At 65.8% G+C, this 106,830-nt stretch carries 128 protein-coding genes and 1 pseudogene (1 of these 129 running past the window's edge); 62 read left to right on the top strand and 67 right to left on the bottom strand.

Annotation, left to right across the window (positions count from 1 at the left end; genetic code table 11):
• The 5 genes in view from KDK82_RS09050 to KDK82_RS09030 are tightly spaced (at most 12 nt apart) and all read right to left on the bottom strand, a layout consistent with a single transcriptional unit that may run on beyond the window.
• A protein-coding gene (locus tag KDK82_RS09050; RefSeq protein ID WP_088164630.1) for a hypothetical protein crosses the window boundary here: on the bottom strand, positions 1-591 show its beginning. The gene continues 1,254 nt to the left of window position 1, outside the view; only the first 591 of its 1,845 coding nucleotides appear in the window; its start codon is at positions 589-591; the stop codon falls past the left edge of the window.
• Positions 588-1,754 (bottom strand): hypothetical protein, encoded by a 1,167-nt coding sequence (locus KDK82_RS09045; protein ID WP_088164629.1) that lies wholly within the window; start codon positions 1,752-1,754, stop codon positions 588-590. The genes KDK82_RS09050 and KDK82_RS09045 overlap by 4 nt, the downstream gene beginning before the upstream one ends.
• Positions 1,748-2,611 carry a hypothetical protein gene (locus KDK82_RS09040; protein WP_088164628.1) on the bottom strand — a complete coding sequence of 288 codons (864 nt, stop codon included), beginning with the start codon at positions 2,609-2,611 and terminating at the stop codon, positions 1,748-1,750. Before KDK82_RS09040 ends, KDK82_RS09045 begins: the two co-directional genes overlap by 7 nt.
• A gap of 7 nt (positions 2,612-2,618) precedes the next feature.
• Positions 2,619-3,647 carry a hypothetical protein gene (locus KDK82_RS09035; RefSeq protein WP_088164627.1) on the bottom strand — a complete coding sequence of 343 codons (1,029 nt, stop codon included), beginning with the start codon at positions 3,645-3,647 and terminating at the stop codon, positions 2,619-2,621.
• 12 nt (positions 3,648-3,659) lie between these two features.
• Positions 3,660-4,457, bottom strand: a complete 798-nt coding sequence (locus KDK82_RS09030) for a hypothetical protein (protein WP_088164626.1) — start codon at positions 4,455-4,457, stop codon at positions 3,660-3,662.
• A 133-nt stretch (positions 4,458-4,590) separates the two neighbouring features.
• Between KDK82_RS09030 and KDK82_RS32705 the strand changes: the two genes are divergently transcribed.
• The gene (locus KDK82_RS32705; RefSeq protein WP_013802118.1) at positions 4,591-4,761 is read left to right on the top strand and encodes a hypothetical protein; all 171 of its coding nucleotides are present in this window, start codon (positions 4,591-4,593) and stop codon (positions 4,759-4,761) included.
• Here the strand turns inward: KDK82_RS32705 and KDK82_RS09025 are convergent.
• Positions 4,751-10,831 (bottom strand): LPD38 domain-containing protein, encoded by a 6,081-nt coding sequence (locus tag KDK82_RS09025; protein WP_088164625.1) that lies wholly within the window; start codon positions 10,829-10,831, stop codon positions 4,751-4,753. The genes KDK82_RS32705 and KDK82_RS09025 overlap by 11 nt on opposite strands.
• 113 nt (positions 10,832-10,944) lie before the next feature.
• Here KDK82_RS09025 and KDK82_RS32700 point away from each other — a divergent pair, with 113 nt between their 5' ends.
• Positions 10,945-11,097 carry a hypothetical protein gene (locus tag KDK82_RS32700; RefSeq protein ID WP_179217875.1) on the top strand — a complete coding sequence of 51 codons (153 nt, stop codon included), beginning with the start codon at positions 10,945-10,947 and terminating at the stop codon, positions 11,095-11,097.
• A 90-nt stretch (positions 11,098-11,187) separates the two neighbouring features.
• Positions 11,188-11,769: a hypothetical protein gene (locus KDK82_RS09020; RefSeq protein WP_088164624.1), complete on the top strand. Its 582-nt coding sequence runs from the start codon at positions 11,188-11,190 to the stop codon at positions 11,767-11,769.
• A gap of 241 nt (positions 11,770-12,010) precedes the next feature.
• Here KDK82_RS09020 and KDK82_RS09015 read toward each other — a convergent pair whose 3' ends face one another.
• The 4 genes from KDK82_RS09015 to KDK82_RS09000 form a co-directional block, all read right to left on the bottom strand.
• Positions 12,011-12,313: a hypothetical protein gene (locus KDK82_RS09015; protein ID WP_088164623.1), complete on the bottom strand. Its 303-nt coding sequence runs from the start codon at positions 12,311-12,313 to the stop codon at positions 12,011-12,013.
• Between the two features lie 106 nt (positions 12,314-12,419).
• The gene (locus tag KDK82_RS09010; RefSeq protein WP_088164622.1) at positions 12,420-12,686 is read right to left on the bottom strand and encodes an H-NS family nucleoid-associated regulatory protein; all 267 of its coding nucleotides are present in this window, start codon (positions 12,684-12,686) and stop codon (positions 12,420-12,422) included.
• 163 nt (positions 12,687-12,849) lie between these two features.
• Positions 12,850-13,320, bottom strand: coding sequence for a hypothetical protein (locus KDK82_RS31855; RefSeq protein ID WP_143343417.1), 471 nt, complete (start codon positions 13,318-13,320; stop codon positions 12,850-12,852).
• Positions 13,317-13,832: an ImmA/IrrE family metallo-endopeptidase gene (locus KDK82_RS09000; protein WP_088164620.1), complete on the bottom strand. Its 516-nt coding sequence runs from the start codon at positions 13,830-13,832 to the stop codon at positions 13,317-13,319. The genes KDK82_RS31855 and KDK82_RS09000 overlap by 4 nt, the downstream gene beginning before the upstream one ends.
• A 183-nt stretch (positions 13,833-14,015) precedes the next feature.
• Between KDK82_RS09000 and KDK82_RS08995 the strand changes: the two genes are divergently transcribed.
• Positions 14,016-14,363 (top strand): hypothetical protein, encoded by a 348-nt coding sequence (locus tag KDK82_RS08995; RefSeq protein WP_179217874.1) that lies wholly within the window; start codon positions 14,016-14,018, stop codon positions 14,361-14,363.
• On the opposite strand, the gene KDK82_RS08990 is transcribed toward KDK82_RS08995, so the two are convergent.
• Positions 14,360-15,685, bottom strand: coding sequence for a hypothetical protein (locus tag KDK82_RS08990; protein WP_088164619.1), 1,326 nt, complete (start codon positions 15,683-15,685; stop codon positions 14,360-14,362). The two genes, KDK82_RS08995 and KDK82_RS08990, sit on opposite strands and share 4 nt — an antisense overlap.
• A 100-nt stretch (positions 15,686-15,785) precedes the next feature.
• On the opposite strand from KDK82_RS08990, the gene KDK82_RS08985 reads away from it, so the two are divergent.
• Positions 15,786-16,319 (top strand): hypothetical protein, encoded by a 534-nt coding sequence (locus KDK82_RS08985; protein WP_143343416.1) that lies wholly within the window; start codon positions 15,786-15,788, stop codon positions 16,317-16,319.
• 13 nt (positions 16,320-16,332) lie between these two features.
• On the opposite strand, the gene KDK82_RS08980 is transcribed toward KDK82_RS08985, so the two are convergent.
• From KDK82_RS08980 to KDK82_RS08855, 27 genes are all read right to left on the bottom strand, one after another.
• Positions 16,333-17,010, bottom strand: a complete 678-nt coding sequence (locus KDK82_RS08980; protein ID WP_088164617.1) for a hypothetical protein — start codon at positions 17,008-17,010, stop codon at positions 16,333-16,335.
• Positions 17,011-17,024: 14 nt separating this feature from the next.
• Complete coding sequence (locus KDK82_RS08975) at positions 17,025-17,480, bottom strand: hypothetical protein (RefSeq protein ID WP_088164616.1); 456 nt, start codon at positions 17,478-17,480, stop codon at positions 17,025-17,027.
• A gap of 63 nt (positions 17,481-17,543) precedes the next feature.
• On the bottom strand, positions 17,544-17,903 hold the full coding sequence (locus tag KDK82_RS08970) for a hypothetical protein (protein ID WP_088164615.1): 360 nt from the start codon (positions 17,901-17,903) through the stop codon (positions 17,544-17,546).
• Between the two features lie 61 nt (positions 17,904-17,964).
• Positions 17,965-19,002: a N4-gp56 family major capsid protein gene (locus KDK82_RS08965; RefSeq protein WP_088164614.1), complete on the bottom strand. Its 1,038-nt coding sequence runs from the start codon at positions 19,000-19,002 to the stop codon at positions 17,965-17,967.
• 27 nt (positions 19,003-19,029) lie between these two features.
• Positions 19,030-19,977 (bottom strand): hypothetical protein, encoded by a 948-nt coding sequence (locus tag KDK82_RS08960; RefSeq protein ID WP_088164613.1) that lies wholly within the window; start codon positions 19,975-19,977, stop codon positions 19,030-19,032.
• A 31-nt stretch (positions 19,978-20,008) separates the two neighbouring features.
• Positions 20,009-20,227, bottom strand: a complete 219-nt coding sequence (locus KDK82_RS08955) for a hypothetical protein (protein ID WP_088164612.1) — start codon at positions 20,225-20,227, stop codon at positions 20,009-20,011.
• A 50-nt stretch (positions 20,228-20,277) separates the two neighbouring features.
• On the bottom strand, positions 20,278-22,485 hold the full coding sequence (locus KDK82_RS08950; RefSeq protein WP_088164611.1) for a hypothetical protein: 2,208 nt from the start codon (positions 22,483-22,485) through the stop codon (positions 20,278-20,280).
• Between the two features lies 1 nt (position 22,486).
• The gene (locus KDK82_RS08945) at positions 22,487-23,791 is read right to left on the bottom strand and encodes a PBSX family phage terminase large subunit (RefSeq protein WP_013802101.1); all 1,305 of its coding nucleotides are present in this window, start codon (positions 23,789-23,791) and stop codon (positions 22,487-22,489) included.
• Positions 23,788-24,486 carry a hypothetical protein gene (locus KDK82_RS08940; RefSeq protein ID WP_088164610.1) on the bottom strand — a complete coding sequence of 233 codons (699 nt, stop codon included), beginning with the start codon at positions 24,484-24,486 and terminating at the stop codon, positions 23,788-23,790. The genes KDK82_RS08945 and KDK82_RS08940 overlap by 4 nt, the downstream gene beginning before the upstream one ends.
• 55 nt (positions 24,487-24,541) lie before the next feature.
• The gene (locus KDK82_RS08935) at positions 24,542-25,135 is read right to left on the bottom strand and encodes a hypothetical protein (protein WP_088164609.1); all 594 of its coding nucleotides are present in this window, start codon (positions 25,133-25,135) and stop codon (positions 24,542-24,544) included.
• A 26-nt stretch (positions 25,136-25,161) separates the two neighbouring features.
• Positions 25,162-25,710, bottom strand: coding sequence for a hypothetical protein (locus KDK82_RS08930; RefSeq protein ID WP_088164608.1), 549 nt, complete (start codon positions 25,708-25,710; stop codon positions 25,162-25,164).
• A 75-nt stretch (positions 25,711-25,785) separates the two neighbouring features.
• A complete protein-coding gene (locus KDK82_RS08925; RefSeq protein WP_088164607.1) occupies positions 25,786-26,250 on the bottom strand; it encodes a hypothetical protein in 465 nt (154 codons plus the stop codon).
• Complete coding sequence (locus KDK82_RS08920) at positions 26,247-26,642, bottom strand: hypothetical protein (protein ID WP_088164606.1); 396 nt, start codon at positions 26,640-26,642, stop codon at positions 26,247-26,249. Before KDK82_RS08920 ends, KDK82_RS08925 begins: the two co-directional genes overlap by 4 nt.
• Positions 26,639-27,112 (bottom strand): hypothetical protein, encoded by a 474-nt coding sequence (locus KDK82_RS08915; RefSeq protein WP_088164605.1) that lies wholly within the window; start codon positions 27,110-27,112, stop codon positions 26,639-26,641. The genes KDK82_RS08920 and KDK82_RS08915 overlap by 4 nt, the downstream gene beginning before the upstream one ends.
• A complete protein-coding gene (locus KDK82_RS08910; RefSeq protein ID WP_088164604.1) occupies positions 27,109-27,618 on the bottom strand; it encodes a hypothetical protein in 510 nt (169 codons plus the stop codon). The genes KDK82_RS08915 and KDK82_RS08910 overlap by 4 nt, the downstream gene beginning before the upstream one ends.
• Complete coding sequence (locus KDK82_RS08905) at positions 27,606-28,058, bottom strand: hypothetical protein (protein ID WP_179217873.1); 453 nt, start codon at positions 28,056-28,058, stop codon at positions 27,606-27,608. The genes KDK82_RS08910 and KDK82_RS08905 overlap by 13 nt, the downstream gene beginning before the upstream one ends.
• On the bottom strand, positions 28,055-28,567 hold the full coding sequence (locus tag KDK82_RS08900; protein WP_088164603.1) for a hypothetical protein: 513 nt from the start codon (positions 28,565-28,567) through the stop codon (positions 28,055-28,057). The genes KDK82_RS08905 and KDK82_RS08900 overlap by 4 nt, the downstream gene beginning before the upstream one ends.
• Positions 28,568-28,577: 10 nt before the next feature.
• The gene (locus KDK82_RS08895; protein WP_088164602.1) at positions 28,578-28,805 is read right to left on the bottom strand and encodes a winged helix-turn-helix domain-containing protein; all 228 of its coding nucleotides are present in this window, start codon (positions 28,803-28,805) and stop codon (positions 28,578-28,580) included.
• Positions 28,802-29,008: a hypothetical protein gene (locus KDK82_RS08890; protein ID WP_088164601.1), complete on the bottom strand. Its 207-nt coding sequence runs from the start codon at positions 29,006-29,008 to the stop codon at positions 28,802-28,804. Before KDK82_RS08890 ends, KDK82_RS08895 begins: the two co-directional genes overlap by 4 nt.
• Positions 28,999-29,370: a hypothetical protein gene (locus KDK82_RS08885; RefSeq protein ID WP_088164600.1), complete on the bottom strand. Its 372-nt coding sequence runs from the start codon at positions 29,368-29,370 to the stop codon at positions 28,999-29,001. The genes KDK82_RS08890 and KDK82_RS08885 overlap by 10 nt, the downstream gene beginning before the upstream one ends.
• Positions 29,371-29,384: 14 nt before the next feature.
• Positions 29,385-29,588 (bottom strand): hypothetical protein, encoded by a 204-nt coding sequence (locus KDK82_RS08880; protein WP_088164599.1) that lies wholly within the window; start codon positions 29,586-29,588, stop codon positions 29,385-29,387.
• Positions 29,585-30,253: a DUF6475 domain-containing protein gene (locus KDK82_RS08875; protein WP_016449964.1), complete on the bottom strand. Its 669-nt coding sequence runs from the start codon at positions 30,251-30,253 to the stop codon at positions 29,585-29,587. Before KDK82_RS08875 ends, KDK82_RS08880 begins: the two co-directional genes overlap by 4 nt.
• Positions 30,240-31,112 (bottom strand): hypothetical protein, encoded by an 873-nt coding sequence (locus KDK82_RS32965; RefSeq protein WP_218827065.1) that lies wholly within the window; start codon positions 31,110-31,112, stop codon positions 30,240-30,242. The genes KDK82_RS08875 and KDK82_RS32965 overlap by 14 nt, the downstream gene beginning before the upstream one ends.
• The gene (locus tag KDK82_RS32695) at positions 31,109-31,258 is read right to left on the bottom strand and encodes a hypothetical protein (protein ID WP_179217872.1); all 150 of its coding nucleotides are present in this window, start codon (positions 31,256-31,258) and stop codon (positions 31,109-31,111) included. Before KDK82_RS32695 ends, KDK82_RS32965 begins: the two co-directional genes overlap by 4 nt.
• Positions 31,251-31,784, bottom strand: coding sequence for a hypothetical protein (locus KDK82_RS08865; RefSeq protein WP_034394524.1), 534 nt, complete (start codon positions 31,782-31,784; stop codon positions 31,251-31,253). The genes KDK82_RS32695 and KDK82_RS08865 overlap by 8 nt, the downstream gene beginning before the upstream one ends.
• Before the next feature lie 137 nt (positions 31,785-31,921).
• Positions 31,922-32,353 (bottom strand): hypothetical protein, encoded by a 432-nt coding sequence (locus tag KDK82_RS08860; protein ID WP_088164598.1) that lies wholly within the window; start codon positions 32,351-32,353, stop codon positions 31,922-31,924.
• Positions 32,346-32,612 (bottom strand): hypothetical protein, encoded by a 267-nt coding sequence (locus KDK82_RS08855; RefSeq protein ID WP_088164597.1) that lies wholly within the window; start codon positions 32,610-32,612, stop codon positions 32,346-32,348. Before KDK82_RS08855 ends, KDK82_RS08860 begins: the two co-directional genes overlap by 8 nt.
• A gap of 60 nt (positions 32,613-32,672) precedes the next feature.
• On the opposite strand from KDK82_RS08855, the gene KDK82_RS32690 reads away from it, so the two are divergent.
• Positions 32,673-33,269, top strand: a complete 597-nt coding sequence (locus KDK82_RS32690) for a helix-turn-helix domain-containing protein (protein ID WP_179217871.1) — start codon at positions 32,673-32,675, stop codon at positions 33,267-33,269.
• Positions 33,270-33,761: 492 nt separating this feature from the next.
• Here KDK82_RS32690 and KDK82_RS31850 read toward each other — a convergent pair whose 3' ends face one another.
• A complete protein-coding gene (locus tag KDK82_RS31850) occupies positions 33,762-33,974 on the bottom strand; it encodes a hypothetical protein (RefSeq protein ID WP_143343415.1) in 213 nt (70 codons plus the stop codon).
• On the opposite strand from KDK82_RS31850, the gene KDK82_RS08845 reads away from it, so the two are divergent.
• Positions 33,973-34,227, top strand: coding sequence for a hypothetical protein (locus tag KDK82_RS08845; protein ID WP_088164595.1), 255 nt, complete (start codon positions 33,973-33,975; stop codon positions 34,225-34,227). The genes KDK82_RS31850 and KDK82_RS08845 overlap by 2 nt on opposite strands.
• Positions 34,228-34,249: 22 nt before the next feature.
• Positions 34,250-34,543, top strand: coding sequence for a hypothetical protein (locus KDK82_RS31845; protein ID WP_143343414.1), 294 nt, complete (start codon positions 34,250-34,252; stop codon positions 34,541-34,543).
• On the opposite strand, the gene KDK82_RS08840 is transcribed toward KDK82_RS31845, so the two are convergent.
• The gene (locus tag KDK82_RS08840; RefSeq protein ID WP_143343413.1) at positions 34,487-34,987 is read right to left on the bottom strand and encodes a hypothetical protein; all 501 of its coding nucleotides are present in this window, start codon (positions 34,985-34,987) and stop codon (positions 34,487-34,489) included. The two genes, KDK82_RS31845 and KDK82_RS08840, sit on opposite strands and share 57 nt — an antisense overlap.
• A 433-nt stretch (positions 34,988-35,420) precedes the next feature.
• On the opposite strand from KDK82_RS08840, the gene KDK82_RS08835 reads away from it, so the two are divergent.
• The 18 genes from KDK82_RS08835 (at position 35,421) to KDK82_RS08755 (ending at position 43,979) form a co-directional block, all read left to right on the top strand.
• Positions 35,421-35,645 (top strand): hypothetical protein, encoded by a 225-nt coding sequence (locus tag KDK82_RS08835; protein WP_088164593.1) that lies wholly within the window; start codon positions 35,421-35,423, stop codon positions 35,643-35,645.
• A gap of 115 nt (positions 35,646-35,760) precedes the next feature.
• Positions 35,761-35,919, top strand: a complete 159-nt coding sequence (locus tag KDK82_RS32685; protein ID WP_179217870.1) for a hypothetical protein — start codon at positions 35,761-35,763, stop codon at positions 35,917-35,919.
• 35 nt (positions 35,920-35,954) lie between these two features.
• Positions 35,955-36,308 (top strand): hypothetical protein, encoded by a 354-nt coding sequence (locus KDK82_RS08830; RefSeq protein WP_256974418.1) that lies wholly within the window; start codon positions 35,955-35,957, stop codon positions 36,306-36,308.
• A gap of 5 nt (positions 36,309-36,313) precedes the next feature.
• The gene (locus tag KDK82_RS08825) at positions 36,314-36,592 is read left to right on the top strand and encodes an Arc family DNA-binding protein (protein ID WP_088164591.1); all 279 of its coding nucleotides are present in this window, start codon (positions 36,314-36,316) and stop codon (positions 36,590-36,592) included.
• A 463-nt stretch (positions 36,593-37,055) separates the two neighbouring features.
• Complete coding sequence (locus KDK82_RS08820) at positions 37,056-37,397, top strand: hypothetical protein (RefSeq protein WP_088164590.1); 342 nt, start codon at positions 37,056-37,058, stop codon at positions 37,395-37,397.
• Complete coding sequence (locus tag KDK82_RS08815; RefSeq protein WP_088164589.1) at positions 37,387-37,581, top strand: hypothetical protein; 195 nt, start codon at positions 37,387-37,389, stop codon at positions 37,579-37,581. Before KDK82_RS08820 ends, KDK82_RS08815 begins: the two co-directional genes overlap by 11 nt.
• A 193-nt stretch (positions 37,582-37,774) precedes the next feature.
• Positions 37,775-38,260 carry a hypothetical protein gene (locus KDK82_RS08810; RefSeq protein WP_143343412.1) on the top strand — a complete coding sequence of 162 codons (486 nt, stop codon included), beginning with the start codon at positions 37,775-37,777 and terminating at the stop codon, positions 38,258-38,260.
• A gap of 67 nt (positions 38,261-38,327) precedes the next feature.
• Positions 38,328-38,627, top strand: coding sequence for a hypothetical protein (locus KDK82_RS08805; protein ID WP_088164587.1), 300 nt, complete (start codon positions 38,328-38,330; stop codon positions 38,625-38,627).
• Between the two features lies 1 nt (position 38,628).
• Positions 38,629-39,270, top strand: a complete 642-nt coding sequence (locus KDK82_RS08800; protein WP_088164586.1) for a hypothetical protein — start codon at positions 38,629-38,631, stop codon at positions 39,268-39,270.
• Positions 39,267-39,482: a hypothetical protein gene (locus KDK82_RS08795; RefSeq protein ID WP_088164585.1), complete on the top strand. Its 216-nt coding sequence runs from the start codon at positions 39,267-39,269 to the stop codon at positions 39,480-39,482. Before KDK82_RS08800 ends, KDK82_RS08795 begins: the two co-directional genes overlap by 4 nt.
• On the top strand, positions 39,479-39,769 hold the full coding sequence (locus KDK82_RS08790; protein ID WP_088164584.1) for a hypothetical protein: 291 nt from the start codon (positions 39,479-39,481) through the stop codon (positions 39,767-39,769). The genes KDK82_RS08795 and KDK82_RS08790 overlap by 4 nt, the downstream gene beginning before the upstream one ends.
• A gap of 116 nt (positions 39,770-39,885) precedes the next feature.
• Positions 39,886-40,077, top strand: coding sequence for a hypothetical protein (locus KDK82_RS08785; RefSeq protein ID WP_088164583.1), 192 nt, complete (start codon positions 39,886-39,888; stop codon positions 40,075-40,077).
• A 7-nt stretch (positions 40,078-40,084) separates the two neighbouring features.
• Entirely contained in the window at positions 40,085-40,894 is an 810-nt protein-coding gene (locus KDK82_RS08780; RefSeq protein WP_088164582.1) for a lambda exonuclease family protein, read from the top strand.
• Positions 40,891-41,958 (top strand): recombinase RecT, encoded by a 1,068-nt coding sequence (locus KDK82_RS08775; protein ID WP_088164581.1) that lies wholly within the window; start codon positions 40,891-40,893, stop codon positions 41,956-41,958. Before KDK82_RS08780 ends, KDK82_RS08775 begins: the two co-directional genes overlap by 4 nt.
• Positions 41,955-42,179, top strand: a complete 225-nt coding sequence (locus tag KDK82_RS08770) for a hypothetical protein (protein WP_088164580.1) — start codon at positions 41,955-41,957, stop codon at positions 42,177-42,179. The genes KDK82_RS08775 and KDK82_RS08770 overlap by 4 nt, the downstream gene beginning before the upstream one ends.
• A complete protein-coding gene (locus KDK82_RS08765; RefSeq protein ID WP_088164579.1) occupies positions 42,169-42,816 on the top strand; it encodes a hypothetical protein in 648 nt (215 codons plus the stop codon). The genes KDK82_RS08770 and KDK82_RS08765 overlap by 11 nt, the downstream gene beginning before the upstream one ends.
• A gap of 57 nt (positions 42,817-42,873) precedes the next feature.
• Positions 42,874-43,173, top strand: coding sequence for an H-NS histone family protein (locus KDK82_RS08760; RefSeq protein WP_088164578.1), 300 nt, complete (start codon positions 42,874-42,876; stop codon positions 43,171-43,173).
• 59 nt (positions 43,174-43,232) lie between these two features.
• Positions 43,233-43,979: a methyltransferase gene (locus tag KDK82_RS08755; RefSeq protein ID WP_088164577.1), complete on the top strand. Its 747-nt coding sequence runs from the start codon at positions 43,233-43,235 to the stop codon at positions 43,977-43,979.
• A 47-nt stretch (positions 43,980-44,026) separates the two neighbouring features.
• On the opposite strand, the gene KDK82_RS08750 is transcribed toward KDK82_RS08755, so the two are convergent.
• On the bottom strand, positions 44,027-44,206 hold the full coding sequence (locus tag KDK82_RS08750; protein ID WP_088164576.1) for a hypothetical protein: 180 nt from the start codon (positions 44,204-44,206) through the stop codon (positions 44,027-44,029).
• Positions 44,207-44,338: 132 nt separating this feature from the next.
• Between KDK82_RS08750 and KDK82_RS08745 the strand changes: the two genes are divergently transcribed.
• The 9 genes from KDK82_RS08745 (at position 44,339) to KDK82_RS08710 (ending at position 49,345) form a co-directional block, all read left to right on the top strand.
• A complete protein-coding gene (locus KDK82_RS08745) occupies positions 44,339-45,061 on the top strand; it encodes a DNA cytosine methyltransferase (protein WP_088164575.1) in 723 nt (240 codons plus the stop codon).
• A gap of 132 nt (positions 45,062-45,193) precedes the next feature.
• Positions 45,194-45,796 (top strand): hypothetical protein, encoded by a 603-nt coding sequence (locus tag KDK82_RS08740; RefSeq protein ID WP_088165472.1) that lies wholly within the window; start codon positions 45,194-45,196, stop codon positions 45,794-45,796.
• Complete coding sequence (locus KDK82_RS32680; protein ID WP_179217869.1) at positions 45,793-46,965, top strand: hypothetical protein; 1,173 nt, start codon at positions 45,793-45,795, stop codon at positions 46,963-46,965. Before KDK82_RS08740 ends, KDK82_RS32680 begins: the two co-directional genes overlap by 4 nt.
• On the top strand, positions 46,962-47,384 hold the full coding sequence (locus KDK82_RS08730) for a hypothetical protein (protein WP_088164574.1): 423 nt from the start codon (positions 46,962-46,964) through the stop codon (positions 47,382-47,384). Before KDK82_RS32680 ends, KDK82_RS08730 begins: the two co-directional genes overlap by 4 nt.
• Positions 47,385-47,386: 2 nt before the next feature.
• Positions 47,387-47,800, top strand: a complete 414-nt coding sequence (locus KDK82_RS08725; RefSeq protein WP_088164573.1) for a hypothetical protein — start codon at positions 47,387-47,389, stop codon at positions 47,798-47,800.
• 39 nt (positions 47,801-47,839) lie between these two features.
• Positions 47,840-48,082, top strand: a complete 243-nt coding sequence (locus tag KDK82_RS08720; RefSeq protein ID WP_088164572.1) for a hypothetical protein — start codon at positions 47,840-47,842, stop codon at positions 48,080-48,082.
• The gene (locus KDK82_RS32675) at positions 48,079-48,249 is read left to right on the top strand and encodes a hypothetical protein (protein WP_179217868.1); all 171 of its coding nucleotides are present in this window, start codon (positions 48,079-48,081) and stop codon (positions 48,247-48,249) included. The genes KDK82_RS08720 and KDK82_RS32675 overlap by 4 nt, the downstream gene beginning before the upstream one ends.
• Positions 48,250-48,287: 38 nt before the next feature.
• A complete protein-coding gene (locus KDK82_RS08715) occupies positions 48,288-48,947 on the top strand; it encodes a hypothetical protein (RefSeq protein ID WP_143343411.1) in 660 nt (219 codons plus the stop codon).
• Between the two features lie 110 nt (positions 48,948-49,057).
• Positions 49,058-49,345 carry a helix-turn-helix domain-containing protein gene (locus tag KDK82_RS08710; protein WP_088164570.1) on the top strand — a complete coding sequence of 96 codons (288 nt, stop codon included), beginning with the start codon at positions 49,058-49,060 and terminating at the stop codon, positions 49,343-49,345.
• Here KDK82_RS08710 and KDK82_RS08705 read toward each other — a convergent pair.
• Positions 49,293-50,504: a tyrosine-type recombinase/integrase gene (locus tag KDK82_RS08705; protein ID WP_088164569.1), complete on the bottom strand. Its 1,212-nt coding sequence runs from the start codon at positions 50,502-50,504 to the stop codon at positions 49,293-49,295. The two genes, KDK82_RS08710 and KDK82_RS08705, sit on opposite strands and share 53 nt — an antisense overlap.
• A 361-nt stretch (positions 50,505-50,865) precedes the next feature.
• Complete coding sequence (locus KDK82_RS08700; protein WP_013802274.1) at positions 50,866-51,390, bottom strand: OmpA family protein; 525 nt, start codon at positions 51,388-51,390, stop codon at positions 50,866-50,868.
• Positions 51,391-51,629: 239 nt separating this feature from the next.
• Here KDK82_RS08700 and KDK82_RS08695 point away from each other — a divergent pair, with 239 nt between their 5' ends.
• Both KDK82_RS08695 and KDK82_RS08690 read left to right on the top strand, forming a co-directional pair.
• Positions 51,630-52,256 (top strand): gamma-glutamylcyclotransferase, encoded by a 627-nt coding sequence (locus KDK82_RS08695; RefSeq protein WP_013802273.1) that lies wholly within the window; start codon positions 51,630-51,632, stop codon positions 52,254-52,256.
• Positions 52,257-52,391: 135 nt separating this feature from the next.
• Positions 52,392-53,030, top strand: coding sequence for a superoxide dismutase family protein (locus KDK82_RS08690; RefSeq protein ID WP_088165471.1), 639 nt, complete (start codon positions 52,392-52,394; stop codon positions 53,028-53,030).
• 11 nt (positions 53,031-53,041) lie between these two features.
• Here the strand turns inward: KDK82_RS08690 and KDK82_RS08685 are convergent, their stop codons facing one another.
• Positions 53,042-53,614: an NTP transferase domain-containing protein gene (locus KDK82_RS08685; RefSeq protein ID WP_088165470.1), complete on the bottom strand. Its 573-nt coding sequence runs from the start codon at positions 53,612-53,614 to the stop codon at positions 53,042-53,044.
• A 52-nt stretch (positions 53,615-53,666) separates the two neighbouring features.
• Here KDK82_RS08685 and pdxH point away from each other — a divergent pair, with 52 nt between their 5' ends.
• Positions 53,667-54,314, top strand: a complete 648-nt coding sequence (gene pdxH / locus KDK82_RS08680; protein WP_012205769.1) for a pyridoxamine 5'-phosphate oxidase — start codon at positions 53,667-53,669, stop codon at positions 54,312-54,314.
• 37 nt (positions 54,315-54,351) lie between these two features.
• Here pdxH and KDK82_RS08675 read toward each other — a convergent pair whose 3' ends face one another.
• Positions 54,352-55,053 carry an AEC family transporter gene (locus KDK82_RS08675; protein ID WP_088164568.1) on the bottom strand — a complete coding sequence of 234 codons (702 nt, stop codon included), beginning with the start codon at positions 55,051-55,053 and terminating at the stop codon, positions 54,352-54,354.
• Positions 55,054-55,133: 80 nt separating this feature from the next.
• A pseudogene (locus KDK82_RS08670) lies at positions 55,134-55,482 on the bottom strand (LysR substrate-binding domain-containing protein); the annotation flags it as partial.
• Positions 55,483-55,621: 139 nt separating this feature from the next.
• Here KDK82_RS08670 and KDK82_RS08665 point away from each other — a divergent pair.
• Positions 55,622-56,491 (top strand): pirin family protein, encoded by an 870-nt coding sequence (locus tag KDK82_RS08665; protein WP_088164567.1) that lies wholly within the window; start codon positions 55,622-55,624, stop codon positions 56,489-56,491.
• A 282-nt stretch (positions 56,492-56,773) separates the two neighbouring features.
• The gene (locus KDK82_RS08660; RefSeq protein WP_088164566.1) at positions 56,774-57,835 is read left to right on the top strand and encodes a tyrosine-type recombinase/integrase; all 1,062 of its coding nucleotides are present in this window, start codon (positions 56,774-56,776) and stop codon (positions 57,833-57,835) included.
• A 34-nt stretch (positions 57,836-57,869) separates the two neighbouring features.
• Here KDK82_RS08660 and KDK82_RS08655 read toward each other — a convergent pair whose 3' ends face one another.
• The 5 genes from KDK82_RS08655 to msrA all read right to left on the bottom strand — a co-directional run bounded on the left by KDK82_RS08655 (position 57,870) and on the right by msrA (position 62,395).
• On the bottom strand, positions 57,870-60,068 hold the full coding sequence (locus KDK82_RS08655; RefSeq protein ID WP_088164565.1) for a TonB-dependent receptor: 2,199 nt from the start codon (positions 60,066-60,068) through the stop codon (positions 57,870-57,872).
• 240 nt (positions 60,069-60,308) lie between these two features.
• Positions 60,309-60,764 (bottom strand): hypothetical protein, encoded by a 456-nt coding sequence (locus KDK82_RS08650; RefSeq protein WP_088164564.1) that lies wholly within the window; start codon positions 60,762-60,764, stop codon positions 60,309-60,311.
• Positions 60,765-60,886: 122 nt separating this feature from the next.
• Complete coding sequence (locus KDK82_RS08645) at positions 60,887-61,195, bottom strand: hypothetical protein (protein ID WP_013802258.1); 309 nt, start codon at positions 61,193-61,195, stop codon at positions 60,887-60,889.
• Between the two features lie 51 nt (positions 61,196-61,246).
• Positions 61,247-61,744 (bottom strand): Fur family transcriptional regulator, encoded by a 498-nt coding sequence (locus KDK82_RS08640; RefSeq protein ID WP_256974414.1) that lies wholly within the window; start codon positions 61,742-61,744, stop codon positions 61,247-61,249.
• Positions 61,745-61,858: 114 nt separating this feature from the next.
• Complete coding sequence (gene msrA, locus KDK82_RS08635) at positions 61,859-62,395, bottom strand: peptide-methionine (S)-S-oxide reductase MsrA (RefSeq protein ID WP_034394147.1); 537 nt, start codon at positions 62,393-62,395, stop codon at positions 61,859-61,861.
• Positions 62,396-62,541: 146 nt separating this feature from the next.
• Here msrA and KDK82_RS08630 point away from each other — a divergent pair, with 146 nt between their 5' ends.
• The 8 genes from KDK82_RS08630 (at position 62,542) to KDK82_RS08595 (ending at position 72,928) form a co-directional block, all read left to right on the top strand.
• A complete protein-coding gene (locus KDK82_RS08630; protein ID WP_013802244.1) occupies positions 62,542-63,240 on the top strand; it encodes a TetR/AcrR family transcriptional regulator in 699 nt (232 codons plus the stop codon).
• Positions 63,237-64,478, top strand: coding sequence for an efflux RND transporter periplasmic adaptor subunit (locus KDK82_RS08625; protein WP_088164562.1), 1,242 nt, complete (start codon positions 63,237-63,239; stop codon positions 64,476-64,478). Before KDK82_RS08630 ends, KDK82_RS08625 begins: the two co-directional genes overlap by 4 nt.
• Positions 64,479-64,480: 2 nt before the next feature.
• Positions 64,481-67,708 (top strand): efflux RND transporter permease subunit, encoded by a 3,228-nt coding sequence (locus tag KDK82_RS08620; RefSeq protein ID WP_088164561.1) that lies wholly within the window; start codon positions 64,481-64,483, stop codon positions 67,706-67,708.
• A gap of 43 nt (positions 67,709-67,751) precedes the next feature.
• Entirely contained in the window at positions 67,752-68,462 is a 711-nt protein-coding gene (locus KDK82_RS08615) for a protein-L-isoaspartate O-methyltransferase (protein WP_034394154.1), read from the top strand.
• A 77-nt stretch (positions 68,463-68,539) separates the two neighbouring features.
• Positions 68,540-68,887 (top strand): rhodanese-like domain-containing protein, encoded by a 348-nt coding sequence (locus KDK82_RS08610; RefSeq protein WP_012205782.1) that lies wholly within the window; start codon positions 68,540-68,542, stop codon positions 68,885-68,887.
• A 90-nt stretch (positions 68,888-68,977) separates the two neighbouring features.
• Entirely contained in the window at positions 68,978-70,453 is a 1,476-nt protein-coding gene (locus KDK82_RS08605; protein ID WP_088164560.1) for a TolC family outer membrane protein, read from the top strand.
• Positions 70,454-70,823: 370 nt separating this feature from the next.
• The gene (locus KDK82_RS08600) at positions 70,824-71,501 is read left to right on the top strand and encodes a response regulator (RefSeq protein WP_013802240.1); all 678 of its coding nucleotides are present in this window, start codon (positions 70,824-70,826) and stop codon (positions 71,499-71,501) included.
• A 2-nt stretch (positions 71,502-71,503) separates the two neighbouring features.
• Positions 71,504-72,928: a cell wall metabolism sensor histidine kinase WalK gene (locus KDK82_RS08595; RefSeq protein ID WP_088164559.1), complete on the top strand. Its 1,425-nt coding sequence runs from the start codon at positions 71,504-71,506 to the stop codon at positions 72,926-72,928.
• 37 nt (positions 72,929-72,965) lie between these two features.
• Here the strand turns inward: KDK82_RS08595 and KDK82_RS08590 are convergent, their stop codons facing one another.
• The 5 genes from KDK82_RS08590 to KDK82_RS08570 form a co-directional block, all read right to left on the bottom strand.
• Positions 72,966-74,291 (bottom strand): 3-deoxy-D-manno-octulosonic acid transferase, encoded by a 1,326-nt coding sequence (locus KDK82_RS08590; protein WP_088164558.1) that lies wholly within the window; start codon positions 74,289-74,291, stop codon positions 72,966-72,968.
• Between the two features lie 15 nt (positions 74,292-74,306).
• Positions 74,307-75,695 carry a phosphomannomutase/phosphoglucomutase gene (locus KDK82_RS08585; protein WP_065346582.1) on the bottom strand — a complete coding sequence of 463 codons (1,389 nt, stop codon included), beginning with the start codon at positions 75,693-75,695 and terminating at the stop codon, positions 74,307-74,309.
• Positions 75,696-75,861: 166 nt separating this feature from the next.
• On the bottom strand, positions 75,862-77,748 hold the full coding sequence (locus tag KDK82_RS08580; RefSeq protein WP_088164557.1) for a propionate--CoA ligase: 1,887 nt from the start codon (positions 77,746-77,748) through the stop codon (positions 75,862-75,864).
• A 115-nt stretch (positions 77,749-77,863) separates the two neighbouring features.
• Positions 77,864-78,535: an outer membrane protein gene (locus KDK82_RS08575; RefSeq protein ID WP_034394167.1), complete on the bottom strand. Its 672-nt coding sequence runs from the start codon at positions 78,533-78,535 to the stop codon at positions 77,864-77,866.
• A gap of 189 nt (positions 78,536-78,724) precedes the next feature.
• A complete protein-coding gene (locus tag KDK82_RS08570; RefSeq protein WP_063325974.1) occupies positions 78,725-79,327 on the bottom strand; it encodes an isochorismatase family protein in 603 nt (200 codons plus the stop codon).
• A gap of 195 nt (positions 79,328-79,522) precedes the next feature.
• On the opposite strand from KDK82_RS08570, the gene KDK82_RS08565 reads away from it, so the two are divergent.
• The 3 genes from KDK82_RS08565 (at position 79,523) to KDK82_RS08555 (ending at position 81,349) form a co-directional block, all read left to right on the top strand.
• The gene (locus KDK82_RS08565) at positions 79,523-80,158 is read left to right on the top strand and encodes a C40 family peptidase (RefSeq protein WP_012205793.1); all 636 of its coding nucleotides are present in this window, start codon (positions 79,523-79,525) and stop codon (positions 80,156-80,158) included.
• Between the two features lie 161 nt (positions 80,159-80,319).
• Positions 80,320-80,577: a GlsB/YeaQ/YmgE family stress response membrane protein gene (locus KDK82_RS08560; protein ID WP_088165469.1), complete on the top strand. Its 258-nt coding sequence runs from the start codon at positions 80,320-80,322 to the stop codon at positions 80,575-80,577.
• A 76-nt stretch (positions 80,578-80,653) separates the two neighbouring features.
• A complete protein-coding gene (locus tag KDK82_RS08555; protein WP_088164556.1) occupies positions 80,654-81,349 on the top strand; it encodes a hypothetical protein in 696 nt (231 codons plus the stop codon).
• A 7-nt stretch (positions 81,350-81,356) separates the two neighbouring features.
• On the opposite strand, the gene yghU is transcribed toward KDK82_RS08555, so the two are convergent.
• Positions 81,357-82,196: a glutathione-dependent disulfide-bond oxidoreductase gene (gene yghU / locus KDK82_RS08550; protein ID WP_088164555.1), complete on the bottom strand. Its 840-nt coding sequence runs from the start codon at positions 82,194-82,196 to the stop codon at positions 81,357-81,359.
• Positions 82,197-82,325: 129 nt separating this feature from the next.
• Here yghU and KDK82_RS08545 point away from each other — a divergent pair, with 129 nt between their 5' ends.
• Complete coding sequence (locus KDK82_RS08545) at positions 82,326-82,814, top strand: EVE domain-containing protein (RefSeq protein WP_088164554.1); 489 nt, start codon at positions 82,326-82,328, stop codon at positions 82,812-82,814.
• Between the two features lie 193 nt (positions 82,815-83,007).
• Positions 83,008-84,033, top strand: a complete 1,026-nt coding sequence (locus KDK82_RS08540; RefSeq protein ID WP_088164553.1) for an aromatic acid exporter family protein — start codon at positions 83,008-83,010, stop codon at positions 84,031-84,033.
• Between the two features lies 1 nt (position 84,034).
• Here the strand turns inward: KDK82_RS08540 and KDK82_RS08535 are convergent, their stop codons facing one another.
• Positions 84,035-85,300 carry a CynX/NimT family MFS transporter gene (locus KDK82_RS08535; protein WP_179217867.1) on the bottom strand — a complete coding sequence of 422 codons (1,266 nt, stop codon included), beginning with the start codon at positions 85,298-85,300 and terminating at the stop codon, positions 84,035-84,037.
• 133 nt (positions 85,301-85,433) lie between these two features.
• Between KDK82_RS08535 and KDK82_RS08530 the strand changes: the two genes are divergently transcribed.
• Positions 85,434-86,123 (top strand): hypothetical protein, encoded by a 690-nt coding sequence (locus KDK82_RS08530; RefSeq protein ID WP_088164551.1) that lies wholly within the window; start codon positions 85,434-85,436, stop codon positions 86,121-86,123.
• Positions 86,124-86,311: 188 nt separating this feature from the next.
• Here the strand turns inward: KDK82_RS08530 and KDK82_RS08525 are convergent, their stop codons facing one another.
• Positions 86,312-86,929 (bottom strand): LysE family translocator, encoded by a 618-nt coding sequence (locus KDK82_RS08525; RefSeq protein ID WP_088164550.1) that lies wholly within the window; start codon positions 86,927-86,929, stop codon positions 86,312-86,314.
• Between the two features lie 65 nt (positions 86,930-86,994).
• Here KDK82_RS08525 and KDK82_RS08520 point away from each other — a divergent pair, with 65 nt between their 5' ends.
• Positions 86,995-87,924: a LysR family transcriptional regulator gene (locus tag KDK82_RS08520; protein WP_088164549.1), complete on the top strand. Its 930-nt coding sequence runs from the start codon at positions 86,995-86,997 to the stop codon at positions 87,922-87,924.
• Between the two features lie 141 nt (positions 87,925-88,065).
• On the opposite strand, the gene lpdA is transcribed toward KDK82_RS08520, so the two are convergent.
• Genes lpdA through aceE form a run of 3 tightly spaced genes read right to left on the bottom strand, consistent with a single transcriptional unit; the run spans position 88,066 to position 94,354 of the window.
• Positions 88,066-89,910, bottom strand: coding sequence for a dihydrolipoyl dehydrogenase (gene lpdA, locus KDK82_RS08515; RefSeq protein ID WP_043820503.1), 1,845 nt, complete (start codon positions 89,908-89,910; stop codon positions 88,066-88,068).
• A 15-nt stretch (positions 89,911-89,925) separates the two neighbouring features.
• Positions 89,926-91,617, bottom strand: a complete 1,692-nt coding sequence (aceF, locus tag KDK82_RS08510) for a dihydrolipoyllysine-residue acetyltransferase (protein WP_088164548.1) — start codon at positions 91,615-91,617, stop codon at positions 89,926-89,928.
• A 19-nt stretch (positions 91,618-91,636) separates the two neighbouring features.
• Positions 91,637-94,354 carry a pyruvate dehydrogenase (acetyl-transferring), homodimeric type gene (gene aceE, locus KDK82_RS08505; RefSeq protein WP_088164547.1) on the bottom strand — a complete coding sequence of 906 codons (2,718 nt, stop codon included), beginning with the start codon at positions 94,352-94,354 and terminating at the stop codon, positions 91,637-91,639.
• 320 nt (positions 94,355-94,674) lie between these two features.
• Here aceE and KDK82_RS08500 point away from each other — a divergent pair, with 320 nt between their 5' ends.
• The 6 genes from KDK82_RS08500 (at position 94,675) to KDK82_RS08475 (ending at position 102,285) form a co-directional block, all read left to right on the top strand.
• Positions 94,675-97,248: a PAS domain-containing sensor histidine kinase gene (locus KDK82_RS08500; protein WP_012205806.1), complete on the top strand. Its 2,574-nt coding sequence runs from the start codon at positions 94,675-94,677 to the stop codon at positions 97,246-97,248.
• On the top strand, positions 97,245-97,895 hold the full coding sequence (locus KDK82_RS08495; RefSeq protein WP_012205807.1) for a response regulator transcription factor: 651 nt from the start codon (positions 97,245-97,247) through the stop codon (positions 97,893-97,895). Before KDK82_RS08500 ends, KDK82_RS08495 begins: the two co-directional genes overlap by 4 nt.
• An 84-nt stretch (positions 97,896-97,979) precedes the next feature.
• Positions 97,980-98,834 (top strand): bifunctional methylenetetrahydrofolate dehydrogenase/methenyltetrahydrofolate cyclohydrolase FolD, encoded by an 855-nt coding sequence (gene folD, locus KDK82_RS08490; RefSeq protein WP_012205808.1) that lies wholly within the window; start codon positions 97,980-97,982, stop codon positions 98,832-98,834.
• A 75-nt stretch (positions 98,835-98,909) separates the two neighbouring features.
• Complete coding sequence (locus KDK82_RS08485; RefSeq protein ID WP_034394199.1) at positions 98,910-100,958, top strand: M3 family metallopeptidase; 2,049 nt, start codon at positions 98,910-98,912, stop codon at positions 100,956-100,958.
• A gap of 207 nt (positions 100,959-101,165) precedes the next feature.
• Complete coding sequence (locus KDK82_RS08480) at positions 101,166-101,870, top strand: glutaredoxin family protein (protein WP_088164546.1); 705 nt, start codon at positions 101,166-101,168, stop codon at positions 101,868-101,870.
• 40 nt (positions 101,871-101,910) lie between these two features.
• On the top strand, positions 101,911-102,285 hold the full coding sequence (locus KDK82_RS08475) for a hypothetical protein (protein WP_232240371.1): 375 nt from the start codon (positions 101,911-101,913) through the stop codon (positions 102,283-102,285).
• Positions 102,286-102,306: 21 nt separating this feature from the next.
• Here KDK82_RS08475 and rpiA read toward each other — a convergent pair whose 3' ends face one another.
• Positions 102,307-102,999: a ribose-5-phosphate isomerase RpiA gene (rpiA, locus tag KDK82_RS08470; protein ID WP_013802217.1), complete on the bottom strand. Its 693-nt coding sequence runs from the start codon at positions 102,997-102,999 to the stop codon at positions 102,307-102,309.
• Positions 103,000-103,033: 34 nt separating this feature from the next.
• Between rpiA and KDK82_RS08465 the strand changes: the two genes are divergently transcribed.
• Positions 103,034-104,080: a quinone-dependent dihydroorotate dehydrogenase gene (locus KDK82_RS08465; protein ID WP_088164545.1), complete on the top strand. Its 1,047-nt coding sequence runs from the start codon at positions 103,034-103,036 to the stop codon at positions 104,078-104,080.
• 152 nt (positions 104,081-104,232) lie between these two features.
• On the opposite strand, the gene KDK82_RS08460 is transcribed toward KDK82_RS08465, so the two are convergent.
• The 4 genes from KDK82_RS08460 to KDK82_RS08445 all read right to left on the bottom strand — a co-directional run bounded on the left by KDK82_RS08460 (position 104,233) and on the right by KDK82_RS08445 (position 106,649).
• The gene (locus tag KDK82_RS08460; protein ID WP_043820518.1) at positions 104,233-104,604 is read right to left on the bottom strand and encodes a hypothetical protein; all 372 of its coding nucleotides are present in this window, start codon (positions 104,602-104,604) and stop codon (positions 104,233-104,235) included.
• 2 nt (positions 104,605-104,606) lie between these two features.
• Positions 104,607-105,026, bottom strand: a complete 420-nt coding sequence (locus KDK82_RS08455) for a phage holin family protein (RefSeq protein WP_088164544.1) — start codon at positions 105,024-105,026, stop codon at positions 104,607-104,609.
• An 8-nt stretch (positions 105,027-105,034) separates the two neighbouring features.
• Positions 105,035-105,346, bottom strand: coding sequence for a DUF883 domain-containing protein (locus KDK82_RS08450; RefSeq protein ID WP_012205816.1), 312 nt, complete (start codon positions 105,344-105,346; stop codon positions 105,035-105,037).
• Positions 105,347-105,548: 202 nt separating this feature from the next.
• Entirely contained in the window at positions 105,549-106,649 is a 1,101-nt protein-coding gene (locus tag KDK82_RS08445; RefSeq protein ID WP_088164543.1) for an NAD(P)/FAD-dependent oxidoreductase, read from the bottom strand.
• Between the last annotated feature and the right edge of the window lie 181 nt (positions 106,650-106,830).

Below are 106,830 nucleotides of genomic sequence, written 5' to 3'. Positions count from 1 at the left end.
GTAGGAGCCATATCGGTACGCCCGCATGTTCGTGCCGCCCAGCGCCGAGAAATTGGGAGGTGGCGGCAACTGGAAGAAGGTCGGCACACCGTCCACCCCCGTGAGATAGAGGTCATACAGCGGGGTCTGGAACACCGCTTTCCCGCCGCTGTAGCTGTTGACCTTGAGCACGCGCCAGCGCCCCGTGCTCCGGCGAGATCCTGGCCGCGCCTCGGGGGTGAGGATGTAGAGCTGCGGGCTCGTGCCGTTGGAATGGATATGGCCCGGCACCAGGTTGCCCTGGAGATCTACCAGCGTGATGCCAATGCCGCTCAGGCGGTCATTGGCCGTGTCCTCGGGCCAGATCTCCATGGTGGTGGTGTTGCCCACGCGCACGATGCGGTATGCGGTGCCGTCCGGCAGGCGGCCGGCCTCCACCGGGTTGGGCACATGCGAAACCCGGGCCTGCATGCAGAAGCGATAAAACGCGGCCTGGGCCATGCCGAGCTGGCCCTGGGATGCGGGCACCCCGTGCACGCGTAGCGCGGCAGGCGCCACCGGGCCGATGGGCACGCCGCCGGGCTTGTAGGTGTGCGGATCCCAGATGCTCATTGCGGCACCGCAAGGTACTGCGGGATGTCGTTCACCACGCGAAACGTGGCCACGACTTCGGCCACGGGCGTCTTGAAGCGGTTGGCCGTGAGGCTGGCTGTCTGGCCACCCGCGAAGCCAGCCACAATCTCGCCGCCCGCGATGCACACCATGGCTGGGCCCGAACCCACGCCGTCACCCAGCTTCAGGTAGCGCCCTGGCGCCGCGACAGCCGAACCCGGCACCACAGGGCCAGTTTTGCGCTCCAGATAGGCAAGCTGGTCGAACGTCGTTCCGGACAGGAAGACCAGATCTTCGGCAGTGCCCACATAGATGCCGTCATCAACTGGCACGATGCCGGTGATCGGCGCAGGCATGGGACGGAAGTCGCGCCAGTCGGCCAGGTGCGGCGCCATGGGCCAGCCGGCCCACAGCACATTGCCCTGGGCGACGAGCACGCGCCCGCGCCACGCGGCGGTGATGGTGCCCACAGGGAACGGCTGGGCGCCCAGGGTTCGGCAGGGCAGCACCAGGGCGGAATTGGGGCCACCGAATTCGAAGCTGCTGCCCGTGGCCACGCCGGCCAGATAGGCGCCCTCCCCGTCCTGGCCCGACAGGTAGACGTTCACGGCGTAGCCCTCGCGCACCGGCAGCCCGTCCAGCCGCAGGCCGCCCTCCGCGATCTCGATAGGTGCCGAGCTGATGGCCGGGCCTTCGAGCCGGTCAGCCAGGCGCACATGGCTGAGGTGGTAGCGGTACTGGCCCGGGTGCAGTTGCCCGAAGGCCACGTCCGGAATGCCCAAGGATGCCGGTGTGGGTACGCTGCGCTCCTGGTTGGCCAGGCCGTCCGTCACGCCCTGGATCAGGCCGTTGGTCCACGTCGTGCGGCCGTCAGGCAGGTTGCAGTACCAGACTCGCTCAGGGCCCAGCGAGGGGTGGATGACGTGGCGCGCGCCGTCCGGGTGGATCGCCGTCAGCTGCGCGCCCACGGTGGCGAGCATGAAGCCGCGGGATTGGTGCAGGTTCTTGTGGCAGAGGTCGGAGACCTGGGTGAGGCCGGCGCGGCGCGTGATCTCGCCCGTGAGCCCAATGTCCACGTTCTCGGCCGCAAGCAGCGCATCGCCGCCCAGGCGATGTTCGGGCAGCACGTTGTTGATGCCACTGAATTTCTCAAAGGTCAGCATGTGTTCTCCCTGGCCACGGTTGGCATGCCCAGCTGCAGCGGGAAGCCGGCGCGCGCGCGGACGGTTGTGGAAGGCAGGCCCGGGGAACCCAGCTCCAGGACATAAGCGCTGGCGGCCAGCAGCTGCGCGGTAGGCAGCGCGATGCTGGCCGTACCCCCACGCACCAGGTCGATGCCATTGACCCGCAGCGCCACGCCCACCGATGGCACGCCCAGCTCCAGAGGCCGGGCGGCGCCGGCCTGCAGGCGAATGCCCGCGGCAGGCATGCCGATTTCCAATGGATGAGCGCCCTGGGCCTGTAGGCGGGTGCCGGCGCCCGGCATGCCCAACGCCAGCGGTTGAGCGCCGGCAGGCTGCACCGTGACGGCGCCTGGCTGTGCTGCTGGCAGGCCCAGTTCCAAGGGCCGCGCACTGCGGGCCTGCACCACCTGATCGACTGGCAGTTGGTTGAGGGTGATGGACGCAAAATCGGTGCGCACCAGGTCCAGGCCATCCACAACCAACTCGACATCGAGCCCGTTGCGCACACGAGGCGCGCCCAGGTCCAGCGCCTGCGCGCCTTGGGCCTCCAGCACCGGCATGGCGATGGCCTGCCCGCCCGACACAAGGTCAATGCCCGGTGGGCGCAGCGCAGTGTTGTAGCGTGCGATGGCCTGTCCGGACGTGACCAGATCAATGCCTGCGGGCCTCAGCGCGAGCGCAGCCCGTGGCGCACCCAGCTCCATCGGCAGCGCGCCAGCGGGCAGCAGTGCAGGCCGGGCAGTGGCCTGCCCCGAAGTCACAAGGTCTATGCCGACCGTGGCCTCTCCGGCCTCTTCTGCGTTGATTGCAGCGCCGTTGATGAGGGGGTAGCCCATAGTCCGGTCACTCGACGTAGAAGCCGCGCCAGTAGAAGCGGCCGGCGAACTGCCCACCAGCGGCCGGCGTATCGACCCGGAACGTCAGGGCGTTCGACAACTGCCCACCCACGGCGATAGGGATGCGGTGCGACTCGCCCCCGCCAGTGATCTGCGATAGCGCCACCGCATTTGCAAACCGGGTCGGACGGGGGTCGCTGGACCCCAGATTCGATCCGATGGATACCGTGGGCGGCGCCGTGGCCGTGACCACGGATGCGATGAAGCCCACCTCCTCCACCACGATGCGCACACCTTCCAGACGCACCAGCAGGTTCACGGGCATGGGCACGGGAACCCAGTAGCCTAAGGGCGGGTTTGCAGGGTCCAGCGGCACGTGGGTGCCAGCTCCCTGGAAGTCTGGCGCGGTCCCCGCATACACGGCGCCTGCCTGATTCGTGCAGGCCCAGTATTGGCAGCCATCTGCCACGGCAGGCACCACGACATCGCCGTGCAGGATGTTGCCCGCAGCCCAGGCCGGCGGCGTTCCCAGGTCCACGAACATGGAGCCGCCCACGATGGACATGCCGTTGCCCGCGCGGTGCCAGTTGAGTGTCGGTGCGGCCAGCATCTGCGGCCATGCGCTTTTGAGCGCGGGATACCCCAGCGCCGCGTAGCGATCCGCGCCGGACAGTGCCGGCCCGAAGAAGCCATTGGGCTGCATCTGCACGAAGGCCTCCAGCATGCCCGCAGTGACGCGCACGCTGACCTTGGCGCCAGCCGGCCATGCCATGGGGCCGCCGGCGTCCCAGGGCAGCTCTACCCCGCGATCCACGATCAGGTTCACCCCATCGATCTGGCGGATAGTGACGCACTCCCACTGGCCGGGCATAGTCGCGTCCGTGATGGTGGCGCGCAAGGAGCGCGTGCCGCTGGGGTTGGCAAAGCCGTCCAAGCCCGCGCCCGTGGTCACGATCGTGCCGTACCCCGAGTCGCCGCTGTCGCTGGTCAGGGCCGAGGCCAGCACGGTCTCGGCGTTGTTGGAAAACAGGTCCATGGCCCTGCTCCCTTACGCCGGCACCAGCGAGAAGATGCGCGCAGCACCGTTGGACCACTGGAGCGCCAGGCCGCCACCATTGGTGGACAGTGGCAGGCCCAGCACGTCGGTGATGCGTGCGATCAAGGGCGACGTGGCCGGCGTGCCGGTGTCTTTGTACAGCAGCACGCTGCCGATGGTGGAGCCGGCGGCCAGCGCGCCGAAGTTGGCATCGTCGGCATCGAGCACGCCGCCGGCAACGCTGCGGCCATCCAGGGGCAGCGCCGAACCGATGAGCGTGCCCACGTCCGGAAGGAACTCGTGCGCGGCGTCGTAGACATAGGCACTGGGCAGCAGGGCCACACGGATGTTGTCGGCCGAGAAGTTGATGGAGCCGGACCACATCTTCTCCGCGGCCTTCGGGTAGATAGGCAGGTTGATGCGCGCGATCTTCTTGACGCCGTTGTCCCAGGGGATGGTCACGGCGCCGCCGTTGGTGGCCATGGGCAGGCCAGTGACGGTATCAAGGAAGAAAAGAACCGGCGACGTGGAAGTGTTGCCCGTGTCCTTGAAGATCACGACGGAGCCGATGGTCGAGCCCGGCGCCAGAGCCCCGAAATCCAGATCATCGGCATCCAGCACGCCGCCCGTGATCGTCTTGTTGAGCAGGGGCTGGGCCGTGCCGATGATCGAGCCGAGCTGGCTCACGAACTCATGCGACACGCTGAAGGCGTAGCCGCTGGGCAGCAGCGCGGCCTTCAAGGTGTCGGTGGAGGCATTGATGGAGCCGGAGAGAAGCTTCTCCATGCCCTTCGGATAGCTGGTGTTCATTGGAAGCTCCTGCAGGTGTTGGCTGATGCAATACCTGCAGTGTTCCGGCGCGCGCCTCTATTGGCGAACCCTGGAGGGAGGATGCCGATGCACGAGGATTGCGCCACGAATCTGCCGAGCCTACGATGCCCACATGCCCGGCATCATCTTCTGGCTGCTCGTGATCGCAGCCATCCTCTTCTTCAAGCTGACCACGCCCGCCGAGCGCCGCTCGATGATCGAGACCTACTGGCTGATCATCATCGGGCTCGGCGCCGTGGGCTTCATTTGGCAGTTCCTGCGCCAGGGCACGCTCAGTTCGTGAGCCCCGCCACGCGCTCGGCGATGGCGTTGCGGCGCTGCTCTATCTCGTTCAGGCGCTCGCGCTTTGCCTCCGCCGACAGCAGGCGATCCCCGTCGATCTTCTTCGCGCGCTGACCCAGTTCGGCCATCTGCTGCTTGGCGGCGTTGATCGCCATGCGGTTGCGCAGCTTCGGCCCTTCCTCTTCCTGGATGCTCCGCGCCAGCTCCACGTCGCCCGACTTGATGGCGGCCTGGTGGCTTGCCCAGGCCTGCTCCACACCCTTGGCCTGCTCGTACATGGTGGTGACGTAGCGGCTGGAGCCCGTGGGCAGCTCCTCGACGAAGTTGCCAGCCACGAAGGTGTCGCGCAGGCGCATGGCCGGGCGCTCGCCCCGGTCGAGCATGGGGCGCGCGATGGCGTCGGTCGCACTGGTGCTGACCGTGGCCAGCCAGCCGAAGTACCCGCGCAGCAGGAAGTCCACCTGCTTCGGACTCAGGCCGGAGTACTCGCCCTTGGCCAGGCGCACCGGGTCCGGCAGGCCCCAGGAGCCCAGCAGGCGCGCCACCTCCGAGGTGCGCTCGTTGTATCGGTCCTGCGGGCGCAGGCGCTCGTCGGCCATGCCCTCGATGGCCCGGCCGCTGAAGCTATCCTTGTTGGCGTAGACGTCCAGGAAGGGCTTGATGGCCTGGGGCGTCGGGTCCATGGCGAAGGTGTTGAACACCATGTCGCTGATGCGCTGGCCGAAGCGCTTGCCCGTCATCTCCTCGCTCATCATCAGCTCGGCCGTGCGCTCGGCCACCGTGCCGATGGCGCCCACCTCGAAGGGCTTTGGAATCCGGAAGGCCTTGTCGCCGATCTTGAACCACCAGAAGTTGTCGCGGTCGAAGTCCTCGCGCTTCTTCCAGTCGTCGTCATCGGCGTAGGCAGCCAGCAGGCCCAGGCTGGCCATGGACACAGCACCGGCCATGGCGGCAAAGCGGCGCGGGTCCTCGCCGGCGGCGCGGCCAAGCTTGTACAGGCCCTGCAGGCGGGCGTTCAGGAAGGGCACCGTCTGGGCCAGGAAGCGCACGGTCTCCCATTTGCCGGACATGCTGAAGTCCATCAGGTCCCGGGCCTGGAAGCTTGCCTCGGCGTGGCTCAGGCCCTTGGCACGCAGGCGCTCGTACAGCGCCGTGCGGTTCACGTTCTCCGTGCGGTCGCCAAATTCCTCGTACACCTCCCACAGGGAGCGCATCTGGCCCTTGAGCTTGTCGAAGCCCTGCTTGTCCAGCATCGTGCCGCCCAGGCGCTCGATCTGCCCGCGCAGCTGGTTGGTGTTCTCCTGCGTGCCGAACTTGATGATGCCGCCGCTGGCCAGCATGGAGGCGTAGGTCTGGCTGTTCTTGGACGTGGCCTTCCAGCCCTTGGCGACGTTCTCCAGCGGGTTGTAGCTCAGGTCGCTCTGGGCGATGGCCGAGAGGCTGTCGCGGATCAGGTTGCGGATCTTGAAGGTGGGGTTCACCGTCACACCGAAGGTCAGCAGGCGCTTGAACGGCGCCATGGCCTTGACGATGCCGGGTGGCGTATAGCTCATGGCCGAGATGGCATCAACAAGGTACGGGTCCTCGACGGCCCAGTGCTCGGCCACGCCTTCGCGCATCACCTTTACAGCGCCCTTGGTGTCGGCGGGCACTTGGTAGGCCACGCCCAGCTTCTCCGCGGCGTCCATGGTCGCCTGGGAAGCCCGGTTACGCGCGGCCGCGGCATAGAGGTGGCTCCAGTTCATGAGCGTGTTCTGCAGCAGGTCGGCGTTGAGCTGCTGTGTCCCGCCCTTGAGCTTCTTCCAGGCCTGCTGGTTCACCAGCCCGGAGCTGAAGCGCGGGCCGCGCATGCCGCCGTCCTCCTCCATGAGGCGGTAGAACGGAACATAGGGCTGGTCCTTCATGAGGTCGTAGGCGGTCTGGTCGATCAGGCCGGAGTCCCGAGCCACCTTCAGGCTGGCCTCGTTGAAGGCGTTCAGTTCCCGCAGCGCCGCGGCATACAGCGGCATGCGCGCCGTGCCATCGGCCATGCGGCCAGCGTCCAGCGAGCGCAGGGCCGTGATGTCGCGGTCGGTCAGCAGATTCTCCTTGCCCTCGGCCTTCAGGCGCTGGGCTCGCTGGGCGGCCACCCACTGGAAGAATCGGTCGTGCTCGCCCTTGAGGCTGGCCAGCACGTTGGCGAAGCCGCCGTCCTTGATGTCCACGTCGGCCACGCCGTCGCGCAGGTAGGGCTTGCCGTACAGCAGCGCCGCCTCCACAGCACCGTCGCTGCCCTTGGACAGGCGCGCCAGGATGTAGGCCTTCTCGCTGACTTCCTTGATGGGGGCGAACTGGTCGACCAAGCCCTGGCGCAGCCGCGTGCCCAAGTTCTGGCGCATGGCCTGCGCGCGCTCGGCCCAGGTCTGCTTCACCTGGACGCCGAAGGCATGCTCTGCGGCGCGGGCCTGCTCGGCGGTGTAGTCGCTGGCCGTGGGCGCGGCCGGCGCGGCGCGGCTGAACTGCACGCCCTGGCCGGCAGGGGCTGGCGCGGGCGCTGGGGCGGCACCTGCCGGAGCCGCAGTCTGCGCATCCGGAGCAGTCGCCGCGCCGTCCAGCTCACCAGCGAACGCTGGGTTCTCCCGCTGCGCGATGCCGAAGGCCAAGTTCACCAGGTCCTGGCTGGCGAAGTCGCTGCGGCTGCCCGCGATCTTGGCCCAGACCTGGCGCAGCACCTTACGCACCTGGTCCAGCCAGCGCGCCACGGTGCCAGGCTTGGCCAGCGCATTGGGGCGCACGCCCATCTCCAGCGCAACCTGGACGGCGTAGGGAAACAGTTCCTGGGTGGACAGCTCGGGGCCGGAGGCTTGCACGCGGGCCGCTGCCTCGTTGTAGACCGTCCGCTCCAGGCTGCCCTCTGGTGCGTTGGCCCAGCCGCCGATGGCGCCATGCAGCTGGTTCCAGCCATCCTCGCCCAGCACCGCAGGCCCGTGCTTGTGCATCAGCTCGTGCGCCACCACGCCCAACTCGTCGCCGGCCACGATGTGGTCGGAGATGATGAACACGGTCTTGGTGTTGGGATCGTAGAAGCCCTGGGCCTTGCCTCCACCCTCTGCACCCATGGCCACGGGGCCGATCAGCGGCTCCCAATTGGCGCGGATGTCGTCGGAGGTGGTGACCACGATGCGGCCCAGGCGGTTGGGCAGCATGCCCATGCCGCCGACCAGTTGGCTCACGGCCTGGCGCACAGAGGCGTTCGTGGCGGCGGAGACCGGCGGGCGCAGTTTGCGGATGGCCTGGGCCAGTTCCTCGGGCATGTTGCGGCTGAACTGCTGAGCCTCGACAGGAGCAGTTGCTCCACCGGCATTGGACGTGCTGGGAAACTCGGCCACCTGTGCCAGCACTTCCTGGATGGGGGCATCCAGCCGGATCACGCTCACTGGCTTGCCGTCGGCGCGCCGCGCGAGCCACTGGTGATGACCATCCACGACATAGCCGTCGGAGGAAACCAGGATAGAGCGGTCTCCGCCCGCACGTCGGCGCGCTTGCTCGACACGGGCAGGCGAGAACTCTGCCTGCGTCGGCTTGAGGTCGCCAGCAGGCATCTCTGCCGGCTTGCTGTCGATGCCCCGCGCCTTGAGGAAGTTGGCCAGAGCGCCGCGATGCTCAGCGCGGATCTGCGGCATCTGGGCGCGCGGCACGCCCAAGGTCCCCGTCTCGGGTGCAAAGGCGCTCCACTCCCGATCAATCTGGCCAGCCGAGAGGTCAGCGCCCCCGGCCTGCTGCTGGCCGGCACGCGCCGCGTCGGCAGCATCCACCTCGGCCAGGATCTGCGCCAGCCTCTTACCCTTGGGATCTATTCCCAAACCCCGGGCCACGCGGCCGGCAGGAAGCGCACTGGATCGCCAGTTGGCCGGGCGGGCCGCTGCTGCCTGCGCTTGTCCTTGCGGGCCTGGCGCCGCGCCGCCTTGCGCGCCATTGTTGAAAGTCGTGGTGCTGGCATTGGTCAGCCCTTCCTGCGCTGCAGCAGCACCAGCAGCCGGCGCGCCTGGCGCTCCAGTTGCTTGCGGAGGTTGCGCGCCAGCTTGCTGGGCTTGATCGGCTTGCGGGGCAAGGGTGGCTCCTGTGGTTTGAGTCAGGGGGCCAGGCCCAGCGGCTTCCAGGGCGCCGGGTCCGGTTGGGGGAATGGCTGCTGGGGCGGCCACGGCGGCAGCCTGTGCCTGGGCACCTTGGGCATTTGCGATCTCCTGGGCCTGCAGAGCGGCCTGCTGGGCTGCATCGAAGCCGGCATCCACCGCCATGGCAGCGCCGCGCGACAGCGGGCCGTCTGCAGGGTTGATGCCCATGCGCTGGGACGGGCGCTGCAGCGGGCGCTGGGGGATCAGCGCCTCCATGGCAGCGTTGTCGGCGAAGGGGTCCACGGCTGGCGCACGGTCGGCTGGCAGCGGGGCAGGCTCACCCACACCCCGGAATCCCATGTAGGCGTCCACCATGCGGCGCACGCGCTGCGTCTCGCCGGTGTCCAGCGGCTGCTCGTTGATCCGGGCCAAGCCCTCGTTCAGGCCGCCCAGCACCTGGGCCGAGTTCTCGGCGCCGCCATCCAGCAGGTTCTGCAGCCCGGACAGGATGCGGCCGGTGCGCACGCGGGCGTCCACGGCGGCGATGCCGGCATCCTCGCTGGCCTGCTGGAACTGGCCCTGCAGCTGCACGCCCATGGCGTCTGCCGCCTGCAGCCCAGCACCAGGGGCTGGCGCACCAGCAGGATCAGCACCCACGTTCTGGGCCAGCCATGCGTCCTCCATGGCATCGCGCACCGTGTCCACCGTCTGCTGGGTGGAAAACTGCGTGCCGTTGCGCACGGCGGCCTGGACTTCGGCCAGGTAGTCGGGGCCTGGCGCCTGGGGCGCGCCGTCGCCGTAGTTCTCCCACCAGCGGCGGGCCTGCTGGGCTGCCGGGTCATTCACCTCGCGGATGGACTGGCCCATGATCTTGGCCCGGGCTTCCTCCCGCTGGTCCTCGGGCAGGTTGGCCAGGTAGCTCTCCACCTCGCCCACGCGGCCCACGCTGCCATCAGGGAAGGAGATCAGGCGCTCGGGCGTCTGGTTGCCCAGCAGCAGCGGTGCTGCGACCTCCTCTGCGGGTGCCTGCTGCTCGCCCTGCTGTGGCTGCTGGGCGCGCGAGTGCCCGCCCGTCAGCAGCGAAGTGCCGGCGCCCGTGACGCCGCCCAGGGCCGCGCCCATGCCGGCAGCCGCCGCCACGCCCTTCGAGGGATCGATGCTCGGGTCGAACGGCATGGCCGCCCGCTGGCCTTCGTACTGGGTGACGCCTTCCTCGACGGCTTCCTGCGCCGCCTCGCTGGCCCCGGTCTTCAGGGCGCGCGCTGCAGCACCACCAGCAAAGCCTTTGCCGCCGGACAGCAGCCGCTCAGCACCGAAGGCACCGCCAGCACCACCAATCACGGCCGGCAGCACGCTGGCACCGCGCGCAGCAGAAACAGCCTGGTCCTCCGTGGCGCCGCCCTGCTTCGCCAGGTCGTAGGCCGTGCCAGCAGCATCACCACCAGCCATCGCAGCACCAGCAGCAACGCCGCCCGCGCGGCCCGCCGTCTCCACGGCCTTGCCAGCCAAGCCGCCGGCACGCGCTGCCAGCCCAGCACCCTTCACCGCCAGGCCAGGCCCCACGAACGAGCCCGCAGCCTGAGCCGCAGCCAGCAGCGGGTTCTGTGCCACGTACTTGCCCACGGCCGCCAGCTCACCGCCGACACCATCAGCGTCCTGCACCTCCTGACGGAACTGCTGCTTCGAGGCCTTGACCACATCGCTCTGCGCCGCCTCGCCGGCCTGGATGATGTTCTTGTCGATCCAGCCCGAGACATCGTTGCCTGGCTTGATGAAGTTCGCAGCAGCCGAGACACCGCCGGCCGCCGCGTTCGCAGCCTCGATGGCCGTGTCGTTCAGGACGGCCAGGGGGTTGCGGGACTTGGGCTTGGCCAAGCCCAGTTCAGGGCTGGGCGCGTAGTTGCTCCACGGGCCGGCGGAATCACCGCTGGCCGGTTGCCGATAGTTTTCCCAGGGGGCGTCATTGCTTTGTGCCATGCCCCCAGTGTTCCCACGCAGGGGTCGGGGCGCGAACCCTGGGCGGGGGCGTGAAAAAGCCCCGGTATGGATGACGACATTCAGAAGTTCAACACCGCGGATGCAATGAGCAGATGCACCTGCTCTGCCCAAAAACGGACCGCATGCTCAAGATGATTCTGGACAAGTTCGTGTTCTTCTGCGGCTTCCTCATAGGCGTCAACGACGACTTCCTGCCCATAGTGACTTTGCAGCCGCGCCTGAAAAAGACGTTGTCAAACCCGTAGGCACACATTCCCGCCGCCATTTACGCGGCTGCACCCCCTACACAGGCACGGTCTCGCCGTTATCCTTCATAGCAATCGAAAGAAGCGCATATGAACCAAGAGACAGCCCTCATTGCCCAACATGACGATGTCGCACGCGGACATCGGTTCTCGAACGTCGTCTATCAGGGCGAGACGTGGGACTTGTCGCACCTGGATCCCTATGCTTTTCGGGCTGAGCTGAAACCTGATCTGACCGTTGATGTCGTGGTGTTCTTCTCGTGCCATTGCTTCACGCATGCGGAGAAGAAGGACAACCGCACCTCGGTTCCAGCGGAAGAGATTTTCATGGAGGGGCACGTCCGCCGCGTCCTGAATCCAGAACGCTGGCGACTGTCACGAGAGTTGCTCCCCGGACTTGAGGGGCTCTTGAGGAATCAACAAATCCGTGTGCTGGGCGGCCCCTTGAGCAACTATGCGATCTTCACCGCGACCGACACAGAGGGCAGGACGGTCAACTACGGCGTTTTCTTCGCCGTGACCAAGGATCGGAGCAGGCGCAAACGCATCTTGCTCCGGGTGCAGTCGGCATACGTGGTGGAGGAGTTGACCCCGAAACTCCAGAAGGCGCGCAAGGTCAACCTCGACGTGCTGCTGCTGGCGACCTACGAGGGCCGGAAGATCAAATCCTGAAAAGACAACAGCCTCCCGAAGGAGGCTGTCGCATGCGAGGCTCTCTTTTTAATCCCACTCCAGGTGGGACCCGCGACAGGGGGAGGTTGCGGGCGGCACCGGCACCATGTTCTCGCTTGTAGGTACCGGCCTTTGGTGCGTCAATAGTAGCAGTAATAACGTTCCCGGTCACGAAACTCCGTTTTTGCCGGTGTGGACTTAAGGAGTGCTGACCTCGCTCACGGGCCTTCAAAAGTACGGATCAGACCGGCCGCGTCCCCACCTGCGCATGCCAGGCCGTCTGCCCTTCGAGTTGGATGCCCTGCCCCTTCGCCTGTCCGAAGCGGAGGTATTCACCATCACAGAGCGCGGCGGCCTGATGCGAGAGCTGCTCGCGCAGTTCATGTGGTTCGGCGCGCAGCCGATTGATCACCAGCTTGCTGACCTTGATCTCGCGGCAGCCAGGGCAGAAGTAGTGCGTCCAGTTGTCGTAGTCCTCGGAGTACGCCCGGGCAGTCTGGCCGCACAGCGGGCATGGCGATGGGAATGCGTTGGTATTGCTCATACCCCCTACGGTACGGGGCCCGCGGGCTGCCGGAGAACCCTAGCCGGGGGAAATCGGGACCACTGTTGCCCAGAAGCGACGAAGCTCCCAAAGGCCTGGCTCCCGTTCAAATCTCGAAGGGCTTCCGATCTCGGCCCTCGATCCACCGAGGAGCCCGGCCACGGCCCGTCCAAGTCTCGCCGGTCTTGGGATTCCGGTACCGCGCGTTTGGGGGCGTGTTCAGTGCGAAGAGATCGCCGACTTTGAGATCGTGTTGCTTCACCAGAGCCCGTGCTGCATCAATCGCATCGAGCCTCATGGCTCCATAGTACTCAGCGATCTTGGCGTCCAATGCAGCTTTCTCCTGCATGAGGGACTTGTACTTGCGTGACATGTGTTCGGGGCTCCGGCCAGAAATGTGCACCGTTCCGGGTCGGGGTTGCAGAGGGAAACTCCCTCCTCTCCCTGAACCGGGGCTCACCCTGCGGAGCGGCAAGCGACGTGCCCAGCTTGGGGTCGCCCAGAAACGACGAAGCCCGCGCGGGGCGGGCTATTGGCTATTTCGTGGTTTTAATTAGCTCAGTCAATAGCTTCACGACGGCGCTACTAGGTAGCATGTCGCTCAACTCGTCCTTCTTGTCCTCGCCTTTTTTCTCCTCACTTTTCTTTTCAGCAGGGAAAATCGCCCTTACCAATACCGTCATGAGGATTGTGGCTGGCGTGAAGAACGCGAACAAAATCAGTATTGTCTGCCATCCAAACATTCGGCTGCTCATGCAAACAAAAGTTATTGCACCAAAGATAAAAAGTGATGCAGCAGCAGCGAGTACGAAATAGAACGAATGGACTCTGGACGCGTAGGCAAAATTCAGATCCCGAAGTTTCGCGTTGTCCACTGCAGTCGCGCTAGGATCAAGTGGTCCGCGCTCAATAGGATCAGAAATCGAACCTGGATCAGCCTTTGCTGGTGGCTTAGACCCTCCGGCACCGTTTTCCAATGCCGGCGGGACTGGCGGAATATCCGTCATGTAGACGACAACAGCCCGAGGTTGACAAGGCGCCAGCGCATAGCCGAAGCCGAAACACCGAAACGAGAAGCCAAGTCTTGAACAGTCTTTACACCGTGGTGTGTAATTGCGCTGTTCACCAAGCTCTCGGGCATCAGCAGTTCCGCCGCAAAACGGTTGGCTTCAACTTCCTCAGGTTGATGTACACGTCCAGTGAAGGTCTCTGTGGTGTCGCGGAACAGGGTCCGTCCATCCGCCATGTGACCAGAAGCGTAGTGACCGATCTCGTGGGCGATGGTGAACCGCTGACGCTCACGACTTTCAGTCAGTGCGTTGTAGCGGCAATAGAGTTGCGGTTGTGTCGCACCGGCTGGGGTGTGCCAGTGCAGCGCGCCGCTCAGCCCTTTCTTCACGTCGCCGTCCGTCAAGGGCACAACCTTCATACCCAAGCCCTCAGCGATCAGCCTGGGATCAACAGGAAGTACACCGTTCCAGAACCGATCCAGAAGGGACGACGCAGACACTTTTTCCATGGCGGCCTCCTTTCTTGATAGTTGGGTGCATGTGTATATCTGTACAGAAAAATTGTATCAGTAATAGCTAAACTTGTTTACCGATTTCCCCCGTCCGAGCCTTGCCCCGTAACACCTCTTACGTGGATGTGCGATGCACGGTTGCATGCCCGGGCGGTTACATTTGCGGCCAGGAGGACACCCATGCACCCCATCACTGGCTCCATCGCCGCCCTGCTCCTTGCAACGCTCGCCGCCCCCGCCCTGGCCGCCAACATGGCCACGTGCCTGCTGGACAAGCTCCCGGGCACGCAGAACGATGTCGCGGCCCAGGCGGTGTTCCAGGTCTGCAGCGCTGAGCATCCCGGTGGAATCCAGGCCGTACCCCAGGGAGATGGCCGGGGCATGCTGGGGTTCAAGTCCGGGCCAGAGTGCACAGCGAAGAAGGCGGGGGACACGCGGAGCAACCGGGCGGCGGAGCTGATTGGGATGGCTTGTCGGAGGCTGTATGACGAAGACGGCCCCTGGAACCAGTACAAGGCCAAGCCCTAAGCTCGCTCCCAGTTCCGTTGGTCGGACGGGTCACCACCTCGGAACTTCCATCCGCCCTCAACCGTGCCAGCGGCCGGTGCTTGCCGCGAACCCGCCTGCGCCGGCTGCTGCACAAACTGCCCGCTCTGGCGATTGAACACCGTGGACGGTGTGTTGTAGGCCCGCTGGGACACCGGATCGATTTGCTGGCCACCGGGCACCACCAGATACGGATCGGCCTGCGGCGTTCCGCCCTCGATATCCCGCATGTACTGCACCAGGCTGCGGCGCTTGGTCGGGTCTTGTTCCTGGGCCACCTGATTGCGCGCTGCCTCCACAAGCCGGTTGGTGCGGTTGCCGTATCCCTGCGTCTCACGGTCCATGTCCAGGCGCTGCTGAGTCAGCCCGGCCTGCATGCCGGCGCGCTGGTTCTGGCCCTGCTGCTCCATGGCGGCGCGCACCAGAGCATTGCCCTGTCGCATGCCTTCTGCCTGCAGGCCTGGGGCGGCCTGCTGCAGCACCTGGTCAGTCGCCAGCATGGCCTGGTACTTCTGCACAGCGGGGTTATTCTCAGCGCCACGGCCGCCCCACTGCTGGGTGTTCTTGATGGAGCTGGCCGAGACCTCGGCATTGCGCAGCGCGTTGCGTGAGGCCCAGTCGTTGCCGCTGTGGGCAATGGCGGCCTGCACCAGGGGGTTGCCCAGCGAGGTTGACAGGCCGGGGGCGATGCCCTGCATCTGCGATCCTGGCGTGGCTCCGCTGGGCAGCGAGTTCATGGTACCGCCAGGGGGCTTGCCGTTGATGGTGATGTCGCCGCCGATACCAGCGGGCCCGCTGTAGCTGTTGCCTTCGCGCGTGATGTTGGCCGGGCCAGAAGGTGCGGCAGGTCCAGGCATAGGCGCAGCTGCGGCGCCAGGGGTGCCTGGAGTGCCGGGTGCGCTCGCTTGCTGCGCCATGGCGGCGGCCACCAAGGGATTGGACTCACGCGTGATGGGCGCCGGGCCGGACGGCGCAGGGCTGTCGGCATTGGCCGCGCCGGCCAGCGCAGCACCGCCGCCCACCACGGGCGCATAGGGTGCGGCAGCTTGGGCGGCCTGGCCAAGCCCCGACATGGCCGGCTGCGATGCCCCGAAGGCCCGGGCGACGAGGCCGGTACCGCGCAGCGCGGCGCCAGGGATGCCGCCGGCACTGGGCAGCGCGGCCAGGTTGCGGCCGAAGTCGTTGTTCAGGGGATTGTTCTGGGAGCCGTCGGGCGTGGGCGCCTGCGGATTGCCGCCCACCGGGATCTGGTTGATCAGCGCGTCACGCCGCTGTGCTGCTTCGAGAAGGGGATTCGTGGCCATGAGTGTTCCTTGCGGAGTTGCTCATGGCAGTGTGCGGATATGCTGTCGGCGCGTCGAACCCCAGTGGGGGCATCAACAATCAATCAGGGAGCGGTTCCGGATGACACCAACAGTACTTCCAATGTGGCTTGAAGTTATGAAGGCGGTGGCGCCACTGCTGGCCGCATTGCTAGCGGCAGGCGTAGGTGCATGGGTTGCGCACAAATTCGGAAGTATTCAGGCGAGCATCGCTCGACAGCAGGCGGAGACGGCAGCGGCCTCAGCGAAGACCGCTAGGAACAAGCTCAAGCTTGACTTATTCGACCGGCGAATGGCAATTTACAAAGCTACGGCAGATGCAATTTCGATAGCAGCGCAGCAAGGAGACTTCACAACGGCGAACGCAAATGCTTTCGAATCAGGTGTACAGGGAGCGCGCTGGCTTTTTGGCAATGATGTCGTCAGCTACCTTGAAAACGAGCTTCGTCCACTATTGGGCCAAATAAGGTACGCGACCTCTGATCTTGACGAATCATCGAGCGAACAGGACAGAAATAAGGCCGCAGTAAAGAAAGTAAACATCATTGCTGAGCTTATGCATCAAACAAGCAAGGTTGACTATGTTTTTGCCGAATACCTGAGACTGGATACTTAGGAAAATTCATGTATCAGGCCAGCGGCCCCGGCACAGCCACCTCACGCGACCGCACCCACTCCTCATTCCGCCCGCTGGCCTTGCGCCCGAACTCCGCTTCGAACTTGGCCAGGGCCACAGCGGCCTTGGCGTCGTTGTGCATGTCGGTGTCCTCACGGCCGTAGGCCCGACACAGCATCCAGTGCACCAGGGCGAAGTGCAGCTCGGGCCGGATCTCGGGCTTGTCCATGCAGGTGCGCATTGGCTTAAGCGGCAGGCGCTGCACCGTCAGGCGCAGCTCACCGTCTGCTGCAGGCCTGGGCCACAGGTGCAGCTTGCCGGTGGTCATGCCGGCCACCAGGCGCTGCGGCACGTCCTGGCGCTCCTGAAACTGCCAGCCCGAGTGGTAGCAGTCCATTTCGTCCACCGAGATCTCTCCGACCTCCTGGCCGTTGATGAAGGCACGCAAGATCCGCACCACCCTGCTGTCCAGGTCCACCGTCTCGGCGCCGGCCAGGAAGGCGATGCGGCACATGGGAGAGACCGAATCGCGCAGCAGCTGGCCACGGCGGCAGGCTTCGACCTGGGCCTCGTTGGCGTAGATGGTCAGCAGTTCATCGCTGCAGAAGACATCGGCGTCGCCACCGCCGACGGCCCGGCCCTGGTCGAGCGCGTCGGCCCGGTATTGCTTGATCAGGTCGTCGAGGGTCATGGCGGGCCTTCAGGTCAGGAGGCGAGGATCGAACGCAGCCAGGCGGAGCCCAGCCGGTTGTCGTCGCGGTTCACCTGGAACGGGTAGCGCATGCTCTTGGTGGGCTGGACCACGTTCATGCGCTCGCCCAGGCGGTCGTCCAGATCCTGTTCGTAGCCGGTCTCCTTGGCGCGGGCCAGGCGCTCCACGAATTTGCGCTTGACCACGATGGGTACGTCACGGCGGAACATCTGGATGACACCGTTCACCGAGACCTGCACGAAGGGGGCCTCGTTGTCCTTGCCAGCGGACAGCACGGTGACCATCACGGGCTCGTTCATGAAGGCTTCGAGCTCGGCGTCCTTGAGCGTGACAGGTGCGTCGATGAGCTCGGGAGAGAAGTCAGGGGCAATGCCGAACTCCATCGGGGCGGTGGCGCCCAGGTACTCGTTGGTCGAGTCCAGTTCGGGCTTTCGGGGGGATGTGGCCATGTTGATGTCCTTGCGAGGATGTGAGGTGGCCCGGGGCGGCAGCCCCAGGACCACGGTTGGGCTTCAGCTGCGCGCTTCGTAGACGCAGGTCTTGGAGGCCAGGACGGCCGCCAGGGTTGCGTTCTGCGACACGCGGAACCCGCGTTCATCGACCGTGATGCCGTTGGCGGCATCCAGGGTGCGGACACCATCGGCACCGGTCTTGAGGCACGTGCCAGCTGCCATGCCCTCGAACCACTCGATCTGCACGCGGTCGGTGACATTGATCCAGCGGACCTGGCTCGGCTTGAAGCCGGTCTCGACGCGGGTGGTGTCCCCCGCGACGATGGCGGTGGCGTCGTAGACCACCTTGCCCTGGGCGGAGCTCTGGGAGTCCTGCTTGTCGGTCTTGGTGCGGGTCTGGCCCGCGGTGTTGTCGGCCATGATGGGTTCTCCGTCGGAGTTGAGGTTCAGAGTGGAGAGAGGGCCGAAGCCCTCCCCTGCCTTACAGCGCGGTCACCCCGGCTTCGGTGACAGCCATCCAGCCCTCGTTGAGCATGGTGCAGGCCATGTAGAACTTGGCGCCCACGTAGCCGCGCTGGCCCAGCGGGTCGCTCTTGTCCTTGACACCCGGGGGGATGTAGGTCGGGTCCAGCGACTCCAGGCCACGGAGGGTGAGCTGGCCCCAGGCATCCTCGCCCACCATGATGAAGGGGTAGACGTCCACGTTGGTGCCACCCATCAAGCCGGTGCTGCCGATGGCCGCGCCAGCGTTGGCGTAGGGAGCCAGCTCGGGGCTGGTGATGAAACGGAAGTTCTCGCAGGAGCCGATCTCGTAGGGAGAGACGGGCTTGCGGGAGCCGTAGTCGCTGACGTGCAGGAAGCCCGTCAGGTCGCGGATGTCGGCCTCGGCGTCGCTGTGCACGAACACCAGATAGGCCGCTTCGACAGATTCGGTCTTGATGTTCGGCGAAGGAGCCAGGATGGCCGTGATGCGTTTGGCATGGTTGGCCTGCAGATTGCGGCTGACCTTGCGCAGCAGGTTCAGGCTGATCTTCGCGTTCACGGCTGCACGGCTGGCACCGCCACCGGCATAGAACACGTTGGTGCAGGCCTTGAGCACGCCGTAGCGGATCATCTCGCGCACCAAGGCAATGCGCTCGCCGCACTGCTTCTTCATCTCGGCCGGCACGTCGTCCTCGTACGTGTCCACCGTCTGGTCGGTGAGCTGGTAGAGGCAGCCGTACTGCTTGATGGTGACCTGGATGTCCTGCGGCACCAGCGTGTCGGCGCCGGGCGTCACGCCTTCGGTCAGCTCGTGGGCCACGGGATTGGCTTGCGGTCGGTTGCGCGTGTTCCAGTCGGTGTTCGCCGCACCCCAGGGGAGGTAGCGGCGGTGCACGATGGTCTTGCCCTGGTTCTTGGGCATCGCGCGCTGCTGCCCGGTGATGCCGAGCACTTCGCAGGGCACGGCGTGCTTGAGGATGTCGCCCTTGATCTTGCCGATCCGGGCAGCGGGATCGCCGCTCTGAAACTGAGCCATGGTTTTCTCCTTTGCTGCTTGCCCGGATTACGAGCGGAACGCAGCTTCAAATGCTTCCTGTTCGGTGGGCGCGGCCTGGGGGCGCGGCGCGTTGCCGCTGGGCGTCACGGCAGCCTTGAGCCGCTGCTGTCCCTTCGCGGCCTTGTCGGCGGCGGCGGTGCGGGCAGCGGTCCACTGGTCGTATTTGCCGATGACGGCGCCCAGGCTGTCAGCAGTGCCCGCTTCCGCGAACTCCTGCTGCACCTGTTCTCCCTGTGCGGTGAGCCACAGGTTGAATTCCTGCGAGCCCACCTTGTCGCGCCAGCCTGTGTGCATGCGGTCCAGCACGGCCAGCTCCAGCGCTGCAGGGTCATGCTCGGCCGGGGCTGTGTGCTCGCCACCCGTGGCCACGGGCTGCTGCACGGGAGCTGGCGGGGCTTCCTGGCGTTGTTGCTGGGGGGTGATGCCCAGGGCACGGACGTAGTTGGCAACGTCGGGATAGTCCTTCTCGAACTGCTGCAACTCCGGGGGCAGCTCGGGCGCCGGTGCTGGCGTCGGGGCTGGTGCAGGTGACGGGGCCTGGATGCGGCTGTTGAGTTCGCCGATCTTGCCGTTGGCCTTGCGCAGTTGCTGTTCGAGGGAATCCACCTTGGCGGCGCTGCCCAGCAGGCGCTGCAGCTCGCTGCGCTTGTAGCCTTCGAACACCACCGGGTCGTCCTCGGCGCCCCCCTGCCCCGGCTGGGCTTGCTGCCCCTCGGGAGCGGGCGGAGCGTCAGCGCCGTCCTGTGGTGCATCGCTGGCCTGAGGCGCTGCGGCTGCGGGCGCTGGTGCGGGGGCTTCTGCAGGTGCCAGCGCGGGCGCTGCACCAGCCTCGGCCGAGGCATCCGAAGATGCTGCGGCGGGGGCTGGCGGCGGCTCCGTTCCGGTCACGCTGGCAAAGGCCTGCTCGAAAGCTGCCCGCTCCTGCGCCTGTTCCTGCTGCTGTTGTGCGTCCATGCGTCATGCACTCCTGTGTTTCATGCCAAGGTCAGTAGCTCTCGCCACCAGCGTCGGCGGGTTGTGCCTGGGCTGACGGAGCCAGCGCAAGCAGTTCTTTCCATGCCGCGATGCGCCCACGCAGTTCGGCGGTGCGCAGCGCGTCCATGGTTGGGCTGTCGTTCTTCTTGCGCAGGGTGTCGATCTGCGCGTTGGCATGGCGCTCGATGGCGCGCCATGTCGGTGAGGTGAAGTCGATGCCCTGTGTCATGGAGGCAAGTGTTCCGGGAAGCCGCGCCTCTGACGAACCCTGGCCGGGGGTCAGCCTCGCGCGCCGTCAGCGGCCGGCGTCTCGATGCCCTGGCGCACGCCCAGCAGCGGGCTATCCGGACGCAGCGGCGTCAGCGGGTCGGTGTTGTTGGGCATGGCGCCAGGGTCGGGCTGCTGCTGGGGCGTGATCCAGCCGCCCTGCGGCACGATGGGGGCGGCGTCCTGGTCCTGAAAGCCAACCGACCTGGCCAAGCCGTCGGCGAGCGTGGCCACGGCCGGATTCATCGAAATGAGCTGCCCGGTCTGCACGCCGCTGTACAGCGTTTCCATGCCGGTGTTGGTGGCGTCGGCATCGGCCTTGCGGGCCTGGGCTGCCAGCAGCTGCGCCTTGGCCTGCACCGTTGGGTCCTGCCCCTGCTGGGCGCGCTGGGCCTTCTGCTCGTCCGTGTACTGGAAGTTGGTGGGGTCCAGGCGCTGGCCCTTGCACAGCTCGGCCGCCAGCTTGGCGGGGTCCAGCTCGTAGACGGGATTGGCCGACACCTGCAGCAGCGTCATCAGGAACTGCTGCTGCGCGTCCCGCTCGACCAAGGCCGAGCTGGCGCGCACGTCGATCTGGAAGTCGCCCTTGATGCTCTCGTCGTCCGAGTAGGTCATCATCCAGTCGAAATACCGCTGGATATGGGGCCGGGTCATGTAGTCGTCGAACCGCTTGGCCAGGCGCCGCAGCACGCTGGTGGCGTTGTTGTTCTGCATCTGCATGCCGCCCAGGGTGTTGGGTGCATCGCCGCGGATGCCCTGCAGCATGGCTGGCATGCCCGTGGTGTCCTCGGCCATCTTCAGCGCGAAGTTGATGATGTTCATCAGCGGGACCTGCACACTCGGCACCACGAAGGCATTGAAGGCGGCGCGCACGTCGGAGGCGTCCGCATCGGCTTCGGCGCGCCAGACCTTGCCGGGGCGCAGCGCATAGTTGCCGTCCTGGGGTGTGATCCCGTTGCCGATGATCACCTGCGGCGAGGCCGACAGGCCGGCGTTGTCCATCATGGCGCGGGCCGAGCCGTTGAGCATGCGCTGCGCTGTGCGGACCTGCCGGCTGATGCCGACACCCCAGGGCATGCCAGGGCGGCGCTGCCAGGCCAGCACGTCATAGGGGAACTCGCCATCCTCCTGGGGGCTGAGCACGACCTTGACCAGGCGATCGTTGATCATCACCGCCATGGTGGGCACGCGGTCCTCGTCGCCCTCCTCCATCTCCACGCCCAGGCGCGCCAGGTGCTCGCGGGCGCAGTGGCCGTAGAAGATCCACATTTCGAACTCGTCCTCGCCCGGACGGTAGACGGCCTCCGTGCCCTCGCGGGTGCGGGCCGGGCCTTCGCGCAGCGCGGCCAGCAGTTCGGCAGTCTCGTAGCTGGGATCGGCCGCCATCTCCTTGATCTGGCGCCGGCCGATGTGCTCGCGCTCCCAGGTGTAGCTGCCGTTGTGGATGTTTTCCCCGCAGGACGGGTCCGGAAAGAAGTTCCAGACGTCGATGCGCTTGGAACCTGGCTTGATCTCATCCACCTTGATGAACTCGGTCAGGCCCGTGGCCGGGTCCTTCCGGGTCATGCGTGCCGTGCGCGTGATGGGGAACGGCCCCTTGAGCACGCCGGAGCCGATGCGCGCGGAGTCCTCGATGACCTGGCGCACCTCGCCGTGCCAGTTGCTCTCCACCAGTGGGTCCTCGATGGCCTGCTGCATGCGCTCGGCGGCCTCCTTGGCCTGGCCTGCCTGGGCAGCCATCTGCTCATGCACGACAGCCGGGTCCGTGGCGCCCATGGCCTGGGCCAGCATGGTCAGCTGTGGCCCGCTCAGGCGCGGCAGCGGCGTCGGCTTGATCTCCCAGGCCCGATCATCCGTGGGCAGCAGCATGTCCGCCACGCGGGCGCTGGCCGCATCGGTGTAGGGGCGCGTGATGTTGAGGAAGACGACCGACCGGGCCGGGCCCTGCTGCCGGGTCTGTCCGCCGATGATCGCTGTCTTCCTGCTGCGGTACAGCTGGTTGGCGTTCTGGAAATTGCGGTTCGCGTCGTCGATGCCCTGGTAGTGCTCCTCGTCCTCAGTCCACTCCTCCTCGATGCCGGAGCCGGCACGGCCGGCAATGGCCTCGCGGCGCTTGGTCAGGAGCGTCAGGACGAACTCGGCGCGCAGGTCGCGCTGGGGCTCGCCGCTGTCGTCGTGCTGCTGGGCCTGCAGGCCCCCATGGTTGGTGGTGGCTTGCATGTCAGTACCCTATCTCGTTGTCCAGTGGCTGCCAGCCGCCGCCCCGAGGAGCGACGGGCCGCTGCTGCTGTGAGCGCAGCATGTGCTCGGCCGATTGAGCGATGTAGCGGAAGTTGTCGGCGCCGTGGCTGTACTGGTCGTGCAGCGGTCCCATGGCCTCGCCGGTCTTGGTGCTGACGTGGCGCTGGTACCGCTTCAGGCACTCCAGCAGGCGCGCCGTCTTCGCCGCGTCGAAGTAGCAGCGCGGGAACAGCATGCGAGCGGCCTTGATGCCCTCTTCCACGTCCAGCGCGGCCAGGCACACGACCTGCCTGCGCCCCAGCTCGCGCAGCAGCATCTCGGCGTTCTTGCCGGTCTGCGGGTTCTTGGTCTTGCCGTCGTGAGGCAGGTAGTCGATGCCCCAGCGATACGGACGCTTCTCCAACTGGGTCACGTACCAGTCATAGGTATGGTGGCTGTCTTCCAGGTAGTCGATGACGCGCACATCCTGCGGACCGACCTGGACCATGGTGATGGTCATGGCGTCGTTCCAGCCCAGATCCCAGACCGTGTGTACGGGCAGGCGCGGATCGTATGGGACGCGGCAGGCCCGGCCGTCGGCATACAGGTGCTCCACCTCGTGGCGGTAGATGGCGCCAGCCGCTACCTTGCGGGCCTTGCCCTCCCAGATGTGCTCGTAGTCGTCCTTGAGCATGGAGCGCTTGGCCTTCTGGCGCTCGTCCTCCAGCACGACAGGAAACCAGGGGTTGTCGCGCCAGTTGATCTGGCAGACCCACGTGTCCGGGCTGGGCGTGGCGATGAACCGCTGGTAGGTCTCGTCCGTCTCCATGTCCGGATTCAGGGTCAGCCAGATCTCGGAGCCCTCCTTGCGGATGGTCGGGATCAGCACGTCCCAGGACTTCTTGCTGACGCCGTGGGCCTCTTCCACCCAGACGATGTCCACGCCCTCGAAGGACTTGATGGTGTCCACCGTGTGGGACTGCAGGCCCGAGAACAGGAACAGCGAGCCGTTGATGCCCCGGATCTCGGAGTCCAGCACCTCGAAGAAGGCTTCCAGGCCCAGGCGCGAGATGGTGTCCTTCAGCAGGCGATGCACCGAGTCCTTCATGGACCGCTGGATCTCGCGGGCGCACAGCACGCGCAGCGGCCGGTCGGCGGCCATGGCCAGGAGGACAGCAGCAACAGCCCAGGACTTGCCGCCGCCACGGCCACCGTGCATGACCTTGTAGCGCCGGGGCGAGAACAGGGGCTGCAGCTTCTCGGCCAGCTGCAGCTTGGTGAATGGGAGCTCGGCGGGCGCGTTCATGCGTCGTCGTCCTCCCGCACAGCAGGCCGCACGAACTCCACAGCGATGCGGGCCACGCCGCCCTCCCCTGGTCCAGCACCCACTGGATCAACCTTGTCCATGCCGAAGGCGGTGCGCTCCATGTCCACCACGACACGCAGGCTCTCGGCCAGCACCTTCAGGGTCTTGGAGCGCTCAGGCAGGCTGATAACGGCCTCCAGCAGTTCACCATAGCGGTCGCGGGCGGCCTTCTCGCCTGGAGCCACGACGGCAGCGGCCAACTCCCGCAGCTTGGCCAGCGTGGCCGGGTCGGTCTGCTGCTCCAACTCGTCCATGAGCCTGTTGGTGAGCTCGCGAACACGGCGCGCATCCTTGCGGTGGCCCAGCCGAACGTCGGCCACAGCCTGGGCATTGCCGTCGATGACAGCCCGTTCCCGGACTTTGGTATCCGCGGATACCTGGCTGGATACCGCCGCCCTGGATACCAGCGCATCGGCCTTGGCCTGGATCTTCTGGGACAGGTCGCGCTCCCAGCCATCCCGCTTGGCGCGCTTGTTGATGGCGCCGTGGGTGATGCCGTTCTCGTCGGCGATCTGGCGTAGGGTCTTGATGCCGGCCCGGTAGTCCAGCTCTATGCGCTCCCAGTCAGGGGAGCGGGAGCCGGGGGCTGCGCCCCCGGCACTGGGGGCTTGATCGGGATGCGGTGAAGATGGCATGCCCGGAGTCTCCCGGGCGCGTGTCTTTTAGGCGATCCTTGGCCGGGATAGACCCCTACTCCGGCCTCCGAGTTGTAGCCTCTTTTAGCTCTTGCGCGGAGAACGGGGGCAACTCAACCTCTTTTGCCACATGCTCCAAAGGCTCCATTATTTTTGCCCAACTCTGCTTAACGATATCTGCATCAACCCGTTGCTGAACATAGTCGCGGTGATGCATGACAAATAGCGAGGCAGTATGGAAAGACCGTCTCGTTTTTTCACCCAAGAAAAGACAGTTTTTGTCATACCAACTCTGAGCCTCCACCACGACATTCATTAGATGGTCACCTTCAGAATTTGCATAACGCACCATCTGCATCGCATGAAAATAGGCCTCCTGATGAGCCTGAATTCGCCTCTCTGCAGCGATCATGCGCACCTGATGGTGTGCGTTGAGGTCAGCTAACCCTCGGTTAAAAACGTCCTCCACGGCCTTTACCTTGCTGGTGATTGCTGCAATATCCTCCTTCGTTGCCATGTTCTTCGCCTTCTCATTTGTGTAGCTGGAAAGAAAGTTCCTGACTAGGAAATAGACAACAAAGATAATTGGCACCCCCCAGACGGCCATCCCAAGGCCAGTGACAAACCATTGCGCTATAGCTTCTTGCATTGAATCCTCCTCGAGTTGGGAGGATGCTACTGGATCATCGCCCCCGCCAGCAGATCCATTTGTGGGCTGGGATCCACCCGGCGCCCCTCCAGCGCCTTGAGCTTGCCTTCCAGCTCCTTGATCCGCGCGGCCATCTCGCGCCGGGTCGCGGCCTGCTGCAGTTGGATTTCCTGGGCCAGCATGCCAACGTCGTGTTGCAGCTGCAGGTTGCTGTGCTGCATGGCGTTGCCCTGGAGGCGGATGGCGATGTTCCGCAGCTCGCGGGGCCAGACCCGCAGTTCCTGGTCGCCGATCTCGATCAGGGTCATGCCGTCTTCCAGGTCGGTGATGGACACCGGGCGCGGCGCCCCGGGGCCCTTGACCAGCTCGTACACGCCATCGGTGGTCCGCCGCAGAATGCCTTCGACGTCGATCATCCGGGAGACGTGGTCGTCGATGATGTGATAGCTCTTGCCGGTCAGGTCCATGAGCCGCTGGCGTGTGATGTTCTGGCCGAGATGCGCCATCTCCAGGATGTGATCCCAGATGATTTCGCGTGTGGTGCGTTCGTCGTGCTGTGGCGTGGTGGTGGTCATGGCGTTCTCCGGCTAAACTGCGATTGCTCAGGTCACAGGACCGGGATCGCCCGCCACGTGCGGGCTTTCCTTTTTTCAGGGCATGTGAAGGGCTCCCCTGATCTGGGCCATCTGCTTCTCGGACCACTGCACTGCGGCCACGGCGATGCCGTTGCGGTCCAGGTCGATGAGGCCATCGAAGACCTGGGCGGCCTGGCGCGCGATCTGCAGCTCAGGCCCCGACAGGCCCACGCGTTTCTTTGTCCGAAAGCGCGCGCACACAGCCGGGTAGGTGTTGAGCTGGGCGGCGATGGCTGCCTCTGCTTCGGACGTCAGGGGCTCGCCGTCCTCCCAGAGCAGGCGGAACATCTGGCTGTAGGTGAAGCCGGTCTCGATCCAATCCCACAAATCGGCCACCGTGGCAGTGCCTGTCTCCAGCCGGGACACCAGGTCGTGGTGGGCCACCTTCGCGCTCAGCTTCGTGGACGGGGCCAGCTTGGCGCGCCAGAACTTGGGCACCACGTCGGGCACGCGGCGCTGGTTGTTGGGGATGTGCTTCATGAGCGGGGCTCCTCTTGCCGGCAGGGATCGGGCTTCCAGGTCATGCGCCTGGCCTTGATGGTTCTCTTGCCCAGGGCGATGGCCCGGAGCACGCGGTGGCGGCCGTCGGCGATGGAGCCCATCCAGTCCAGCAGGATCGGGCAGTCCAGGTCGGCATCCATGCACTGCTTCACGTGCCGGGCCAGGCCCAACATGTCGCAGTCCCGCCAGATCGCATGATCGAGATCGATTCCGGCCAGCGGCATGTCGAACACGGGCAAGTCCTTCGTGTCGTCCAGAAGCCTGGCCACGGAGTACCAGCCGCCCTTGCCGTCGTGGTAGTAGTCCTGTAGGGGCTCGTTCTCTTGGAACTTGACCTTGGGTGGCCGGGCGCTGTGCTTTGCCTTGCTCATCGCTCGAACCCTCCCATGAACGACTCCATGCAGGCCCAGCGCTGGTGCACATCCAGGGCGGGCCAGAGGACTGCCTGGGCGTGGCCCGTCCAGAGGAATGCATCGATGGCGCGCTGCAGCTCGCAGAAGCCGGCTTCGTCCATGGCCTCGAAGTCCATGCTCTTGGGGATCGCGTTGGGCTTGCCGTCCAGGCCTGGCACGAAGTCGCAGTGGCCGGCGCCCATCAGCAGCCAGTGGCGCAGCTTCGTGGCGTCGTCGAAGGCCTCGGTCTGGTCCAGCAGGCGGTTGAGCTTCAGGAAGAAAAAACGGTGGTGCTCCGGGCACCTGGGCAGCCAGAAGGAGAAACCCAGGGTCTCGCCCGGAGCCAGCTCCGTGATGGCGCGGCGGAACTTGGCGTAGGCACGCTGGGCGGCCGGGTCCTTGCCGCAGAGCTTGCCCTGCTGGTCTTTGGTGAGGACGAGTTTGGTCATGCTTCTTCGCTCCAGAGGGGGACATTCGCAGGCCAGAGGCCTGCGTCGCGGATCTGCGCGCGCGTGCGCCGGGACAGCGCCCGGCCCAGGTCGATGTGGGCCTGCCGGCCGCCGGGCACGAGGCGGTATTGATCGAAGCGCTGATGGCAGCCCTCGATGCCGGGCCGCGCGCAGCACAACGGCATGCTCCGGCGGTCGTCCACCTTCAGGCGTGCTCCCTTGCCTTCGTTCTCGTGGGCGTGCTGGCTGAAGCCGGCGATGCCGCACCATGCGCAGGGCAGCGAGGCGACCACGCGGCGGAATGCTTCGCTGCGCAGCGGGCGGTCCTTCGGGACGGCGTGGCCCGTGGTGGAGCCGATGGAGACGCTGGTGCTGCAGCGCAGACTGGCCGTGGCGCGGGCGCTGGCCAGGGCGCGCGCGGCACGCTGGGCCAGGCGCTCCTCGCGGTCCTGCGCTGGCGCGGCGGCGGGCCGGCGGCCGAAGGGGCGACTGGTCAGCGCGGGCATGCTTCACCACCCTCCAGCAGCACCGTGTCCGGACAGCCTTCAGGCCCACGGTGAAACCCAGTATCCATGCGGGTTTCAGCCATTTCGGGGCCGGTTTCAGGCCCACCGGCGCCCACAGTTTTTGGAGCTTGGGCAGCAGCACAGCGCAGGATTGCCAGACGCGTGCGTTCAGCGCGCTGGGATTCGTCCGGCACGTCTTCCATGAAGCTGCGATAGCCGTCTTCAGCGGCGCACCGGGCGAGCACCCAGGGTTGCAGATCCATGTACAGGCTGTGCTCCACGCTGATGCGCAGTGCGGCAGCCAGGCGGAAAGAGTCGCCATCGTCTTTGTGAGGCTCCCATAGTCCGCCGCGTGCAAAGCTCCACAGATCGCCAGCCATCGAGCGGCCTTGACCGGCGGCTCGGCCCGCCGCCTCCAGCATTTCGCGCTCGGTGTTCATGCCTGCACTCCCAGCAGGTCGATCTTCCCCCAGTGGGCCAGCAGCACGGCCTCGGCCCGGTTGTGGTCCTTCTGGCGCTTCAGCTCGGGCAGTTCGCCGTACAGGCCGCGCGCCGTCTCCAGTGCTTCCTTCTTGTCGCTGCCCAGGCCGTAGCGTCGCTTCCATCGCTGGGGCGCCACGTACTCCACGGGGAAGCGCAGGCACTCCAGCACCGTCTCGATGGCACCCAGGCTGCGCATCAGGCTGCCCTGGGTCTGCACGGCGTTGTTGGCCCCGCCCATGGTGTTGACCTGCTCCAGGATCACCTGGGGCTTGCCCGCGTCGGCCGGGCAGTGCTTGAGTAGCAGGCTGCACAGCGCGCGGCTGTCGATCTTGCGCTTCACGAGCGCCTTGGGGCCGGCGCCGGGCACGGGCATGGTGGGCAGGTCGAAGACCGCGCGCACGCCCTGGTGGTCCAGCACTGCGCAGGCGCCGGTCAGGCCTGGGTCGATTCCGATGATGATGGTCATGGGTGGGCTTTCACTCGGTGGCGTTGGGGGTGGCGCGGACGAAGCGCAGCTTTCCGCAGGCGTTGGTCTCAACCAGGCCGTGCCCGCGCAGCGAGTTGATGTGCTCCTGTGCGGCGTTGGCAGAAGCCCAGCCGAAGTGCTTGGCAATGACGCACGCTGGCGGCAGCTGGTCGTTCTCGGCCAAGAACTCGCGCATGAAAGCCAGCACCTGCAGGCTGCGTTCGGAAGGCGCCCTCATGCGGCACCCCGCGACAGGGCGAAGTGGAAGACGCCGAACTTGTCGGGGCCACGGCCTTCGGGACGGACCTTGCCGGCGCGCACGGCGGCCTCGGCCTGGCCTTGATCGACCGGGCTCTGCAGTCCAGCCTTCACGGCGTAGAACCCGAAGCCCTCGCGGTAGCGCAGCACGGCGCCGTTCTTGAGCATCTGGATCAGGCCCATGGCTGCTCCTCGGCGGCCAGCTCGTCCTCGCCGACATTGGCGCGGCTCAGGAAGTACGCCAGCGCGGCGTCGGGCGTGGCCGAGTACTGCATCAGCTCGGCCAGCAGTTGCAGGGTGGCCTGCTTGCTGCCCACGGGAAAGCGGATGGAGCACGTGCGCTGCTGGATGAACTCGTAGACGGTGAGCACGTCCACGGGCAGATCCTTGCTCTCCAGCACGCGGATCGCGAACCGGATGCAATGGCCCAGCTCGGTCTCCATGTGGGCGCAGTGCAGCGCGTCCATCACGGGGCCGGGTGTGGCCTTGGCCAGGAGCACGGCGCCCAGGGCGCGCAGCTCGGTACTGTGGATGGGGATGATCATCTCGGGTGGTCCTCTCAAAATTGCTCGTTTGCTTCCCGGCCCAGCGCCTCGCGGGCGAAGCGCAGGCGGATCGCGGAGACCTTCCGGCCGCGCTGTGCTTCAGCCAAGATGTCGCGCGCCCACTGCTTCGGGTCGCGCGCCGCGCCGGCGGAAAGCGCATCGCGCAGGTTCTGCAACATGGCGACGTGGCGGCCGCTGGGGTTCGGGGTGTTGCTCATGCCACTGCCTGTGGCCTTCCTGCGGGCAGCAGCCCGGCCGGCGCGGCTTCGATGGCCTCCAGCGGCTGGTAGCTGATCGCCGTCTTGCCTGCAGCGTTGCCCTGCAGGTACACGCGCTTGGCGCGGGCGGCATCGCCCACCAGCGCAGGTGCCGGCAGGCGCAGGCCGTGCTTCTCGTACTCGCTGTCGGGGCTGCGGTCGCCCATGAGCCGGCGCGGGAACTCGAACTGGCCCCGGCCTGTGTAGGCCCGGTGCGACTCAGTGAAGCGGTGCTGCAGGTAGGACAGCTCCTTGAGGTCCATTCGGCAGACCTTGGGCCAGCCGCCCAGGTCCTCGATGACGGCATGGATGGCCGGGTCATCGAACACGACGTCGGTATACGCGCCAACAGAGCTCATGGCCTCGTGCACCTTGCCCCACGCCAGCGCAGCGCGGTCAGTGGCAGTGCCCTGCAGGATGCGCGCCAGGTCGGCCACCTTCGGGGCGAACTGGCCGCGCTCGGGGTCGGTGCAGTGCCGCTGCATGGCAGTGCGGATCTGCTCCAGGTCGAAGCCCTGGCAGGCGTTCCACCACAGGTCCAGCACGAAGCGGCTGGCGTCCTGGCGGTAGTACGCCAGCACGTCGGTCACGAGTTGCCCGAAGGCCGGTCGGTCAGCTGCCTGCATGGTCATCTCCTCCGGCCGCCCAGGCGTCGGCCACGTTGCGGTTGCGGGTCTCCAGCGCCTCCTGGCGGTTGGGCTGGCGACGTTCGCCGGCAGTGCCCTGGCACGCGGCTTTGAGGTACGAAACGGGGTCTGCTGGCCGGGCCACCACAGCGGCGCGCACGGCCTCCACCACCACGGCGTCGCCGTAGTCCTTGACCAGCTTTCCAACGAACGAGCCGCACTGCGCAGCAGGCATTCCGGCCTGTGCCAGCAGCGACTTGCCCGCCTTCCACAGCTCATCGCGGGGCATGTCGCCCGGCGAGGTGGCGGCTTGGCCGCCCGTACCGTCAGGTACGGAATTAAGAGAAGTAGAAGAAGAAGATGAAGAAGAAGGGGGGGGTTCTTCGAAGCCTGGAAGGGGGGTACTCTCGTTTCCAGTAAGGGGGGTTTCAGAACCCCCCTTCGGTTGCACAGGACGCCCCCCTTTCTTTCCATGGGAAGCCCCCTTCGAGCCGTGCTCTGCGCCAGTCTTTCCACCGGCAGCACGGGCGTTTCGGGTGGTCTCGTCTTGCACCATGCGCTTGGAGAACAACGCCCCTTCCTCGGTGCGGCGGGCCACGCCAGCGTCCAGAAGTTCGGAGACCAGGCCCTCGCATTCCTTCACGGAAAGTCCGACCTGGCGGCCCAGTTGAGCGGTGTTCATGGGGCGGCCGTTGACCATCAGGTGGCCGTAGGGCTCGCATTCATGTGCGATGCACATGGCGTTGATCCACAGGCCTTGAGCGGCCATGGAGCACGACTGCAGCTCGACATCCTTGCGCCAGTCCGCGGGGTAGAACTGGAACGCCGGACGCTTGGTTTTCTCGGTGGTATCGGTCACTGCGCACGCCCTTCATAGGCAGCGGCGAAGGCTTGGCCTGCAGGAGTGGTGGCCGGCCAAGGGCATGCCTGTTCGATGGGCTGGCCAGCGGCACGCGCGGCAGCCGCCAGGGCCTTGATGCGGTCGAGGCTGACGACTTCAGACATTGCCGCCCTCCTCGCCCCTGGGAGCCGATGCCGCGCTGAATGGATTGCTGGGCACGCGGGCCATCGTGATACTGGACCTATGCCATTGCTCAACAGCCCAGCAGTTCAGGATCTGACGAATCACCGCGCCGCGGCTGGCGTCGGGGTCCACGCTCTCGTTCAGGTTGCGAACGTAGGCCTCGATCACGTCCAGCGTGAACGTGCGCACCGAAGCCCGCACCTCGACATAGTCGCTCTCGACGTCCCGGCCCGGGCGCAGGCGGACCTGCACGACTTCGAAGGGGTTCTCGGGCACCAGGCCCACCTTCATCTTCGATTCGTTCCAGCAGCGGTTGGCCCAGTCGTCGAGAACCTCGGTGATGATCTGATTGCGGCTGGTGCGCGGGTCGGCATAGCGCAGGCGGCTGTGCAGTTCGGCCTCCAGCATGTTGGCCGTGAAGCTGTGCAGGTTCACGCGCATGTGCGTGAAGTCCAGCTCTGGATTACGGCTGCGCGCGTACTGCGGCATGGGGTAGTTCTGGTTCATGTCTTTGTCCTGGTGGCTGTGGTGGTCGTGGAGGACGAGGCCCTGGACGACGAATGGGACGTCAGCCGCAGGGAGCTGGATTCGTTGCTGTATGGGCTGGCGCGGCGGCGGGCGTAGCGGGATGGCACTGCTGTCCCCTACGCCTGCAGCTCGCCACCGAAGTCGCGGCCAATCGAGAACAGGCGTGCGGCCTCCTCGTTGGTCAGCTCCAGTTCCGCATCGCCAACCTTGATGACGACGCGGTCGTGCGGCAGTGCGGTAACCGTGACCGGGCGCGGGCACAGCGAGGAAGGCTGAGTGGAAGGCGCGTCCAGGGAGCCGGAGAAGTTCCAGCTGACCTCGCCCCATGTGGACGCGACACGCTTTGCCGCCGCTTCGTAGGCGACCACAGCTGCAAGCACAGCAGGAGACACCGGCGCGAACATCGCCTTCTGCAAGGCCAAGGCTTCGTAGTAGGCAACTTCAGATTCCCAGCGCTGCAGGGCTGTATTGCGGTGGCGCTGCCGGGCGCTGTGCAGTCGCTGCTGGTGCAGCAGCGGGCCCGGCCTCTTGGCGGTGCGGCTACGCATGGCCGGGCTCCTGGGCGGGGGTGGCGGCACCCTTGGGTGCCAGGCTCATCGACGGCGGCAGGCAGGCGAAAGGAGCCCTTTCATGCCAATGCAGCAGCGCGTTGTGGGCGCCGAACAAGGCCTGTTCGGCGTCGCACATCCGCATGCCCTTGAGCGACTTCAGGATCTCGATGGCCTTCTCGTCGATTTCGCTGAGTGCGGGAAAGTCTTCCGGCACAGGCTCGGGCCTCTGGCGCTTTTTGAAGGAGAAGAGCTTCATGCGGCCTCCTGGGGAGCGGGGGCCGGAGCTGGCGCGGCAAAGATCTCTGGACGCACCGCCTTGAGAAAAAGCAACCGGGGCTTGGGGATGGTCCGTGGCGCGCCAGTTGCTGGATCGACGCCAAACCACTGGGACACAGCCTGCGGGGAGCACTCGCAGAGCTTTGCCACTTCGGATGTGCCGCCCAAGGCGGCGATGATCTGTTCAGAGTTCATAGCCGAGATTAAAGCATGCTTTCAAAGCAACAAGCAAGCATGCTTTCTCGACCATGGGCAACCGCCATGTAAGCTGACTTTTGTGACATACGGCGAACGACTCAACCAAGCCATCCAACTTGCGGGCTCATCCCGCGCAGCAGTTGCAGAAGCTGTTGGCGCATCGGTCCAGGCCATAGGACAGGTGATCCGTGGCGACACGGTTGCGCTCACTGCGGAAAACAGTGCGAGGGCAGCCGAGGCGCTGCGCGTCGATCACTTCTGGCTTGCAACTGGAGAGGGTGAGCCACGCCCTAAATCAAAATTTCCTCTATCCGACGATTTGCTAAAAGAGCTTTCAAATCTTGATCAGACAGAGATAATAAGAGTTGAAAATAGTGTGAGGGGATTCCTTGGAATGCAACCCCTAGCAATTCCAATTCAGCACTCAAAGCAAGCCTAGGCTTTCTGCGAAGATTTATCAATTCACGCCTCGGACAAGAGATGCGAAATAGCCATAGCAACTCAACCGGCAAATTCAAGGCATGGTGGACGATGTGGCATTAATCTTTTTTGTTCGCAGACCTGAATTCCAGAATCATTTCAATCACCGTTAATGCGCAAGCGGCGACGGCAATGACAAGCGCAGCTGGTAGAAGTATTACTTTCGCAAACCATCCGTCTATGAATGTAAAGAGCAGGGGCAGAAGGGGTATCAAGAACCGCATTCTGAGATCGGTGGCTAAGCGCAAATCGCCGAGCCTACGGATTACGGCGCGAGTTTTTGTGACAGCGATTCCCATGTTTCTCCTCTTGTATGTAGCCTTGTCAGCTCAACCACAGCCTGGCGTAAGACCATGGTTATTCCATCTGCACTCTTGGATGGCCTTCGGACTCAATGTATTGATATTTTCTTACGCGCTCTGGCGCGCAAGAATAAAAGAGCAAAGGCGAGCTAGGATTCTTTCCCTGTACAAGAATACCCCGATACGGTAACTCCACAGCATTGTGGGCGCTTCCTTTGCAAGTGATCAAACGGATTCACAAATCCTTTGATGGCAACCTCTGCGGCAGTCTCGTAGGGAAATCCATCAATGTGCAAAAGGAATCCAGCAGGAAGAGTCCAAACGGTAGGTTCTTTTTCAATTTCAGAAAGGGAGTTTTTCATGGCTGTTTACTTTATTGAATACGACTTAAGGAAGTCCAAGGATTATTCAAGTTTAATCAAGGCCATCGAAAGCCTTGGAGGGGTGAGGCACTTGAAATCGGCTTGGAGCATTAAGCACAGCAATACAACATGCGAGTTACTTGCCAAGCATCTCCACCAATACATAGACGCCGATGATGGGTTGATCGTTAGTCAGGTGTTGGATTGGGCGCATTACAAGCTAGAAGCATCCCCGCACAACCCCAAAGCTTGATTGACAAATAGACAGGAAAAATATGACCAACGAAATTTGGTATCAGAAGAATATTGGCAAGACTGCCAACTCCCTGCCTCAATCCATGGAGATTATGAAAGCCTACATGGACTATGCGGCCATTCACGGAGAATGGACGGGTGCCGCAATTTACTCAGCATCAGATGCAGAGTCCACATCCGTGACAATCTATTTTTCACCAGAGGCTTCTGAGTTGGCCGCCGCGTTTGAAGCGACCCCCTGCGAGAAGCCGCAGGCATCATCTCGCCTTGGCCCCTTCGCTGGTCATGACAAGGACGGCGGCAGCCACTTTTAAAATTAAGACCGGAAGATAGGCAGCAGCAAAATTGACTGGAGAGAGTCCTTTCGGAATTCCCGAATGAATTCCATTGCGCCGTAGCGTTATGCGTCCAACTGGACCAATCAGCTCAAAAAGAACTGCATCCGGCGGCATCATCTCGCACACTACCTCATCGATTGCCTCAATCAGCCAGGCGGGCAGATTTTCGGCCTCTGCGTCTATTTCACGACGCACATCGCATTGCATCTGATCGACGGTTCCAATCAGTGACTCCAGCTGCACATTGCAGAGCCGCATGGACTCCAGGGTCTCTGGAGGCAGCACATTCGCAAGCAGCAAATCTTGCAGGCATCGCTCCTGGTCTCCTAGAGCGCCCTGGAGTTGCCCCTTCATCTTGGCCAGAAATCCCGGACTGAGACGAGCCGGACTCTCGGCTGCGACTTCCTTCTGATCTTCCATACATCCTCCTGAGCCCGCCCTGAGCGGGCTTTTTTGCGTCCACCTGCCAGGCGCCTGCTGCCGGCATGCCTACGCCCGGTCTCTGCTGTGGATTCTCGTCTTTTTTCACCCAAGATGAAAGAATGCTTGCATCAAGATTTGAAAGCATGCTTTAATTCATCCCAGCAGCCCACACAGCGCATCAGCGCCAGGGCAGTCACCGCCCAGATGGTCAAGCGGCGTCGGAAACGATGGGAAGGCAGAAGAAGGCGAATGCCCGCTGCTGTGGTGCCATGAAGGTGAGCCCCCTTCCTAGCCCGTGAGAGATCGCGGAGGGATGCACCGACGATCAAGGGGTTTGTGAGTCCTGGAGCCGGTTCGCCGGGAAGAGCCAGGACGAAAACCTCAGGGCCTTGGATCAGGGTCCTGCGGTTTCACAACGAAGGAGATTTCCATGGCAGAAGCGGAATACGACGGCCTGCAGTGGCTTAACGCCGACTATGAGGTCCGCAGGGTTTGGTTTGCCACGGTGCGCGAAATGCTGCCGGTGGCGATGCGGCAAGGTCATGTCGGCGCCACGGAGGCGGCGCAGCTGGCGATGGCGGTCGCGGACCTCGTGACGGATCAATTCATCCACCGTTTCCCGACAACGCCGCAGATCAATCCCGGAGTGCCCTGACCATCGTCACGGCGCTATGCCACCGCCCGCCCCGAGCGTCATCGGGGCAAACAAAAGAGGCTTCTCGATGCGGGAGGCCTTTTTTGTTTCTCAACCACCACCACAAAGGAAAGCCATGCAAGCCAACGTCCACACCCCCGAGCGCCTGCCGAATGAAACCCGGGCGGTCTACAAGGCCCGTCGCGCCGCCAGCAAGGAGCAGGTGCAGAGCACCAAGCGCGGCACGCTGATCTGGGATTCGCTGCGCAAGGGCACGCGCCACGGCTCGTTCTGAGCGCCACTTCCGCCACCACCACAGGAGAGACCACCGTGACCCTTCACGTTCAAACTGGCATTCGCCATGGCCAAGCAGCCCAATCCGCCCAGGCCCAGGACCTGCGCCTTCACACTCAGGTATTCGACAGCCCCAAGCCGATCAGCCAGGTCGAAATGGCCGTGGGCCACATCGACGGCGGCCTGCGCGAACTCGCCGGCATCATCCAGCGCCTGACCCAGCGCCTCAGCCCCGTGCTCACACCAGCCTGCGAGCGTGCGGAAGGTGCGGGCAACAGCCCGCCCCCCGTCGCCCCCGCGCCGCTGGTAGGCCACATCGGAGACCTGTCTGAACAGCTGCGCGAATCCTGCGCTGCCCTGCAGGACCTGGAGCGGCGCCTGGCGCTGTGATCGGGATGGCCAGGACCACCACCGCGCCCACTGGGCAGATTGCCCCGCTCGGCCTGCGCATGCTGCCGCAGATGCGGGAGCGAATTGAACAGGCGGCGCGGGAAAGCGGCCGCAGCCTCAACGCCGAAATCCTCCACCGCCTGGCCCAGACCCTGGGCGAGGACTTCGCCGCCGAGCAGCCAGCCGCGCAGCCGGTGCTGGCCGAGATGCTGGCCCAGATGCGAAAGCAGACCGACTGCCTGCGCGAGCTGGTGGAGCTGGCACGCGCTGCCAATCCCGAGTGAGCGGATTGACGGCAGGATCGAAACGTCCCCGGCACGGCGCCGGGGCCATCAAGAGTGCTGACTGGTGGGCACGCGCCTTGGAGTGGCCCGCCCCGAAAGTGCGCTGCAGGTGGTATCTGCAGGGGCCAGCCAGCACCCTTGATGGCCAATCGTGACGGGTAGTTGCCCACCCGCAAGCGGTGAGAGTCCGCCAAACCGTTGTAGAGGGAAAGCCAGGGCGAATACGGCGGCCATCAACCCTTTCAGCCGTGCGCGCACCGGAGATGGATGCAAGCGATTTGCGCGCGAACACGGCTCCTTTTTCCAGCCGGGCCCTGGGGGACTATCTCCTCCCTCCCCTTCGAACTCCCCAGGCGTGCCCATCCGGGCGCCGGCTTTTTTCATTGGCCCGCAGCTTCACCGCTCCGGGCCTTTCTTTTCCCGGCCCGCAGCGGCCAAAACCACCACCACAGGAGATTCAGCCATGCTGATGACCGCCAACCCCTGCGCGGATGCGGAGCGCTGGGAGAACGAGATGGACCGCCGCGCCGCTGCGGCGAAGGAGGACAGGGCCCGCGCCCTGCAGAAGCTGCAGCGCGCCGCGGCCTTCATGACGCCCACGGACTGGTTCCACGAGCGCATGCCCGGCCCGTTCGGACTGCCCATGTCGTTCGACGAAATGCTGGCCGAGGCCATCGCCGACGGCGACCACGACAGCATCACGGCGCTCGGCGCGCTGATGATCAGCCAGCCGGCCCTGCAGCTGCGCACCGCCGTCCTGGCCCACATCGCCAACCGCTACCCGGAGGGCATCAATGCTGCCTGACGCCGCAACCGTCGCCAAACACCCTGCCCTGGCCGAGTTCCGGCTGATGGAGCTGGAGGAACGCTGCGCAACGCTCGAAGCCGCGCTGCAGCGCCAGTTCTCCGAGCCGATGCCGCCCGAGCTGGTACGCGCCGCGCTCGCCCAACAACCCCAGGCGCTGGAGTTCAGCGCCGATGCCATTTGAGGAGATGACGATGGAATCTAGAGCAGCTTCTTTGGACGGCTGCACCGACCCGGACAACTGTCGTCGCTGCTCCGCTCCTGCCCATGCAAGAGATGGCTTGCACCACGCTGGAATCCCACTCCGTAGTTCCGATACTCCTGCAAACGTTCGATATAAGCAGGTAGCGGGGTCTGGAAACTGTATGCAGTGCGCCATGGCTTTTATGCTGGGCCTGCGCATCGACCAGGTGCCGGATTTCGCGGCCAGCGGCAGCCCTCAACAATGCTGGGAGCTTTTCGAGTCGTTCGCAGAGTCACAGGGCTACAGCGCTGTGATGATCCCGGGAAACCGCTCATTTGAGGCCGACTACCTTGTGTCCGGCACTTCCCCGCGCGGTACGCCACACATGGTCGTGATGAATGACGGGCGCCTGGTGCATGACCCCCACCCATCGAACGCTGGCCTGAGTGACGTGCAGTGCGTATGGCTCCTGGCGCGCCGATCTTTGGCCGCAGAAAACGCCGAAGCGAAGGTAGCCAGACCGAATTTTGGTGGCAGGCCATACCCAGAAATTGGCGAGCTGGTGCAGGACCTCAACAACTGCATCAACGAATACGTGGGCCAGATCCCGCTCGCGGCCGCCATCGGCGCGCTACACATCGTTGAGCACGGGCTGCTGCAACCCGAGGAGTCCCCATGACCCCGCCCATCCAACTCCCCCAGAACCCGCACCTCCCGGCGGGTTTCGCTTTTCAGGAGCCACCGCAATGCAACGAGTGACCCCTTCCGAGCCCTTCAACCCCGATCCCGACGCCCGCTACCTGCGCGAGTGCTCGCGGCCCGGCCCGGTGCATGAGCCAGACGCCGATGGCGTGCCCGGCGGCTGGCTGCTCGCTGTGCTGGCCGCCCTGCTCCTGCTGGCCCTCACAGGCTGCAGCCACGCCGAAGCGCAGGAGCCCCAGCCCACGGCGCAGGAGCAGCGCATTGCGCGCGCCGCGGCCCGGGCATGCGAGGGCCTCACCCCGGTCTACGAGGCCGGCAGTTTTTCGTGTTTCAAGGAGAAGTGACATGCCCGATTCGACAACCCTGGCGCCGCTGTCCGTCGTGGCCGTGGTCCAGTTCAACGATGAAGAGGCCCTGGTGCTCAACCGCCCGCTGCAGCTGACCTACGAGCGCGTGGGCAATGACTATATCGGTTCCGACGGCCCGTTCCGTGCTGCGCTCGTCTATTCGCACGGCAGTGGCCGATTTGTGGCCTTCGCTGGGCGAGAGCTCACCATCGCCATGAAGGACGGCACCACCCAGAAGCTCAAGGATCACTGGTGGAGCGGCAGCATCAAAGGCTATCGGGATATCACTCGCTCGGATGTGGAGTCGCTGAAGCGCTGCTACGTATTCAGCAGTGCGCTCTGTGATCCCGAATCGTTTGCCGCACTGCGATCCAGCTATCAGGGATGCGTCTACCCGTACCGCGACTACGAAAAATTGATCAAGTACGACGACCTGTGGAAGCGCCTCTTCCATGAGGAAGGCCGATGCAAGGCCTTGATCCAGGCCATCAAGGCCAAGGACGCGGAACTGCGGGCACTGGACCCAGGCCAGAAGCTGCGCCAGATGGAGCGTGATGCCCGCGCCGCCGTCCAGGCCGCAATCGACAAGGCTGCGGCCCGCCACCTGGCGGCTATGGCCAGCACCTGGGCCGCGCCATGACGCGCGAGCACCCCAACACCGACGAGCTGCTGCGCATGGCCGAGATCAACGGCGGGCTGGCGCACGCGCTGCAGGCCCTCCTGGCCATCGTCAAAGACAGCGCGGGCGTGGCCGGCTTCAAGGGTGTCGGCCACGCAACGTCCTGGAACCACTTCTGGGAAGTGGACCTCGCCGAAAAGGCCCTCAAGAAATCCACGGGAGAAAAAGCATGAGCAAGTACTACGCCGACGACGACATCCAGCTGCTGGCCAATGGGGCAGTGAACCACCTCCTGCGCAACGCCTACATGTCCATCACCTTGCGCAACGGCCAGCAGCCCAAGGGCATCCCTCTGCCCATCAAGCGCGTGCACGGTGAAGGCCACCTCACCCAGGAATACCGCCCCCTGGCCGTGCTGGAGTTCGTGCAGGAGGTGGTCGCCAAGGAGGCCGCGCAGCGTGTGGCGGCAGCCAAGAAGGCGGATGCGGATGCGGAGGCAGAGGAGCAGGCCACGCCATGAATACCCTACTCCACCTCTTCCTCTGGCTCGGCCTGAGCGCAATGTGCGCCGGCCTGGCCGCCCTCACTTCCGGCGCTTTCTGAGCGCCGTTTTCATTTCCCCCACAGAGGTTCCACATGAGCATTGCAGCCCCCCGTGACATCTACGTCCGCCACACCGGCAAAGAAGGCAACTCCTACGTCAACCAGCACCGCGTCTGGGACGCTGACCGCTTCATCGCCGCGCAGCAGGCCGAGGCAGCCAAGGCCGGCGGCAAGGCCAAGGCCGAGCAGATCACCGAAGAGCAGTACCGCGCCGCGCGGAAGTGAGGTAACGATGACCACGCTGGCCGACGCCCACCAGTTCATCGTCCACTACAGCGCCCAGGGCACGGACGAATGGAAGCGCGACCGCTCCGGCGTCATCACGGCCAGCATGTTCGCCACGGCGCGCGAGCGCGTTGGAGGTCTGACGGAGCAGCAGGCGGCCCTGGTGGCAGGCATCCGCGCCGGCATGGCCACGGATGCTGCGGCGGCCCAGGCCGGCTACAAGACGCGCCCCAAGCTCACCGAGACCGTGCAGCGCGCCATCGACGGGCTGCCCATCGGCGACTTCAGCGAGGCCGCCAAGAGCTACGCCCTGCGCCTGGCCATCGAGCGCGGCAGCCGCGAACCGCTGGACGAAGGATTCGAGACCTACGCCATGCGGCGCGGGCACGAGCTGGAGCCTATGGCGCGCGCCGCGCATGAGGTGCATGCCGGCGTCGAGGTGCTGCCCTGCGGCTTCATCACGACGCCCGACGGCTTCTTCGGGGCCAGCGCAGACGGCCTGATCGAGCCGGACGGCGGTGCCGAGTACAAGTGCCTCATCGACCCGCTGCGCCTGCGCGCCAGCCTGCTGGACAACGACATCAGCGAGTTCATGGACCAGGTGCAGGGCGGGATGTGGATCACCGGCAGGCGCTGGTGGGACTTCTGCATCTACTGCCCGGCGCTGGCCGCCGTGGGCCGCGACTTCACCCGCTGGCGCGTGCCACGCGACGACGACTACATCGAAACCATGGAAGCCGAGCTGCTGCAGTTCAAGCAGCTGGTGGACCAGTACGAAACCGCCCTGCGCGGCAACACCCAGGAGCAACCTGCATGACCACCACCATTCCTCAGGCGCCCGCCGCCGCCCGCCCCCTGGCGCAGATGAAGCCCAAGGAGCAGATCGCGCACCTGCTGCAGAGCAAGCGTGGCGAGATCGCCAAGATGTTGCCCAAGCACCTCAACGCCGAGCGGCTGCTGAAGGTAGCCCAGATCGCGGCCACCACCACGCCGGCCTTGGCCAAGTGCGACGTCGCCAGCCTGGTCGGCGCCATAGGCCAATGCGCCCAGATGGGCCTGGAGCCCAACACAGTGCTGGGCCACGCCTACCTCGTGCCCTTCAACACGAAGCGCAAGGATGCGCAGGGTGTCGAGCGCTGGGTCAACAGCGTGCAGGTGATCATCGGCTACAAGGGCCTGATCGACCTGGCCCGGCGCAGTGGCCAGATCATGAGCATCGCCGCGCACGAGGTCTGCGAGCAGGACACCTTCGACCTGGTCTACGGCCTGGACGAGAAGCTGGAGCACCGGCCCGCCATGGGCGAGCGTGGCGAGGTGATCGGCTTCTACGCCGTGGCCAAGCTCAAGGATGGCGGCCACTGCTTCGAGTTCATGAGCCGCCTGCAGGTCGAGCGCATCCAGGCTGCGGCCGATGCCAAGAACAAGTTCCCCAGCAAGGTCTGGAAGGAACACTTCACGGAGATGGGCCGCAAGACCGTCATCCGCCGCCTGGCCAAGTACCTGCCGCTGTCCATCGAATTCCAGACCGCCGCGGCGCTGGACGGCATGGCCGAGGCCGGCAAGGACCAGAACCTGGACACCAGCACGATCATCGACGGCGAGTTCACGGTGATGCCCGACGACATGCCGCCAGGCGACGACCAGCAGCACGACGGCGTGATCGATTCCGCTGCAGCGCCGGCCGCGCCCGCCCAGGCTCCAGCACAGCCGGTCGCCATCGGCTACAGCGCACCCGAGCTGCTCGCCCAGATGCTCAAGGCCAAGAGCCCGGAGAAGCTGGACGAGGTGGCCAGCTTCATCGGCGACCTGCCTGTCGAGGAAGACCGCAGGAACCTCAACGCCAAGTACGAGGCCCTGCGCGCGGAGATGCCTGGGGCATGACCGCCGCCACCGTCCCGGCCGCCAAGTTCGCCGCGCAGCTGGCAGGCCTGATCACGGGCCTGCCCATCGGCGCGGAAAACCTCACGCATGAGCAGGTCGCCCGCGCATTCCTGCGCGTCTCCCTGGAGGCCGAAAAGCTCGGCCGCGAGTACGCCGCCCAGGCCCTGGGCCAGCCCATCCCTGTTTCCACCACCACCACCGAGGACCACCATGGCCTTTGAAATCGAAGAGTTCACCAACGCGAAGCTCACGAACGTGAACGTGCGCAGCGAGAAAAACGGGCCGAACCAGCTGAACCCAGCCACCGACCTGTTCTTCAAGATCGACGCGCCCAACAGCATCCTGAGCCAGTTCGACGGGCACCTGCTGTCCGCCATCTACCACCGCAGTGCTGCTGCAGCTGGCGACGGCGCGCAACAGGCGCTGGAAGGGATCGAGCAGGTCTCGGATCTGCCGAACCTGCGTTTCCCCAGCATGCGCCCCATCGAATGGAGCTGGGATCTGGACGGCTACACGCTCACCATCGGCCACGGCCTGGGCGGCGCGAGCGACATCCCGCTGTCCGACTGCAAAGTGGACCGGTTCAAGCTGACGCCGCGCGAGGGCGGCACCGTGGAGGTGAAGTTCCGCGTCCGCTGCTCCAACCACCTGACGGAAAAGGCCATGGGCAAGCTGGCCCTGCTGGTGCAAAACGAGGTGCCCATCATGCTGACCGCACCCGAGTTGGCCGGCGAGCAGCAGCCTCTGGACAACCCGTTCCCGGTCCAGGGCCGCGACGAGCCGCCCACCGACCCGTTCCACCCGGTCAACCAGCAGACGCCCGAAGAAGCCTTCGCAGCGACCGCTGGGCAGGACTGATCCACCCCATCCACTGAACCACCCACGGCGCCCGCGCGGCGCCTGAAAGCACCATCCATGACCGAAATGCAGACCCTGCTGGCCCAGAAAGCCGAACTCGAAGCCCAGATCGCCACCGCCCAGGCCGAGGCCAAGGCGAAGGCCGTGACCGAAGCCCGCGCGCTGATCCGAGAGCACGGCCTGACCGCTGCCGATGTCTTCCCGGCCCAGGGCAAGAAGGCCAAGGGCAGTGTGGGCGCCCCGAAGTACCGCGACCCAGCCACTGGCGCGACCTGGACCGGGCGCGGCAAACCTCCTCTGTGGATCAATGGCGCAGCGGACCGTAGTCCCTTCCAGATCGCCCAGGCGGCCGAGTAAGCCACCCAGCACCAACCCCAGAGGCCCGCATCGCGGGCTTCATCATTTCTGGAGTACCCATGCAAGTTTCGAACGATGTCCTGGCCGTGCTGAGTGCCGCGCAGGCAAATGAAAACCAGGTGCAGCTGGTGGGCCAGCTCGACCGCGCCCTGTACGCAAAGGTCAACAAGGTGCTGGAAGCGGCCGGCGGCAAATGGGACCGCAAGGCCAAGGCCCACGTCTTCAGCGCGCCGGCTGCTGACCGCCTGGACCAGATCATTCTGTCCGGCAGCGTCGAAGTGCCTAAAGACGAATTCAACTTCTTCCCCTCGCCCCCTGCAGTGGTGGAGCGGCTGATGCGCCTGGCTGGCATCAAAGCGGGCATGCGGGTGCTGGAGCCCAGTGCCGGCCTGGGCGCCATTGCCTACGCATGTGCAGAGGCCGGCGCTGAGGTGGACTGCTACGAGATCCAGCAGGGCAATGCCGCGATCCTCGCACTGGGCGCCCCGCACGATCTGGGACGCACACGGGTGGCTGACTTCCTGAACGTCGCGCCCGAGCCGGTCTATGACCGCGTGGTGATGAACCCGCCGTTCCTGAAGCAGGCCGACATCAAGCACGTCATGCACGCCCACCAGTTCCTGAAGCCCGGCGGCCTGCTGGTCTCGGTCATGGCTGCCGGCGTCACGTTCCGCACCGATGCGCGCACCACGGCATTCAATGCCTTCGTGCAGGAGCACGGCGGCCATGTCGAGGAGCTGCCCGAGAACTCGTTCAAGGCCAGCGGCACTGGCGTGCACACCGTCATCGTCACGATCCCCGCCTGACCCCCGAGGCATGAGCACAGCGCATGGGCGCTGTCCTGATACCTCCCCTACGACTTCAGCGCCTGCTCTTTCTCCCACTCCTCAAGGGCCTCTTTCACGGCCTGGCGGTACTCGGGGGTGCTGGCTGGATCGTTCATCTGCTCCCGATGCCGATCCACGTTGCGGGCGTTCTTTCGGAAGTCTCGAAGAGTCGCCTCCCTAAGTGGCTTCACAGCTGCTTCATTCATGGGTGTCTCCTCTGTGGTTGAGATGCAAGCATCTTGCCTGAGACATCGAAACGCCCTCTGCGGCCCAATTTCGCTAATCCCCCGACGCCCTCCCGGTATGCCGCGAGGGCTTTTTTTTGGCCCAAACCAGCCATGACCGTTTACTACAACGAGATAGACAAGTACGCGGCCCAGTGGCTGCGCAACCTCATCACTGCCGGGCACATCGCGCCTGGTGTGGTGGACGAAAGGAGCATTGAAGATGTTCGACCAGATGAGCTTGCTGGATATGAGCAATGCCACTTCTTCGCCGGGATTGCCGGCTGGCCCTTGGCCCTGCGCATCGCCCGTCTCGCCAGCGTGCCAGGCATCTGGACTGGAAGCCCCCCCTGCCAAGACAACAGCGTCGCAGCAGCCATTCACGGCGGCCGCGCCGGCCTCTCTGGCGCACGCAGCGGCCTCGCTCATACATGGCTCGACCTCATCGCCGCGCGCCAGCCGCAAGGGATCTGCTTCGAGAACGTCCCAGGCATCAGCCCGTGGCTTGCCGAGATCACCAGCCGTCTGGGACAGCTTGGCTACAGAGTTCGCCGACCCGAACGATCGTCTGCGGATGTTGGTGCGCCTCATCTACGCCGGCGAGTGTGGATTGTTGCCGACCGTGGTGGCCAGGGATTTCCGCGCCCCAGGCGACCCGAACCACCCGCGCCGTTCTGCGACCCGCGGGCAGCCCCTCCCGGAGACGTTTTCATCGCCAGTGCCGGCCGAACTCGCCCGCTGGATGATGGGCTTCCCTCCCGAGTGGGCGCAGTGCATGCCTACGGCAACGCCATAGACCCCTGGGCCGCCGCCGAAGCGCTGCGCAGCCTCTTCTGACCCGCCCGCTTCGGCGGATTTGCTTTTTCCGCACCCCATGACCCCGACCCCACCCCAGACCTGCGAGCTGCTGCAGCGCGCAGGCCACGTCATCAACACCACCAAAGCGCTATGGCGCATAGAGGCAACCTCATGACAGCAACGAAGCAACAGCCCGAAATGATCCTGGCCAGCTCCCCCGAGGCCGCAAGCATTCAGACCGTCACCGGCTGGGTTGCACGCGACGGCCGGTTCTGGGGTGACGACGAGCGCATGGCGCGCTACTGCGGATCGACTCACAGTATTTGTGAAAAGAACCCTGCACATGGCCCTGTCGAGAACCGCTCCTACTGCGAGGCCTGCTACGCCGAAAGGAGGGATGCCAAGTGGCAGGCCATGCCCAAGGCTCCTTTCTCGGAGGAGTTGATGCCGCTGTGCGTGTTCGACAGCGACCGTTTCTTTTTCGACATCGAAGACCTGCGCTACTGGCTGGATGAGCACGCGCTGAAGCCCGAAGGCGTCCGCCTCGTGCAATGCGAGCCAGTGCGCGCGGAGCCCATCGACCCCAATGACCACTTCGCGGACGACCTGCCAGAAGACGGCGAGGTCCCGGACGCGCTGCGCGAGGCATTCAATGCCCTGAACGCAGTGATTGCGACGTGCGAGCCTCTTTGCTGGCGGCCCGCAAACGAGCTGGGAGTCCTGCTCCCCGCCGACTTCCTCAACCCCGCAGACACCACGGAGCAAGCAGCATGACAGCAATCCAACGCTTTGCCCTCCACGGCACCATCATGAATCCCCACTCCAGCGGCCCGTATGTGCGCCACGAGGACCACCTGGCCGCGATGCAGGGTCGATGCCTGGCCCAGATCGAGGAGCCGGCCGGGGCAGCTCCTGCAGCTGTGGCGCCCCAGGGCGAGTACCCGCATGAGCAAATGGATGCCATGGCGCTCGCGCGTTACAAAGTCGTGCCATCTCACGCAAGCATGCTTTGGAGCCACGCGGTCGTTGCAGGACACGGCGCGCAGCAGCTCTATGTCGGCCGAGAGGTCGAGTGCCAGAACATGGCACGCAAGTTTGCGGGAGCGTTCCTTGATGGCGCCTTTGCATTCCACTCTATGGCTGCCGCGCCCACCGCCCAGGCAGCGCCCGCCCTGGAAGCGCCTGCAGCCCCGGCCGTGCCGCCAGGGTTCGCGCTGGTTCCGCTGCGCCTGACGCGCGCCATGGACGAGGCCATCTCCGAAGAGGGATGGCAGTGGGAAGACCTGCTTGCAGCGGCCCAGGCAGTGACCGAAGAGCAGTACGAGGCCAGTGCCCAGGACCGGCTGTCGCAGGACGAGGTGCGGGCAATCTTCCTGGATTGTGGTTTCGTCATCAAGGAAGGACAGACCGACCTGAAGCCCTACGTCTATGAGGCCGCCCAGTTGCTGGAGAGTCGCGTGCGTGCCATTGCGGCAGCAGCGCCCCAGGCACCTGCTGCGCCCTCGGACGCGCAACTGCTGTCTGAGTGGGATCGTGTGTCAGGTATCACCAAGGCCACCGAGCGGCGCCTGGCGTGCATGCGGTCTGTGCTGCAGCGCTGGGGATCGGCAGCACCTGCTGCGCCTGCAGTGGATGCCAGCGACGTCGAGCTGCTGGACTTCCTGCAGCAAACAGCGACAGCCGTCGAATTGCTTGCACAGGACGAAGGCGAGCCTCCTCGGTTCCTTGTCAACCGCGCCATCAGCAAGGATGTCCGCAGCGCGATCAGGATGGCTCGCGGCAAGGCTCTCGCAGCCCAGGCCAAGGAATGCGGCTCACCTGTTGCGGCAGCACCCATCGATGGCTGCACTGACCCATACAACTGCGCGCGCTGCAAGACGCACCCGGCGCATCGGGGCGACATGCACCACGCTGGCATTTCCAGGATTGGAGGCTCGGCATGAAGACCCAATGCCAAGAATGCGGCAGCGTCGATCTGCAATGGCACTGCTCCATCGTCAACAACAGCGATGTACAGCAAGGCAGGCTGCGCTCCCACGATATGGGTGTGCTGTTCTTTCTCGGCTGCAATGAATGCTCAGCGACCGTGCAACGCGCCTCGGGCGACCAGATTGCGCGCCGCTTGAATCGAGAAATCACCCAGGTCGAGGCGGATGCCGAAGCGGTAAACGACGCCGCGCGTTGGCGTGCGGTTCTGCGTTTCGCGGGAGGGCACTACTCGCCCGCGACCGGCCATGGATTCAGCGTCACGCACCTGAAAGCGATCCCAGGCGCCAACATCACAGAGGGCCGCGTGGAAGACCACTTCACCAACGCCATCGACGCGGCCATCGCAGCCCAGGCAGCAGCCAAGGGGGCGTGAGCATGGGATACACCCTGAACCCGCGAAACAAGGCGGCAGGCGACTTCGACGCCGGCGGATTCTCGTGGCCGTGGATGTTGGATGCCGGCGTCGGCCTGCCCCTGGGCTATGGCAAGGCCTTCGTGCCTGGACAGTACGTCGCGCGGAATCGCAAGGATGGACTGTGCGTTTCCAAAAACGATGGCGCCCGGGTCTCGGCCTCCGAAGCGAAGCAGATGGCGCAGATCGCTCGCTGGGTGGCCGACCTGCAGGACAGCCTGTATGCCGAGTGGGAAAAGATGCCGGCCAGCGAACAGCAGCGCATGCGTGACGACCGCACCCGCCTTTACACCCTGCCCGTGCGCCGCGACTTCGTTGAGGAGACGCGCGCATTTGCTGACTGGGCCGAGAAGTCTGGAGGCTTCCGTGTCTGGTAACGAACCATCGCGCCCCACTGGGCACAAGGAGAGCTGACCGTGGACATCAACTACCTGATCGCCCTGGGCCTGGGCGCCCTCAGCGGCGGCTTGGCCGTCTTCGTGCTCTGGATGCGCTCCCCGGATGGCGTGGACGCCGAACGCTACCGCTGGCTCAAGGCCACCACAAACCACGTCACCAGCAACGGCGAGCGCATCGACATTCGCGGCCGATCCGACGAGTGGGACGCAATCATCGACAAGCAGCGCGCCCAGGCGCAGCAGAAAGGAACTGCATCGTGAACACAGCACAGGAACCCATCATCAGCACCGTCTACGACAAACAGCCGGACGGCACCTATCGGGCCACCATGCACGTCAGCGGGCTGGCCACGGAAGCACAGGCCCAGGCTGCTATCGAGCACATGTGGCGCCTGTTCTGTGGCGAAGAAATCGAGGTGAAGCAGTGACCACAGTACCAACACCCTCCGAAGCGGAGCGCCTGGCGATGGTTCTACGCGCCGCGTGCGCGCTAAGCCACCCACGCTTCGGGACAGATGCGCGCTTCGTGGAGATGATGGCATCTCAAGCACAGGCGATTGAGAAAGAGCTGATCCGCCTGCAGGCCGACAACGAGCGTGAACATGCACAGGCCATGTACGAGGCAAGCAGCCTGGCGATGAGCCTCTTCCAGAAGCACTACAGCAGCGACCCGGACTATGCCAGTGGCGCGGTGAAGTTCGGCCTCTGCGATGACCTGCGCGGCGTCATATCGCAGATCGACAACATGAGCACCCGGCTTGCCAGGGCCGAGCTGGAGGCGCGCAAGCCGCTGCCGCTGAGCTACCGCGCCGGATTGGTGCTCAGCAGCAGGGGCGGCGGAGCGACGGTGACCATGCACTTCAACGACATGGCCGAGGCCGAGGCGTGGTTCGTGGAAATCACGGACCAGCACGATGCCGGTCTGGTTGACAAATCGCCGAATCTGCAAGAACCGCTGGTTGACAAAACCGCGAATTTGCAAGATCGGCCCGCATCGCTGATCGCAAGCCGCGAGGTGGCTGCAGACGGCCCCGTGCGCGTCACGCGCCTGCACCTGACCGAAGAGGGCCGCGCCGGGCTCACATCCAAGGCCACCGGCCCGCTTCCGGGCATCAAGGAGACCTGACCATGGCCAGCAAGAAGCGACACGACTGGCACGACAAGCGCGCGCCACACCGCGACGACGAACCAATCACATGGCCAGCACCCGCTGGCCTTTTTCATATTTGAACGACCATGACGACCGACACCATCACCGCAGAACAGTGCGCCGAGCTGCTCGGCTGCACGGAGGACACCGTCGAGGAACTGTCGCGCAAAGGGGAGCTGCCTGGGCTGAAGTTCGGGCGTGGCTGGGTCTTCGTGCGCGCCGACCTGCTGGCCTACCTTGCGGAGCGCGGCCGGCAAGAGGCCGAGCAACGCCGAGCTGACCGCGGCGGTGGGCCGCAGGCCGCCCCCAACGTCCGTCCGATCAAGCCCCGCCGGCAGCCGCCCCCGGCCCTGCCGAAGCTCTCCACAGCTTAGCGGCCATGTCTTCCGCACGGAAGCTAGCATATCGATGTGCCATCGCGGATCCTGGCGCCCAGCCCATGATCCGATTTACCTCTTCCAGGCGGAAAATCCAGTTTCCGCTTGCGTCTCTCATCTCAAGCCACCGGCAAGTGGCTTCGTGTCTCAAATCATGCTCATGGAGATCATGAATTTCCATGTAATTGAATGCAATGCGGAACCGGAACGAAAGCCTCTTGCCGACGATCCGGTATCCGTTCGCATCTTCCTCTTCCATAAATGGGAAAAGCCATGCGCTTGGCAGCATTGCGCGCGTGCTCAGGTACTCCTGTAGTGCCGCATGCACTGAGGGAGCCATAGGAACATCCCGAAAGCTCACCTTTCCGCGCCACTGCTTTGAATTCTGGGCGCGTATGACCTTGGACTCCATGTCCACCTGAGAGCGCTTGAGCGTGGCAGCCTCTTTCAAACGCAGCCCTGTACCCAGGATGAGCTTGAACAGCGTAAGCAGAGCATTGCCACCCGCAAGCTGAAGTCCCCGGGTCCTATCTGGTCTTTCGTAGCCAGAAAGCACCATGATGATTTTTTCTTCTTCGCCTGGTCTCAGGCGTCTATCCCGCTGAACATTGGTCTTTGCCTCGCCGCCATCAGCTTGTGCCAATTTGGTATCGATATCGCTGTATGTGGAATAACCTTTCGGCAATAGCCGAGCCGGGTTCTGCATTACCAGTGTCGGATGGTTTCGCAAATACTCATCTATCGCACGACCGAGCGCTTGGACTCGGTGCCTTATTGACTGCGGAGTTAATTGCTTGGACACCTTCAGCCACTGTATATATCCTTGCAACCATTTATAAGAAGCATCTGTGAGCTTGATTGTGCCAACCTCCCGATTCAGGGTCGAGAGCGTAATCAATTGAGATGGGGCGGCGTATCCACTTTGCTCCCACTCGCCGAGCACGCGGGTCAAGCGGATGTTGCCGAAGCCATTGTCACCATCGAGCAGCTCCCTCGGCAGCGCCAGACCTGAGTCTTTCATCAGCTTCCACTGCTGGCTGTACTTGATGGCCTCCCCTTCCGTATCGAAGGTGAAGTACTTGCGGCCTCCAGGCAGCGACGGATGTCTCAACCCAATTTCCCATTTGCCAGATGCTTTCTGTCTCGGCTTCGCCATTTCTGCTCTCCAGTGGTTCGATCAGCTCAATCTCCGATGTGGTCGGGGTGAGTCTCGGCCGCCATTTTGTGGCGGCTGGAGCCTGTTTTCAACACATTTGAGGCGGTTGACGGTGCCACACGTAAATGCAAGCTATTGATTCATAAGGATTTATTTTTACTTGCCGATTTTTGGGGTTCGCTACAAGATCGAACTCATACAAGAGAATTCGCGAGCCCACGCCGGGACCCAGCCTGACGGTGACGCGAAGTTCGACCCGCTGCGCAATTCCTGATCGACGCAGCCATCAAAAGAAAAGGCCCGGAGCGATTAACGCTCCGGGCCTTTTCTTTTTGGCCGTTTACAGCGGCAAGGCTGAGGCTCAGTCCACCAGGATCACTTCCACGCGGCGGGCTTCGGCGTTGCTGCCGTCAGCCTGCAGCTGCTCGGGCTTCTTGAGTTCGACCTTTTCCTCAGCCACGCCCAGAGCGGACAGGGCGGCCTGGACTGCCAGGGCGCGCTTCTTGGCCAGTTCGGCGTTGAGTTCGGCGCTGCCCGTGGCGTCGTGGTAGCCCGAGATCACGGCGCGCTTGCCGCCCTTCACACCGGCGACCACGTCGGCCAGCGCCTCATTGGCGCCCACGGCCAGCTCGGCCTTGGCCGATGCGAAGTAGAACTTGACCACGCCGTTTTCGACAACGACGCGGGCCACATCTTCCTCCAAGACCACGGGCACCATTGCTGCCACAGGGGAAGCGCCGCCAGCCATCTTCGCCGGGCCATGCGCAATGCCGCGCTGGTAGACGACTACGCCAACGACCGTGGAGACGACGAGCGCAATCAGCGCGAACAGGAAACCCAGGGCAAAACGTTGTTGGCTGTCGTCGTCGGAATGACTGAAGGACATGAAGCACTCTCCGTGAATGAGCTGTTGGATGAAAACCAGAAAGACTGCGAAAAACCGGTGGATTGTAGAGGGCCACCGTCGAGGGCCCCGCGCCACGCCCAAACCCAGCAGTGACGGCCGGCAAAAACTGTGGTGCGGCGGAGACAGAAGACCGGCCCTGCAAGGGCAAAGCACGCGCTTGTGCACCGTTTGGGCGTCCAGGCGTTAAAACGTCATTGTTCTTTCATGCTGTCGCGCCCATGTCCGCCCTGCCAGAATTTTCATTCGCCCGCCGAGAGTCACAGCCCATGCTGGACGAGGCGCTGCACCGATGGGGCGGGAGCGATGACCTCTGGATCTTTGGCTACGGCTCGCTGATCTGGCGGCCGGATTTCGATTTCTGCGAACGCCGCACGGCGCGTGTCTTTGGCTGGCACCGGGCGCTGAAGATGTGGAGCACCATCAACCGCGGCACGCCCCAGAACCCTGGCTTGGTCTTTGGCATGCTGTCCGGTGGCAGCTGCCAGGGCATGGTGTTCCGCATTCCCCGGCACCACGGCCATGACGTCATGAGAAAGCTGTGGCAGCGCGAGATGGCCAATGCCGTCTATGACCCCCGCTGGCTGCCCTGCCGCACCGGCCAGGGCACGGTGCAGGCGCTGGCGTTCACGCTGTCCCGGCAAAGCCCCAATCACACGGGCGAACTGGCGCCCGAGGACTATCGCCGCATTTTCAGCGAGGCCAAGGGCATCTACGGCAGCACGCATGACTATGCGCGCGCAACCTTCGATGAGCTCAAGCGCCTGGGCATCCGTGACCGCGCGCTCCAGCGCCTGCTCAGCTACGCGGGCCAGCCCGACGCAGGCGCGCGGCAAGGCTCCGTTTGACGCCATCGCCGCGCACGGCCGCAGAACGCTGCGCTCTCCGACATGGCCGCCGTATCGCACGCTGCATGATGGCGGCTGCGCGCCGTGCGCCCCCGTGACTTTTTCAGTTCCCATTCCAACCAGGAGATTGCCGCCATGCCTTTGAACGCTTCCCAATCCAGCCACGCCGCCACTTCGCAGCCCTCCACCCCGTCCACCGCCGTGAAGCTGTTGATGGCTGCGGGCATGGTGCTGGCCCTGGGCGCCTGTGGCAGCCAGGCCAAGCCTCCTGCCGCAGCCTCCGCATCGACCCCGGCAGCCGTCACGACAGCGCCCGCCTCCCGCAATGTGGCCATGGCCCAGCTGCAGCCCACGCAAGGCAGCAAGGTCAGCGGCAGCCTGCAGTTCACGGCACAGGCCGATGGCAGCGTGCGCGTGCAAGGCTCCGTCCAGGGGCTGGCGCCGAACAGCGAGCACGGCTTTCACGTCCATGAAAAAGGCGATTGCTCCAGCCCTGACGGCCTGAGCGCGGGCGGCCACTTCAACCCGACCGGCCAGGCCCATGGCCGCTTCGATTCTTCGACCCATCACACGGGTGACCTGCCCAGCCTGCGATCCGATGCGCAAGGCATGGCAAGCATCGACTTCGTGTCGCGCGGCCTGGCATTGGACCAGGGCCCCAACAGCGTGGTGGGTCGCGGCCTGATCGTGCACAAGGACCCGGACGACTACACCACGCAACCCACCGGCAATTCGGGCGCGCGCCTGGCCTGTGCGGTGATCACGCGCGGCTGACTGGGCAGGGTTCAGATCAACTTCAGGCGCGCCTGCAGCACCAACTCTGCCCGCGCCAGATCGTCCAGGGTGTCGATGTCTGTGAGCACGCCGGCATCGTCCACCTCCACCTGGACCACATCTCCGGCCTCGCGCAGCGCCTTCAGCACTGGCGCACCGCCCTTCTCGCCACTCAACGCCATGAGTGCCTCGCCGCAGGCCGCCCCAAAACCGACCGGATGTCCACGTTGGCCTGCATGGATGGGCTGCGCCGCCTGCGCTCCGCTGCGCAGCGCATCGGCCACTTTCAGCAGCGTCTGCGGGCTCACCAGCGGCAGGTCAGCAGGCAGCACGAGCCAGCCCGGAGCCGCCGCCGTGGCGCGCACGGCGGCGGCCAGCGAGTCACCCATGCCCGGGTGGCCTGCATCCTCCAGGTGCCAGGGCAGACCGCTGGCGCGCACGGCGGCCATCGTGTGATCGAGCACCGTGCTGCCGCCCAGCGGTGCGGACAGCTTGTGCAGGGTGCCGCCCGAGGCACGGAAACGCTCGCCACGGCCCGAAGCAAGGATGAGCACGCAAGGGAGGTCTTTGAAGTCTGTGAGCATGCGCAACTCTAGCGCAGCAAATGAGAGGCTGGGCGCAGGCACAATGCTGGCCATGAGCAGCATTTCCACCTCGATCGCCGATCTGCGCAAAAGCTACGAGCGCGCGGAACTGAGCGAATCGGCCTCCCTGGCCGATCCGCTGCAGCAGTTTGACCAATGGCTGCAGGAAGCCCTGAGCGCCCAGGTGCCCGAGCCCAATGCCATGACGCTGGCCACCGTGGGCGGCGACCTGCGGCCCAGCACGCGCATCGTGCTCATCAAGGGCTATGACGAGCGCGGCCTGGTCTGGTACACCAACTACGACAGCCGCAAGGGCCAGCAACTGGCGGGCAATCCGTTTGCAGCGCTGCAGTTCCACTGGGTGGAGCTTGAGCGCGTGGTGCGCATCGAGGGCCGCGTGGAAAAGGTCAGCGATGCCGAAAGCGACGCCTACTTCAACAGCCGCCCGCTGGACTCGCGCATCGGTGCCTGGGCCAGTCCGCAAAGCCAGGTCATCAGCGGCCGCAGCGTACTGGTGGCCAATGCGGCCAAGTACGGCGCGCAATTCCTGCTGAACCCGCCACGCCCGCCGCATTGGGGCGGATTCAGGCTGGTGCCTGAGCGCTGGGAATTCTGGCAAGGCCGCAAGAGCCGCCTGCATGACCGCCTGTGCTACCAGCTGGAAGCTGGAACCTGGCTGCGCCAGCGCCTGGCGCCCTGATCCCCTGGATTGCTGGCGCTGCTCCTGCTGAAAGCCGTCAGCCCAGCAGACGCTGGGCCAGCCACAGCATCAGCGGCACGGTAAGCAGGGCCAGCGCCGTGGACACCGCAATGCTGGCGGACACCTCCTCCTGCATAACGCCATAGCGCTGCGTGAACAGGAACACGTTGGCGCCCACGGGCAGTGCAGCAGCCGTGAACATCACGGCCACCGGCAGGCCGCCCAGACCGAAGGCCCAGGCCAGCGCAAGCAGCAGCAGCGGATGCACCAGGTTCTTGACCAGCGCGATGCCCACGGCCTCGCGCAGGTTCTGACCGAACACGATGGTGGCCGCCGTGAGCAGAATCAGCGCGTGCAGCGAAACGAGGGTGAACAGCGTGACCAATCCGTCCTCCCCGTAGACCAGCCCCACCAACGGCACGCCGATCATGACGGTGTTGTTGAACATATTGGCCAGCCCCCGCGCGGCCGAACGCGTGGAAAAACCGCCCAGGACCATGGACACCCCGAAGATCAGCGCAGTCGCCAGGAAATACAGCGCCACGGGCTGAAAGTCCAGCTCCTGTACCCGCACCGTGCCCATGGTGCGGAACAGCAGCGCCGGCGTGAGCACCAGAAAAACGAGGTTGGACAAATCCCTGATGGCAGCGGCCCGCACCCAGCCCAGGCGGGCGGCGAGAAAGCCTGCGCCAATGCAAAGAATGACGGGGATGAGGGAGGCAAAGACGGGAGAGTTCACTGAAGCGGGATCGGGAAGCTGCGCCTGCGCAGGCTGGCGGCGCGCGCAGATTATGCGCCGCACGCCCGGCCCTGCCTCATTCAGGCTTCTTCCAGGGCCTCGAAGGCCTGGGCCAGATGGTCGATGAGCAGCCGCACGGCGGGCAATTGCCCGCGCCGGGATGCGCACACCACATGGATCAGCTCGCGGCGCGGCTCCCAGCCTGGCAGGACGCTGAGGAGCTCGCCGCACGAGAACTCGCCATCCACGAACATGCGCGGCAACTGCACCACGCCCACGCCGGCCAGCGCCGCATCGCGCAGGGCCAGCATCGCGCGCGTGACCAAGCGCGGGTGATGGCGTATCTCGGCCCGTGGGGCGGCCATGTGCCTGCAGCAACGCGGGGCTGGCAACTAGGCACTGCGCCCTTTCGGCCAGCACACGCAGCATGGTCATTGTTCTTTATTCAGAACGATGAAGGCAAATTTTGCTATCTACCGCATTCATCGTTCAAATTCTAAGATTCTCCCATGTGCAAAAAGTGGCTGGCGCTAACGCTGCGGCAGCCACGATTCCCAAGGAGAAGCAAATGCTCAAGAAGATGCTCGGCGTCTACAGCGCTCCCCGCGCCCACTGGGTGGGCGACGGCTTTCCCGTGCGCTCGCTGTTCAGCTATGGCAACCATGGTGCGGCCCTGAGCCCCTTTCTGCTGCTGGACCACGCAGGCCCCGCCAACTTCGAGCCGGCTGCCCAGCCTCGTGGCGTGGGCGTGCATCCACACCGCGGCTTCGAGACCGTGACCATCGTCTATGAGGGCGAAGTCGAGCACCAGGACTCGACCGGCGCTGGCGGGCTGATCGGCCCCGGCGACGTGCAGTGGATGACGGCTGGCGCGGGCATCCTGCATGAGGAATTCCATTCCCATGCGTTCACCGAACGCGGTGGGCGGCTGGAGATGGTGCAGCTGTGGGTGAACCTGCCCGCCAGGGACAAGTCGGTTGCGCCTGGCTACCAGACCCTGGTGGATGGACAGATCCCGTCCGTGGAACTGCCAGGCGGCTCAGGCCGGGTGCGGGTGATTGCCGGAGCCTTTGGCAACAGCCAGGGGCCGGCGCGCACCTTCACGCCCATCAATGTCTGGGACCTGCGCCTGAAAGCCGGCAGCACCACCGAGCTGCGCGCCAAGCCCGGACATACGCTGGCCCTGGTCGTGCTGCATGGCACGGTGCTGGTCAACGACGGCGAGGTTGTTCGCGAAGGCCAGCTGGTGCACTTCGATCGCGAGGCTGATCTGGTGCGCCTGGAGGCCAACAACGACGCCACCGTGCTGTGGCTGGAGGGCGAGCCCATCGAGGAACCCATGGTGGGCCACGGCCCGTTCGTGATGAACAGCGAGGCCGAGATCCGCGAGGCCATTGCCGACTTCAACGCTGGCCGATTCGGGCGTATGGCGGCTTGACCGCTGCGGCCCCTGTCCTGAAGACAGGGGTCGCCTTCTGCCCTCCCCTTGTATCCCCTGGACCAGCGCTTGCGATCACCAGCGCGCAGAGCCGGCGCGGGTGCTTAAAAGTGCACAACACACTCTAGAGACATGCCAAGGACTCGAATCCAAGCCGAATGGCCCTTTTTCTGGCGACTTGTCGCCACTGGTGTTCATCAGTCGATAACAAGATTGCCACTTGATTTCATGTAAGTTACATTGAACGACTCCATTGGTTGACTCGTTTTGTTCTCAACGCCCATGACTTCATCACCATCTCAGGCACCCGCTGCCGGCAAGCCGCCGTCCACTGTCCCCGACGGGCTGGCCCTGTTCCGGCATTGGCTGGAAACCGAGGGCGCCAAGGGCTGGGATGCCCTGGACACGGCGCCCGACAGCGGCTACGAAAAGGTATGGCGTGCCTGGCTGCGCAGCCTGGGCGATGCCGGCATGTCAGCCAAAGAAGGTCCCCCCTCCCCCGCCACGCCGAAAGGGAAAGTCAAGGCGAAGGCCCGCGCTTGGCAACAGGCCACCGCCGTTGATGTCCACAATTTCCTGCGCCCGCGCGAAGGCCAGTTGTCGGGCCACCAGCCCGGCCGCCGCATCAGCGAGGTCACGCGCAGGCGCTACTGGCGATTGCTGGAACGCATTTACGACCATGCGCTGGACCACGGATGGGTCAGCGCCAATCCCGCCGCAGGGCTGGCGCCGCAGGAACGCCCACCTGCCGAAGACGGCCAGGGCCATTGCCTTCCCGCGCCGCTGTGGAATGCCCTGCCCCGCCACATACCGATGGCCGACGGCTTTCAGTCGGCGCGCGACCGCGCCATCTTGCTGCTGCTGTACGAACTGGCGCTGGCGCCCGAGGAGGTGCGCGGCCTGTGCTGGCGCGATGTGCAATGCGCCGGACCAGACGATGGCCTTCCCTGTCAATTGCATATCGATGGCGCACGCGCCGCGCAGCAGCGCACGCTGGATCTGTCGGAAACGGTGGTGAAGGCGCTGCAGGACTGGAAAGGCTTCAGCGCCGGCCAGCGCGGGCCGGAGGCCGTTCAACCCGATGCCACGGTCTTTTATTCGCGTGAGGGGCAGCCGCTGTCAGTGCGCGTGCTGTTCCATGTGGCTTCACAGCTGATACAGCGTGCCCATGCCGCGCAGCCTGCCTCGGCGCAGCAGGCGCCGCTGCACCGCGTCGGCCCGCAGGTGCTGCGCAACACGGCCATCGTGCAGTGGCTGCGCGCGGGCCGTGCCGAGACCGAAGTCGTGCAGTGGATAGGCGTTGACAGCGCGCGCGCCCTGCGCCATCTGCAGCATTACCTGTAGCAGACGGCGCGGGGAGCGCAGCGGGCAACCCGCCTTAGAACGACACCTTGACGCCCACCGTGATGTTGCGCCCCATCAGCGGCGCAGCGTTCTTGATGAACGAGGTGTGGGCGAAGGCCAGGCGGTTGGTCAGGTTGTTGCCCTTGATGAAGAACTGCCAGGGCATGCCACCCGAGGTGCGCAGCGTGTAGCTGGCAGAGACGTTGAGCATGCCGTAGCCGTCCGTCTCGGTCTCATAGGCGGTGACACGGTTCTGGCGCAGCACCTGCACCCATTCGGCCTGGGCATCCCAGCCCTTGTAGAAGGTGTCCACGCGCAGGCCCACGCGCGCAGCGGGGATGCGCGGCAAGGCGGAGCCGTCTTCCAACCGCGCACGCACGGCGTCACCGAACAGGGTCACGCCCCACTGGCGCGACAGCTTCTGGCGCACCTGACCCTCCACGCCGGTGAAGCGCGCATCGGCCTGGGTGTACTGCAGCAGTTGCAGGCCGTCATGTTCATCCAGCGTGGCGCCATAGATATAGCCCTTGACGCGATGGTGGAAGGCATTGACGCTGAACGTGGTGTCGCCTGCCGTCTTGCGCAGGCCGATGTCCAGCGCCTGCGAGCGTTCGCGCTTGAGGTCGGCATTGCCGCGCTCGTAGGTGGAAGTCGCCATGTGCAGGCCGTTGGCGTACAGCTCCTCGGCCGTGGGCAGGCGGTTGCCCTGCGTCAGCGAAGCCGAGAGGCTGTAGCCCGGGGTGAACTTCCACACCGAGCCCAGCGAGAACGATGTGCCGCTGTGGCTGCGCGAGATGCCGCTTTGCTGGGCGTCCACGGTCTGGCGCTCGTGGCGCAGCGCGGCCTGCCAGCGCCAGTCCTGCCAGCGGTATTCCTCCAGCAGGTAGATGCTGTTGCGGCGGGTTTCGGTGGGCTGCACATAGGCCTCCTCACCCTCGGCACTGAATTTGCGCTGCACGGTCTGCAGGCCGATGACGCCGCGCCAGCCGGCGATGGGCTCCAGCTCTGCCTCCACGCGCAGGTCATGGGCGCGGTTCTTGAACGTGGTCGAGACCTGGCCGTCTTCGATCTCGTCATGGCGATAGTCGGTCCAGCCACCGCGCACTCGCAGCGCCGCGATGCCAGCCGTCGGATTGCGCCATTCGCCGCGCAGATCCCAGCGCTCGCTGTTGAGATCGACCACCGGCACGCTGCCATGGTCGTGATCGTGTTCGTCGCCGCCATGGTCATGTCCGTCCTCGTCGCCGTGGTCATGGCCGCCGCAGTGCAGGTGGTCGCCATGGGTGTGGCAGCCCTCGAAGCTGTGGTTGTGGCCCGGCAGCCCATAGCGCGCGGTCTGGCGCGTGTAGGCCAGGCCCAGGTAGCCTTGCGTGCCGATCCAGGACAGGCCCAGGCTGCCCGTGTCCGTGCGGTTGAAGCTGCCGCCCACGCGCCCCTGGGATTGACCGTTGGGCGCCCAGCCGCTGCCCACGCGGTAGTCGCCGGCATCGCGCGCCATGCCCTCGGCGTGGATGGCCAGTTGGCCGGCGCCGCCCGTCAGCGAGAACGCGCCCGCCGTCTCGCCCGCGCCGGTGCTGCCGCGCAGCTGGGCCGAGCCCATGATGCCGTTCTTGGGAATGGACGTGGGAATCTTGTCGTCCAGGATGTTGACCACGCCGCCCATGGCGCCACCGCCGCCGTAGATCAGCGCAGAGGGGCCGCGCAGCACCTCGATCTGCGTGGCGAGCATGGGCTCGCTGGCCACGGCATGGTCAGGGCTGATGGTGGAGGCATCGTGCAGCTCGGAGCCATCGCTGAGGATTTGCACGCGCGGGCCGTCCATGCCGCGGATGATGGGCCGGCTTGCGCCTGCGCCGAAATGGCTGGCGTGGATGCCGGGCTCGCCGTCCAGCGTCTCGCCCAGCGTGGCCGCCTGGCGCAGCGTGAGCACGTCGCCTTCCAGCACCGTGGCCGGCGTGGACATGTCGGCCGAGGTCAGGCCCAGGCCGCTGGCCTTGACCGTCACCTCATTGAGCACGGGGGCATCACTGCGCGGCACGCCCGTCTCGGCGGTAGCTGCGGCTGCGGGTCCTGCTGCGGGTACGGGGTCGGCAGGCTCTGCCGCCATGGCCAGGCCGCCCGTCGCCGGGCCCAACACGCCTGCCAGCAGCAGTTGCTGCAGCAGCGGGCGCAGTTTCGTCCTCTCCCCCTGCGCCTTGGCGTCCTGGTGGTATTGCTTTGTTGTCACTCTCATCACTGGTCTTCCCGGCAGCGGCCGGCCACGGCCCTGCGGGGCGTGGAAATCCGGGCGCTGCAAAAAATGGCGTCGGAAGCGGACGGCCACGGCGCGCCCTGCAGGCGCATGCGGCCATCCGATCGGATATGCATTCAAGGAACTGCCGGACCTGGGCGCGGCGCCTTGTTGCGATCAATGCAGCAAGGCGCGGCCAAACGGCTGTGCAGGGCAGGCGCATGCAGCGCCAGTCCCGGAGATTCAAGCCGCCAGGTAGACAGTGATGGGATGCGGGGGACCCCGCGCATCGAAGAAGGCCGCCAGCATGCGGCCATCGCGCACGACGACCGGCTGGACGGGTTCGGCCTGCTCGCCCCAGAAAGGCGGCAGCACCACGGCGGATGGCGGCCCCGCCATGCCTTCGTGCAACTGGTCCAGCAGTTGGCAATCCGCCGGGCCGTGGCCCGAGAACAGCGCATGGACCCAATCGACAGGTGCATTGCAGGAAGTGGCAACCACCTCCACCGGGCCATGGAGCGTGGCTGCGGCCAGGCCGCCCGCGTGTACCACGCGGTGCATCTGGCCCAGCAACGGCGCCAGGGCAATGGACCAGACCAGCAGCCAGGCCACCAGCCAGGCCCGACCCGGCACGGCGCCGCGCAACGCAAGCCTTGAGGCCTGCGCTGGCAAGTGACGTTCCGGGCGTTGCAAGGGCATGGAGGGATCAGGGGCTGGATGGGCAGCGCAGAGTGTATGCGCCAATTTGCGGGGCAGGCTTCACCATCCCGTCACAAAGACTGGCGATTGCTCACGGCGCCACACGGCGGGCAGGACCGCACTCAATGCGCATGGCGCATGCCGCAGAACTTGCCCAGCGCAAGGCCCTTGCAATCGGCCTGCAGTTGCTTTTGGCATTGTTCGTGATCGCGGCCAGCAGCCAGGCACTGCGCGGCGGCTTCGTGGGCCTTGGCCATGGCGCGATGGCGTTCCATGTCGGCCCGGGCATGGGCATCGAGCGGCGCCGAGGCGCCCTGTGCCTTGGCGTCCGGCTGGGCTTTCGCGTGGTCGTGGTCATGTGCCTGGGCTGCTGCGGCCAGGAAGACAGCGGCCAGGATCAAGGAAACGGGGCGCAACGGTGCAAGGGTCATGCGAAATCCTGAAGAGCTATGCAAGAGAAGAAAGGGGCTAGGGCGATCGCCTCAGGCAGACGGGGCATTTCGGGATGGCCCTGCACTGCTGCAGTCCTGGCACAGCCCTGTCACCGCCACATCAATGGCCCGGCCCTGCAGGCCGCTGGCGGCCAGCGCCTGGCGCAGCTGCTGCAAAGCAGCCTGCAGCGGCTCGCCGCCCCCACCGCCCTCGCCGCCCAGCCGAAAAGCGCTGTGGCAGTCCGCGCATTCGAAATGCGCAGCGGCATCGGCCTGCCTGGCCGCGCCCGGCACGGACCGGCTGTAGCGGGCCACGCGGGCAGCATCCACGCTGCGGCGCAACACACCGGCTGCCGCCAAGCGGTCCAGCAGCCGGTAGACGGTGACGCGGTTGACCTGCACGCCCTGGGCGTGCAGGGCCGCTTCCACATCGGCTTCGCTCAGGAGTGCGTCGGCCCGCGACTCCCACATCGCCAGCACGGCCCGCGTGGCACGCGTCGAACGCATGCCGGCAGGTATGGGCAGGGAAGTGGGGGTCGGCAAGGACATGGGTGATGAAAGGTCAGGCCGCTGAACACGGCAGGGCAGCCAGGCGGCATTATCGCAACCAGGTTGCATTATGCCTGCGAATCACAACCGCTTACATCACGCGCCGCCACCCGCTCACGGCTTGACCCAGCGCGCAAAGGCGCCCCGGAACTTCTGCACCTTGGGCCCCACCACAAAGGCGCAGTAGCCCTGGTTGGGATGGTTGAGGAAGTAGTCCTGGTGATAGTCCTCTGCCGGCCAGTAGCTGGCCAGGGGCTGCACCTCGGTGACGATGGGCGCGTCGTAGGCGCCGGCCTGCGTGAGTTCGGAGATCAGCGTGCGCGCCACTTCGGCCTGTTGCTCATTCGTGGTGTAGATGCCGCTGCGGTACTGCGTGCCCACATCATTGCCCTGGCGGTTGAGCGTGGTCGGGTCGTGCGTGCCGAAGAACACGGTGAGCAGGTCGCGCAGCGGGATCACGGCAGGATCGAACTGCACGCGGATGACCTCGGAATGGCCGGTCTCGCCGGTGCAGATGTCTTCGTAGCTGGGATCGTCAAGATCGCCATTGGCGTAGCCGCTTTGCACGTCGCTCACGCCGCGCACGCGGTCGAAAACGGCTTCGGTGCACCAGAAACAGCCGCCGCCCAGATAAATGGTTTCAGTCGCCATATGCGCCTTTTCTGTGAAGAAATCGAAAAAATGACCACACGCAATGCATGCGGGCCGTTGCTCCTACAGGTTAGCCCATGCACAAGCCAGGTGACGACGAACGGTTCTGCGGTTACGATAACTAACCCATCAGTCATTAATTTTCCGTGACCGACTCCCCCGCCTCTTCACCCGCCCCCGCCGAGCCTTCCGGAAAGCGCAGCCGCCGCAAGCAGGAGCGTCCCGGCGAGTTGCTGGAAGCGGCACTCGACCTCTTCGTGGAAAAGGGCTACGCCGCCACCCGCGTCGAAGAAGTCGCCGCCCGCGCCGGGGTCTCCAAGGGCACGCTGTTCCTCTATTTCGCGAGCAAGCAGGAGCTTTTCAAGGCCGTGGTGCGCCACAGCATCGCGGGCCGCTTCGGCGAGTGGAGCGAAGAGCTCGACAACTACTGCGCACCTTCAACCGATCTGCTGCGCTACTGCTTCAAGTCCTGGTGGGAACGCATCGGCAGCACCAAGGCGTCGGGCATCACCAAGCTCATGCTCAGCGAGGCGGGCAATTTTCCCGAGCTGTCTCAGTTCTACCACCAGGAAGTGGTTCTTCCAGGCCATGAGCTGATCCGGCGCATCCTGCAGCGCGGCGTCGAGCGCGGCGAGTTCCGGCCCATGGATCTGGACCTGTCCGTGCACTGCGTGGTCGCCCCGATGATGTTTCTGATGATCTGGAAGCATTCGCTGGGCGGCTGCCTGCCCCATGGCGACTTCGATCCCGAGCAGTTTCTGGAATCCCAGATCGACTACCTGCTGCATGGCATGTGCCAGCCCCTTGCAGCCACCACACCCCCCTCCTCCCCGCCCACACCATGAAGCGTCGCACCGGCTGGCTGATCGGCCTGGCCTTATTGATCGCCATCGGCGCCAGCGTATGGCGCGCCGCATCCACCCGGCACAGCAAGCAAAGCGCCATCGCCGCGGCCACCCAGCCGCGCGAGATGCCGGTGCGTGTGGGTCCGCAGGAAGTGGTGCAGCTGCAGCCGCGCCAGCTGCAATTGACCGTGCCCGTCAGCGGCGTGGTGCAGGCCGTGCGCAGCGCCGTGGTCAAGGCCTATGTGGCCGGCGAGCTGCGCGGCCTTCAGGTGCGCGAGGGCGACAGCGTGCGCAAGGGCCAGGAACTGGCCCGCGTGGACGCCACCGAGGTCGAGGCCCGCTGGCGCCAGACCCGCCAGCAGGCCGATGCGGCCCAGGCGCAGCTGCAGCTGGCCCAGCGCCAGCACGACAACAACCAGGCCCTGGTCACCCAGGGCTTCATCTCGACCACGGCGCTGGCCACCTCCCAATCCAACCTCGATGCCGCACGCGCCAACCTGGCCGCCGCCCAGGCCGCCGCCGATGTGGCCCGCAAGAGCGTGACCGACAGCGTGCTGCGCAGTCCCATGGACGGCCAGGTCGCGCAGCGCCTGGTGCAGGACGGCGAGCGCGTGGGCGTGGAAACGCGGGTGCTGGAGATCGTCGATCCGTCCGACCTCGAAGTCGTGGCCCAGCTGGCGCCCGCCGATTCGGTGCGCGTGCAGGTCGGCCAGCAGGCCCTTTTGCAGGTCCAGGGCGCGGGCGACGATGTGGCCGCCGTGCCCGCACGCGTGGTGCGAATCAACCCCAGCGCCCAGGCAGGTTCGCGCAGCGTGGCCGTCTATCTGCGTGTGCAGGCTGCACCGGTCAACGCAGGCGCCGCCGGCAGATCCATCCCCATCGTGCGCCCGGGCCTGTACCTGCAGGGCAGCATTGTCACGGGGCAGACCGAACAGTTGGCCGTGCCCCTGACCGCCGTGCGCACCGACCAGCCCCAGCCCTATGTGCAGTTGCTGCAGCCTGCGGGCGAGTCCGAAGCGGACAAGACCCTGCTGCGCGTGCAGCACCGCCCGGTCACGCTGGGCAGCCAGAGCGCGCAGGATGGCGCCACCTGGATCGCCGTGTCCACCGGCCTGCAGGCCGGTGACAGGGTGCTGGCCGGCAGCGTGGGCGGCCTGCGCGCGGGCACGGCGGTGCAGATGCAGCAAATGCAGCAGGCCCCGCAACCCCAGGCTGCGCCAGCCCCCGGAGCCCGTTGACCATGTGGTTCACGCGCGTCAGCCTGGCCAACCCTGTGTTCGCCACCATGCTCATGCTGGCCCTCATGGTGCTGGGTGTGTTTTCCTATCAGCGCCTCAAGGTGGACCAGTTCCCGAATGTGGACTTCCCCGTGGTCGTGGTCACGGTGGACTATCCAGGCGCCTCGCCCGAGATCGTGGAGTCCGAGGTCACCAAGAAGATCGAGGAAGGCGTCAACTCCATTGCCGGCATCAACGCGCTGACCTCGCGCAGCTATGAGAGCACCAGCGTCGTCATCATCGAATTCCAATTGCATGTCGATGGCCGCCGCGCTGCCGAAGACGTGCGCGAGAAGGTGGCCTCGGTGCGCCCCACCCTGCGCGACGAGGTCAAGGAGCCGCGCGTGCTGCGCTTCGATCCGGCCAGCTCGCCCATCTGGTCCGTGGCCGTGCTGCCCCAGGCCGATGCCGGCGCCAAGGCGCCCGATGCCGTCGCGCTGACCAGCTGGGCCGACCAGGTCCTCAAGAAACGGCTGGAGAACGTGCGCGGCGTGGGCGCCGTCAACCTGGTGGGCGCCACCCCGCGCGAGATCAACATCTACCTGCAGCCCGAGGCGCTGGAAGCCTATGCCATCACGCCCGACCAGATCGTGAACGCCGTGCGCAGCGAGAACCAGGACCTGCCGCTGGGCGCCATCCGCTCGCGCGAGCAGGAGCGCGTGGTGCAGATCGACGCACGCATGAAGCGCCCGCAGGACTTCGAGCGCATCATCGTCGCCCAGCGCGGCGGCGCGCCCGTGCGCCTGGGCCAGCTGGCGCGCGTGCAGGACGGCGCGGGCGAACTGGAAACCGTGGCCCTGTACAACAGCAGCCGCACCCTGCTGCTGTCCGTGCAGAAGGCCCAGGACGAGAACACCATCGAAGTCGTGGACGGCCTGAACGCCACGCTGCGCGAGATCGCCGCCGAGGTGCCGGCCGGCGTGCGGCTGGAGCCGATTGCCGACAGCGCCCGCCCCATCCGCGTGGCCGTCAACAACGTGCGCCAGACGCTGATCGAGGGCGCGGCACTGACGGTGCTCATCGTCTTCCTGTTCCTGAACTCCTGGCGCTCCACGGTGATCACGGGGCTGACGCTGCCCATTGCGCTGATCGGCACCTTTTTGTTCATGTACTGGTTCGGCTTCTCGATCAACATGATCACGCTGATGGCGCTGTCGCTGTGCGTGGGCCTGCTGATCGACGACGCCATCGTGGTGCGCGAGAACATCGTGCGCCACGTGCAGATGGGCAAGGACGCGCATGCCGCCGCGCTGGACGGCACGCAGGAGATCGGCCTGGCCGTGCTGGCCACCACGCTGTCCATCGTGGCGGTGTTCCTGCCCATTGGCTTCATGGGCGGCATCATCGGCAAGTTCTTCCACGAATTCGGCATCACCATCGTGGCGGCCGTGATGATCTCCATGTTCGTGAGCTTCACGCTGGACCCCATGCTCTCCAGCGTCTGGCATGACCCGACCATCCACGCCCATGGCGACAAGCGCGGCAACAGCCTCTACGACCGCACGCTGGGTCGGGTCACGGCCTGGTTCGAGCGCGCCACCGACTCGCTGTCCCACTTCTACCAGGACGTGCTGGGCTGGGCGCTGCGCCACAAGATCACCACGCTGGCGGCGGCGCTGGCCATCTTCGTGGCCAGCATCTTCCTGGTGCCGCTGCTGGGCACGGAATTCGTGCCCAAGGCCGATTTCTCGGAAACCACGGTGAGCTTCAACACGCCCGTGGGCTCATCCATCGAGGCCACGGAGGCCAAGGCCCGCCAGGTCGATGCCATCATCCGCGCCCTGCCCGAGGTCCGCTACACGCTGGCCACCATCAACACCGGCACGGCCCAGGGCAAGATATACGCCAGCATCTACATCCGCTTGCTGGACCGCCACCTGCGCCAGCGCAGCGGCGATGAACTCTCGGGCGTGCTGCGCGAGCAGCTGCAAAGCGTGCCCGGCATCACCGTCACCCATGTGGGCCAGCGCGAGCCCGTGGGCGGGCAAAAACAGGTCGAATTCTCGCTGCAGGGCCCGGACCTGGGCGAGCTGGAGCGCCTGAACCGCGTGGTGATGGAACGCCTGCGCGGCATTCCCGGACTGGTGGACCTGGACAGCAGCCTCAAGCCCGACAAGCCCGTGATCGACATCACCGTGCGGCGCGATGCGGCCGCCGACCTGGGCCTGTCGGTAGGCTCCATGGCAGCGGCGCTGCGCACCTGGGTGGCCGGCCAGACCGTGGGCAACTGGCGCGCCAGCGACGACCAGACCTATGACGTCAAGGTGCGCCTGGCGCCGGAGTCGCGCAGCACGCCCCAGGACCTGGAGCGGCTGCCCTTCGCCCTGCCCTCCACCTCGGGCGACGGCGGCATGCGCATCGTGCGGCTGAACCAGGTGGCCACCGTCACGCCCGCCACCGGCCCCAGCCAGATCAACCGCCGCGACATGACGCGCGAGGTCGCCTTCAGCGGCAACGTCTACCTGCGCTCCAGCGGCGAAGTCTCGGCCGACATCCGCAATGCCCTGGCCGACATCGCCCTGCCGCCCGGCTATCGCACGCAGTTCAGCGGCGCCACCAAGAGCATGAACGAATCGTTCGGCTATGCGGTGTCCGCCCTGGCGCTGGCCATCATCTTCATCTACATGATCCTGGCCAGCCAGTTCAAGAGCTTCCTGCAGCCGCTGGCGCTGATGACCTCGCTGCCGCTGACGCTGATCGGCGTGGTGCTGGCGCTGATGATGTTCGGCTCGGCCCTGTCCATGTTCTCCATCATCGGCGTGGTCATGCTCATGGGACTGGTCACCAAGAACGCCATCTTGCTGGTGGACTTCGCCATCCGTGCGCGCGGGCCGCACAGCGACCCGGACACCGGCCAGATCCGCGACGGCCTGCCGCGCGAGCAGGCCCTGCTGCTGGCGGCGCGCGTGCGGCTGCGCCCCATCCTGATGACCACGCTGGCCATGATCTTCGGCATGGTGCCGCTGGCCTTCGCACTCAGCGAAGGCTCCGAGCAGCGCGCGCCCATGGGCCAGTCGGTGATCGGCGGCGTGGTCACCTCGTCGCTGCTGACCCTGGTGGTCGTGCCCGTGGTCTATTGCTACCTTGACGACTTCTCCCAGTGGCTGCGGCGCCTGTGGAACGGCAACCAGCACGACGCGGCACCCGGCCAAGGCGCCGCCAGCGCGCCCACCCCGCCGCGAGACTCGTAGAATCAAAGGTTTGTCCTGACAAGTCTTTCTCCGGAGATACCCCATGAGCCTGCCCCTGAACAGCCTGCCCGAACACCACAGCGCCCAAGCGCACGCGCGCTACAACATGATCGAGCAACAGATCCGCCCCTGGAACGTGCTTGATGAAGAAGTGCTGGCGCTGCTGGGCAAGGTGCACCGCGAGAATTTCGTGCCGCCCGAGCATGCCGGCCTGGCCTTCATGGACCTGGAAATCCCCCTGGTCGCCCCGACCGAGGAAGCCGCCGCCAAGGGCTGGTGCATGCTGGCCCCGCGCATCGAGTCCCGCATGCTGCAGGACCTGAAGATCAAGCCCACCGACCGCGTGCTGGAAATCGGCGCCGGCTCGGGCTACATGGCCGCCCTGCTGGCCGCCCAGGCCAAGGAAGTCGTGACACTGGAAATCGTCCCCGAGCTGGCCGAGATGGCCCGCGAGAACCTGCTGGGCGCCGGCATCACCAATGCCGAGGTCAAGCTGGCCGATGGCGCCACGGCAGCGGCCGCTCTGGGCCAGTTCGACGCCATCGTGCTCAGCGGCTCGGTCGCCCAGGTGCCCCAGTCCCTGCTGGCCCAGCTCAACGATGGCGGCCGCCTGGCAGCCATAGTCGGCCAACTGCCCATGATGCGTTTCACGCTGGTGCAAAAGAACGGCCACCAGTTCGAAACCAGCCAGCCCTGGGACGTGGTGACCGCACGCCTGGCCAACTTCGAAGAGCCTTCGCGCTTCACGTTCTGAAATCCGCCACGGCGGCCCGGGTCCAGAGGATTTCGGCCGCTGCGGCAACTCCACTCCATTCCGCAAGGATCTTTCCGATGCTTCCCCAAGTGCCTCCCGCGCAACTCAACGATTGGCTGAACCAGCACTCCAGCGGCTCCGATGCCCTGCCCCTGGTGCTGGACGTGCGCGAGCCCTGGGAAGTGGCCCAGGCCAGCGTACGCCCCGAGGGCTTCGAGCTGCGCTGCATCCCCATGGGCGAGATTCCCTCGCGCCTGCAGGAACTCGATCCGGATCACCCCACAGCCTGCCTGTGCCATCACGGCGCACGCAGCATGCATGTCGCTGCCTTCCTGATGAACAACGGCTTCGAGACCGTGGCCAATATCAGCGGAGGCATCGATGCCTGGTCGCGCGAGCGCGACCCAGGCGTGCCGCGCTACTGAGCGGCAACACGCAAAAGAAACCCGGGACACGGCGGTACACCAGCCGTCCCCGGTGCTTCGTGACGACTGTGTTTTGATTCGAGGACCTCTATGCCCCTGCTTCGGCCCCTTGCCCCTGTCGCTTCCGCCCTGACCCGCCCATACGCCTGGCCCCTGCGCCACATGGCCTTGCTGCTGTGCGCGGCGGGCATGGGCTCGGCCCTGGCACAGGCTCCTGCCCCAGCCGTCCTTGCGCCCGCCCCTGCGGCCCCGCAGTCTGCCCTGCCCTCTCTGACAGCCTCTGCGGCCTCGGGCCAGAACCTGTCCGAACTGGTGGCCAAGGCCCGCGGCTACGACGCCCAGTGGCAGGCCCAGCAGGCCGACGCCCAGGCCGCCGCCAGCCGCGCCGAGCAGGCACGCTCGGGCCTGTTGCCCAGCGTGGGTCTGCAGGCCGGTGCCAACACCTCGCATGTGGAAGTCAGCGTGCTGCCGGGGAGCTTTCGCTCGCCCCAGCAGAACCTGCAGCTCAGCGCCCAGCAGCCGCTGTACCGCCCGGCCAACAAGATCGCCTACGACCAGGGCCAGCGCGGCGTGGACGTGGCGCGCGCCCAGTTGGACAGCGGCGAGCAGAACCTGCTGGTTCGCGTGGCCCAGGCCTACTTCGATGTCCTCGGCGCCCAGGACAGCCTGGCCGTGGTCAAGGCACAGAAGGCAGCCATCGCACAGCAGCTGGAATTTGCCAAGCGCAACTTCGAGGTCGGCACGGCCACCATCACCGACTCGCGCGAAGCCCAGGCCCGGTTCGACCTGGCCGGTGCCCAGGAAATCGCCGCCGAGAACGATCTGCGCGTCAAGCGCCTGGTGCTGGACCAGATCGTTGGTGCCGTGGGCACCGTGCCCCGCCCCCTGGCCCAGCCGCTGCAGTTGCCGGCCCTGATGCCCTCCGACGCCCAGGCCTGGGTGGACACCGCACTGCAAGGCCAGCCCCAGCTGCGCCAGGCCCGCCTGGCGCTGGACATCGCCCAGCTGGAAACGAAGAAAGCCGAGGCCGGTCACAAGCCCACCGTGGACCTGCAGGCCGGCTACGTGGTCAACCGCTATCCCAATGGCTCGGTCACACCGCAGATCGGCACCAGCTACCGCACCAATGCCGCCAGCGTGGGCGTGGTCATGAATCTGCCCCTGTTCGCCGGCTTTGCCGTGCAAAACCGCATCAAGGAAACCCTGGCGCTGGAAGACAAGGCGCGCGCACAGCTGGACGACGCCCAGCGCAACGTGGAGCAGAGCACGCGCACGGCCTTCTTCGGCGTGCAGTCGGGCCAGGCACAGGTCAAGGCACTGGAGGCCGCGCTGGCGTCCAGCCAAAGCGCGCTGGACGCCAACAAGCTCGGCTACGAGGTCGGCGTGCGCATCAACATCGACGTGCTCAACGCGCAAAGCCAGCTCTACCAGACCCAGCGCGACCTGGCCCTGGCGCGCTACCAGGTGCTGCTGGGCCAGCTCAAGCTGCGCCAGGCCGCCGGCACGCTCAGCGACGACGACCTGCGCGCCATCGATGCGCTGACGCTCCGCGCGCCAGCCCCTTGAATCCCTGAAGCGCCCGCACGGCCGGCAGTGCCCCAGGCTGATGCCCGGCCGCCGCGGGCCGCGCGCCTGGCGCCGCAGCCCTGTGCTCTGGCAAAGCCGAGGCACGCAAACCCGCCACGACCAGCATCCAGGCAGCCAGCGCGCACAGCACCGCGAGACGGCTCAGCAAGGAACAGCGGGAGAGTCTTGGCATGCGCGCCTTGCATTCGTGGGAGTTGTCGAGAGAGCCACTGTGGCAAACCAGCCTGAAGACCTGCCCCGGCTTTCCTGAAGGGATGCTGAAGCGCATCGTCCCCGCCTTGACCGATACTCGCGGCAGCCCTCCCGCAGGCGCCGGTCCGCGGCATGGGAGCGGCACAGGAAACACACGATGAGACTGCTGCTGGTGGAGGACGATCTGGATCTGGGCAATGGCGTGCGCATCGCATTGGGCGATCACGCCATGGACGTGGTCTGGGTGCGCCGCCTGTCCGATGCGCTGCGCACGCTGGAGCAGCAAAGCTTCGAGATGGTGCTGCTGGACCTGGGCCTGCCCGATGGCGACGGCATCAGCCTGCTCACGCGCCTGCGCCGCGAATGGCGCCGCCTGCCCGTGCTGATCCTGAGCGCACGCGACAGCCTGCACGACCGGCTGCACGGCCTGGACAGCGGCGCCGATGACTATCTGGTCAAGCCCTTTGCCCTGGCCGAACTGGTGTCACGCGTGCGCGCCCTGGCACGCCGCAGCTATGGGCAGGGCGACGGCACGCTGCATCTGCGCGGCCTGTCGCTGCACGAGCCCACGCGCCGTGTCAGCGTTGCAGGCCAGAACGTCGAGCTGTCCCGCTGCGAATTCGACCTGCTGGCCCTGCTGCTGCGGCGCATGGACCGCGTGGTCACACGCAGCGGCATCGAGGAGGAAGTCATCCCGGGCGGCAGCGCCAACGGCAGCAATGCCCTGGAAGTGCATGTCTCCAACCTGCGCCGCAAGATCGGGCCGGGCTTCATACGCACGGTGCGCGGCATTGGCTATGTCATCGACTCGCAGCCGATGGCACCCCTGTCCTGACCATGACATCGCATACCCTGCAGGGGCACCAGGCCAGCCCGAGATGGCGCCGCTGGCTGCGGCCCACACTGGGCCGGCGGATGCTGCTGGCCCAGATGGGCGTGCTCACCGCGATCTGGACCGCGTTGCTGGTGGCAGCCATCTACATGGCCCACTTCCACAATGAACTGCTGGTCAGCAAGCCTGTCTACGAACTTGTCATGGCAGTGGCCGAGGACCTGGCCGACCTTCCGGACCGCCAGCAGCACAGTCTGGCCGCGCTGGACACGGCCCTGCGCCATGAGTACGGCGACGGAGACGACGACATCCGCTTCACGCCCACGCTGCTGGTCTGGCAGCGCGGCCAGCTCCTGTACCGCTCGCCCACGCCGGCACCCACGCTGCGCAACCGCGTGCTGGACACGGTCGAGGACATAGATTTCGAAGGGCAGACCTGGCGCATGAGCACGCTGCGCTCGGCCTCGGGCCAGACCGAAGTCACGCTGATGCTGCCGTCCTTCAAGGAACTGCTGATCACCCTTAACACCCGCAGCTACTACCTGCTGCCGCTGCTGATCAGCCTGCCCTTCCTGGCCTTTCCTGCCTGGTGGTCGGTACGCGCGGCGCTGCGCCCGCTGCGCCGCGTGGGCGACGAGCTGGCCACGCGCGGCCCCGACGACCTCAGCGCGCTCACCTATGCGCCGCCACACGCCGAGCTGCGGCCGCTGGTGCAGGACATCAACGCCCTGCTGGCCCGCGTGCGCTCCAGCAGCGAGCGCGAGCGCAACCTCATCGCCGATGCGGCCCACGAACTGCGCACGCCGCTGGCAGCCATGCACGTCAACGTCGAGGCCCTGCTGCGCCTTGGCAGCGAGCCGCGCCAGCAGGAACTCATGGACAGCCTGCTGCGCAGCAACCAGCGCGCCAGCCGCATGGTGGCCCAGCTGCTGCAACTCATGCGCAGCGAGACCGAGGCGCCCGGCATGGCCATGCAGCCGCTGCGCCTGGACCTGCTGCTGGAAGACCGGCTCGCCGCACTCGATGCCCTGGCCTGCCGCCGCCCGGTGGAACTGGCCCTGGACGCCAGCGAGCCACTGAGCGTGATGGGCGAACGCGAAGGCCTGGTCTCGCTGATCGACAACCTGGTGGACAACGCCATCAAATACAGCCCCGCGCACGCCACCATCAGCGTGCGCCTGCAGCGCCAGGGCGACCAGGCCGTGCTCCAGGTGCGCGACCGTGGCCCGGGCATCGCCGAGGCCTGGCGCCAGCGTGTCTTCGACCGCTTCTTCCGCGTACCCGACCAGAGCCAGAGCGGCAGCGGCCTGGGCCTGGCCATCGCCAGGACCGTGACCGAGCGGCACGGCGGCAGCATCGAGCTGCTCAGTGCGGAGGATGGAGGGCTGCTGGCGAGTGTCAGCCTGCCCGTGCTGCAGGAGGCCGGCTGATCCGGCCTGCGGATACCGCCGGCCTAAAACCTAGTGCTCAGTGCAACGGTTGGGACTGCAACAGCCCGGCCACTGCCTGCGCCGTGGCCTGTGCGGCCCCCCGGTGCTGGTCCAGGAAGCCGCGCGCCTGGGCCACGGCACGGGCGTGGGACTGGCGGTGCCCGGCCAGGTCCACGGCCAGGCGCAGCCCGTGCTCCATGTCGGGCGCCCGCAGCGCGGCACCGGCTTCGCAGGCCAGGTCCGAGGCTTCGCTGAAGTTGAAGGTATGCGGCCCCAGCACCACGGGGCAGTCGCAGGCCAGGGCCTCGATGAGGTTCTGGCCGCCCAGCGGCGCAAAGCTGCCGCCCATGAGCGTGGCGTCGGCCAGGCCGTAGTACAGGGCCATCTCGCCCAGCGAATCACCCAGCCAGATGTCGATGTCATCCGCCGCAGCCCCGCAGGGCGGGCCACCCACCCACTGGCTGCGGCGCGAGACATGCAGGCCGCCGCCAGCCAGCAGCGCCGCCACTTCGTCAAAGCGCTGCGGATGGCGCGGCACGACCAGCCATTGCACGGCCCGGCCTGCCGGCCCCAGCGTGCGCAGGGCGGACAGCAGCATGGCCTCCTCGCCCTCGCGGCTGCTGGCCAACAGCACCACAGGGCGGGACAGGCCGGACTTCCATTGCCGAGCGCGCTCCAGCAGAGCAGCGTCCGGACGCGCATCGAATTTCAGGTTGCCGAGCACGCCGCGCACGGGCGCACCCAGCAGGCGCAGGCGCCGGGCATCGTCCTCGGTCTGCGCCCAGGCGGCGGCCAGGGCGGCATAGGTGGGCCGCGCCAGCGGCGCCACGCGCAGCGCCTGGCCCAGCGATTTGTCGCTGAGTCGCGCATTGGCCAGCGCCAGCGGCACGCCCTCTTCGCGGCAGATGGCGACCAGGTTGGGCCAGACCTCCGTTTCCATGAGCACGCCGACCGCGGGCCGGAATTGCTGCACGAAGCGGCGCACGGCCGCTGGGGTATCCCAGGGCTGCCAGACCTGCAGGTCGCCGGGCTGCAGCAGCCGGCGGCCTTCGGTGCGGCCTGTGGCCGTGCCATGGGTCAGCAGCAGGCGCATGCCGGGCACGCGCTCGCGCAGCGCGGTCAGCAAGATGGCGGCAGCGCGCGTCTCACCCAGCGATACGGCATGAATCCAGATCCACCGGCCGCGTCCGTCCTGCCCCAGCGTGGCCGGCTGGTAGCGCCCAAAGCGTTCGGGAATGTGCTCGGCATAGACGGGCTCGGCCTCGGCGCGGCGCAGCAGCTTGCGGCGCAGCAGCGGCTGCGCCGCCCAGGTCACGGCGCTGTACAGCGCGCGCGCCCAGGACGTGGGAGAGCGTGAAGTCATCGCCTGGCGCGCAAATCAGTGCGCGGCGCCACCAACCTGCGCGCCGGGCTTGACGCGCTCCAGCAGCGCCAGCATCTGCGCCTCGATGCGCGACAGCGCCTCCTGGGTCTGGCCCTCGAAGCGCAGCACCAGCACGGGCGTGGTGTTGCTGGCGCGGATCAGGCCGAAGCCGTCGGCCCAGTCCACGCGCAGGCCGTCAATGGTGCTGACCTGGGCCGGTGCGGCAAAGGTCTCGGCGGCCAGGGCCTGCAGTTCGGCGGCCAGGCGATGGGGCTCGCCCTCGGCGCAGGCCACATTCAGTTCAGGGGTGGAAAAGCTGGTGGGCAGCGCGTTGAGCAAGGCGCTGGGGTCGGCCTCGCGGCTGACGATCTCCAGCAGGCGGCAGCCCGCGTAGGTGCCGTCATCGAAGCCATACCAGCGCTCCTTGAAGAAGATGTGGCCGCTCATCTCGCCGCCCAGCGGCGCGTCCAGTTCCTTCATGCGGGCCTTGACCAGGGAGTGCCCGGTCTTGAACATCACGGGCTCGCCCCCTGCCTCGCGGATGGCGGGCGCCAGGCGCTGCGTGCATTTCACGTCGTAGACGATGCTGCCGCCCGGCACGCGCGAGAGCACGTCCTTGGCAAACAGCATCATCTGGCGGTCGGGGAAGATGTTCTGGCCGTCCTTGGTGACGATGCCCAGGCGGTCGCCGTCACCGTCGAAGGCCAGGCCCAGTTCGGCGTCCGAGGTGCGCAGCGCCTCGATCACGTCGCGCAGGTTCTCGGGCTTGCTGGGGTCGGGATGGTGGTTGGGGAATTCACCGTCCACTTCGGAGAACAGCTCGATCACCTCGCAGCCCAGGGCGCGGAAGATGCCGGGCGCCGAGGCCCCGGCCACGCCGTTGCCGCAGTCCACCACGATCTTGATGGGGCGCGCCAGCTTCACGTCGCCCACGATGCGCGCCTGGTAGTCGGCCTGCACATCGGCGCGGCGCACGCTGCCGGTACCCGTCAGGGTCCAGTCGTCGCTCTCGACACGGCGGCGCAGCGCCTGGATTTCCTCGCCGTAGATGGCGCGGCCGGCCAGCACCATCTTGAAGCCGTTGTAGTCCTTGGGGTTGTGGCTGCCCGTGACCTGGATGCCCGAGCGCGCCAGTGTGCTGGCCGCGTAGTACAGCATGGGCGTGGTGGCCAGGCCGATGTCGATCACCTCGATGCCGACCTCGGTCAGGCCGGCGATCAGCGCCGCGGACAGCGAGGGTCCCGACAGGCGGCCATCGCGTCCCACGGCCACCACGGTCTCGCCGGCCGCCAGGGCCGCCATGCCGAAGGCGCGGCCGACGCCAAGCGCGACCTCCTCGTTGAGCGTGGACGGCACGATGCCGCGGATGTCATAGGCTTTGAAGATGGAAGATGCGACCTGCACGTCGAAAACGCTTTCTCGTCGGTTGAAAACAGGGCGCCGCAGCCCGGAATCTGGCCCGGCTGCGGCCCAAGCCGCGATTGTAGGCGCGGCAGGCTTGTAGGCGCGGCAGGCAGGGGCGCCGGCGCGCATCACCCCGGCTGAAAGCGGTTGCGGCGCGCGCCCTGCCTCACAGCTGCTGCTGCACCTGGGCCAGCGCCGCCGGGTCTTCCATGGTGCTGAGGTCGCCCGGGTCGCGCCCCTCGGCCACGGCCTGCATGGCGCGGCGCAGCAGCTTGCCGCTGCGCGTCTTGGGCAGCGCACTGACGAAGACCACGCGCGAGGGCCGGGCCACGGCGCCCAGCCGCGCATCGACCAGCTTCATCACATCGGCCTGCAGCGCCGTGCGCTCGGCCTCGCCCTCCAGCGCCGTCCGGGGCACGGCAAAGGCCAGCGCCACCTGGCCCTTGAGCGTATCGGCCACGCCGACCACGGCGACTTCGGCCACCTGGGGGTGGGCGGAGATGCATTCCTCGATCTCGCGCGTGCCCAGGCGGTGGCCGGCCACGTTGATCACGTCGTCCGTGCGGCCCAGGATGAAGAAGTAGCCGTCCTCGTCGCGAATGCCCCAGTCGAAGGTGCTGTAGACCATGCGGCCCGGAATGCTCTTCCAATAGGTATTGACGAAGCGCTGATCGTCACGCCAGACGGTCTGCATGCAGCCCGGCGGCAGCGGTCCTTCGATGGCCAGCACGCCCTTTTGCCCGGCGCCGAGCAGTTCCTCGCCCGTGGCCTCGTCGATCAGTTTCACGTCATAGCCATAGACGGCCTTGCCGGGGCTGCCGAAGCGCGTAGTCTGCTGCTCCACGCCGTTGCACAGCGTGAGGATGGGCCAGCCGGTCTCGGTCTGCCAGTAGTTGTCGATGATGGGCTTGCCCAGGGCCTGGCTGATCCACTGCGCCGTGGGCTCGTCCAGCGGCTCGCCGGCCAGCCACAGCGCCTTGAGGCTGGAGATATCGTGGCGGTGCAGGTACTCGGCATCGTGCTTCTTGAGCACGCGGATGGCCGTGGGCGCCGAGAACATGTGGGTGACCCGGTACTTCTCCACGATGCTCCACCAGATGCCCGCGTCGGGGCGTATGGGCAGGCCCTCGTAGAGCACGGTGGCCATGCCTGCGATCAGCGGCGCATAGATGATGTAGCTGTGGCCCACGACCCAGCCGATGTCGCTGGTGCAGAAAAAAGTCTGCCCTGCCTCGGCCCCGAAGATCAGCGGCATGCTGGCGGCCAGCGCCACCGTGTAGCCGCCCGTATCGCGCTGCACGCCCTTGGGGCGCCCCGTGGTGCCGCTGGTGTAGAGCGTGTAGCTGGGGTCGGTGGATTCCACCCAGGTGCAGGGGACCTGGGCGTCGGCGTGCAGCGCACGCAGGCTGGCCCAGTCGTGGTCACGCCCGGCGCGCATGGGCGCAGGCGCCAGGCCACGGTCCACGATGAGCACGGCCGCTGGCTTGTGGCTGGCCAGTTGCAGGGCCTCGTCCAGCAAGGGCTTGTAGGCCACGACGCGCCCGCCGCGCGAGCCCGCGTCGGCACTGATGATGACCTTGGGCTCGGCATCGTCGATGCGCGAGGCCAGCGCCGCGGAGGCAAAGCCGCCGAACACCACCGAATGGATGGCACCCAGCCGCGCGCAGGCCAGCATGGCAAAGGCCGCCTCGGCAATCATGGGCATGTAGATCTGGACGCGGTCGCCCTTTTGCACACCCAGCGACTGCAGCACGGCGGCCATGCGCTGCACCTCGGCATGCAGTTCGCGGTAGGTGTAGACCTTTTCCGTGCCGGTCTCGGTGGAGATGGCGATCAGCGCGTTCTGGTCGGGGCGCTCGGCCAGGTGCCGGTCCACGGCGTTGTGGCAGAGATTGGTCTGCCCCCCGACAAACCACCGTGCAAACGGCGGATTGTCGTAGTCGCAGATGCGCTGGGGAGGCACATGCCAGTCGATGCGGCGGGCCTGCTCGGCCCAGAAGGCATCGCGCTCCTCGATGGAGCGGCGGTGGAAATCGTCGAAACGCGGGGCCATTGTCTGTCTCCTGTCGTTGTCATGGATTGGCGGCTTCTGAATTCATAATTATTCATAATGCGCTTGCCAAAAGCTGACAACTCCGCGCTGCGCGGGCAGACAGGCCCCTTCAAACTCAGAAGCTGTAGCGCAGGCCGACCGAGATCTCGCTGGAACTCAGCTTGGCGCGCATCTGCTCATCCTGCAGGCCACGGACATTGGTGAAGTTGTTGGCGCCGCTGTGGGTCTTGCCCATGCCCACATAGCGGTAGCCCAGGTCGATGCTGACCTTTTGAATCGGCGAGTAGCTGATGCCAAAGCCCAGCGCATAGGCCAGATTGTTCTGGGAATCGCTGAAGTACTGGCGATTCGGATTGCCTTGCCAGCCGCTGGACTGCAGGTGGGCCAGGCCCAGGCCCGCCGTGCCGTACACGGAGAACTGCGCGTTCAGGGGGAAATCCTTGTACGCATTGATCATCAGGCGCTGAGAACGGATGCTGTGGTGATTGAAGCTCGTGGGAAAGCGCGTGGAGCCGCTGGTGAATTCGTTGCTCCTGGGCAGGGTGTATTCCGCTTCCAGGCGCCAGTCCGACGGGAGCTGATAGCCCAGGGCCAGAGAGCCGCCTGTAGCGCGGCGGCTGTCGTCGCCAGGCACGAACTGCCCCAGGCCGGGGCGGGCGCTGGAGTCCATGTCGTGGGCCTTGTAGTTGGCGGAGTTGATGCGGACGGCGCCATAGAAATGGTCGGCAGCCAAAGCGCTGCCCGAGGCGGTCAGGATCAGGGCGGTGAAGGTCAGAACGTGCTTCATACAGTCTCTCTTGGGGGAATGCCGCCACTGTAGAAAAACGCCCTGCCCGCGCCTATTCGGCCGGCTACGCACGCAGCTCCGTAGAACTACGCGGTGCAGCGGCAGCCCGCCTCCCGAGAACAGACAGGTCACCATGAAAAAAGGCGCTCCAAAGAGCGCCCCAAGACGGCGGAACCAGGAACCTGTGCCTTACTTGACCAGAGCGAGCAGCTCCTTGAAGGCCGGATGCTCGCAGCTGCGCAGCCACTCGAAGGCCACCATCTCCGTGGTCACCAGCTCGGCACCAGCGCCGGCCAGGCGGTCGAAGGCGGCATCGCGGTTGCGCTCGGTGCGCGAGCTGCAGGCGTCGGTGACGACCCAGACATCGAACTCATCTTCCAGCAGCTCCAGCGCCGTCTGCAGCAGGCAGACATGGGCTTCACAGCCGGCAATCACCACCATGCTGCGCTCGGGCGCCTGCTGCTGGGGCTTTTGCAGGTGCTTGGGCAGGCTGCGTGCATTGCCGCCCTGGGGCCGGGCAGGAGGACGCAGCCACTCGCCCAGGCCCTCGGCCACGGCGCTGAAATGCATCTTGGACAGGGTCCGGTCGCACAGCGCGCGCAGTTCGGCGTCGTTGGCGCCCAGGCGCGAGGGGTTCTGCTCGGTGCCGAAGACCGGCACGTCCACCAGCTGCGCCAGACGCGCCAGCTTCACGGCATTGGCCAGAACTGCCGGTCCCTCGAAGATGGCCGGCATCAGGCGCTCCTGGTAATCGACGAGTACGAGCTGGGAGTCGGTGGCTTCAAGCAGCATGGCGGATCTTTCTTGGGAATATGGGGCGGCGCGGGCCGCCCTTCTTATAGAGGACAAAAGGGAAAGCTTTCCATTGTCGCAGCTTGCGTGCGCTCCCTGCCGCGCAGCCCGGATTCCTGAGGTAACTCAAAAACCCAGGCTTTCGGGGGTCTTATCGAATTTGTCCTACGTTTTTGCGTGGTAATCTCGCGCCCCATGTCCCGATGGCTTATTGCACTCCTGTTTGTCAGCGTCACGGCACACGCGGCTCCGCCCGAAATGCGTGACGACGATATGAACCAGCTGCTGGTCAACCGCAGCCTCATCTCGCAGCTGCGCGAAGCCCGCCACCACATGGCGGAACGCACTTCCGACTTCGTCAAGGAAGCACGACAAAGCGTCGCCGAAAAGACCTCCGATCTTGTCGTGACCGCCATGGGCTTCATCGGCGTTCCCTACCGCCGCGGCGGCAACAGTGCCGAGACCGGCTTCGACTGCAGCGGCTTCGTCCGCGCCATCTACTCCGAAACCCTGGGCAAGGTCCTGCCGCGCCGCGCTGACCAGCAGGCGCAGGCCACGGAAAAAATCGACAAGAACGAACTCAAGCCCGGTGATCTGGTGTTCTTCAACACCATGCGCCGCACCTTCAGCCATGTCGGCATCTATGTCGGCGACGGCAACTTCATCCATGCACCGCGCACCGGTGCACAGGTTCGCGTGGAAAGCATGCAAAGCGCGTACTGGGCTCGCCGCTTCGATGGCGCCCGCCGCGTGCAGGACGCCGACGGCCTGGGCCTTGACGCCAGCAAGGCCGCTCTGGCCCTGCAGATGCAGGCAAGCCAGCTGCAGTGATCGCAGCGTCTTTTGCGCAATCCACAAACGCCTGCACATGCAGGCGTTTTGTTTTTCAGGGCCCTGCTCTGGCTTCGTCCCAGGTTGAGATGCTGTCCGACAGGGCCACCCGGTGCCGGGCCCTAGAGTCGCGGCATGGAAGCTTCAGTTCGGAGAAAAGCATGATGTCCTTGATTGGTACCCTCATCGTTGGCCTGGTCGTTGGCTTGCTGGCGCGGGCACTCAAACCCGGCGATGACAGCCTTGGCTGGATCATGACCATGCTGCTCGGCGTGGCAGGATCGTTTCTTGCCAGCTACGTCGGTGTCGCCATGGGCTGGTACGAGGCCGGGCAGCCCGCCGGGTGGATCGCCTCCATCGTGGGCGCCATCGTCATCCTCTTCATCTACAGTCTGGTGCGCAGCAAGAGCGCACGCTGACCACCCTGCGCGCCAGCCGCATCCGCCGGCTGGCGCATTTTCTTGATCGACATCTGCCCCGTCTTCACTGGCACGCATGATCTTTCGCACATCGGACAAAACCCCTCCCCCTCCACCACCGCGCCAAGATGTGGCGCAAGCGGCCGAGAGCGCGCGCAAGTTGCTGCACCGGCGTGCGCTGGTCGGCGCAGCAGCCAGCAGCCTGCCCATTCCGGGCCTGGACTGGCTGGTGGATGCGGCTCTGCTGGCGCGACTGCTGCCACGCATCAACCGCGAATTCGGCCTCACTCCCGAACAGTTGGACAAGCTGGAACCCGGCAAGCGCGAGCAGGTGCAAAAGGCCGTGGCCATGGTGGGCTCGGTGCTGATCGGCAAGCTGATCACGCGCGACATGGTGGTGCGCCTGGCGCGCGCGGCCGGCATGCGCATGACGGCCACGCAGGCCGCCAAGTACGTGCCGCTGGCAGGCCAGGCCGCAGCGGCAGCGCTGGGCTATGCCACGCTGCGCTATCTGGGCGAGCGCCATATCCAGGACTGCATTCGTGTGGTCGAGCATGCAGAACTCGACATTCCCTCGCGGCTGGATCGCACGGCGCGCAAGGTCGAGCAGACAGGTCAGCAATTGGAAAAGGCCAACAAGGCCGACAAGGCTGGCAAGGCCGACAGGACAGACAAGGACGGGCGCGAGGCCGAGCCCGCTCCCGAGCCTTCCGGCAAGCGCCCGCGCTTCTGGCGCCAGCCCGATCGCGGCCCCTGGGGCCGCTCCCAGTAGACGGCTATCAGCCCAGGTCCGACGCCTGGTGGCGCTCGGGCACCTGGGTGGCTTCATCTCCCCAGGTACGATTCACGCGGCGGCCGCGCAGCACGGCCGGCCTTTGGGCAATCTCCCTGGCCCAGCGCATGACATGCGTGTATTCATGGGCTGACAGGAACTCGGCCGCGCCATACACCTCGTTGAGCACCAGGGCCCCATACCAGGGCCAGATGGCGATATCGGCAATGCTGTAGTTGACCCCTGCAATGAACGGGTGCAGGGCCAGCTGGCGATCGAGCACATCGAGCTGGCGCTTGGTCTCCATGGTGAAGCGGTTGATGGGGTACTCGAACTTCTCGGGCGCATAGGCATAGAAATGTCCGAAACCGCCGCCAAGGTAAGGTGCCGACCCCATCTGCCAGAACAGCCAGTTCAGCGTCTCGGTGCGCGCAGCGGGCTCGGCAGGCAGCAGCGCACCAAACTTCTCGGCCAGGTACAGCAGGATGGAGCCTGACTCGAACACGCGCACCGGCGGCTCGACGCTGCGGTCCACCAGCGCCGGGATCTTGGAATTGGGATTGACCTCGACAAAGCCGCTGGAGAACTGGTCGCCTTCGCCGATGCGGATCAGCCACGCGTCGTACTCCGCGCCGGCATGGCCAAGCGCCAGCAGCTCCTCCAGCATGATGGTGACCTTCACGCCGTTGGGCGTAGCCAGCGAATACAGCTGCAGCGGCTGCTGCCCCACCGGCAATGCCTTGTCATGGGTGGGACCGGCGACCGGGCGGTTGATGTTGGCAAACGTGCCGCCCGAAGGCGCTGGCTGCCATACGGCAGGCGGGACATAGGTGGAGCTGTCGGTCATGCAGGGTTCCTGTGGTTCGCGGGCTGGGGAGAGGTGCCCGGCTGAAGGCGATTGTCCCGTCACCGGCGCGCTCTTGCCGGCGTGCGCGGAACGCCGCCACGGCGCCCGGGGATTTGCCACAATCGCGGCATGACTGCCGCCCCCACCTCCGCCCGCCAGTTCTGGCTCATGAAGAACGAGCCCGACGAATTCTCCATAGACCACGCGCTGGCCGCGCCGCAGGCCACCATCGCCTGGGACGGTGTGCGCAACTACCAGGCGCGCAACTTCATGCGCGATGCCATGCAGGTGGGCGATGGGGTGCTGTATTGGCACTCCAGTTGCGCCGAGCCCGGCATCTACGGCATCGCCCGCATTGCAGGCAACCTGCGCGTGGATGCCTCGCAGTTCGACCCGAGCAGCCCGTACTACGACCCCAAGTCCTCGCCCGACAAGCCACGCTGGCTCACGCTGGACGTACAGGCGCTGCGCAAGACACGCACGCTGCAGATGGCCGAGCTGCGCGAGCATCCCGAGCTTGCCGGCATGCGTGTACTGCAAAAGGGCAACCGTCTGTCGATCACGCCGGTCACGCCCGAGGAATGGGCCTTCATCGAAGGCCTGCTCCAACCCGCCTGAGCTGCCGACCCGCCCCGCCCCGTCGCGGGCTGCTTTCTTACAAGCAAGAAGCTTCTCTCCTGCACGCCGAACCTGGCCCGGCCGCTATGCTTTTGGGCATTTGCGAACCTGGATTTCGCATGCTGGAGGGAGAATCTTCGTGCGTTGGCGAAAAGCAAAAGCAAAAACACCCCCTGGAACTCCCAAGAGCGGCATGGCCGCTGCGCCCGGCCGCCTGCGGCTGGCGCTGCGCGACGCCATCGCCGCCTCCCTGGGTGCGATGCTGGCCTGGGAGCTGTCCCACTACCTGCTCGGCCACCCCAAACCCGTCTTTGCCGCCGTCACCGCCCTGGTCTGCCTGGCGCCCGGACTGCCCAGCCACCTCAAGCAGACCTGGGGCCTGGTGCTGGGCTGCGCCATCGGCATCATCGTCGGCGAATTGGCCTGGCTGCTGCCCGACACCATTCCGCTGCTGCGGCTGAGTCTGGCCTCGCTGGTCGCCCTGTCTCTGGCCGCCATGCTCGGGCAGCCGCCGGTCGTCCCGATACAGGCGGGCGTCTCCGTCGTGCTGGTGCTGAGCATGGGGCCGAGCGCCGCGGGCGAGACGCGGCTGGTTGATGTACTGGTGGGCGCCGGTGTCGGCCTGATGTTCAGCCAGGTGATCTTCACGGCCAATCCGCTGCGCGCCGTGTCGCGCTCGGCAAGCGCCTTGCTGGGCCAGCTGGCCGAGGGGCTGGAAGCCACCCTGCGCGCCACCGCCACCCACGACACGCCCGATGCCACCGTCGCGCTGGGCCAGCTCACGCGCAGCAGCGATGCGCTGAGCGCACTGCGCACAGCCATGGTGGAGGCGCAAAGCGCCAGCCGCTGGTCCCTGCGCGGCCGCCTGGGGGGCGCGGGGCTGCAGACCATCACCGGGCGCTATGACCGCCACGCCGTGCGCCTGTATGCCAGCGCGCTGCTGCTGGGCGAAAGTCTGGTGCGCGGCATGTCGCATGACAGTGGCCTCATGCCGCGCGCCATCGTGCTGCACTGTGAATGGCTGGTCGATGCCTGCCGCCAGCTGTCCGCCAACGGCAACGTGGTGGCCCTGCAGCCCGATGACGCCTTGGCCCAACTGGCCGCATCCGCACCCCAGGCACCCGCCCAGCCGGTGCCCCAGGCCTGGCTGCCCGCGCTGGACCATGCGCAGCAGATGGAAGAAGCCCTGAAGGCGTTGATAGGCTCGCGCGACGCGTGATTCAGACTGCAGCGCGCCCGCGCGGCGCTGCACCCGCACCGCTGATGCGCCCGATCGCGCCAGCCAGCCACCAGCCGATGGCGCACATGGCCGCCGTCACCACCCAGGTCCACTGCCATCCGCCCGCCTGCACGGCCACAGCCGCCACCAGGGGCGGGCCTGCAAACTGCCCCACGCTGGACCATTGCTGCATGAAACCCACCGTGGTCGATACCGTGGACTCATCGGGGGCCAGCCGCACCGCCATGGAAAACAGCATGCCCGGAATCAGCCCGCCCGCCGCCGAAAACAGCACCACCGCCACAAAGCGCAGCCACAAGGGCGCCAGCGGTTGCCCCTGCCATTGCAGATAGGCCAGCAGCGCACACGCCGCCATGCAGCCAAAGCCCAGACGCAAGGCGCGCGTAGCGCTCCAGCCGCCTTGGAGCAAACGGCCCGAGGCCACATTGCCCACCATGTTGGCCAGCGCCACCACGGCCGTCAGCGTGCCCGACAATGCGGCGCCCAGGCCAGCCTCGGCATAGACCGTGGGGAGAAAGCCGATGACGGCCATCCACTGCCCTGAATACACCGCAAAGGCCACAGCCACGCACCAGGGTCCGGGGCTGCGCAGGGTCGACGCCAGGCGAGGACGCCAGCCACCGCCCGCCACCGACGCGCCAAGGGGCACCGGCCTGTCTGCCGGCACGCCACACCAGACGGCGGCCCATGCGAATGCCGAGATCAGCCCCAACAGCAACCACCATGCGGGCCAGGATGCCCAGGCCATCACCCACGGCCCCAGCAGCAAGCCGATGGCACTGCCCAACGGCATATAGGTGCCCCACCAGCCCATGCGCGCGCTCAGATCGCTTGGCGCCACGCAGCGCCGGATCAGACCCGGCCCCGGCATGGCCACCAGCAAAAAGCCCAGCCCCTCCACGGCACGCAAGGCCAGCAGCGCTGCAAACCCCGTAGCGGTCGCGCCCAGGGCGCTGGCACCCGCCATCAGCAGCAGGCCTGCCAGCATGCTGCGCCGCAGCCCCCAGCGGTCTGCACCCAGACCCACCACCAGGCCCAGCACCATGCCGGCCACCTGCACGGTGGAAAGCAGAAAGCCGGCCTGCAGCAGGGACAGGCCCAATTGCTGCTGCAGCACGGGCACAGCCGGCGGCAGCTTGCCTACATGCAGAGCCGCGCTGACGCCGGCCGCCACGACGATCCATGAGGGATGCACCCCCTGCTTCGTTGTTTTCACTGGATGCTGTCTCCTGGGGGCACATGCCATGCGCCCTGTAGCTGATGTGTGAAGTATCGAAAGCATAGGCCAAGCGGCGCCTGCAAACAGCACTCTTCTTAACCGCCGACCCGTCTGTATGGAGGCACACTGAAGGCCTGGATCAACTCCCGAGGCCTTGCGCATGCGCTCATCACTAGATTTCAGCTCCTGGTCTTCGCTGCTGTCCACGGTGTTGGGCCTGCTGCTGGTCACCTGCCTGATGATGGGCATTCGCCTGCTGTTCATGCAGACCGTGCAAAAGCGGCGCGAGCGTGAGAACCGCCAGATCAATGAACGCCTGAAGTCGCTTATCGCCGCCTACAAGACGCTGGGCGGCTCTTTCACGGGCACGCTGCATGTGAATCCCCTGCACCTGCGCGATCTGCGCAGGCCCGCCGCCGACGATGCCGATGCACCACCAGCTTTTGGCAGTGAGCGCCAACGGCGCATTCGCGATGCGGTTGAAGCCGCGCTGTCCGATGTCATCTTGCTCGGGACGCAAGATCAGGTGCGCATGGCCGCCCAGGCGGCCCAGGACATGGTGGCAGGCAAGCCTGTCGAGACTGCGGCACTCGTCACTTCGCTGCGCGCCTTCATCCGCGAAGCGCTGGATCTGGAGCCGATCCCCGACAGCCTGCGCGTTCCCAACCAGGGCCCCACGCGTCCGGGCGGCACGGCGGGCGGGGCGCGCAAAGGTGGCGCGGAATCCGGCGCTTCGAGCAAGGGCGGTGGTGGCGCAGGAATGGGCGCCGCAGGCATGGGCGGCCTGGGCATGGGAGCAGGCCTTGGCGCCGGCGTTCACCATGGAGACGATGGCACGCCCCCACCATGAACACCTGCCGTGCAGGGTTGGACCGCAAGCCACTGGGACGCCGGCCCGCTTGCCGGGCGAACATGACACTCGCCAGAAACAGCCAAGCCTGCGAGGTACCAGATGGCACCCCGCAGGCCTCGCATGCCGGGCAGCAGCCGCCTGCTTGCCCGTCCTCCCCCACCAATTCCTGTCAGACCATCACCACGTCACAGCCGCAGCTTGGCCGTTGCCAGCAGCAAACCAAACCCTACCAACATGCCGCCAAAGGCCCTGTCTATCCAATGCCGCACGGCCAGCAACCGCGCACGCACCCGCTGGGCGGAAAAGCACAGCGCCACGATGCAGAACCACGCGACATGGGCCAGCGAGATGAATCCGCCATATGCCAACTGCGTGGCCAGCGGCGTGTCCTGTCCCACGATCTGCAGGAACAGGCTGACCACGAACACCGTGGTCTTGGGATTGAGCGCATTCGTCAGAAAGCCCGTGCGCAGTGCCGCCATGTCGGAGAGCGCGGCCACGGGCTGGCTGGGCAAATCGCCCTCCGGGCGGCTGCGCAGCATGGTCACGCCCAGATAGATCAGATAGGCTGCACCCAGCAGCTTGACCACGTCGAACAACCAGGTGGACTGCTGCATGAGCAGTCCGACCCCGAGCAAGGTATAGCCGACATGGACCAGCACCCCCAGGCCAATGCCCAGCGCCGTGAGCATGCCCGCGCGGCGCGAGCGCAGCAGGCTGTTGCGTGTGACCATGGCGAAATCCGCCCCTGGGCTGATGACGGCCAGCAAGGTAATGGTGACTACAGCTATCCATTCGGTCATCGGTTATCCATTCGATTCAATGCAACGCGCCGGATAGTATTGGCCTTCCATGAAAATGCATAACGATGTTTTCTGACACAGTTGGTGAACTCAACTCACATACCCCGAGCAAGCGGATGCCGTCGCTGCAGGCCTTGCGTTGCTTCGAAGCGGCCGCCCGGCGGGAGAACTTCAGCAAGGCGGCAGAAGAGTTGCACCTGACCCATGGCGCCATCAGCCGGGCCGTGCGCCTGCTGGAAGACGATCTGGGCGTGACCCTGTTTGACCGCCGCAGTCGCCGCGTCTTCCTGACCGAGGCGGGCCGCCACCTGGCCCAGGCCGTGCACGAAGGCCTGGAGCGCATGCGCCAGGCCACGCAGGAGTTGCGCTCGCGCGCGCAGCAGGCGCGCCGTTGGGTGCTGTCCTGCGAGCCCACCTTGCTCATGCGCTGGCTGATCCCGCGCTGGCCCCAGTTCCAGGAACAGCACCCGGAGTTGCAGCTGCACCTGATGGCGGGCGGCGGGCCTTTCTCTTTCGCGGACGGCATCGATCTGGCCATACGACGCGATGACTTCTCTCCGCCAGCGGGCTGTCATGCGGAGACCCTGTTTGCCGAGCGCATAGGCCCGGTCTGCCGGCCCGAGCGGCTGGCGCAGTGGTGCACGCGCTCCGACGAGGGGCATGCCACCGGGCTGCGCCCGGAGGCACCCTTGCTGCAAAGCCGCACCCGCCCGGGGGCCTGGTCCACCTGGGCAGAGCACAGCGGCCAGCCGCCGCCGTCGGGATCCCAGCTGCAGTTCGACCATTTCTATTTCAGCCTGCAGGCCGCCGTGGCAGGCATGGGACTGGCCATCGGACCCTGGCAACTGGTGCGCGACGACGTCGCCAACGGCGTGCTGGCAGCGCCCATGGGCTTTGTCGAGGACGGTTCGCGCTACTGCCTGCTGTCCCCCGCTCCGCCCACGCCAGATGGCGTGCACGACCAATTGCTGCAGTGGCTGCGCGCCCAGGCCTGAACAGGTCTGCCCCCTTTGCCGTGCCTGTGTCTGGACCGGTGTTCGGACTGATGTCTGTGTCCTTGTCTGCATCTCCCAAAGCAGAAAGGCAGCCGAAGCTGCCTTTCTGTTCTTGCCTGGCCTGAACGCCCGGCCTTGCGCTTACTTGCGCTGCGGCGGCAGGTCCGTGCAGGAGCCGTGCGCCACCTCGGCCGCCATGCCCAGGCTTTCGCCCAGCGTGGGGTGGGGGTGGATGGTCTTGCCGATGTCCACGGCGTCGGCACCCATTTCGATGGCCAGCGCAATCTCGCCGATCATGTCGCCCGCATGCGTGCCGACGATGCCGCCACCCAGGATGCGGCCATGGCCGTGCGCCTCGGGGCTGTCGTCGAACAGCAGCTTGGTGACGCCTTCGTCGCGGCCATTGGCAATGGCGCGGCCCGAAGCCGTCCAGGGGAAGACACCCTTCTTGACCTTGATGCCCTGGGCCTTGGCCTGGTCCTCGGTCAGGCCCACCCACGCCACTTCCGGGTCGGTGTAGGCCACGCTGGGGATCACGCGGGCGTTGAAGGCGCTGGCAGCCAGCTCCTTGTTGCCCTGCAGTTCACCGGCGATGACTTCGGCGGCCACATGGGCCTCGTGCACGGCCTTGTGCGCCAGCATGGGCTGGCCCACCACGTCGCCGATGGCGAAGATGTGGGGCACATTGGTGCGCATCTGGATATCGACTTCGATGAAGCCGCGGTCCGTGACGGCCACGCCGGCCTTCTCGGCAGCGATCTTCTTGCCGTTGGGCGTGCGGCCCACGGCCTGCAGCACCAGGTCGTAGACCTGGGGCTCGGGCACGGTGACGCCGTCCTTGGCAGGCGCAAAGCTGACCTTGATGCCTTCGGGCGTGGCTTCGGCACCCACGGTCTTGGTGTTGACCATGATGTTGTCGAAGCGCGGCGCGTTCATCTTCTGCCAGACCTTGACCAGGTCGCGGTCGGCGCCCTGCATGAGGCCGTCCATCATCTCCACCACGTCCAGGCGTGCGCCCAGCGTGGAGTAGACGGTGCCCATTTCCAGGCCGATGATGCCGCCGCCCAGAATCAGCATGCGCTTGGGCACGCTGGCCAGGTCCAGCGCGCCGGTGGAGTCCACCACGCGCGGGTCCTTGGGCATGAAGGGCAGGTGCACGGCCTGGCTGCCGGCGGCAATGATGGCGCGCTTGAACTGCACGATCTTCTTGCTGCCGGTCTTTTCCTGGCCATCGCCCGTGGTCTCTTCCACTTCCAGGTGGTTGGCGCCGACGAAATTGCCGTAGCCGCGCACCACGGTGACCTTGCGCATCTTGGCCATCTGGCCCAGGCCGCCGGTCAGCTTGCCGATGACCTTGTCCTTGTGCCCGCGCAGCTGGTCGATGTTGACCTCGGGCGCGCCGAACTTGACGCCGGCCACCTCCAGATGCTTGACCTCGTCCACCACGGCGGCCACGTGCAGCAGCGCCTTGGACGGGATGCAGCCCACGTTCAGGCAGACGCCGCCCAGGCTCTTGTAGCGCTCGACGATGACCACATTCAGGCCCAGATCGGCCGCACGGAAGGCTGCCGAGTAGCCGCCAGGACCGCCGCCGAGCACGACCACGTCGCAGTCGTAATCGGCCGCGCCACCGGCGTAGCTGGCTGCGGCCGGAGCGGGAGCCGATGCTGCGGGCGCTGCAGCGGCAGGCGCTGGAGCCGCCGCTGCAGGGGCCGGTGCTGCCGCCTGGGGTGCGGCGGCCGCTTCGCCAGCGGCCTCCAGCGTCAGGATCAGACCGCCTTCGGCGATCTTGTCGCCGATCTTGACCTTGAGCTCCTTGACCACGCCGGCATGGCTGGAGGGGATCTCCATGGAGGCCTTGTCGGACTCCACGGTGATCAGGGACTGGTCCTTGGCGACGGTGTCACCGGGCTGGACCAGCAGTTCGATCACACCCACTTCGGCGAAGTCGCCGATGTCGGGCACCTTGATGTCGATGATTGCCATGTGTCGGGCCTCCGTTTACAGCAGGATGCGGCGGTAGTCCGCCAGCACTTGGCCCAGGAAGGCATTGAAGCGCGCGGCCGAGGCACCGTCGATGACACGGTGGTCATAGGACAGCGACAGCGGCAGCGTCAGGCGCGGCACGAATTGCTTGCCATCCCACACCGGCTTCATCTGGCCCTTGGACAGGCCGAGGATGGCCACTTCAGGGGCGTTGATGATGGGGGTGAAGTTCGTGCCACCGATGCCGCCCAGCGACGAGATCGAGAAGCAGCCGCCCTGCATGTCGGCAGCGCCGAGCTTGCCGTCGCGGGCCTTCTTGGCCAGCTCGCCCATTTCCTGGCTGATCTGCAGGATGCCCTTCTTGTCGGCATCGCGCAGCACGGGGACCACCAGGCCGTTGGGCGTGTCGGCGGCAAAGCCGACGTGGAAGTACTGCTTGTAGACCAGGGTATCGCCGTCCAGCGAGGCATTGAACTCGGGGAACTTCTTGAGGGCCGCAACCACCGCCTTGATCACGAAGGCCAGCATGGTCACCTTGACGCCGCTCTTCTCGTTCTCCTTGTTGGTGGAGACACGGAAGGCTTCCAGGTCGGTGATGTCGGCCTCGTCATTGTTGGTGACGTGCGGGATCATGACCCAGTTGCGCGACAGGTTGGCGCCGCTGATCTTCTTGATGCGCGACAGGTCCTTGCGCTCGACCGGGCCGAACTTGGCGAAGTCCACCTTGGGCCAGGGCAGCAGGTCCAGACCTGCGCCGCCGCCGGAGCCACCCTTGGGAGCGGTCGCGGCCTGGGCCTTGGTCTGCACGGCACCCGCCATGACGGACTTGGTGAAAGCCTGGATGTCGTCGGCCGTGATGCGGCCCTTGTTGCCCGAGCCCTTGACCTCGTCCAGCGGCACACCCAGCTCGCGGGCGAACTTGCGTACCGAGGGCGACGCGTGGGGCAGCTTGCCCGTGGGCGCCACGGTGGGGTTGTGCGCAGGTGCAGTGGCGGGAGCCGATGCAGCAGCGGCAGACACCGGAGCTGCAGCGGCCGGGGCAGCAGTTGCCGGTGCAGGGGCTGCTGCAGCAGGTGCCGGGGCCGCAGCCTGGGCTGCAGGTGCGGCAGCGCCCTGCACGCTCATCTGGCCGACCACGTCGCCCACGTTGACCGTGTCACCGATCTTGAGCGTCAGCGCCGTGATGGTGCCGGCCGCTGGCGACGGGATTTCCATCGAGGCCTTGTCGGATTCGACGGTGAACAGCGATTGCTCGGCCGTCACGGTGTCGCCGACCTTGACCAGCATCTCGATCACGGCCACGTCCTTGAAGTCGCCAATGTCGGGAATCTTGATGTCGATCTGCGTGGCGGCGCCCGAGGCCGCAGGCGCGGCAGCGGGAGCAGCGGCCGGTGCAGGCGCAGCCACCGGGGCCGGGGCTGCAGCGGCGGGGGCCGGTGCGGCGGCTGCAGGTGCCGGGGCAGCGGCTTCCGCCGACTCGACCACGGCAATGATGCTGCCCTGCTTGACCTTGTCGCCCATGTTGACGCGCAGCTCCTTGAGCACGCCAGCGTGGCTGGAGGGGATCTCCATGGAGGCCTTGTCGGACTCCACTGTGATCAGCGATTGCTCGGCCTTGATCTGATCGCCGGCCTTGACCAGCACTTCGATCACAGCAACTTCGTCGAAATCACCGATATCGGGGACTTGAATTTCTACCAATGCCATATGTGTCTCCCGTTCTTACTCAAGCGTGCAGCGGGTTGATCTTGTCGGCCTTGATGCCGTACTTGGCGATCGCTTCGGCCACGGTGGTGGCGTTGATCTTGCCTTCTTCGGCCAGCGCGCGCAGTGCGGCAACCACGATGTAGTGGCGATCCACTTCGAAGTGCTCGCGCAGCTTGCGGCGGAAGTCCGAGCGGCCGAAGCCGTCGGTGCCCAGCACCTTGTAGGTGCGGCCCTTGGGCATGTAGGGGCGGATCTGCTCGGCGTAGGCCTTCATGTAGTCGGTGGATGCGATCACCGGGCCATTGTGCGACTGCAGCTGCTGCGTGACGAAGGGCACCTTCTGGGTGTCCAGCGGATGCAGCAGGTTCCAGCGGTCGGCCTCCTGACCGTCGCGGGTGAGCTCGTTGAAGCTCGGGCAGCTCCACACGTCGGCGGCAATGCCCCAGTCGGCCAGCAGCAGTTCCTGGGCGAAGAAGGATTCGCGCAGGATGGTGCCCGATCCCAGCAGTTGCACGCGCAGGCCGCTTTCCGGCACCTTCTGGCCGGGCTTGCACAGGTACATGCCCTTGATGATCTGCTGCTCGGTGCCGGGCGTGAGGCCGGGCATGGCGTAGTTCTCGTTGAGCAGCGTGATGTAGTAGAAGACGTTTTCCTGGTTCTGCACCATGCGGCGCAGGCCGTCCTGCATGATCACGGCGACTTCGTGGGCGAAGGTCGGGTCGTAGCTCACGCAGTTGGGAATGGTGTTGGCCAGGATGTGGCTGTGGCCGTCTTCGTGCTGCAGGCCTTCGCCGTTCAGCGTGGTGCGGCCCGAAGTGCCGCCCAGCAGGAAACCGCGCGCCTGCATGTCGCCGGCCGCCCAGGCCAGGTCACCGATGCGCTGGAAGCCGAACATCGAGTAGTACACGTAGAACGGGATCATGATCCGGTTGCTCGTGCTGTAGCTCGTGGCTGCCGCGATCCAGCTGCTCATGCCGCCGGCTTCGTTGATGCCTTCCTGCAGGATCTGGCCGGCCTTGTCCTCGCGGTAGTACATCACCTGGTCCTTGTCGACCGGGGTGTACTGCTGTCCAGCGGGGTTGTAGATGCCGATCTGGCGGAACAGGCCTTCCATGCCGAAGGTACGTGCCTCGTCCACCAGGATGGGTACGACGCGCGGGCCGATTTCCTTGTCGCGCAGCAGCTGCGTGAGGAAGCGCACATAGGCCTGGGTGGTCGAGATCTCACGGCCTTCGGGCGTGGCTTCAAGGATGGCCTTGAAGGTATCCAGCGCAGGCGCCGTGAATTGCTCGCTGGCCTTCACGCGGCGGTGCGGCAGGTAGCCGCCCAGGGCCTTGCGGCGCTCGTGCAGGTAGCGCATTTCCGGAGTGTCGTCGGCCGGCTTGTAGAAAGGCAGGTCGGCGATCTGGCTGTCGGGAATGGGAATGTTGAAACGGTCGCGGAAGGCCTTGATGTCCTCGTCGCCCAGCTTCTTGGTCTGGTGAACGGTGTTCTTGCCTTCACCGATCTTGCCCATGCCGAAGCCCTTGACGGTCTTGACCAGCAGCACGGTGGGCTGGCCCTTGTGCGAATTGGCAGCATGGAAGGCAGCGTAGACCTTCTGCGAATCGTGGCCGCCACGGCGCAGGTTCCAGATCTCGTCGTCGCTCATGTGCTCGACCATCTTCAGCGCGCGCGGATCGCGGCCGAAGAAGTTCTTGCGCACGTAGGCGCCGTCATTGGCCTTGAACGACTGGTAGTCGCCGTCGTTGCACTCGGCCATGATCTTCTTGAGCACGCCGTCCTTGTCCTTGGCCAGCAGCTCGTCCCAGCCCTTGCCCCACAGCAGCTTGATGACGTTCCAGCCGGAGCCGCGGAACTCGCCCTCGAGTTCCTGGATGATCTTGCCGTTGCCGCGCACCGGGCCGTCCAGGCGCTGCAGGTTGCAGTTGATCACGAAGATCAGGTTGTCCAGCTTTTCACGTGCGGCCAGCGAGATCGCGCCCAGCGACTCGACCTCGTCCATTTCGCCATCGCCGCAGAACACCCAGACCTTGCGGCTTTCGGTGTCGGCAATGCCACGGGCATGCAGGTACTTGAGGAAGCGTGCCTGGTAGATGGCCATCAGCGGGCCCAGGCCCATGGACACCGTGGGGAACTGCCAGAACTCGGGCATCAGCTTGGGGTGCGGGTAGCTGGACAGGCCCTTGCCGTCCACTTCCTGGCGGAAGTTCAGCAGCTGCTCTTCCGAGATGCGGCCTTCCAGGTAGGCGCGGGCGTAGATGCCGGGCGAGACGTGGCCCTGGATGTACAGGCAGTCGCCGCCGTGGTTCTCGTTTTCGGCGTGCCAGAAATGGTTGAAGCCGGCCGCGAACATATTGGCCAGCGAAGCGAAGGAGCCGATGTGGCCGCCCAGGTCACCGCCTTCGGGCGGGTGCAGGCGGTTGGCCTTGACCACCATGGCCATGGCGTTCCAGCGCATGTAGGCGCGCAGACGGCCTTCGATTTCCAGGTTGCCGGGACAGCGGGCTTCCTGCGAGGTCTCGATGGTGTTCACATAGCCGGTGTTGGCCGAGAAAGGCATGTCCACGCTGTTCTGGCGTGCGTGTTCGAGCAGGTCCTCGATCAGCTTGTGCGCGTATTCGGCGCCTTCACGGTCGATGACGGCCGACAGGGCGTCCATCCATTCGCGCGATTCTTGTTGGTCCAGGCCGGCGGGAACGCCTGCATTGCCTTGCGGGTCAGTCTGAGCTGTCATGGGAATGTCTCCTTGCAGAAGGTAGCGTCTTGGGGTCGAACCAGTGAGCGGCGCGGCGCGCCAACGCAGGCGGGTAGTTCACCACGCCTTGCGCGGCACAGACCCTGTCTGGCGAACTTGAAAATACCGATTCACTGCCTCAATGCTCGGCGAGTGTCGCATACTTTTTTCGAATTTCAAATGGTGCTTTTTGATTTCATAATTTGAAATTTTGCTGCAAACGCACATACAGTGAAGACCCCAAAGAACGTCGCCCAAGCGCCTCCGTGGCGACTCCAATACTCCTTAAAAACAGTCAGACTCTCCCCTACACTGGGCGCATGCAATCCTCCCCTTCCGAGCACGGCACACACAGCCCTGCCCCCATGGCAGGCGTGGCCGCGCCAGTGCGCTGGTGGCGCAGCTGGTGGCGCAGTCTTTCCCCCACGCGCCAGGACCGCTTCGCGGCGCTCGCCCCCCTCGCGGCCGTACTGATGTTCATGGCGGCCATCGTGGCCTCCTTCTGGTACCTGCGCATGGAGGAGATAGACCGCGAGAAGGAAGCGCTGCACCGCGACGTGGAATATGCCCAGCAACGCGTGCGCCTGCGCCTGCTGGAGCGCCAGGAGCAACTGATGCGCATGGCGCGCGACATCGGCAACCACGACCTGGGCGAGTCCGACTTCGCCAGCCGCGCCGAAGCACTCATCAGCCAGTACCCGGAACTGCAGTCCATCACCTGGATCGATGCACAGCGGCGCATCCTGGCCAGCCAGTCCGCCCCCACCGTCAGCAGCGAGCAGCTGCGCATCCCGCGTGAAGTGCTGCGCGCCGGAGACGCGCTGGAGGCCTACCAGCTCGCGCGTGAGATGCAGCAACCCATCTACGTGCAGGGACTGGCCCACAAGGGGGAAGCCGCGCCGCTGCTGCAACTGCATGTGCCGCTGGCACAGGACGGCCGCTACATCGGCGAGCTGCTGGGCGAGTACTCCATCGACAGCCTGCTGCGCTATGGAACACCCACCGAAATCATGGCCCGCTACGCCATGACCATGCTCGACAGCCGGGGCCAGGTGCTGGCTGGCACGCCGCTGACACCGCGCAAGCAGACCGCCACCGAACTGCTGCGCTGGCGCACCGTTGCCAACGAGGACGAGGCACCCGTCGCCCCCGTCGGCAACAGCCTGGTGCTGCGTGCCCAGGCCTATCGCACCTCGCTGGGCGTGGTCGGCAGCGGCCTGTTCTGGCTGGTGGGCACGCTCAGTGCGATGACGGCATGGCTGCTGCTGGCCACCTGGCGCCACACGCGCCGCCGCCAGCGCGCCCAGGAGGCCCTGGTCGCAGAGACCAACTTCCGCCGCGCCATGGAAAACTCCGTGCTCACCGGCATGCGCGCGCTGGACCTGCAAGGCCGCATCACCTATGTGAATGCCGCCTTCTGCCAGATGACGGGCTGGAGCGAGTCAGAGCTGGTCGGCCAGATGCCGCCCTATTCCTACTGGCCCGACAACGACTACGACAACCTGCACTCCAAGCTGCGCGAAGAGCTTTCGGGAAAGACCATCGTCGGCGGCTTCCAGGTGCGCGTGCAGCGCAAGAACGGCACGCAGTTCGATGCGCGCCTGTATGTCTCGCCGCTGATCGACGCCCATGGCCAGCACACGGGCTGGATGTCGTCCATGACCGACATCACCGAGCCCAACCGCATCCGCGAGCAGCTGTCTGCCTCCTATGAGCGCTTCACCATCGTGCTGGAGGCGCTGGACGCCTCGGTGTCCGTCGCCCCGCTGGGCAGCGCCGAGCTGCTGTTCGCCAACAAGCTGTACCGGCAATGGTTCGGCTCGCAGACCGATGGCCACCTGCAGCTCGTCGCCCAGGCCGGCGTGCTGCCCGTGCGCTCGCAGCCGCAAGGCATGGACGACGAGGACGGCCTCATGGGCCTGCCCACCGACTCGCTGACCAGCGCACGCAGCGAAAACGCCGAGATCTACCTGCCGGAACTGGGCAAATGGCTGGAAGTGCGATCGCGCTACCTGAGCTGGGTGGATGGCCGTCTGGCCCAGATGGTGATCGCCACCGACATCACGCCGCGCCGTCTGGCCGAGGAGCAGGCCGATCGTCAGGCCGAGCACGCCCAGTCCGTCAGCCGCCTGATCACCATGGGCGAGATGGCCTCCAGCGTCGCCCATGAGCTCAACCAGCCGCTGACCGCCATCAGCAACTACTGCAGCGGCATGCTCACCCGGCTTGAAAAGGGCACGTTGACCGAAGAGCAGATGAAGTTCGCGCTGGAGAAAACCGCCCACCAGGCGCAGCGCGCGGGGCAGATCATTTTGCGCATACGCTCCTTCGTCAAGCGCAGCGAGCCCAACCGCACCCTGGCCCAGGTCACCGACATGGTCAGCGAGGCCGTGGAACTGGCCGGGATCGAGCTGCGCCGCCGCAATGTGCAGCTGACCTACCACGTGGCCGAGCGCATGCCGGCCATCATGGCCGACACCATCCTCATCGAGCAGGTGCTGGTCAACCTCATGAAGAACGGCGCCGAATCCATCGAGCAATCGGGCCGCCCCAGCCACCAGCGCAATGTGGAACTGCGCGTGGTGCCGCGCACCATCGAGGACCAGCGCGTCATCGAATTCAACGTGCAAGACACCGGCAAGGGCCTGCCGCCCGAGGTGCTGGAACGCCTCTTCGAGGCCTTCTTCACCACCAAGAGCGAAGGCATGGGCATGGGGCTGAATCTGTGCCGCAGCATTGTCGAGTCCCACCAGGGCCGGATGCGTGCCGAGAACCTCTACAATGGTTCCGAGGTTGTCGGCTGCCGGTTTTCATTCTGGCTGCCGCTGGCCCCGCCGGGCGACGCGACAACGCCGGCAGCGACCATTGAACCCACAACAAGGACGATTGCATGAGCTTGATCCCGAAAAAAGGCACTGTGTACGTAGTTGATGACGACGAAGCGGTTCGTGATTCGTTGCAATGGTTGTTGGAGGGCAAGGACTATCGTGTGCGCTGCTTCGACTCGGCCGAGACCTTCCTCTCGCGCTACGACCCACGCGAGATCGCCTGCCTCATCGTCGACATCCGCATGGGCGGCATGACGGGCCTGGAACTGCAGGACCGCCTGATCGAACGCAAGTCCCCCCTGCCCATCGTCTTCATCACCGGCCACGGCGACGTGCCCATGGCGGTGAACACCATGAAGAAGGGCGCACTGGACTTCATTCAGAAGCCGTTCAACGAAGAGGAACTGCTCAACCTGGTCGAGCGCATGCTGGACCATGCCCGCGAAGCCTTTGCCGGCCACCAGCAGGCCGCCAGCCGCGATGCGCTGCTGGCCAAGCTGACCAGCCGTGAAGCCCAGGTGCTGGAGCGCATCGTCGCCGGCCGGCTGAACAAGCAGATCGCCGACGATCTTGGCATCAGCATCAAGACGGTGGAGGCGCACCGCGCCAACATCATGGAAAAGCTCAACGCCAACACCGTGGCCGATCTGCTCAAGATCGCCCTGGGCCAGGGCCAGACCGCTGCAGCGGCCAAGGCAGCCGTCGCCGGATAAGCCCAGACACCACCGCTTTTTTTCAAAGAGCTGCTAGCGCTTGATCAACAAGCCCTAGCAGCATTTTTATTGGTATTCACTGCAATGACAGCCCAACTCATCGACGGCAACGCCCTCTCCCGCCAACTGCGTGCCGAAGTCGCCCAGCGCGCCACCGCCCTGAAGGCCCGCGGCACCACGCCAGGCCTGGCCGTGGTCCTGGTCGGCGACAACCCTGCCTCCCAGGTCTATGTGCGCAACAAGGTCAAGGCCTGCGAGGACGCGGGCTTTCATTCGGTGCTGGAGAAGTACGATGCCTCGATGACCGAGGCTGAACTGCTGGCCCGCGTCGAGGCGCTGAACAACGACCCCAGCATCCACGGCATCCTGGTCCAGCTGCCGCTGCCCGCACACATCGACGACCACAAGGTCATCGAGACCATTTCGCCGCTCAAGGACGTGGATGGCTTTCACGTGGCCAGTGCAGGCGCGCTGATGGTGGGTGAAGTCGGCTTCAAGGCCTGCACCCCCTACGGCTGCATGAAGATGCTCGAATCCATCGGCATGAAGGACCTGCGCGGCAAGCACGCCGTGGTCATCGGCCGCTCCAACATCGTCGGCAAGCCCATGGCCATGATGCTGCTGGCCGCCAATGCCACCGTCACCATCTGCCACAGCGGCACAGCCGATCTCGCCGCCATGACGCGCCAGGCCGACATCGTGGTCGCCGCCGTCGGCAAGCGCAACGTGCTGACGGCCGACATGTGCAAGCCCGGTGCCGTGGTCATCGACGTGGGCATGAATCGCAACGACGAAGGCAAGCTCTGCGGCGACGTGGACTTTGACGGCGTCAAGGAAGTGGCCGGCTTCATCACGCCCGTACCCGGCGGTGTCGGCCCCATGACGATTACCATGCTGCTGGTCAACACCATGGAGGCGGCCGAGCGCGCCGCCGGCTGACCAGGAGCTGACAAGCATCGGGCGGCTCCCCGGGGAGCCGCTTGATTTCAATGCACCCGACGGCATCTGACACGCATGAGCAATCCCCTCCTCGAATCCTCCGACCTGCCCCTGTTCGATCGCATACGCCCTGCCGATGTCGGCCCGGCCATCGATATCCTGCTGACCGGGGCCGCAGAGGCCCTGGAGACCGTCACGGCACCCGACTTTCCGGCACGCTGGGATTCGATCTCGGCCGTGCTCGATGTCGCCACCGAGAAGCTGGGAACGGCCTGGGGCGCTGTCAGCCACCTCAACAGCGTGGCCGATACGCCCGAGCTGCGCGCCGCCTACAACGAGTCCCTGCCCAAGGTCACCGAATTCTGGACGCGTCTGGGTGCCGACGAGCGCCTGTACGCCAAGTACAAGGCCATTGACCCAGCCACGCTCAATGTCGAGCAGCGTGCGGCCTGGGACCATGCCATGCGCAACTTCGTGCTCTCCGGCGCCGAGCTGCGGGGCGAGGACAAGCTGCGCTTTGCCAAGATCCAGGAACGCTCGGCCGAACTGACGCAGAAGTTCAGCGAGAACGCGCTCGACGCCACCGATGCATTCGCCTACTACGCCACGGCCGAAGAGCTGGACGGCGTGCCGCAGGATGTGCGCCAGGCAGCCCGCTCCGCCGCCGAGGCCGAAGGCAAGCAAGGCTTCAAGCTCACGCTGAAGATGCCCTGCTATCTGCCCGTGATGCAGTTCGCGGCCAGCAGTGCGCTGCGCGAGAAGCTCTACCGCGCCTATGTGACACGCGCTTCCGACCAGGCCGAGGGCGATGCCATCCGCTTCGACAACACGGCCAACATCTCGGAGATCCTGGCCCTGCGCAAGGAAGAGGCGCAGTTGCTGGGTTACCGCAATTTCGGCGAGATTTCGCTGGTTCCCAAGATGGCGCATTCACCACAGCAGGTGATCGACTTTCTGCGCGATCTCGCGCACCGGGCCCGCCCCTATGCCGAGAAGGATGTCGCCGACCTGCGCGCCTTCGCACGCGATGAACTGGGCCTGGCCGATCCCCAGCCCTGGGACTGGGCCTATGTCTCCGAAAAGCTCAAGGAGGCGCGCTATGCCTTCAGCGAGCAGGAGGTCAAGCAGTACTTCCCTGCGCCCAAGGTGCTGGCCGGCCTGTTCAAGATCGTCGAGACGCTGTTCGACGTGGCCATCCGCCGCGACGCGGCGCCGGTCTGGAATCCCGCCGTCGAGTTCTACCGCATCGAGCGCAGCACGCCGCAAGGCCCCGAGCTGGTCGGCCAGTTCTACCTGGACCAGCCGGCGCGATCGGGCAAGCGTGGCGGCGCCTGGATGGACGATGTGCGTACCCGCTGGCTGCGCCCCGACAACCACAGGCTGCAGACTCCGGTCGCTCATCTGGTCTGCAACTTTGCCACCGGCGTTGACGGCAAGCCGGCCCTGCTCACGCACGATGACGTGATCACGCTGTTCCATGAAACGGGCCACGGCCTGCACCACATGCTGACCCAGGTCAACGAGCGCGACGTCTCGGGCATCGCGGGCGTGGAATGGGATGCCGTGGAGCTGCCAAGCCAGTTCATGGAGAACTTCTGCTGGGAATGGGAAGTGCTCAAGCACATGACCGCCCACGTGGACAGCGGCGAGCCGCTGCCGCGCGCCCTGTACGACAAGATGATCGCAGCCAAGAACTTCCAGTCGGGCATGCAGACGCTGCGCCAGATCGAGTTCTCGCTGTTCGACATGCTGCTGCATACCGAGCACGATCCGAAGGCAGACATCATGCCGCTGCTGGCCCGCGTGCGCGCCGAGGTGGCCGTGCTGCCGTCGACTCCTTACAGCCGCTCGGCCCACACCTTCAGCCACATCTTTGCAGGCGGCTATGCAGCCGGCTACTACAGCTACAAGTGGGCTGAAGTCCTCTCGGCAGATGCCTATGCGGCCTTCGAGGAAACCATGCTGGCCGATGGAACCCCCAACCCCGAAACAGGCCGCCGCTACCGTGAGGCGATTCTGGAGGCCGGAGGGGCACGCCCAGCCATGGAGTCGTTCAAGGCCTTCCGTGGCCGCGAACCCCAGCTGGATGCGCTGTTGCGCCACCAGGGCATGGCCCAGGCCTGAGAGCCCGGTCCCAGGTCTGCAGCGCCCCGACGGGGCGCTTTTTCCTGGCCCGGCCACCCCATCGGATGCGCGCAGCCACATCCTGTGGCTCCAGAAGATGGCCCAGGATGAATGGCACGCTATGCTTGCAGGCACTCCTGTGCGGGCATCCATCCGACGAGTGGTGGCCCCCGGCACGAAACCCTTCTTCCGAAACCGAGATCGTCCATGCAGTCTTCTCCCAGCCTTGGCCGCGGCGCCCTGCGCCACCTGATGCCATGCCTCGCCCTCGCCTGCCTTGCCGCCGCACTGCCGGCCGGTGCGCAGCAGGTCTACCGTATCGTCGGGCCCGATGGAAAAGTCACCTTCTCGGACCGCCCGGCCCAAAGCGCCCAGCAGCAGGCAGCGCCTGCCGCCGCTGCCGCCCCGTCAGTCGCGGCTGCCGCTGACAGCAATGCCTCCCTGCCCTATGCGCTGCGCCAGATCGCAGGCCGCTTTCCGGTGACGCTGTACACCTCGTCCGACTGCGCGCCCTGCGACAGCGCGCGCCAGTTGCTCCAATCCAGAGGCATTCCCTATGCCGAACGCCTGGTGCAGACCGAGGCGGACGCCGCTGCCCTGCAAAAGCTCAGCGGCCAGAACAGCCTGCCGTTTGCCACCGTTGGCAAGCAGTTCCTGAGCGGCTTCTCGTCCAGCGAATGGACCCAATACCTGGATGCCGCAGGCTATCCTGCGACCTCGCAACTGCCGGCCCAGTACAAGCGGCCATCGGCACAGCCATTGACCACGCCTACGCCCGCTGCATCGGCGACGGCATCGGCGCCCGCAGCAGCACCCGCCGCTGCCGAGGACCCGGGCAGCCGGCGCACCCCCATGCCCGCCCCAACGCCTGGTGCACGCACCAACGACAACCCCGCAGGCCTGAGCTTCTAGGCAAGCGCCTGCCGCAATCAGGAGCCCGACAGTGGATTCCATGCTGTCCGATGTGGTCTGGACCATGGCAAGGCTTGCCACGCTTGTCGGCCTGCCCGCGCTCATCGCGTGGACCCTGGTTGCAAGGCCTTCATGGCGCGAGCCTTTCAGGCTGGCCAGCCTGGCGCTGGTGCCTTGCCTGATCACGCTGTGGTTCATGCATGACGGAGGCCTGGGCAATGGCCTCAACCGTCTGGCTTACTACATGGCGACGGCTGCGTTCCTTGCCGTCTACACGGGGCTGGCGGCCATCGCCTTGCTCATGCAGCGCCACAAAAAACAGCGCGCGCAAGCTTCGTTGCGCGCGCTGTGCCTGGGTGCATTGGCCCTGCTCGCGTGGATCACAGGCGCCGTGGCGTTCGAGAGCCTCGGCTAGCCGAGGCCGGAGGGCCTTCACTCAATAGTTGAGCGTCTGCACGCCCTCGGGCGTGCCCAGCAGGCAGACCGATGCCTTCTGGTGCGCAAACACTCCCACGGTCACCACGCCAGGCCATTGGTTGACGTCGGACTCGAAGGCCAGCGGCTCGGCGATTTTCAGGCCACGCACATCAAGAATGTGCTGGCCGTTGTCCGTCACCAGGGGTACGCCGTCCTTCATGCGGATCTCGGCGCGGCCACCCATGGCCTTGAAGCGGTTCGCAATCTGGGCAGCCGCCATGGGAATCACCTCCACAGGCAGCGGAAAGTCTCCGAGTACCTCGACGCGCTTGGAGGCATCGGCAATGCACACAAAGCGCTCGGCCAGCGCAGCGACGATCTTCTCGCGCGTCAGCGCGGCGCCGCCGCCCTTGACCATGTAGCCGCGGCCGTCGATCTCGTCGGCTCCGTCGATGTAGACCGACAAGCTGGCGACTTCGTTGGCATCCAGCACCTTGATGCCCAGCGCCTTCAGGCGCTCGGTGCTGGCCACAGAGCTGGACACGGCGCCCGGGATCTGGTCCTTGATGGTGGCCAGTGCATCGATGAACTTGTTGACCGTGGAGCCGGTGCCAACGCCGACGATTTCGCCGGGCACCACATAGGCCAGAGCGGCTTGCCCGACCAGGGCTTTGAGTTCATCTTGGGAAAAAGAGGCAGCAGATGTCGTCATGAGGGAAAATCCAGGTAATCCTTTGATTATCCCCATGTCTCTGATCCCCTACGCCCTGACCCGTCCCTTTCTCTTCGGCATGGACCCCGAATCCGCCCACGATCTCACGATGAACTTGATGGCAAAGGGGCAGAACACGCTCCTGCAGCAGGCGTGGGCACAGCCCATGGTGAGTGACCCTATCGAACTGGCTGGCCTCAAGTTCCCCAACCGCGTGGGCATGGCAGCGGGTCTGGACAAGAATGCACGCTGCATCGACGCGCTGGCCGCCATGGGCTTCGGCTTCGTCGAGGTGGGCACCGTGACGCCCCGCCCGCAACCGGGCAACCCCAAGCCGCGCATGTTCCGCATTCCCGAACGCAATGCGCTGATCAACCGCCTGGGCTTCAACAACGAAGGCCTGGATGCCTTCCTGAACAACGTCAAGCGCTCGCAGGCCCGCGCCCAGGGCAAACCCATGCTGCTGGGGCTGAACATCGGCAAGAACGCCACCACTCCCATCGAAGACGCCACCAGCGACTACCTCAAGGCGCTGGACGGCGTGTACCCGCATGCCGACTACGTGACGGTGAACATCAGCTCACCCAACACCAAGAACCTGCGTGCCCTGCAAAGCGACGAAGCGCTGGACGCCCTGCTGGGTGCGATTGCCGAGCGCCGTGAGCAGTTGGCCACGCAGCATGGCAAGCGGGTGCCGGTGTTCGTGAAGATTGCACCCGACCTGGATGAAGAGCAGGTCGGCGTCATCGCCGCCACACTGCAGCGCCATGGCATGGATGGTGTGATCGCCACCAACACCACGATCAGCCGGGAAGCCGTCAAGGGCCTGCCCCACGCGCAGGAAACGGGCGGCCTGTCCGGTGCGCCGGTGCTGGAGGCCAGCAACCAGGTCATCCGCCAGCTGCGCTCCGCCCTGGGCAGCCGCTACCCCATCATCGGCGTGGGCGGCATTCTCAGCGGCGAAGATGCCGTCAGCAAAATCCGCGCAGGCGCCGACGTGGTCCAGATCTACAGCGGCCTGATCTACCGAGGCCCTGCTCTGGTGCCCGAGACCGCACGCGCCATAGCCCAGCTGCGTTGAGGCCCGTGCCAGACAGGTGGCTGCCTGGCGTTTCGAGCCAAGGCAGCTGAGTCAAAACACCACACAGCCAGTGCTGGCGCACTGAACGCAGAACGCGAAAACGCCCGGCATGCCGGGCGTTTTCTTTGGGAGAGAAGCAGGCTTCTCGGCCCTCAACCCCTGCGCTGCTGCCAGCGCAGGATCAGGGGCATGACGGTGGTGCCGAATCGCAGCAGCTTGCGCGGGCCCACCATCAGCGCGGCACCGGCCGCCACGGCCACGGCCACGGGATGCAGGCGCGCAAAGGTGATGGCACGCTCCACCAGCGGTGCATCGGGCTGCACATGGGTGGCAGAGCGGCTCAATGCCCGGGCCTGGGCCACGGCCGCAGAGCGCGCCTTGAGGCGCTCGCGCTGCTGGGCAATGCGTTGCATCACCTGCTGCTGCTCAACGGTGGATGTGACCCAGAGCTCCGCATTGGGCCCCGTGGGCGCGGGCGGCGTGACAGCGTTGCGGGACGGGGAAGCGTTGGAAGCATCGACCATGGCTACAGCCTCTTCTTCAGCGCCTGCCAGTCCTGGCTCAGCTCGTTGCGGGTAAGGATGAAGGGGCGGGCCAGGCGGCGCACGGCAGCAAGCAATTGCCACAGGGCGATGGCCCAGACCGCCAGCCAGCCACCGCCCACCAGCCAGCCCACCAGCACGCGGTGCTCAGTGTCCCAGAACTGCACAAGCAAGGCCACCGACAGCGTGAGCATGACCACGACGCTGAGTCCAGCAAGCGCAATCAGCAACACGACCACCGTCTGCATGCTGCGCTTGTGCTCGGCCCATTCAAGCCGCGCGAGGTCCGTCCGGTCTTCTGCTGCAATGGCCAGCTCGATCACGGAAGCGCGCCAGCGCGCCACACAGGCATCCAAACCCAGAAGGGAAATCCAATTCACAGGCATCCTTTTCTGGTCAGGCATGCCGCTGATCAGCGACGACCCAGCAGGAAGCCCAGCAAGGCGCCCATGGCAAGGGCAGCGCCTGCGACGCGCCAGGGCTCATCGTGGGCGTAGCGATCGGCAGCGTAGGCGGCATCCTTGGCCTGCCGGGCCGCTTCCTGCGCCGCACGCACGGCGGACTCGCGCACATTGGACATGCCATCATCGATACGCTGGCGCAGCATATGGATTTCCGGCACGGCATCCAGCTCCTTGGCAGACAGCAGACCACGCAGGTCGCCGACCAGTTTTTCAAGATCGGCTTGTGCGGTGGAGACGGTGTCAGTGATCGATTTCGTCATGATGAGCCTTTCTATTGAGGTGAAAACAAATACAGCGGGGAGCAGGCAATCATGTCGCCCGATACCTGTCACGCAACATGGGCAAGGCCCTTGTTACATGCAAGCATCTTATCCAATTGTTCCGGGGCTTCCGGGAAGCGATGGGGCCTGAGCCTTGTCAGACAAGGCCTGCCGTGGCCGTGTATCGTGAACCGGCAGATCCTCAGGCCAGCAATTGCGCCACGTGCGCGCCGATGGCCAGGCAGCTGGTCAATCCCGGTGACTCGATGCCCAGCAGCTGCACCACGCCCGCAACGCCGTGGGCCTGAGGCCCCTGAATCACGAAGTCTGCGGCGGCCTCACCGGGGCCGCTGATTTTGGGGCGGATGCCGGCGTAGCCGGGCACCAGCGCGCCATCGGCCAGACCCGGCCAATACCGGCGGATCTCTGCGTAGAAGGCGTCGGCGCGCACGGGATCGACCTGCAGATCACCTGGGCTCTCGACCCACTGCACATCGGGGCCGAACTTGGCCTGGCCACCCATGTCCAGCGTGAGATGCACGCCCAGGCCCGCCGCCTCGGGCACGGGATAGATCAGGCGCGAGAACGGTGCCCGCCCGGACAGCGTGAAATAGTTGCCCTTGGCATAGAAGGCCTGCGGAACAAACTGCCGCGGAAACCCCTGCAAACGGGCCGCCAGCAATGGCGCATGAAGACCTGCCGCATTGACCAGGGTGCGGGCCGTCAGTTCCGTCCCATCGGCCGTGCGCAGCCACACGCCGCCTGGATGGATGGCTGCCTCCTGCACCTCGGCATGGCAGACCACCATGCCGCCTGCGTTTTCTAGATCGCCCTGCATAGCCAGCATCAGTGCGTGGCTGTCGATGATGCCGGTGCTGGGGGAGTGCAGCGCCGCCGCACAGTGCAGCGCGGGCTCCATGGCACGTGCCTCGGCGCCTTCAAGCCAGCGCAGATCGTGGACGCCATTGGCTTCGGCCTTGCGTGCAATGGCCTGGAGCTGGCCGCGCTGCGCCTCATCCGTTGCCACGATGAGCTTGCCGCAGCGCTGATGGGCAATGCCGCGTTCACCGCAGTAGGCGTAGAGACGCTGCCGGCCTTCGACGCACAAACGGGCTTTCAACGAACCTTCGGGATAGTAGATACCGGCATGGATGACCTCGCTGTTGCGCGAGCTGGTGCCCGTGCCAATGGCTTCAGCCGCCTCCAGCACCATGACCTCCCTGCCCTGCAACGCCAGCGCCCTGGCCACCGCCAGCCCCACCACGCCCGCACCCACCACCACGCAATCGACCTGTTCGCTCATCTTGTCTGCCCTTTCGCCGTCCAGCAGCCGATTATCAGACGGCGTCAGACACGAATGCGCCACAGATCATCTGGACGCATTGGAATTTCCAGGGCCTGAAAACCATGCACCGAGCGGAAATGAAAAAGCCCTCCTGAACAGATTTCAGGAGGGCTTGATTGGTGGGTGATACATGGATCGA

Source organism: Delftia sp. K82, from assembly GCF_002193035.1.
Taxonomy (GTDB): Bacteria; Pseudomonadota; Gammaproteobacteria; order Burkholderiales; family Burkholderiaceae_C; genus Comamonas; species Comamonas acidovorans.
This window is presented reverse-complemented; position numbering and strand designations above follow the sequence as displayed.

Bases quoted from the DNA above. Each gene is read 5' to 3' on its own strand.
- KDK82_RS09045 (WP_088164629.1), bottom strand. From the start codon at position 1,754: ATGCTGACCTTTGAGAAATTCAGTGGCATCAACAACGTGCTGCCCGAA.
- KDK82_RS09040 (WP_088164628.1), bottom strand. From the start codon at position 2,611: ATGGGCTACCCCCTCATCAACGGCGCTGCAATCAACGCAGAAGAGGCC.
- KDK82_RS09035 (WP_088164627.1), bottom strand. From the start codon at position 3,647: ATGGACCTGTTTTCCAACAACGCCGAGACCGTGCTGGCCTCGGCCCTG.
- KDK82_RS09030 (WP_088164626.1), bottom strand. From the start codon at position 4,457: ATGAACACCAGCTATCCGAAGGGCATGGAGAAGCTTCTCTCCGGCTCC.
- KDK82_RS32705 (WP_013802118.1), top strand. From the start codon at position 4,591: ATGCCCGGCATCATCTTCTGGCTGCTCGTGATCGCAGCCATCCTCTTC.
- KDK82_RS09025 (WP_088164625.1), bottom strand. From the start codon at position 10,831: ATGGCACAAAGCAATGACGCCCCCTGGGAAAACTATCGGCAACCGGCC.
- KDK82_RS32700 (WP_179217875.1), top strand. From the start codon at position 10,945: ATGCACCTGCTCTGCCCAAAAACGGACCGCATGCTCAAGATGATTCTG.
- KDK82_RS09020 (WP_088164624.1), top strand. From the start codon at position 11,188: ATGAACCAAGAGACAGCCCTCATTGCCCAACATGACGATGTCGCACGC.
- KDK82_RS09015 (WP_088164623.1), bottom strand. From the start codon at position 12,313: ATGAGCAATACCAACGCATTCCCATCGCCATGCCCGCTGTGCGGCCAG.
- KDK82_RS09010 (WP_088164622.1), bottom strand. From the start codon at position 12,686: ATGTCACGCAAGTACAAGTCCCTCATGCAGGAGAAAGCTGCATTGGAC.
- KDK82_RS31855 (WP_143343417.1), bottom strand. From the start codon at position 13,320: ATGACGGATATTCCGCCAGTCCCGCCGGCATTGGAAAACGGTGCCGGA.
- KDK82_RS09000 (WP_088164620.1), bottom strand. From the start codon at position 13,832: ATGGAAAAAGTGTCTGCGTCGTCCCTTCTGGATCGGTTCTGGAACGGT.
- KDK82_RS08995 (WP_179217874.1), top strand. From the start codon at position 14,016: ATGCACCCCATCACTGGCTCCATCGCCGCCCTGCTCCTTGCAACGCTC.
- KDK82_RS08990 (WP_088164619.1), bottom strand. From the start codon at position 15,685: ATGGCCACGAATCCCCTTCTCGAAGCAGCACAGCGGCGTGACGCGCTG.
- KDK82_RS08985 (WP_143343416.1), top strand. From the start codon at position 15,786: ATGACACCAACAGTACTTCCAATGTGGCTTGAAGTTATGAAGGCGGTG.
- KDK82_RS08980 (WP_088164617.1), bottom strand. From the start codon at position 17,010: ATGACCCTCGACGACCTGATCAAGCAATACCGGGCCGACGCGCTCGAC.
- KDK82_RS08975 (WP_088164616.1), bottom strand. From the start codon at position 17,480: ATGGCCACATCCCCCCGAAAGCCCGAACTGGACTCGACCAACGAGTAC.
- KDK82_RS08970 (WP_088164615.1), bottom strand. From the start codon at position 17,903: ATGGCCGACAACACCGCGGGCCAGACCCGCACCAAGACCGACAAGCAG.
- KDK82_RS08965 (WP_088164614.1), bottom strand. From the start codon at position 19,002: ATGGCTCAGTTTCAGAGCGGCGATCCCGCTGCCCGGATCGGCAAGATC.
- KDK82_RS08960 (WP_088164613.1), bottom strand. From the start codon at position 19,977: ATGGACGCACAACAGCAGCAGGAACAGGCGCAGGAGCGGGCAGCTTTC.
- KDK82_RS08955 (WP_088164612.1), bottom strand. From the start codon at position 20,227: ATGACACAGGGCATCGACTTCACCTCACCGACATGGCGCGCCATCGAG.
- KDK82_RS08950 (WP_088164611.1), bottom strand. From the start codon at position 22,485: ATGCAAGCCACCACCAACCATGGGGGCCTGCAGGCCCAGCAGCACGAC.
- KDK82_RS08945 (WP_013802101.1), bottom strand. From the start codon at position 23,791: ATGAACGCGCCCGCCGAGCTCCCATTCACCAAGCTGCAGCTGGCCGAG.
- KDK82_RS08940 (WP_088164610.1), bottom strand. From the start codon at position 24,486: ATGCCATCTTCACCGCATCCCGATCAAGCCCCCAGTGCCGGGGGCGCA.
- KDK82_RS08935 (WP_088164609.1), bottom strand. From the start codon at position 25,135: ATGCAAGAAGCTATAGCGCAATGGTTTGTCACTGGCCTTGGGATGGCC.
- KDK82_RS08930 (WP_088164608.1), bottom strand. From the start codon at position 25,710: ATGACCACCACCACGCCACAGCACGACGAACGCACCACACGCGAAATC.
- KDK82_RS08925 (WP_088164607.1), bottom strand. From the start codon at position 26,250: ATGAAGCACATCCCCAACAACCAGCGCCGCGTGCCCGACGTGGTGCCC.
- KDK82_RS08920 (WP_088164606.1), bottom strand. From the start codon at position 26,642: ATGAGCAAGGCAAAGCACAGCGCCCGGCCACCCAAGGTCAAGTTCCAA.
- KDK82_RS08915 (WP_088164605.1), bottom strand. From the start codon at position 27,112: ATGACCAAACTCGTCCTCACCAAAGACCAGCAGGGCAAGCTCTGCGGC.
- KDK82_RS08910 (WP_088164604.1), bottom strand. From the start codon at position 27,618: ATGCCCGCGCTGACCAGTCGCCCCTTCGGCCGCCGGCCCGCCGCCGCG.
- KDK82_RS08905 (WP_179217873.1), bottom strand. From the start codon at position 28,058: ATGAACACCGAGCGCGAAATGCTGGAGGCGGCGGGCCGAGCCGCCGGT.
- KDK82_RS08900 (WP_088164603.1), bottom strand. From the start codon at position 28,567: ATGACCATCATCATCGGAATCGACCCAGGCCTGACCGGCGCCTGCGCA.
- KDK82_RS08895 (WP_088164602.1), bottom strand. From the start codon at position 28,805: ATGAGGGCGCCTTCCGAACGCAGCCTGCAGGTGCTGGCTTTCATGCGC.
- KDK82_RS08890 (WP_088164601.1), bottom strand. From the start codon at position 29,008: ATGGGCCTGATCCAGATGCTCAAGAACGGCGCCGTGCTGCGCTACCGC.
- KDK82_RS08885 (WP_088164600.1), bottom strand. From the start codon at position 29,370: ATGATCATCCCCATCCACAGTACCGAGCTGCGCGCCCTGGGCGCCGTG.
- KDK82_RS08880 (WP_088164599.1), bottom strand. From the start codon at position 29,588: ATGAGCAACACCCCGAACCCCAGCGGCCGCCACGTCGCCATGTTGCAG.
- KDK82_RS08875 (WP_016449964.1), bottom strand. From the start codon at position 30,253: ATGCAGGCAGCTGACCGACCGGCCTTCGGGCAACTCGTGACCGACGTG.
- KDK82_RS32695 (WP_179217872.1), bottom strand. From the start codon at position 31,258: ATGTCTGAAGTCGTCAGCCTCGACCGCATCAAGGCCCTGGCGGCTGCC.
- KDK82_RS08865 (WP_034394524.1), bottom strand. From the start codon at position 31,784: ATGAACCAGAACTACCCCATGCCGCAGTACGCGCGCAGCCGTAATCCA.
- KDK82_RS08860 (WP_088164598.1), bottom strand. From the start codon at position 32,353: ATGCGTAGCCGCACCGCCAAGAGGCCGGGCCCGCTGCTGCACCAGCAG.
- KDK82_RS08855 (WP_088164597.1), bottom strand. From the start codon at position 32,612: ATGAAGCTCTTCTCCTTCAAAAAGCGCCAGAGGCCCGAGCCTGTGCCG.
- KDK82_RS08845 (WP_088164595.1), top strand. From the start codon at position 33,973: ATGGCTGTTTACTTTATTGAATACGACTTAAGGAAGTCCAAGGATTAT.
- KDK82_RS31850 (WP_143343415.1), bottom strand. From the start codon at position 33,974: ATGAAAAACTCCCTTTCTGAAATTGAAAAAGAACCTACCGTTTGGACT.
- KDK82_RS31845 (WP_143343414.1), top strand. From the start codon at position 34,250: ATGACCAACGAAATTTGGTATCAGAAGAATATTGGCAAGACTGCCAAC.
- KDK82_RS08840 (WP_143343413.1), bottom strand. From the start codon at position 34,987: ATGGAAGATCAGAAGGAAGTCGCAGCCGAGAGTCCGGCTCGTCTCAGT.
- KDK82_RS08835 (WP_088164593.1), top strand. From the start codon at position 35,421: ATGGCAGAAGCGGAATACGACGGCCTGCAGTGGCTTAACGCCGACTAT.
- KDK82_RS32685 (WP_179217870.1), top strand. From the start codon at position 35,761: ATGCAAGCCAACGTCCACACCCCCGAGCGCCTGCCGAATGAAACCCGG.
- KDK82_RS08825 (WP_088164591.1), top strand. From the start codon at position 36,314: ATGGCCAGGACCACCACCGCGCCCACTGGGCAGATTGCCCCGCTCGGC.
- KDK82_RS08820 (WP_088164590.1), top strand. From the start codon at position 37,056: ATGCTGATGACCGCCAACCCCTGCGCGGATGCGGAGCGCTGGGAGAAC.
- KDK82_RS08815 (WP_088164589.1), top strand. From the start codon at position 37,387: ATGCTGCCTGACGCCGCAACCGTCGCCAAACACCCTGCCCTGGCCGAG.
- KDK82_RS08810 (WP_143343412.1), top strand. From the start codon at position 37,775: ATGGCTTTTATGCTGGGCCTGCGCATCGACCAGGTGCCGGATTTCGCG.
- KDK82_RS08805 (WP_088164587.1), top strand. From the start codon at position 38,328: ATGCAACGAGTGACCCCTTCCGAGCCCTTCAACCCCGATCCCGACGCC.
- KDK82_RS08800 (WP_088164586.1), top strand. From the start codon at position 38,629: ATGCCCGATTCGACAACCCTGGCGCCGCTGTCCGTCGTGGCCGTGGTC.
- KDK82_RS08795 (WP_088164585.1), top strand. From the start codon at position 39,267: ATGACGCGCGAGCACCCCAACACCGACGAGCTGCTGCGCATGGCCGAG.
- KDK82_RS08790 (WP_088164584.1), top strand. From the start codon at position 39,479: ATGAGCAAGTACTACGCCGACGACGACATCCAGCTGCTGGCCAATGGG.
- KDK82_RS08785 (WP_088164583.1), top strand. From the start codon at position 39,886: ATGAGCATTGCAGCCCCCCGTGACATCTACGTCCGCCACACCGGCAAA.
- KDK82_RS08780 (WP_088164582.1), top strand. From the start codon at position 40,085: ATGACCACGCTGGCCGACGCCCACCAGTTCATCGTCCACTACAGCGCC.
- KDK82_RS08775 (WP_088164581.1), top strand. From the start codon at position 40,891: ATGACCACCACCATTCCTCAGGCGCCCGCCGCCGCCCGCCCCCTGGCG.
- KDK82_RS08770 (WP_088164580.1), top strand. From the start codon at position 41,955: ATGACCGCCGCCACCGTCCCGGCCGCCAAGTTCGCCGCGCAGCTGGCA.
- KDK82_RS08765 (WP_088164579.1), top strand. From the start codon at position 42,169: ATGGCCTTTGAAATCGAAGAGTTCACCAACGCGAAGCTCACGAACGTG.
- KDK82_RS08760 (WP_088164578.1), top strand. From the start codon at position 42,874: ATGACCGAAATGCAGACCCTGCTGGCCCAGAAAGCCGAACTCGAAGCC.
- KDK82_RS08755 (WP_088164577.1), top strand. From the start codon at position 43,233: ATGCAAGTTTCGAACGATGTCCTGGCCGTGCTGAGTGCCGCGCAGGCA.
- KDK82_RS08750 (WP_088164576.1), bottom strand. From the start codon at position 44,206: ATGAATGAAGCAGCTGTGAAGCCACTTAGGGAGGCGACTCTTCGAGAC.
- KDK82_RS08745 (WP_088164575.1), top strand. From the start codon at position 44,339: ATGACCGTTTACTACAACGAGATAGACAAGTACGCGGCCCAGTGGCTG.
- KDK82_RS08740 (WP_088165472.1), top strand. From the start codon at position 45,194: ATGACAGCAACGAAGCAACAGCCCGAAATGATCCTGGCCAGCTCCCCC.
- KDK82_RS32680 (WP_179217869.1), top strand. From the start codon at position 45,793: ATGACAGCAATCCAACGCTTTGCCCTCCACGGCACCATCATGAATCCC.
- KDK82_RS08730 (WP_088164574.1), top strand. From the start codon at position 46,962: ATGAAGACCCAATGCCAAGAATGCGGCAGCGTCGATCTGCAATGGCAC.
- KDK82_RS08725 (WP_088164573.1), top strand. From the start codon at position 47,387: ATGGGATACACCCTGAACCCGCGAAACAAGGCGGCAGGCGACTTCGAC.
- KDK82_RS08715 (WP_143343411.1), top strand. From the start codon at position 48,288: ATGGTTCTACGCGCCGCGTGCGCGCTAAGCCACCCACGCTTCGGGACA.
- KDK82_RS08710 (WP_088164570.1), top strand. From the start codon at position 49,058: ATGACGACCGACACCATCACCGCAGAACAGTGCGCCGAGCTGCTCGGC.
- KDK82_RS08705 (WP_088164569.1), bottom strand. From the start codon at position 50,504: ATGGCGAAGCCGAGACAGAAAGCATCTGGCAAATGGGAAATTGGGTTG.
- KDK82_RS08700 (WP_013802274.1), bottom strand. From the start codon at position 51,390: ATGTCCTTCAGTCATTCCGACGACGACAGCCAACAACGTTTTGCCCTG.
- KDK82_RS08695 (WP_013802273.1), top strand. From the start codon at position 51,630: ATGTCCGCCCTGCCAGAATTTTCATTCGCCCGCCGAGAGTCACAGCCC.
- KDK82_RS08690 (WP_088165471.1), top strand. From the start codon at position 52,392: ATGCCTTTGAACGCTTCCCAATCCAGCCACGCCGCCACTTCGCAGCCC.
- KDK82_RS08685 (WP_088165470.1), bottom strand. From the start codon at position 53,614: ATGCTCACAGACTTCAAAGACCTCCCTTGCGTGCTCATCCTTGCTTCG.
- pdxH (WP_012205769.1), top strand. From the start codon at position 53,667: ATGAGCAGCATTTCCACCTCGATCGCCGATCTGCGCAAAAGCTACGAG.
- KDK82_RS08665 (WP_088164567.1), top strand. From the start codon at position 55,622: ATGCTCAAGAAGATGCTCGGCGTCTACAGCGCTCCCCGCGCCCACTGG.
- KDK82_RS08660 (WP_088164566.1), top strand. From the start codon at position 56,774: ATGACTTCATCACCATCTCAGGCACCCGCTGCCGGCAAGCCGCCGTCC.
- KDK82_RS08655 (WP_088164565.1), bottom strand. From the start codon at position 60,068: ATGAGAGTGACAACAAAGCAATACCACCAGGACGCCAAGGCGCAGGGG.
- KDK82_RS08650 (WP_088164564.1), bottom strand. From the start codon at position 60,764: ATGCCCTTGCAACGCCCGGAACGTCACTTGCCAGCGCAGGCCTCAAGG.
- KDK82_RS08645 (WP_013802258.1), bottom strand. From the start codon at position 61,195: ATGACCCTTGCACCGTTGCGCCCCGTTTCCTTGATCCTGGCCGCTGTC.
- KDK82_RS08640 (WP_256974414.1), bottom strand. From the start codon at position 61,744: ATGTCCTTGCCGACCCCCACTTCCCTGCCCATACCTGCCGGCATGCGT.
- msrA (WP_034394147.1), bottom strand. From the start codon at position 62,395: ATGGCGACTGAAACCATTTATCTGGGCGGCGGCTGTTTCTGGTGCACC.
- KDK82_RS08625 (WP_088164562.1), top strand. From the start codon at position 63,237: ATGAAGCGTCGCACCGGCTGGCTGATCGGCCTGGCCTTATTGATCGCC.
- KDK82_RS08620 (WP_088164561.1), top strand. From the start codon at position 64,481: ATGTGGTTCACGCGCGTCAGCCTGGCCAACCCTGTGTTCGCCACCATG.
- KDK82_RS08615 (WP_034394154.1), top strand. From the start codon at position 67,752: ATGAGCCTGCCCCTGAACAGCCTGCCCGAACACCACAGCGCCCAAGCG.
- KDK82_RS08610 (WP_012205782.1), top strand. From the start codon at position 68,540: ATGCTTCCCCAAGTGCCTCCCGCGCAACTCAACGATTGGCTGAACCAG.
- KDK82_RS08605 (WP_088164560.1), top strand. From the start codon at position 68,978: ATGCCCCTGCTTCGGCCCCTTGCCCCTGTCGCTTCCGCCCTGACCCGC.
- KDK82_RS08600 (WP_013802240.1), top strand. From the start codon at position 70,824: ATGAGACTGCTGCTGGTGGAGGACGATCTGGATCTGGGCAATGGCGTG.
- KDK82_RS08595 (WP_088164559.1), top strand. From the start codon at position 71,504: ATGACATCGCATACCCTGCAGGGGCACCAGGCCAGCCCGAGATGGCGC.
- KDK82_RS08590 (WP_088164558.1), bottom strand. From the start codon at position 74,291: ATGACTTCACGCTCTCCCACGTCCTGGGCGCGCGCGCTGTACAGCGCC.
- KDK82_RS08580 (WP_088164557.1), bottom strand. From the start codon at position 77,748: ATGGCCCCGCGTTTCGACGATTTCCACCGCCGCTCCATCGAGGAGCGC.
- KDK82_RS08575 (WP_034394167.1), bottom strand. From the start codon at position 78,535: ATGAAGCACGTTCTGACCTTCACCGCCCTGATCCTGACCGCCTCGGGC.
- KDK82_RS08570 (WP_063325974.1), bottom strand. From the start codon at position 79,327: ATGCTGCTTGAAGCCACCGACTCCCAGCTCGTACTCGTCGATTACCAG.
- KDK82_RS08565 (WP_012205793.1), top strand. From the start codon at position 79,523: ATGTCCCGATGGCTTATTGCACTCCTGTTTGTCAGCGTCACGGCACAC.
- KDK82_RS08560 (WP_088165469.1), top strand. From the start codon at position 80,320: ATGATGTCCTTGATTGGTACCCTCATCGTTGGCCTGGTCGTTGGCTTG.
- KDK82_RS08555 (WP_088164556.1), top strand. From the start codon at position 80,654: ATGATCTTTCGCACATCGGACAAAACCCCTCCCCCTCCACCACCGCGC.
- yghU (WP_088164555.1), bottom strand. From the start codon at position 82,196: ATGACCGACAGCTCCACCTATGTCCCGCCTGCCGTATGGCAGCCAGCG.
- KDK82_RS08545 (WP_088164554.1), top strand. From the start codon at position 82,326: ATGACTGCCGCCCCCACCTCCGCCCGCCAGTTCTGGCTCATGAAGAAC.
- KDK82_RS08540 (WP_088164553.1), top strand. From the start codon at position 83,008: ATGGCCGCTGCGCCCGGCCGCCTGCGGCTGGCGCTGCGCGACGCCATC.
- KDK82_RS08535 (WP_179217867.1), bottom strand. From the start codon at position 85,300: ATGGCATGTGCCCCCAGGAGACAGCATCCAGTGAAAACAACGAAGCAG.
- KDK82_RS08530 (WP_088164551.1), top strand. From the start codon at position 85,434: ATGCGCTCATCACTAGATTTCAGCTCCTGGTCTTCGCTGCTGTCCACG.
- KDK82_RS08525 (WP_088164550.1), bottom strand. From the start codon at position 86,929: ATGACCGAATGGATAGCTGTAGTCACCATTACCTTGCTGGCCGTCATC.
- KDK82_RS08520 (WP_088164549.1), top strand. From the start codon at position 86,995: ATGTTTTCTGACACAGTTGGTGAACTCAACTCACATACCCCGAGCAAG.
- lpdA (WP_043820503.1), bottom strand. From the start codon at position 89,910: ATGGCAATCATCGACATCAAGGTGCCCGACATCGGCGACTTCGCCGAA.
- aceF (WP_088164548.1), bottom strand. From the start codon at position 91,617: ATGGCATTGGTAGAAATTCAAGTCCCCGATATCGGTGATTTCGACGAA.
- aceE (WP_088164547.1), bottom strand. From the start codon at position 94,354: ATGACAGCTCAGACTGACCCGCAAGGCAATGCAGGCGTTCCCGCCGGC.
- KDK82_RS08500 (WP_012205806.1), top strand. From the start codon at position 94,675: ATGCAATCCTCCCCTTCCGAGCACGGCACACACAGCCCTGCCCCCATG.
- KDK82_RS08495 (WP_012205807.1), top strand. From the start codon at position 97,245: ATGAGCTTGATCCCGAAAAAAGGCACTGTGTACGTAGTTGATGACGAC.
- folD (WP_012205808.1), top strand. From the start codon at position 97,980: ATGACAGCCCAACTCATCGACGGCAACGCCCTCTCCCGCCAACTGCGT.
- KDK82_RS08485 (WP_034394199.1), top strand. From the start codon at position 98,910: ATGAGCAATCCCCTCCTCGAATCCTCCGACCTGCCCCTGTTCGATCGC.
- KDK82_RS08480 (WP_088164546.1), top strand. From the start codon at position 101,166: ATGCAGTCTTCTCCCAGCCTTGGCCGCGGCGCCCTGCGCCACCTGATG.
- KDK82_RS08475 (WP_232240371.1), top strand. From the start codon at position 101,911: ATGCTGTCCGATGTGGTCTGGACCATGGCAAGGCTTGCCACGCTTGTC.
- rpiA (WP_013802217.1), bottom strand. From the start codon at position 102,999: ATGACGACATCTGCTGCCTCTTTTTCCCAAGATGAACTCAAAGCCCTG.
- KDK82_RS08465 (WP_088164545.1), top strand. From the start codon at position 103,034: ATGTCTCTGATCCCCTACGCCCTGACCCGTCCCTTTCTCTTCGGCATG.
- KDK82_RS08460 (WP_043820518.1), bottom strand. From the start codon at position 104,604: ATGGTCGATGCTTCCAACGCTTCCCCGTCCCGCAACGCTGTCACGCCG.
- KDK82_RS08455 (WP_088164544.1), bottom strand. From the start codon at position 105,026: ATGCCTGACCAGAAAAGGATGCCTGTGAATTGGATTTCCCTTCTGGGT.
- KDK82_RS08450 (WP_012205816.1), bottom strand. From the start codon at position 105,346: ATGACGAAATCGATCACTGACACCGTCTCCACCGCACAAGCCGATCTT.
- KDK82_RS08445 (WP_088164543.1), bottom strand. From the start codon at position 106,649: ATGAGCGAACAGGTCGATTGCGTGGTGGTGGGTGCGGGCGTGGTGGGG.